Raw genomic sequence first — 114435 nt, forward strand, 5'->3', positions numbered from 1 at the left:
TGGTATTTAATGATGTTAAAGCGCAAATAGCAGATTTAGGTAAGAAAAAATTAGCACTTAAAATCAATACAAATATCCACACTCAAAGTGAGCAATTGATTGATTTTTTAAAGCGTGCACCACTTACTAAAGAAGAAAATAAAATTTTGCATCAGTTTGAATTATATGGCAAGATTGATGGCAAAATTCAGTTGTTCGTCCCATTAGATGAAAGAAAGTCAATTTTAGATATTGATTTGCTTATGAAGGATAATCGTTTAACTCTCTTGGGTGGTTCAGTTGTGGTTAAGGATTACAATTCTAAGCTAAGATTTCATGATAATGAAATTACAACAGCAGGTACGGGTAATATTCGCGGCTTACCCTTTAATATTCGTATCAATCCCAATCATAAGAACAAGGATAATGAGAATAGTTTTGAGGTGGAGTTGGTTAACACCTCCAGTGGTTTTAAGTCCTATATCGCCAAGCAATTAGACCAATCTTGGCGTATTAAAATTGAGTCTAAATTGGTTAAGGGTAATATTGCTGTTTTTTTGAATGAAGGCGAACTGCCAACGGTACGAGTGTCAGATGTAAAAATCACCACTTTAGATGCGATTAGAGGAGATTGGGACATCAGTCCAAAAGATTTACCCAGTATGAATTTAAGCACCCAAAGGATATTTGTTAATAAAAGAGCATTGCCAGATTTCAAAGTTAAATTAATCGCCACAGATAAGTCATTGATTATTAAAAATTTACAGTTTGAAGGGATTGAGTTTGACCGTAAGGCGCTTAATTTTCAAGGTGTTTGGATTGATGGCCGGACACGAATTTTTGCCAAAACGAAAGGAGAGAATTTGGCAGAATTTTTGAAAAATTTAAAAATCAAAGAGAAAGTGACGGGTGGGGCGTTTAATTTCGATGTGCGTCTTGCCTGTGAATGTGCGCCATGGAAGATGAATTATAAAAATATTACGGGTTATTTAGACCTAAATGTTAAGAAAGGTGTATTTATGGATCAAGATCCAAACATTGGGCGTGTTTTATCATTGATTAACATTGGGTCTATTGCCAAGCGTCTTAAGTTAGATATCTCTGATGCGACTAATAAAGGCTTTGCTTACGAAAATATTGAGACACAAATATATTTAGGCAATGCAATAGCTAGTATTGAAAATTTTAAGCTTGAATCTTTATCGAGTCAGATTACATTGACAGGGACAGGGGACATTGTTAAACAGGAATATGATTTAGTGGCAAAAGTGATACCAGCAGTGGGTGATGCTATTCCAGTGGCAACCTATCTTGCTGGAGGTGGGTTGATTGGTTTGGGCGTTTGGTTGATTGACAATCAATTATTTAAGGGAAAAATGATTGATGGTATAGTGTCATTTAAATATAAAATCACAGGTCCATGGGAAAAGCCAATTATCAAAGATTATGATTGAAGAATTATTAAACGAACATCAATTAAGTCAAGAAAAGATCGACAATCTACTTTCAGACTTATATGTGAAAGGGGTAAATTATGCCGATTTATATTTTCAACATTCGTTGTCTGAATCGTGGTTTTTAGAAGAAGGAATCGTTAAGTCAGGCACTTATCATATTCAGCATGGCATGGGTTCGCGTGCAGTCAAGGGTGGACAGACGGGTTTTTCTTATTCTGATGATTTGAATATTAAAGCAATTAATCAAGCAATTGATTTTGCTAAAGGTATTTCAGGGCAAAAGCAAACGCAAAAGATTCAACCCTTTCAAACCGTGCCACATCCTGCAAAATATAATGGCATTAGCCCCTTAAACAGTCTAACTTCGCAAGAAAAAGTGGCATTATTGAAGCAGATTGATGCTATTGCCAGAAAAGAGCCGAAAGTTAAGCAAGTTAGTGCCTCGTTATCGGGGGCTTATACAGAAGTGCTAATTGCTTCTAGTGATGGTGTTTATCAAAAGGATTGCCGCCCAATGGTGCGTGTCAGTGTCAGCGTAATTGTTGAGCATGAAGGTCGTGTTGAAAATGCCTCTAGTGGTGGTGGTGGGCGTTATGATTATCGTTATTTTATTGATCATAATTTGACTGAAATTTATGCTAAAGAAGCGGTGCGACAAGCTTTGGTTGCGCTCAAGGCAAAGGACACGCCTGCGGGTAGCATGCCTGTTATTCTTGGACCCGGTTGGACAGGTGTTTTATTGCACGAGGCTATTGGGCATGGCTTGGAGGGGGATTTTAATCGCCGTGGCACTTCGGTTTTCACAGACAAAATCGGTGAACAGGTTGCTAGTAAAAAATGTACCATTGTTGACAATGGCACCTTGGTTAATCGCCGTGGCTCATTGACTATTGACGACGAAGGTACACCGACACAAAACACTACTTTGATTGAAAATGGGATTTTAAAAGGATATCTTTTTGATAAGTTAAATGCAGGTCTGATGGGCGTCGAATCCACGGGCAATGCTAGGCGCGAGTCGTATGCACACATTCCAATGCCAAGAATGACCAATACTTATATGCTGAATGGAGAAGATAGATTGGATGATATGATTGCCTCGGTTGAAAACGGTTTATATGCGGTTAATTTTGACGGTGGGCAAGTAGATATCACTTCTGGCAAGTTTGTATTTTCGGCCAACGAAGCCTATTTGATTAAGAATGGAAAAATCACCATACCGGTTAAAGGGGCAACTTTAATTGGTTCTGGCGACGAAGTGTTAAAAAAGATTTCAATGGTGGCAAATGATATGAAGTTAGACAGCGGTGTTGGTGTTTGTGGTAAAGATGGGCAGTCAGTGCCTGTGGGTGTTGGACAACCGAGTTTAAAAATTGACCAGTTGATCGTGGGTGGCACCGAAGTTTAAAGAAAAGCAGGTGGTTTTATTTTTTTAGATTTTGGCATTTAATAAATTTATTTTAGATATAATGACGCTTAATATTTAAATAAGAATTCTTATGCTGGAAAATTATTTGCCAATTATGGTGTTCATATTTTTAGGGATTGCGTTTGGCATTGGCCCAATGCTAATTGGTTACCTATTGGGACCGAGCAAACCTGACGAAGAAAAAAATTCCCAATTCGAATGCGGCTTTCCTGTATTTGATGACTCGCGAATGTATTTTAATGTGCGTTATTATTTGGTTGCAATTTTGTTTATTTTGTTTGATTTAGAAGTGGCATTTATCTTTCCATGGGCTGTAGTGCAGTCTCAACTTGGCTGGTTTGGCTTTATTGCTATCAGTATATTTTTATTTTTATTGGTCGTTGGTTTCATTTTCGAATGGAAGAAAGGCGCCTTAGAGTGGGAATAAGCGATGGCAATTGAAGGATTAATGAAAGAAGGTTTTGTCACCACCTCGCTTGATAAAGTTATCAATTGGGCGAGAACAGGGTCACTATGGCCGATGACTTTCGGCTTAGCCTGTTGTGCAGTGGAGATGATGGAGGCAGGCTCTTCGCGTTATGACCTTGACCGTTTTGGCATTGTCTTTAGACCGACACCACGACAATCAGATTTGATGATTGTGGCAGGGACGCTGACGAATAAGATGGCACCTGCATTGAGAAAAGTTTACGACCAAATGCCAGAGCCTCGCTGGGTCATCTCAATGGGCTCTTGTGCAAATGGCGGTGGTTATTATCATTATTCTTATGCCGTAGTGCGTGGCTGTGACCGCATTGTGCCGGTTGATGTATATGTGCCAGGCTGTCCACCGACTGCGGAGGCGTTACTTTATGGTATTTTGCAGTTACAAGAAAAAATTCATCGCACTAATACAATTGCGAGAACATAATGGAAGCTTTAAAGACACAATTAATTGAAGAATTCGGCGTAAATAGCATTGTCGAGGATTTTGGCGAATTAACTTTGACGGTTGATAGCGCGGATATTGTTCGGTCATGCTTGAAACTTAGAGATGTTTTTTTGTTTGACACCTTGGTTGATTTGTGTGGCGTTGATTATTTGACCTATGGGCATTCTGAATGGCAAAGCGATGCGAGTAGTTCAGGTTTTTCCAGAGGGCGCGATACACAGACAAAAGATACGAACATTGATAAAGAACGCTTTGCTGTGGTTTATCATTTGCTTTCAGTTGGTAAAAATTATCGCCTTCGTGTTAAGGCTTTTGTTGAAGAGGCGCAACCGATGATTAAATCAGTTACAGGTATTTGGGCAGTAGCAGATTGGTACGAACGAGAAGCCTTTGATTTGTTTGGCATCTTGTTTGAAAACCACAAAGATTTACGCCGTATTTTGACCGACTATGGCTTTGTCGGTCATCCGTTACGCAAAGATTTCCCAATGATTGGTGAAGTTGAAATGCGTTATGACGAAGAATTAGGGCGCGTTGTTTATGAGCCAGTTAGCATAGAGCCCAATGTCAATGTACCACGAGTAATTAGGAAATAGCATGGCTGAAATTCGCAACTATACACTTAATTTTGGCCCACAACATCCCGCAGCACACGGCGTGTTGCGTTTGATTTTAGAGATTGACGGTGAAGTCATTGAACGCGCTGACCCGCATATTGGTTTGTTGCATCGTGGTACTGAAAAGCTCGCAGAATCTAAGCCATACAATCAATCTATCGGTTATATGGACAGATTAGATTATGTTTCAATGATGTGTAACGAGCACGCTTATGTATTGGCGATTGAAACAATGTTAAAACTTGAAGTGCCTGAGCGAGCAAAGTACATCCGAGTGATGTTTGACGAAATTACCCGTATTTTGAACCATTTAATGTGGCTCGGTACACACGGTCTTGATGTTGGTGCAATGAGTATTTTCTTGTACGCATTCCGTGAACGAGAAAAATTAATCGATTGCTATGAAGCCGTTTCAGGCTCTCGTATGCATGCGACTTATTATCGTCCAGGTGGGGTTTATCGTGACTTACCTGAGAAGATGCCACAATATTTAAAGAATGGTTTCCGCACCCCGAAAGAATTAAAAGCAATGAACAAAGACCGTCAAGGTTCTTTATTGGATTTTATTGATAATTTTGCCAAAGAATTTCCGACAAGTATTAAACAATATAATGACTTGTTAACAGACAATCGTATTTGGAAACAGCGTTTGGTAAATATCGGCATTGTTTCAGCAAACCGTGCCAAACAACTGGGTTTTACAGGCCCAATGTTGCGGGGTTCTGGTGTGGCTTGGGATTTGAGAAAAAATCAACCTTATGCGGTTTACGATCAGTTGGATTTTGACATTCCAGTCGGCGTTACTGGAGACAGTTATGACCGTTACCTCGTGCGTATGGAGGAAATGACACAATCTAATAATATTATTAAGCAATGTGTCACTTGGTTGCGCGACAATCCGGGTTCAGTAATGAGTGATGATAAAAAAGTATCACCGCCAAATCGCGTGGCGATGAAAGACGATATGGAATCACTTATTCATCACTTTAAACTCTTTACCGAGGGCTATTGTTTACCGGAAGGCGAGGTTTATTCAGCAGTTGAGCATCCTAAGGGAGAATTTGGCGTGTATTTGGTTTCAGATGGCGCCAATAAACCATACCGTATTAAAATTAGAGCACCGGGTTTTGCACATTTAGCATCAATGGACGAGATGGCAAAAGGGCATATGCTTTCAGATGTTGTGACAATAATTGGTACGCAAGATATTGTATTTGGAGAAATAGATAGATGATTTCGAATAAGGCAAAAAAACAAATTGACGCCTGGGTAGCAAAATATCCAACTGGCAATCAAGGTTCCGCGGTAATGGAAGCGCTGAAGATTGTGCAAGCAGAGAATGATAATTATTTAAACGCAGATGCCATTCAAGCTGTGGCAGATTATTTGGATATACCAGGTATTGCAGCGGCAGAAGTGGCAACTTTTTATGAAAACTATAATCATAAACCCGTCGGCAAACACACCATTCGCATTTGTCACAATATTTCGTGCATGCTGAACGGTGCGGATGATTTAATTTCTTATTTGGAAGAAAAACTCAATGTTAAAACGGGTGAGGTAACAAAAAATGGTTTGTTTAATGTGAAAAAAGTGGAGTGTTTGGGTGCCTGCGTTGGTGCGCCGATGTTTCAAATTGGCGACCAATATTATGAAAATCTTACTGAGAAAAAGATTGATAAAATTTTGGCTGACTTAAAGGCAGGTGCCGAATGAATGAAGTTTGTTTTAAGAATTTAGAGCAGAAAAACTGTTACTCACTGGAAGTGTATGAGAGAAGTGGTGGCTATAAAATTTGGCGAAAAATTCTCAAAGGCGAAATCACTGCCGAAGAAATTATTGATGAATTAAAAATATCAGGCTTGCGCGGTCGTGGTGGCGCAGGTTTCCCAACAGGGTTAAAGTGGAGTTTTATGCCTCGCAATGCACAGGGGCAAAAATATGTAGTTTGCAATTCAGATGAGGGCGAGCCAGGCACTTGTAAAGACAGAGATATTTTAAGGTACAATCCGCATTCTGTGATTGAAGGAATGGCAATTGGTGGTTTTGTAATGGGTGCGACGGTTGGTTATAACTATATCCGCGGCGAATTTATGGAGCCGTTCAAACGCTTTGAAGGCGCACTTAAAGAAGCTTACAAAGCAGACTTATTGGGCAAAAATATTCAAAAAAGTGACATTAGTTTTGACTTGTACACACATCTTGGCGCAGGTGCTTATATTTGCGGTGAAGAAACGGCATTGTTAGAATCTATTGAAGGCAAAAAAGGTCAGCCTCGTTTTAAGCCACCATTTCCAGCAAATGTTGGATTATTTGGCAAGCCAACGACGATTAATAACACTGAAAGTTTTGCCTCTGTGCCTGATATCTTGGCAAATGGCGGACAATGGTTTGCCGATATTGGCGTTGAAAATTCTGGTGGTTGTAAATTATTTTCAGTCACTGGTCATGTGGCTAAGCCATCAAATTTTGAAGTGCCAATGGGTATGCCATTCAAAGAATTGTTGGAATTAGCAGGTGGAATGCGTGACGGTGCAAAATTAAAAGCCGTGATTCCAGGTGGCTCATCAACACCAGTATTAACCGCAGAAATAGCCATGAAAATGACGATGGATTACGATGGCATTGAAAAAGCAGGTTCAATGTTAGGCGCAGGTTCGGTTATTATTATGGACGATTCAACTTGTATGGTTGAAGTTTTAACACGATTGGCGCACTTTTATTATGACGAATCATGCGGTCAATGTACACCATGTCGCGAAGGTACGGGTTGGCTGTATCGCGTTTTAAAGCGTATTATGGACGGCAATGGCAAGGCAGACGATATTGATTTGTTACTAGGCGTGAGTGATAAAATTATGGGCAATACCATCTGTGCGCTTGGTGATGCAGCAGCGATGCCAGTAGAAAGTTTTTTGCGTAATTTCCGTGAAGAGTTTGAATACTATATTGAGCACGGTAAGAGTATGGTGAAAGGGTAGAGAAAATGATAAATTCAGATTACTTGAACAGGTGTATTGCCAGTCTTATTAAAGCTTATGAGTTGTTAACACAGCAAAATAAAGACGAGGTTTTGCATGATGTATATCGCAGTGCCAGTATTAAAGAATTTGAACTTATCTTAGAGCAATCTGGAAAGTTATTAAAAAAAGCCATACAGCCATATTTTTCAGATAACTTAGCATTAGACAGATTGTTTTTTAAAGATATTTTTAGATACGGGCATAAATTTGGACTGTTGAATGAAGATGAAACCAAAAGATGGCTTGCGTATAGAGATAGCAGAAATCAGACCGCACATAATTATGGCGAAAAGTTAGCGCAGAAAACCATAAGTCTAGTGCCTGAGTTTATAATTGATAGTCAGAATTTGGTTAAAAATATTGAGAAATTAAATGCTACTAAATAATAACGATAAACAAACAATACTAGATATATTGGATAATGATATAAAGAACAATGTTGAACTTTGGGCATTTGGCTCTAGAGTTAACAATAGAGCGCATTCTGGTAGTGATTTAGATTTGGTGATAAAAACCAAAGATGACAAGCCCCTTGACTTTAAAGAGTTTGTTGATTTTAAAGAGAGTTTAAGGGAGTCTAATATCCCTTTTTTGGTGGATGTGATGGATTGGAATAGAATTCCCGAAAGTTTTAAGGATAATATTAAGCAACAATACGAGGTTTTAAAATAACACATGGCTGATTTTGAAATTGAAATTGATGGTAATTTAGTCAACGCTAATGCAGGCGAAATGCTTATTTCTGTGACCGACAGAGAAGGTATTTCTGTGCCAAGATTTTGCTACCATAAGAAACTCTCAGTGGCGGCAAATTGTCGTATGTGCTTAGTGGATGTTGAAGGTGCACCAAAACCACAACCAGCCTGCTCTACGCCAGTGAACGAAGGTATGAAAGTCCACACGAAAAATGAAAAAGCCAAAACCTCGCAGAAAGCGGTGATGGAATTTTTACTCATCAATCATCCTTTGGATTGTCCGATTTGTGACCAAGGTGGTGAGTGTGAATTACAAGATGTAGCAATGGGTTATGGCTCAGATGTGTCGCGTTTTACTGAGGGGAAGCGTGTTGTCGTTGATGGCGATATTGGACCATTAATTCAGACAGATATGACGCGTTGTATTCACTGTACGCGTTGTGTGCGTTTTGGTGCTGAGATTGGCGGCATTATGGAAATGGGCGGCACCGGTCGTGGTGAGCAGATGAAGATTGAACCGTTTTTAAATAAAGGTATTCAATCAGAACTTTCAGGTAATATGATTGATGTGTGTCCAGTGGGTGCATTGACTTCTAAGCCGTTCCGTTATGCGTTAAGGTCATGGCAGATGAATTCTATTGCGAATGTTGCACGCCATGATTTGGTAGGCTCTAACCTTTATGCACAGACTTATAAGGGCAAAGTTAAACGCATTGTTGCTAAGGATAATGACAAAATAAATGAGACTTGGATTTCTGATAGAGACCGTTTTTCTTATGAAGGCTTGACACATGAAAACAGGCTGCTTAAGCCACAAATTAAGATGGGCGGTAGTTGGCAGGAAACTGATTGGAATACGGCACTTGATTTTGCTGTGCGTGGCTTGGTAAATAATATATTAAACACTAAACAAGCCAGTAAGTTAGGTGCATTGGCCTCAAATACAGCAACACTTGAAGAATTCCATTTGTTGCAAAAAATAATCAGAGCAGTAGGCTCTGAAAACATTGACCATCGTCTGAATGTCAAAGATCTAGACAATACAATTGCCTTGAAATCTAACATTAAGTTGGCAGGATTGGAGGGGGTTGAGCATGCATTGCTTATCGCTTCTAATCCACGATTAGAACAGCCGATGATTAATCATCGGCTGCGTAAGGCGTATTTAGCAGGTGCCAGTATTGATGTGATGAATATAATGCCATTTGACTTTAATTATCGTTTAAACAGTGAAAATATCGTTGCACCTAACCAAATGGCAGCAATGTTAGCAGAAATATTAAAATCAGTTTTAGAAGCAACACAAAGTGAAGTGCCAGAATATTTAGAAAAAGTTAAAGTGAGTGATGTAGCCAAACAAATGGCAGATAAATTATCAGACACAGATAATTCGGTCATCGTTTTAGGTGAGCATATACTTAACAATCCACAAGCAGCCAGTATTTCAGCTTTAGTGAGTAAAATTGCACATGAAACAAATTCTACGACGCTTAACCTTAGTGTAACTGCAAATTCAAATGCAGCTATAGCGACGGGTTTTATGCCGGGTCCGTCTGGATTGAACGCCAATGCGATGTTGGCAGCAGATTTAAAGGCGTATATTTTATTAGAGGTTTATCCGCAGTATGATTTTCATCATTCGGTTGATGCTATTAAGGCGCTAAGTAAGAAAGACACTTTTGTAATTTCTATGAACAGCTTCAAAGATGAGGCTGTAACAACATATTCAAATGTATTATTGCCAATTGCAGCGTTCTACGAAACTTCAGGTTCACATGTTAATGTTGAAGGTAGTATGCAATCATTTTCAGCAGCGGTTAGTGCACCAGGTGACGCCAAGCCAGCTTGGAAAGTGTTAAAAGTATTGGCAGATTTATTAGAATTACCAGGCTTTCACTTTGCTAATTCCACGCAGGTTATGGATGACATTTCACACCAAAATCATAAGCACAACCTGTCCACTAGCAATATTGACATTACAGCTAAACGCGGTATCAATGTGATTTGGCAGCACTCTCCTTATGCGGTTGATGCACTATCAAGGCATGCGAAGTCATTGCAAGCGACCACAATTGGTCAAATACACAGTGCTTCCATGAACCAATCCACAGCGAAAAAACTAGAAATCAAAGAGGATAAATATTTAGGTGTGCCAGTGGTTATCAATGATTCAGTGGCTAATAATTGTGTTTTTGTGAATGCAAATCAAGCAACGGGAGTGCAATCATGACAGATTTTTGGTTATGGATACATGAATTAATCCCTTGGTTTGATGGTGCAATTGCGACTGTTTTGATTATTTTGATTAAAGCCATTGCTTTGGTGGGTCCATTGATGCTGGTAGTGGCTTATTTCACTTATGCAGAACGCAAAGTGATTGGTTATATGCAATTACGCATCGGACCTAACCGTGTCGGACCAAAAGGCTGGTTACAACCAATTGCGGATGCGTTGAAGTTAATGACCAAGGAGATTATTTTCCCAACTAAGGCGAATATTTACTTATTCTTATTGGCGCCCGTATTGGCAATTGCACCTGCGATTGCGATATGGGCAGTTATTCCTTTTGACGAAGGGATGTATGTTGCAAATTTAGACATTAGTTTGTTATATGTAATGGCAATCGGTTCGATTGGTGTTTACGGTATTATTTTGGCAGGTTGGGCATCTAACTCTAAGTACCCATTGTTAGGTGCATTGCGTAGTGCTTCATTGTTGGTTTCTTATGAAATTGTGATTGGTTTTGCTTTGGTAACGGTAGTGATGATTGCAGGTAGTGTAAACTTGAATGATATTGTAATGGCACAAAAGGGCGGTATCTTAAATTGGTATTGGATTCCATTATTCCCAATGATGATTATCTTTTTCATCTCAGCCTTGGTGGAAACCAATCGCGCGCCATTTGATGTAGTAGAAGGTGAATCAGAAATTGTCGGCGGTACGCATGTTGAGTATTCAGGGATGACTTTTGCGGTATTCTTCTTGGCAGAATACGCAAATATGATTTTTATGGCTGTGTTGGCGGTTATCTTGTTTTTTGGTGGCTGGCATTCACCATTTGAGGGTATCGCTTATTTAGAGGCAGGCTTTACTTGGGTGCCAGGTATTATTTGGCTATTGACAAAAACCACTTTCTTTATGTTTTTGTATTTATGGGTGCGTGCAACTTTTCCTCGTTTTCGTTATGATCAAATTATGCGCCTTTCTTGGAAAGTTTTCCTACCATGGACCATCGCTTGGATTTTTGTGGTCGCATTAATGACACAACTTAAAATAGGACCTTGGTTTTAGCGGGGCTTTGTATAATTATGATTAATAATATTAGAAAATTAGTAAAAGATTTTAGCCTTGCTGAATTACGCAGCGGTATGAAAATTACCGCCAAGGAGATGGTCAATAAGAAAATTACGGTGCAATTCCCAGAGGAAAGAACGCCAATTTCACCGCGTTTTAGAGGTTTACACGCGTTGCGTCGTTACCCAAATGGCGAAGAACGGTGTATTGCCTGTAAGTTGTGTGAGGCAGTTTGTCCAGCGAATGCAATTACCATAGAATCGGAAATGCGTGAAGATGGCTCGCGTCGTACCACGCAGTATGACATCGATTTGTTTAAATGTATTTTTTGTGGTTTTTGCGAAGAAGCTTGCCCTGTTGACGCAATTGTTGAGACGCAAATTTTTGATTATGCCTTTGTAGGTTCAAGAGAGGGTAGTATTGTTGACAAGGTACACTTATTAGAAATTGGTGATAAGAATGAAAAAGAAATTAGCGCTGCTAAAGCAGAAGATGCTCAGTATAGATAGGGATAAATATGACATTTGATCAAATATTATTTTATGTTTTTGGGTTTTGGTTTATTGCCAGTTCATTGGCAATGATATTCTCGCGTAATGCAGCGAAAGCCGTGCTATTTCTGATTTTGGCTTTCTTCTCAGCAGCCAGTATTTGGATTTTACTTGAGGCAGAATTCTTGGCAATTACCTTGATATTGGTTTATGTCGGTGCAGTAATGGTGTTATTTTTATTCGTCATTAAGATGTTGAATATTGACAAATCCACTTTGCGAGCAAAATTTGCAGGTTATCTACCACTTGGTTTAATTGTAGCAGCCATTATTGTTGCCGAAATGACTTTGGTATTAGGCGGCAATCAATTTGGTTTAGCCGTAGTGGCAGCACCAGCAAGGCACGCAGCAGATTACAGTAATATCACTGTGTTGGCATTGCAACTTTATACCGATTATGTTTATCCATTTGAGTTGGCAGCGGTGTTGTTGTTAATTGCGATTATTGCGGCCATTACTTTAGTGCATCGCAAAGAAGTCAATCGTAAGACTCAAAATATTGCCGAGCAAGTCAAAGTGCAAGCCAAAGACAGGATGCGTTTGGTTTCAATTACTACGTCACAGAGGAGAAAAAATGATGATTAGTTTGAGTGATTATTTAATTCTAAGTGCCATTATTTTCTGTATTGGTTTAGTCGGTATCTTTGTTAACAGAACCAATATCATTACTTTGCTAATGTGTGTTGAATTGATTTTGGTGGCAGTGAACACTAACTTTATTGCTTTCTCTTATTTCTTGGGCAATGAAGCAGGGCAGATTTTCGTTTTCTTTATTTTGACAGTGGCAGCAGCGGAAGTTGCTATTGGACTTGCAATTCTAACTTTATTGTTCAGAAATAAAGGTTCTATTAATGTTGATGTTACTAATAGTTTGAAGGGTTAAGATATGGAAAAACTCTATTTAACACTCGCACTCGCACCTTTGGTTGGTGCTATTATTGCTGGCTTCTTTGGTAGGGCGTTGGGGCGTAATGCAACACATACCATTACGATTTTAGGTGTGTTGGTTTCTACGGTATTAGCGTTAATGGTGTTTGATGCGCATGTCTTGCAAAAAGGTGCAATTTTCAATCAAAATCTTTATACTTGGATGCAAATTGGCGGTCTTAATATCAGCGTTGGTTTTCTGGTTGATAATTTGACAGCTGTGATGCTAGTCGTGGTGTCGTTCGTCTCGCTAATGGTACATATCTACACTATTGGCTATATGGATGATGACAAGGATTACACTAAGTTCTTCAGTTATATTTCGCTGTTCACTTTCTCAATGTTTATGCTGGTGATGAGCAATAACTTTATGCAATTGTTCTTCGGTTGGGAAGCTGTAGGCTTAGTTTCTTACTTATTGATTGGTTTTTGGCACCATAAAGAGAGTGCAGTTGAGGCTAATCTTAAGGCTTTTTTAGTTAATCGTGTTGGCGACTTTGGCTTCTTGTTAGGTATTGGCTTAGTCTTGGCATTTAGCGGTTCTTTGGATTATATGGAAGTCTTCAACAGTCTCGATAAGACAGTCGGAGAAACACTTTGGGGTGCGGATTTAATCACAGTAATTTGCCTATTGTTGTTTGTTGGCGCGATGGGTAAATCGGCACAAGTGCCATTGCATGTTTGGTTACCAGGCTCAATGGAGGGCCCAACGCCAATCTCCGCTTTGATTCACGCAGCAACAATGGTAACTGCAGGTATCTTTATGGTCTCTCGTATGTCACCCATGTTTGAAATGAGTGATGTGGCATTGACGGTGATTATGGTGATTGGTGCGACTACTGCCTTGTTTATGGGTTTACTGGGTATTGTGCAAAACGATATTAAGAAAGTGGTGGCTTATTCAACCCTTTCGCAACTTGGTTATATGACCGTTGCTTTGGGTGTGAGTGCGTATTCGGTGGCAATTTTCCACTTGATGACACATGCGTTTTTTAAGGCGTTATTGTTCTTAGGTGCAGGTTCGGTGATTGTGGCAATGCATCATGAGCAAGACATTCGTAAAATGGGCGGACTGAAAAAATATCTACCAATTACTTATATAACCGCTTTGATTGGCACTTTAGCGCTGATTGGTTTTCCGGGTTTTTCAGGTTTTTATTCAAAAGATATGATTATTGAAGCGGTACATTTTTCTAATCTACCATTTGCAGATTGGGTTTATTATGCGGTGATTGCTGGCGTTTTTATTACCGCTTTTTATTCATTTAGAATGTTCTTTTTGGTCTTTCACGGCGAGTCTCGTGTTGACCACCATACCAAAGAACACTTGCGTGAATCGCCGCTATCAATTACATTTCCGTTAATAATACTGGCAATCCCTTCGGCAGTGATCGGTTACTTTACCATTGAACCAATGTTGTTCCAAGGTTGGTTAGATAATGCAATTACCGTTACCGAAAACCACCCTTCAATGAGTGAACTTAGTTATGAATTCCACGGTGCCTTGGCAATGATTTCCCATGCAGTGCAGACGCTACCATTCTGGATGATGGTTGGCGGTATTGTTGCGGCATGGGTATTCTCGCTGTATCGAACTGAGTGGGCAGACTGGGTACAGAAAAAATTCTCAGCCATTGATTATGTGTTGAAATCACTATATGGTTTTGACCGTTTTAATGACATTATATTTGTTAACGGCATTAAACAACTCGGCAATGTTTTATGGAAAGTGTCAGATTCCACTATTATTGACGCATTCTTAGTGAACGGTAGCGCCAGATTTGTTGGTTTTATTGGTTCAATGGTTCGCCCAATTCAAACAGGCTATGTTTATCACTATGCCTTTTTTATGATTTTTAGTTTGTTAATTATTTTAACTTGGGTGTTGTTCTTTGGTGACACGCCATTACTTGAGATTTGATTATGGAGAGTACTTTACTTAGTTTATTAATTTGGTTGCCAATTCTTGGTGGTGGACTGGTTATCCTGTTGGGTAACGAGCGTGCAACAACGGCTCGTTGGGCGAGTTTGTCCATTTCAATTTTGGTGTTTGTAATGTCGATCAGTCTATGGACAGGTTTCGATTCATCAACGCACCTTATGCAGTTTGTTGAGAAAAGTTCTTGGATTTCACAATTTAATATTTACTACCATTTAGGCGTTGATGGTATTTCTATGCCACTGATTATTCTAACCACTTTTTCAACCATTTTGGTTATTGCTGCAGGTTGGGAGGCGATTAAAAAACGCACTGCCCATTATATGGCAGCGTTTTTAATAATGGAAGGTTTGATTATTGGTGTATTTTCATCACTTGACGCGATTTTATTCTACGCATTTTGGGAAGCGTCGTTAATTCCAATGTTATTGATTGTTGGTATTTGGGGTGGTGATAATCGTGTTTATGCCGCTATTAAATTCTTCTTATATACTTTTCTTGGTTCGGTATTTATGCTGGTGTCAATGATTTATATGCACAACAAAGGTGGTTCATTCTCAATCTTAGACATGCACAATTTAAGTTTAAGTGCCACTGAACAGGCATGGATTTTCTGGGCGTTCTTTATGGCATTTGCAGTCAAAGTGCCAATGTTCCCAGTGCACACTTGGTTGCCAGATGCGCATGTGCAAGCGCCAACAGGTGGCTCAGTTATCTTGGCGGCGATTATGTTGAAAATGGGCGGTTACGGCTTTTTTCGTTTTTCATTACCGATTACGCCTGACGCATCTTTACAGTTTTCAGAGGTGATTATTGCCCTATCATTGACCGCAATTGTTTATATTGGTTTCGTGGCATTGGTACAACGAGATATGAAAAAACTGATTGCTTATTCTTCAATCTCACATATGGGTTTTGTAACTTTAGGTGTATTCACTTTGTTCTTGTCCTATCAGCCTGGTCATGCAGAGGCTGCCTTATTGGGCCTCGAAGGTGCAATGGTGCAAATGATTTCACACGGCTTTATCTCAGCGGCAATGTTCCTTGTGGTGGGTGTGTTGTATGACCGCTTACACTCAAGAGAGATTTCAACCTATGGCGGTGTGATTAATTCTATGCCTAAATTCACGGGGTTTGCAGTGTTGTTTGCGATGGCAAATGCAGGTTTACCTGGTACTTCAGGCTTCGTTGGTGAATTTATGGTTATCTTGGGTGCTGTGCAGGCTAATATTTGGTATGCAGTATTAGCGGCGAGCACACTTATCGTTGGTGCGGCCTATACTCTATGGATGGTTAAACGAGTGTTCTGGGGAAAAATCACCAATCCAGCGGTAGCAACATTGAACGATATCAATGTTCGTGAATTCTTTATTTTGGCAACTTTGGCGATTGCAGTCTTAGTGATGGGTTTATATCCGCAGCCAGTGATTGATGTGATACATACCTCAGTCAACCATTTATTACAGCAAGCACTTACTTCTAAATTATGATAAATACATTTCAATTTGATACTTCTTCGCTTCTGGTGGCAATGCCAGAAATATTTTTATTAAGTGCAATTGTTATTGTCTTGTTGTTAGATTTGTTTTTAACCAAGCCATTCAAGCAAGTTACTTATTATCTGACACAAATCAGTTTGTTTGTTACAGGTGTATTGGCATTCAATTTAATCGGACACCCAGAAACTATCATCTTTAGTAACTCATTTATATTGGACGATATGGCGTCCGTATTCAAGGTCTTTATGATGGGCTCGGCGATGGTGGCAATGGTCTATTCACGCCATTACTTGACGCAACACGCCTTATTTAAAGGCGAATATTTTGTCTTAGTTTTGCTCTCAATATTAGGCATGATGGTAATGGTATCGGGTTATAGTTTATTGACCTTGTATTTAGGTTTGGAAATCTTATCGTTATCACTTTACACGCTGATTGCCATTGCTCGTAACAGGGCCAGTGCGATTGAAGCGGCATTAAAATATTTTATCTTAGGTGCGATTGCATCAGGCTTGTTATTATACGGTATGAGTATGATTTACGGCATTAGTGGCAGTCTCAGCATTAGTGAAATTGCTACCTTTGCCAACGGTGCTTCGTTGGCGTCAAGAGAATTATTAATTCTAAACTTTGGATTGGTGTTCTTGGTGATTGGCATTGCCTTTAAACTTGGCGCTGTGCCATTCCATATGTGGGTGCCAGATGTGTATCAAGGTGCGCCAACTTCAGTCACAATGTTCATTTCAACGGTACCAAAATTGGCTGCTGTCGCAATGCTAGTGCGTTTGTTGATTGATGGCTTAGGTGCAATGCAACCGTATTGGTCAGATCTATTTATGGTGCTGGCAGTCTTGTCTATTGCACTCGGTTCTGTCGTTGCTTTAATGCAAAAAAACATCAAACGCATGCTGGCATATTCAACTATCTCACATATTGGTTATGTTTTACTGGGTTTTGTGACTGGCGTGATTACAGGTTATGGTGCGGCAGTATTTTACACCTTGGTTTATGTGTTAATGAGTTTAGCCGCATTTGGTGTTATTATCTTACTTAACAAAAAAGGCTTTGAAGCGGATTTAATCAGCGATTATAAAGGGCTGAGCAGTCATTCGCCTTGGTTTGCTTTAATGATGTTAGTGATTATGTTGTCAATGGCAGGTGTACCACCATTTATCGGCTTCTATGCAAAATTATTCGTTTTACAACAAGTGGTGTCTAGCGGTATGATTACAGTAGCAATCATCGCTGTTATTTTTGCTGTTATTAGCGCTTATTACTACTTGCAGATTATTAAATCAATGTATTTTGAAGATGGTGATAAAGAAATAACAGTGAACGCACCAATGGATATGAAGTTGGTTTTATCTATTAATGCTGTATTAATTTTGGTAGTGGGTTTGTTTCCAGATTTTTGGATGAAGTTGGCACTATCCTTGTTCTAATTCGATACCAAGTTCATTTATCTTTTTCCAAGCATGTCCGTAAATCACTTCATAAGTGGCAGGTAGTTTGCCATCTTGGCGGTAAGATTCATACATTTTAATCATTGATTGGAATTTGTCCTTACCTGTCAATGATTTAGAACGGGTACTGACAGTTTGTGCACCGATGGCTTTTAGGTCTTTTAATAAATCCGTGACAGTTTGATAGGTTAGGGTTAATTTTTCCATTTCCATTACTGGCGATTGAAAGCCACTTTGCAATAGTTGGTCACCGATATCGTGCATATCAGTAAAGATATTAACATGTGTTTCATTGTCAACCACTGCCCAACTCTTCTTCAACTCTTTAAGTGTATCAGGACCAAAAGTGGAAAATAGCATTAGTCCATTATTTTTTAACACTCGATGACACTCGATGAATAGTTGATTGAGATTAGGACACCATTGCATCATTAAATTGGAAACAATAACATTAACACTATTGTCCGCTAAAGGTAGGTGGTTAGCATCAGCGCATAGTTTGTACGCTGATGGATTATTTTTAAGGGATTCTTGCGCAAAATCTAAGCAGATAATTTTTGAATTTGGAAAGCGTTGTAATAAAGATTGGGACAATAGACCAGTACCCGCACCCAAATCCAAGATAACATCAGTGTTACTGGAAATTACCTCTAGTTTTGCATCGAGGCGTGTGGCAATTTCTTTTTGTAGAAATGCATACTCATCATATTGAGATGATGCCTTGTTGAATGCCAGTCTTACTTTAGACACTTTTCAAACGCATCGGCAATATTTTGCATTAAGGCAGGATATTGTAAAACGCCTTGAGTTTGTTTAAAGCCAATAATATCAACGCTTCTGTGTTTAATGTCAAGATTTTCAATAATATTGCGCACTCTTTTGGGCGTGATTTCTATGGTTGATATTAAGCATTGAGCACTTGTAGAGCGAATGGTTTTTCTGGCATTTAAAATATTTTTGACGCTTGGCTTTAATTCATGATCCTCCACAACTCTTGCAAGTGCGTTAAGTTGATTTGCTTGTATAAAATACCAAAATGCGTTTGAATAAGTAACCATAGGGGTTTTTCTATAAGGCAGAAGTTGTTTTTTGATGTGTTTTTTAAGCGTGTCTAATTTTTTGTTGAATGCCAATAAGTTAGATTGATAAGTTAAGCGGTTGTCAGCATCAATGGCAATTAATTTATTGGTTAGTTTTATTGAAAATTTTTGTATGGCATCAATATTCAGCCAAATATGATAATCTTGGGCATTATTCTGATGTTCTTGATGCACATTATGGTGCTGCTGATCTGATTTTTCAATAACATATAATTTATGCTGAATATCAATATTATTAAGTATTTTAGCAATCCCCTCCTCAATATTTGGATGTACGGAAATAAGTAAATCTGCTTGATTCACTAAAGATATTTGTGATGGTTTTAGATGGAAATAATGAGGTGATTGACTGTCTTTTATTAGCAACTTTGGTGTAGTGACACCTTGAGTGATATTACTAACAATCGAGTGGATAGGTTTAATGCTAACGACCACATTCGGCGCTGCAAAAATCGGACTGCTAAATAAAATAAAGAAGAGAGTTTTTTTCATTAATATATTATGAGACCTTTGCATAAATATGAATAATCATCAAAAATCCACTTTTCACCCACTTGGAAATTTTTTAAACCCTGCCTTAGCCCTGCTAGGACTGGGTTTAAGAAAATCACCAATTGGGCAAAAATTGAATTTTGCTAATCACCCCTATTTATGCAAAGGTCTCACTATGAGACTTTTGCATAAATAGGAGTGATTATACAGTCCCAGTTATTTTTTTTGACAAATAAAAATTGCCCGCCTTGGTGCTGGCAAACCTTCAATCGTTAAATTATTATCGTTTGGGTCTAAAAAATCTGATAGTGATTGTGTGTTATCACCAATCCAATGTGTCGCTCGTTGTTCATCTGTTGTTGTTTGTGTAACATTTACCAGTTTTATGTTTTGAAATCCTGTAGACTTTAACCAGCCGTACAAAGTTTTAGTTGATGGCAAACACCATACATTACGCATTCTTGCATAACGGTTTTTGGGAATAATCTGTTCACCGTGTTGTTCGTCAATAGTTAAGGTTTCTAAAATTAATTCACCACCGTCTACTAATACATCTTTGAGTTGTTGCAAATGCATAAAATGGTCTCTTTGATGATACAACACCCCCATCGAAAACACCGTATCAAATAAGGCTTCGGCAGGCATCTGCTCTAACTTGAGTGGTAACACAAATGCATTTGGTGGATTTTTCATTAGCATACGAATGGCATTAAACTGATAATTAAACAACAAAAAAGGTTCAATCCCCAGTGCAATCTCTGCCCCTTCAAGTGCCATCAAGTAAGTGAAATAACCATTACCCGAACCCACATCTAATACGCATTTCCCTTGAAGTGATCGAATATGTGGCAGCACCCTGTCCCATTTCATATCACCTCGCCATTCGCTGTCTAATTGTAACGCCCCAATTTGATAAGGACCTTTTCGCCAAGGCATTAGTAATTTTAAAGATTGTCGTAAAGTATCAATATTGCCATTTTTGCTGGTAATATTTAAATAAGGTGTTTGATAATTGGCAGTACCTTTTGGGTGTTGTTGAATGACATCAATTGCCGCTTCCCACTTAGGGATATTGCCATTATTGACCCCAAATGCTGTGTTTGAAAGATCAGTAAGTTGCGCACAAATTGCTGATAATTTTGATTGCGCACATTGTTTTTTAAAATTATTAATCATAAATCTTTATAGTAATATAAAATGCAGTAATATAAATACAATTTTAAATTAATCTGGAGAAATAAAATGATGAAAAATACAGTAACTTTTGCAGCGATAATGACTTTAACAATGGGTGTAATTGCTGGTGGCGACGACCGTGACACAGGCCCAATTGAATCACTAGAGACAATGGCGCCAAGTTCAGAAGTAATGGCGCCAAGTTCAGAAGTAATGGCGCCAAGTTCAGAGACCTCTGTTGGTAATCAGCCTGCCGAAACATTAAAGTTAAGCGTTGGTGGAAAGTCCGTTTCTGTTGCTGCACACATTATTTGTCAAGAAAAAATTGGCTTAAAAGAAAGTAATATTGCTATATTTAGAAGAGCGCAGGCAGCCGGTAATTTATATAACACAGGTCCAATTGAGAGCAACGGAACAGAGTTTTCTCCTAAGAGATGGGACGCATACTTTGAGTGTGTTGCTAAAAATGGTGGCTAATAGTTAATTAACACATAATAAAAAAAGCCCCGCATTTGCGGGGCTTTTTTTATTGCATTCAACAGCCTCATTATTAAATCTCAAGCAATAAATTTTCTTTTTCAGTTAACTTTTCATCAATAGATTTAATGTGACTGTCTGTCATTTTTTGCACATTTTCTTCCGCTTTGCGCGCATCATCTTCTGATACTTCTTTGTTTTTTAATAATTCTTTAAAATCAGAATTTGCATCACGGCGAATATTACGCACCGAAACTTTTGCCTGTTCAGCCTCATCTTTGACCACACGCACCAATTCACGACGACGCTCTTCGGTCAATGGCGGCAACGGAATACGCATCACCTGACCAACTGTTTGTGGGTTTAAACCTAAATCAGAAGTCATAATTGCCCTCTCAATTACTGCAACCATCTCTTTTTCCCAAGGGGAGACTTTCAGCGTACGAGAATCTTCTGCAGAAACATTGGCAACCTGTGAAATCGGTACCATGGAGCCATAATAATCAATTTGAATTTGCTCAAGCAAAGAAGGGTGTGCACGACCCGCTCTAATTTTACTGAAATGATTCTCTAACGAGGCAAGGCTTTTTGTCATACGCTCGTCAGCATCTTTTTGAATTTCATTTAACATAATTAACTCCTTATTATTGACTGACAATAGTGCCAGATGGCTTTCCGTCCAAAATATCAGATAAAGTATTCGGATTTTCGAGCATACTAAATACACAAATATCTAAATTATGTTCACGACATAAGGCAAACGCTGCCGTGTCCATAATCTGTAGGTTTTTCTCAATTGCCTCATTAAAGCTCAGTGTTTTATAACGCGTTGCACTTGGGTCTTTGGTCGGGTCAGCCGTGTAAACACCATCGACTTTAGTGGCTTTAAAGACAATATCCGCCTGAATTTCAATACCACGCAATACTGCACCTGTGTCTGTTGTGAAGCACGGCGATCCTGTGCCTGCTGAGAATATCACAACCTTGCCTTCAGTTAAAGCTTGTTTGGCTTTATTGTGGTCAACAGGGTCACAGACACCACCACCAATTGGAAAGCCCGACATGACCAATGCATCAATACCCACACGCTTACAAGCATCAGAAATTGCCAAAGCATTAATCACGGTTGCTAGCATGCCCATATGGTCACCAGTGACACGGTTCATACCTACTTCTGCCAGTGCCGCCCCTCTAAAGATGTTGCCACCACCAACAACAATACCCACCTCTACTTTTTTCGCAAGCGCCGATTTAATAATATTAACTACTTGGTTAAGCGTATCTGGGTCAATGGTATTACTGTTAGTGGCAAGGGCTTCACCACTTAATTTTAATAAAATGCGTTTATATTTACTCATAATTTTAATAGTGCTTAAATTATTAGTGATTTTACCGTGTATGAGCGTTATAATTAACCCTTTGTCTGACATAAAATTATGGATCAAATTAGCATACGCGGCGCACGCGTTCATAATCTAAAAAATATCGATATTGATATTCCTAGAAATAAACTGGTTGTTATTACAGGTTTGTCCGGATCAGGCAAGTCCTCACTTGCATTTGATACCATTTATGCCGAAGGACAGCGTCGTTATGTAGAATCATTATCTGCCTATGCCAGACAGTTTTTATCGTTAATGGAAAAACCAGATGTTGATCATATTGAAGGTTTATCCCCTGCCATTTCCATAGAGCAAAAAGCCACTTCTCACAATCCGCGCTCAACCGTAGGTACCATCACAGAAATCTACGATTATTTGCGACTGCTCTTCGCTCGCGTTGGTTTGCCAAAGTGTCCAAAGCATGGCATTGATTTAGTCTCACAAACTATTTCGCAAATGGTGGACAGTATTATGGCATTGTCAGAAGGTGAAAAAATTATGATATTAGCCCCTGTGGTGCAAAACCGCAAGGGCAGTCATGTCAAAATGTTAGAAGAACTTTCTCACCAGGGTTTTTTGCGTGCCAGAGTCGATGGTGAGATTGTCTATTTAGATGATATGCAAGAATTAGAAGGTAAAACTCATCATACTATTGAGATTGTGATTGACCGTTTAAAAATCCGTAAAGACATTGCTTCTCGCCTATCTGAATCCCTAGAGACCGCTTTAAATTTGAGTGCAGGATTGGTTAGAATTGCAGCCATAGAATTGGATTCAAGGCAAGAAGAATTGGTATTTTCTGCTAAATTTTCGTGCACTGAATGTGGCTACTCTTTAACTGAATTAGAGCCAAGATTATTTTCGTTTAACAATCCAGTTGGCGCTTGTCAAAGTTGCGATGGTTTGGGTATTAAAGAGATTTTTGATGACCACAAAGTCGTTAGCAATCCAACTGCCAGTCTTGCCGAAGGTGCAATTTACGGTTGGGGTCGCTCAAATGCTTATTTCTACCAAATCTTATTTCTAGTCGGGCAACATTACGGTTTTAGCGTTGATACCCCTTACGAAGAACTTAGTGAGAAACATCAAAAAATCATCCTCCACGGTAGTGGTAACGACGAAATTGACTTTTCAAAAATCAAAGGACGCAAAGGCTGGTCAAACAAAGCCAAACCCTTTGAAGGTGTGATTCCAAGAATGATGCGTCGCTACGAAGAAAGTGAAATCCGTTCCGTGCGTGAAGAATTATCTCGTTATGTGGTTAGTAAAAATTGTGGCAGTTGTAACGGTAGTCGTTTAAATGAATCTGCCAGAAATGTTTTTATCGGCGAATATAATTTATCCGATATCAGTAAACTCTCTATTGCTAATAGCCATGATTTTTTCAAACATTTAAAACTAGATGGTGTACGAGGTGAGATTGCCGAAAAAATCCTAAAAGAAATCATTCAACGCTTAGAATTTTTACTTAATGTTGGTTTAGAATATCTCAGTTTAGAGCGCCGTTCAGGTACTTTGTCAGGTGGAGAAGCACAACGCATTCGTCTTGCCAGTCAGATTGGTGCAGGACTGATGGGTGTGCTATATGTGTTAGATGAGCCCTCAATCGGCTTGCACCAACGCGACAATCAAAAACTCTTAAACACTTTGATTTATCTCCGTGATATAGGCAATACTGTGATTGTCGTTGAGCACGATGAAGATGCTATTAAACAAGCCGATTTTGTTATCGACATTGGACCAGGCGCAGGCATTCATGGGGGTGAAATTATTGCCACTGGCACCCCGCAAGAGATCAGTGAAAATCCAAAATCTATCACTGGTGACTACATTAGCGGTCGTCAAAGCATTGCCGTGCCAAAACAACGCAAAACTGCAACCGATTGGCTACACATCAAAGGTGCAACGGGTAACAACCTTAATAAAGTAGACTTAGCTATCCCCATCGGTGTCCTGACTTGCGTTACAGGTGTTTCGGGCTCGGGAAAATCCACTCTGATTAACGACACCCTGTATTCGCTCGCTGCTAGAGGTTTAAATCGTTCGCAAATCGTTCCCGCGCCACATGAATCCATTGAGGGTTTAGAATATTGCGACAAAGTTGTCAACATTGACCAAAGCCCTATTGGTCGCACCCCTCGTTCAAACCCAGCCACTTATACGAGCGTGTTTACTCTTATTCGTGATTTATTTTCACAAACTTTAGAAGCCCGTTCTCGTGGCTATAAAGCAGGGCGTTTCAGTTTTAATGTTAAAGGTGGCCGCTGCGAGGCGTGTAAAGGCGATGGCTTGATTAAAGTTGAAATGCATTTCTTAGCTGATATCTATGTCCCTTGTGATGTTTGCAGCGGCGACCGCTATAATCGTGAAACTTTGGAAATCACCTATAAAGGAAAAACGATTGCTGAAATATTAAATATGACTGTTGAAATCGCCGTCAAATTTTTCGATCCCATTCCAAAAATTAAACAGAAACTGCAAACCCTAATGGATGTCGGTTTATCCTACATTACCCTCGGACAAAATGCTACAACGCTTTCAGGCGGTGAAGCACAACGCATTAAACTCGCCAAAGAACTGTCAAAGCCTGACACTGGACAAACACTCTATATTCTTGATGAGCCAACCACTGGCCTACATTTTCACGACATCAAACAATTGTTATCTGTGATTATGCGTTTGCGAGAACGAGAAAACACGATTGTTATTATTGAGCATAATCTTGATGTTATTAAAACTGCCGATTGGGTTGTAGATTTAGGCCCTGAAGGTGGCGATAAAGGCGGCAATATCATTGCCACTGGTACGCCAGAAGAAGTTGCAGAGGTTAAAGGTTCTTACACAGGGCAATATTTGAAAGAAATGATTTAAGAGATCGCCACTTCGGGAATACAAAAAAATAAAGTAGCAACTTATACGCCGGGCTTATAAGTTTGTTATAATGATTGATATGGCTCAAAGACAAACCATTATTCTAACTGATAATTATTACCATGTATTCAATCGTGGCATTGACAGGCGTGTCATATTTCAGGATAGGGAAGATTTGAAGTATTTTCTTGATAGAATGCATGATTTTAATAATACAGAATCATTTGGAGGGGTTTACCATCAAAATTTGCCTTGCAATCAAAAACTTATAAGCCCGGCGTATAAGTTGGTAAGTATTGTTGCTTACTGTTTATTACCTAATCATTTTCATTTGATTTTAAAGCCACAAGTTGAAAATGGTGTTGCTAAATTTATGCAACGACTGTGCACAGGATATGTTAAATTTTTTAATAAAAAGTATCAGCGTTCTGGAGCATTATTTCAAGGTAGATTTAAGGCGAATCAAATTGAAGGGTATGAGGCGCTATCTTTTTTATCTGTCTATGTTAATTTGAATTATCGTCATCATAGAATTGATCCGCAGAAAAATTTAGTTTCCTCTAGTTTTTCCAGTTATTTAGGCGTAAACGATAACATTCTTGACATTGAAGAAGTTAATCAAATTATTGACAGTATGAATTCTTATGAAGAATATGCTTATTTACAGTCTGATTATTTTACTCAGAATAAAGATTATACTAAAAATATAAATGATGACTTATAAGCCCGGCGTCTAAGTTGGTGATTTATGAGAGTAGGATTTTTTTAATTGCCTCTGGATAGAGGATATGTTCTTGTTCTAAAACTTTTTTTGCTAAGGATTCTGCGTCATCAGTTGCTTTGATGGTAATGGATTTTTGTAAGATGATTGCACCTGAATCCAATTCATTGGTAACAAAATGTACGGTTGCACCTGCGTATTTTTCACCAGCATCAATGGCGCGTTGGTGCGTATTTAAGCCTTTGAATTTTGGCAGTAGGGCAGGGTGGATGTTGATGATTTTGCCTGTGAATGCGTTGATAAAATCAGCAGATAAAATACGCATAAAGCCTGCTAATAGGATTAATTTTGGATTGAAAGTGTTAATATGCTGGGTGAGCGCGTTATCAAATGACTCACGGGAATCGTATTGAGTGTGGCTAATGAATTTGGTGAGAATTCCAGCTTTTTTGGCGCGTTCTAAGCCAAAAGCGTCGGCTTTATTACTGATGACACATTCAATTTTGATGCCAATATCATCAGCGTTGTCGATGAGGGATTGTAGATTTGAGCCAGAGCCCGAAATCAACACAATAACATTAGATAATGACCTGTTTACCGTCATTTTTAACAATCTCTCCGATTAGCCATGCTTTCTCACCTTGTGCCTCTAAGTGTTTAATGGCGTCAGCGCTTTCTTCAGCGCTTAATACTAATACCATGCCAACACCACAGTTAAAGACGCGATACATTTCCGTTAATTCGATGTTGCCAGTGTCTTGTAGAAATTGGAAAATTTCGGGTAATGCCCATGAAGTGCTGTCTAATTTTGCTGCCAAATCATCGGGCAAAACGCGAGGAATATTTTCTAACAAGCCTCCACCTGTAATGTGTGAGATGGCGTGAACGGTGTGTGTTTTTAATAAGGACAAGACAGATTTAACATAGATTTTAGTCGGCTCGATTAATTGTTGCAATTGTTCTTCAGTCGGTTCAACGCTTTCTAAAACTTTGCGAATCAATGAGTAACCATTTGAGTGTGGACCTGATGAAGCAAGGGCAATGATGTGGTCGCCGTTTTTGACTTTACTGCTGTCAATCACATCTTTTTTGTCGGCGATGCCAACACAAAAACCTGCCAAATCATAATCTTCGCCGGCATACATACCCGGCATCTCAGCAGTTTCGCCACCGATTAATGCACAACCTGATTGCTTGCAGCCTTCGCCAATGCCTGAAATCACAGAAACAGCAATGTCGGTATTGAGTTTTCCCGTTGCATAATAGTCAAGGAAAAATAACGGCTCTGCGCCTTGTACGATTAAATCATTGACGCACATTGCCACTAAGTCAATACCAATGGTATCATGCTTGTTTAACATTTCAGCAACTTTAAGTTTGGTACCAACACCGTCGGTGCCTGAGATTAAAACAGGGTTTTTATATCGATTGATAGGTAACTCAAACATCGCACCAAATCCACCCAAACCTGCCAACACACCTTCGCGAGCGGTGGATTTTGCAATCGGTTTAATCTGTTCGATTAGCTCGTTACCTTTATTAATATCAACGCCAGAGTCTTGATAAGTCAATGATGACATAGATTTTTTTCCGTATAATTAATTAATTTTATCTGTTTAAAAATGAACCTTTCTTCCCTTCCAAACGCGCTGTCAATTTTACGCATTATTTTAACAGTCCCCGTGGTTTTATTTTTGTTAAATCATCATTTCTCTTGGGCAATGATGCTGTTCTTTGTTGCGGGCGTTACCGATGCCTTAGATGGCTGGGTTGCCAAGCGTTTTTCGTGTCAAACTAGACTCGGTTCTATCCTTGACCCTGCTGCCGATAAACTTTTGTTGGTCAGCAGTTTTATTACGCTATATCTTATTGGTTTGTTGCCGTTATGGCTGTTGGCATTGATTTTTGTGCGAGACTTGATGATTGTATCAGGTACAGTTGGTAGCTTTATGGGTGATAGAGAACTTGAAAATAGCTTGCTTTCTCCTTCAAAATTATCAAAGATTAACACAGCCTTGCAAATTACATTAGTGTTATTTTTAGTAGCAACAGGTCTATATCCCGCCTTGGTTGAATGGCATGCGATTTTCTTTATCATTGTTGCCACCTCCACTGTGTTAAGTGGTGCAGATTATATTTGGATTTGGTCTGAAAAAGCCATTTTTCAAGAAAAACAAAAACACCAATGAAACAACTCGGACTCCCGGTTTTATTAAATGCAAAAATGCAACTAAGTAATTTTATTGGGGATAAAAATAAGCAAATTTTGACTTTCATCGAAACACTATTTTTGGATAATAACTCAAATGTTGTGATGATATCGGGTAGTAAATCTACAGGAAAAACTCACCTCTTGCAGGCCTGCACTTTTGCAGCGATGAACAAGCAACTCAACGCAATTTATATAGACATCAAAGAGGAATTACCCGAGGGTTTTATTGTAAATTTGTCTGATATAGATTGGGTCTGTATTGATAATATTGATGTTGCTGATAGCGTGCAACAGCAGCAGTTGTTTGATTTATATAATCAAATTAAACAAACGCAAGTTAAATTGATTGTTAGCGCAAAAAATCTACCGAATCAATTGAACTTGTTAAAAGACTTAAAAACCCGATTGTCTTTAGCGATGAATTTCACTTTGGAAGTTTTAAGTGATGAACAAAAAACCGTCATTTTGCAAGGTAAAGTGACCGATAAAAACATCCGTATTGATACTAAGATATACACTTATTTATTCAAACATTATTCAAGAGATTTAAGCGATTTAATGAGTGCCATCAATCGATTAGATGAAATCTCTTTGCAGAAAAAAACCAAAATCACCATCCCCTTAGTCAAAGAAGTCTTGGATTTAAATTAACGCGTTCTAAATTTGAATTGAGAGATTTTTGGCATTAATTGCGAGAAAGGCAGACGCTTAAAATCACCGTATTCTGATTTTATATTATCAACTAATGCAGTAATATTTTTGATGTTATTCTCAGATGATTGATAGATGATTTCTTGCAAGGCAAGCAAACCACCCATTTTAATTTTTGCTTGCTGTCCGACAGATAAATTGGATTGATGGTGTGATTTCAGGGCAAAATCACTATTGGCTCGCAGATTCTGATACAAGGCAGAACAGTCATTTGATGCTGATTCATTTAAGCAAGCGCCGAATTCTTTTTCTGCTATGCAATCTTTGGCGGCAAATTTACAGCCACAACGACCACTCAAAATTAAATGAGAAAAGGGGCAAGTATAGTGTTTGTTTAGCATACCACGAGTATTTTACACATTATAATATGCACTTTGAGTTTCACTGTTAAACGACCATGGATTACTTCCCAATTTTTATTGATATTGTACAAAGACCTTGCTTGGTTGTTGGTGGCGGTGATATTGCTTATCGTAAAATCAACTTATTATTAAAGGCAGATGCGCAAATTACTTGTATTTCTCCAGAGATTTGTGACGGTGTTGCGTTGTTAGCAAAAGACAATAAAATTACTGTGGTAAATAGAGGCTTTGAGATAAGTGATGTTAATGCCCAAGTTTTAATCGTATCGGCAACAGATGACGCAGTGCTCAATACTCAGGTTTCTGATTTGGCAAAGGCTGCAAATATTCCTGTGAATGTTGTTGATTCGCCAGATTTATGCAGTTTTATTATGCCATCTATCGTTGACAGAAGCCCGATTGTCATTGCCATTTCGTCAGCAGGAAAAGCCCCCGTGTTGGCTCGCCTTATTCGTGCAAAATTAGAAAGTACCATCCCTAATGCTTACGGAAAATTAGCGAGCCTAGCAGGTAATTTTCGCGACCAAGTTAAAGCTAAATTCAATAACATTGAAGACCGTCGTTATTTTTGGGAAAAAGCTTTTTCAGGTATTGTTGCAGAGAAAGTTTTTGCCGGCAAAACTGATGAGGCACAAGTTGATTTACAGGCTCAACTTGATGCTAGTACCGACAGCGAAATTGGCGAAGTTTATTTAGTCGGTGGCGGCCCAGGTGATCCAGATTTGTTGACTTTCAAAGCCTTGCGTTTAATACAACAAGCGGATGTAATTTTGCATGACCGTTTAGTATCTGATGAAGTAATGGAGTTGGTTAGGCGAGATGCTGAGTTAATTTATGTTGGTAAAGAACGCGACAATCACAGTGTCCCACAAGACGGTATTAATCAATTACTGGTCGATTTAGCTAAGCAAGGTAGGCGCGTTTGTCGCCTTAAGGGTGGAGACCCGTTTATCTTCGGTCGTGGCGGTGAAGAAATTGAAACCCTTGCAGAAAATAACATCCCCTTTCAAGTCGTGCCTGGCATCACTGCTGCATCTGGTTGCTCCACTTATTCAGGCATCCCACTCACGCATCGTGATTATTCCCAATCTTGTCGCTTTGTCACTGGACATTTAAAAGACGGCAGTATGAATTTACCATGGAATGAGTTGGCCGTTGAACAACAAACCATTGTTTTCTATATGGCGCTCAAAGGTGCACAACACCTATCAGAACAACTCATCGCACACGGTATGCGCAGTGCAATGCCAGTCGCTCTGGTGGAAAAAGGCACCACCCCGGACCACAAAGTTCACACCACCACTTTGGCAGAATTGCCCCACCTTGTGGCAAACGAAACCATTCGTGCGCCAACGCTAATTATCGTTGGTGAAGTGGTTAAGTTAAGGAAGAAATTAAACTGGTTTGACGCTGAAAAGCAATCCTAAGAACAACAATCTTTATCTTTGACGCCAAGTGCCTTAAATATTTTTGCTGCTGGACAAAATCCAGTAAATGCCGATTGAAACAAGTTAAAACCAACAAAAAAAGTTAACCACAACCAATTTGGCTCACTAAAATTAATACCACTTAAATAAAGTGACCCCATAATAAAAACCCCTGCCATTGCCATTACTGCATTATTCACTGTCATTATTGTCTCCATTGTTAATTAAAAAGATGTTATTTTAACATTATGAGACCTTTGTATAAATATGGATAACTATCAAAAACCCACTTTTATAAATTTTATAAACATTAATTTATTTGTAAATGAAATTATTTTAATTTTAGGTATAATGCTTTTCTTTAAAGCGGGAGTGGTGGAATTGGTAGACACGCTGGATTTAGGTTCCAGTATCGAAAGATGTGAGAGTTCGAGTCTCTCCTTCCGCACCATATTTAGTAGAAAAAAGGACATGTTTTGTGTCCTTTTTTTATGTCTGTTGCTTAGGAGACTGTTAGGTAAAATTATCGCTTATGTACACCCTTATTTTACATTCCAAAAAATCAGATATTGCCATGCAGATGGCGGATTTGTTAGGGGTAGGGTTTGAGCAAAAGGTTTCGCATTTTCGTTTTCAAGTAGAGTGGAAGGTTGACATTGTGGCTTTGCGTACTAAATTTGAGGTGGATATTAACTATTTACCAGTGTTTGATTTTGCGCAGGCGGGGCTTTTTGTCAGTGATATGGATTCGACGCTGATTAATATTGAATGTATTGATGAGATTGCGGATTTTGCTAATCTTAAACCGCAGGTGGCAGGGATTACTGAGCGGGCGATGCAGGGGGAGTTGGATTTTAATGCATCGTTGATTGAGCGAGTGTCTTTGTTGAGGGGGTTAGGCGTATCGGTGTTGAATCGTGTTTACGAGGAGCGCTTACAGGTGAATGAAGGCGGTGAGGCGTTGGTGCAATTTTTTAAAAAACGAGCGGTAAAAACTGCAGTTGTCTCTGGAGGTTTTACTTACTTTACCCATCGATTGGCGCACGATATTGGATTAGATCACGATCGCGCGAACACTTTGGCAATTGTTGATGACAAGTTGACAGGTGAAGTCAAAGGCGAGATTATTAATGCGACTGCCAAAGCAGAATTTGTCGCTGAGTTGTGTCAACAGTATCAATTGTCACTGAGTCAGGTGATTGTGGCAGGTGATGGGGCGAATGATTTGGAGATGATGGCGGTGGCAGGATTGTCGGTGGCGTATCATGCAAAACCTGCGGTAATTAAGAAAGCAGATATCGTCATTAATCACGGCGGTTTGGATAAAATAGTGGATTTATTTAACGGATAAAAATTATGCTACCTGAAATTGGACATTTTGCATTAATTTTGGCCTTAATTGTCACTATAGGACAAGTTGTGTTGCCGAGTATTGGTTTGGTGCGTGGTAATTTTGCATTGACGCAACTTTCCAGACCTTTGTTGTGGATGCAGTTTTTCTGGTTGATTGTATCATTTGCAATATTAACGAACAGTTTTTTAGTGGATGATTTTTCAGTTAAATATGTTGCCAGTAATTCAAATACCAATTTGCCTGATATTTTTAAAATGTCAGCAGTTTGGGGTGCGCATGAAGGTTCTTTATTGTTATGGGCGTTGATATTATCGGTATGGAGCGTGGCAGTTTCTATTTTTTCCAAACGCCTACCTGCCCAGGTTTTAAATCATATTTTGATTATTTTAGGGCTGATTAGTATTGGCTTTATTTTATTTTTGTTGTTGACCTCTAATCCATTTGAACGCTTGGATATTATTCCGATGCAGGGGCGTGAGCTTAATCCATTGTTGCAAGATTTTGGTTTGATTATTCATCCGCCGATGCTGTATATGGGTTATGTAGGGATGGCAATTCCGTTTGCGTTTGTGCTGTCGTCGTTGATTCGTGGACAGCTGGATTCTACTTGGTTGCGCTGGTCGCGTCCGTGGACTTTGGTGGCGTGGGCGTTTTTAACTTTCGGCATTACTTTGGGTTCTTGGTGGGCGTATTATGAACTCGGCTGGGGTGGCTGGTGGTTTTGGGATCCAGTTGAAAATGCGTCATTTATGCCGTGGCTAGTGGCAACGGCTTTGGTGCATTCTTTGAGTGTGAGTGAGAAACGCGGGGCGTTTAAGCATTGGACAGTATTGCTTGCTATTTCTGGATTTTCTTTAAGTTTATTAGGCACTTTCTTGGTGCGTTCAGGTATTTTAACTTCGGTGCATTCATTTGCTGCCGACCCTGAGCGAGGTTTGTTTATTCTGGTGTTTTTGGTTATTGTGGTTGGTGGATCGCTGGGTTTGTATGCATGGCGTGCGAATTTAATGCGTAGTAATAACAGCTTTGCACCATTGTCAAGAGAAAGCGGATTGCTGATGAATAACATTTTACTAGTGGCAGCAATGCTCAGTGTGTTCTTGGGAACGCTGTATCCGTTGTTGTTAGATGGTTTGGGGCTGGGTAAGATTTCGGTGGGTGCGCCGTATTTTGACGCGGTGTTTATTCCGATTATGATACCGGCAGTTTTGGCAATGGCAATCGGTGGTTACTTGCGCTGGAAGAGGGATAAGTTAGATAGAGTGGTGGATGCGACTATACATATTGCATTTGTTGTCTCGACCATTACGCTAATTACTTATTTGGTGGTTGAGAATATTTTCGTAACATTAGCAACTTTCTTGTCTTCTTGGATTGTATTGCATTCGCTATTATTATTAGCACAAAGATTGGCGCAGAAGGGCAAGCCGAGTATGGCATTTGTTGGTATGTTAGTTGCGCATATCGGCATCGCAGTATTTTTATTCGGCGCCACGATAACCACGCAATTTGGCGTGGAAAAAGATATTAAGTTGACGCTGAATGAGACCACGACTATTGAAGGTTATGATTTTACTTTTAAAGGGGTGACGACGCTTCAAGGGATAAACTATACGGGACATAAGGGTGTGATTGATGTGGCGTACGAGGGCGGTAAAAAAATTGCGACCTTACAACCTGAAAAACGCCAATATGTGACAGGGATGCCGATGACAGAGGCGGCTATTGACCCGTCGTTGTTCCGTGATTTGTATGTTGCTTTAGGTGAAGACTTAGGCAAGGGTGCATGGAGTTTGAGGCTGTATTATAAGCCGTTAATTCGTTTGATTTGGTTAGGCGGATTGTTGATTGCATTAGGTGCGCTATTGGCAGCTTTTGATGGGCGCTACCGTTTACAAGCAAGGAGAAAAACATGAGTTTATATTTATGGTTTGCTTCGATGTTGGTAATATCGGCGTTATGGCTGATTTGGTTTTTGTATCGTCCGCTAAAAAGTAATGATATTGATTTGGAACAATCCAACATTGCTTTGGGTAGACAAAAGCAGGCAGAATTAGAGCAAGACTTGGATAAAGATTTAATTGATGAGACTGTGTATGAGCAAGCCAAAGAAGAAATTGCACAAGTGTTAGCCATGGAAATGACACAAACGGCAACCGTCGTTAAAACGCAAAAACCAACGCCGATTTGGTTGACGATGTTGATTGTAACGGTTTTATCTATTGTATCTGTGGTCATTTATCAAGCATTGACTTCGCATTCAATTACTTCTCAAAAGGCAATAACTGCAGAAGCCTTACAAGCAGGACCACCACCGACTTTAGCAGAAAGTATTGTTGAAATTAAGGCGCATTTAAAAGATAAATCTAAGGATTCGCAAGCATGGAGAATGTTAGGATTGGCGTTATTTGATGCTAATAAATTAGATGAGTCCTTGGAAGCATACGAGCGTTCGTATCAATTAAATCCAAAAAATGAAGCAATGCTCACAGAGTACGCCTCAACCTTGGCAAAATCTCAGGGCAACCAATTTAGAGGGCGTGTTTCTACTTTGGTGCGCGAGGCGTTGGAAATCAATCCGAATAATCCAGATGCCCTGTATTTGGCAGGCTGGGTAGCGTTGAATGCACAGCAAATAGATTTGACGCAGTTACTTTGGAAAAAAGCATTATCAATATTGCCTGAAAATCAAGCAGATAGCATGACCTTACAGCGTATGTTAGATGAGTTGGTGCAAATACAAACCCCTAAGCCCGGCTTAGTTAAGCCGGGCTTAGGGGGTGAATCGATAGTGGCGCCAACGCAAGTCGTGATTAATATCACTTTGTCTGAGCGTTTGCGTCAAACTGAGTTTGCTAATCATTATTTGATGGTATATGCCAAAGCCGCACAAGGCAGACCAATGCCGATTGCCATTCAAAAAATCAAACTTAAAGATTTCACAGGTGTAGTGACATTAGTTGATGAAAATTCAGTTATGCCAACGAGAAAACTGTCACAAGCCTCTAAAGTGCTTGCCGTGGCACGCCTAAGCAAATCAGGTTTAGCAATCAGACAGGCGGGCGATATTGAGGCGGTGAGTGCTGTGATTGATGTGGCAAATAATCCAATAATTAACTTAGAATTGAAATAAAATACGACTATTTTGCAGTAAAATTCTAAATAGTCTCGACTATTCTGAATTTTACTGCTAAAATGTCGCTATGAATAGAGTTCAATTACAGAAAATTACGCAAGATTTAACTAAGAAAATGGTTTTCTTAACCGGACCAAGGCAAGTAGGAAAAACTTCTTTATCTTTGTCCTTAATTGGCGATACCCAATCAAACCTGTATTTGAATTATGACAATTTTGAGCACAGAGCGCAAATTGAGCAAATGAATTGGTTGCCGAGTGTCACATTATTGGTGTTAGATGAATTACATAAAATGCCCAATTGGAAAAATTACCTAAAAGGTTTATATGACACTAAATCTGACGGTCTGCAAATTTTGGTAACGGGCAGCGCTCGACTGGAAACTTTTAGACAAACAGGGGATTCGCTTGCAGGGCGTTTTTTCTCTCATCGACTTAATCCATTTAGCTTGTCTGAGTTGCTACAGGTGGGCGATATAGATAATAATACGATTGATAGATTGATTGAAAGAGGGGGGTTTCCAGAACCTTTTTTAGCGGAATCGACCGAGGATGCAAATCGTTGGCGGTTGCAATATATTGATGGTTTAATTCGCACCGATATTTTAGATTTTGAAAAAATACATGATTTCAAAGCCATTCAATTACTATTAGAATTATTAAGGACAAGGGTCGGTTCTCCGATTTCGTATAGCAGTTTGGCAAGGGATTTAGCATGTTCAGCAAATACGGTTAAGCGTTATATTGAAATATTTGAAGCATTAATGATTATATTCAAAGTAACGCCTTACCATAAAAATATTGAACGCTCATTGCTAAAAGAAAGTAAAGTGTATTTTTTTGACAATGGCATGGTGAAAGATGATGATGGCATAAAATTTGAAAATTTTGTCGCAATAAGCCTGTTAAAACACCAGCAAGCCATTGAAGATTATCAAGGTGTCAGAACCAAATTGTCGTATATTCGCACTAAAGATAAAAAGGAAATTGATTTTGCATTGGTGGTGGATAATGAAATAGATGTGGTGATAGAGGTTAAACTGTCAGATATAAAACTCAGTTCGTCGTTACTTTATTTTCAAAAAAAATACCAATTTCCTAAGGCAATACAATTAGTAAAAAATCTTAAAAATGAGCGCATAGAATCTTTAATTGAAGTGAGAAATGCACAGTCCTATTTAACAACTTTATATATGTAGAAAAATTATGAGTAACACTTTACAATTAGCAAAAAATTTAATTTCTATTGATTCAGTAACGCCTAATGATAAGGGTTGTCAAAAATTAATGATTGATAGATTGAAAAAAGTTGGCTTTGAAATCAAGGATTTAAAGTTTGGGGAAGTGGATAATTTTTGGGCGAAGCATGGCAGAGAATCACCTGTGTTTGTTTTTGCAGGGCATACAGATGTTGTGCCTATTGGGTCAAATTGGAAAACAAATCCATTTGAGCCGACAGTGATTGACGGGTTGTTGTATGGTCGTGGTACGGCGGATATGAAAGGTTCGCTGGCAGCGATGGTGACAGCAACTGAGCGATTTTTAGCGGATTTTCCAGACCATAAGGGCAGTATTGGTTATTTGATTACAGCCGACGAAGAGGGTCCTGCAATTGACGGCACGGTTAAGGTTTGTGAATATTTGAATAATATTGGGCAGAGTGTTGATTACTGTTTGGTGGGTGAGCCTTCTTCTGTTAATGTCTTGGGTGATGTTATTAAAAATGGACGACGCGGTTCACTCAATGGCACGCTAACTTTGTTTGGCAAACAAGGACATATTGCTTATCCACATTTGGCAAATAACCCAATTCATTTGTTGGCATCAGTATTGAACAATTTGATTACCGAAGTTTGGGACGAGGGTAATGAATATTTTCCAAAAACCAGCTTTCAAGTGTCAAACATTCATTCAGGCACTGGCGTGACTAATGTTATTCCAGGTGAAGTGGAAATGGTCTTTAATTTTCGTTATTCTAGCGAAGTGACACACGAAGAATTGCAAAAGAGAGTGGAAGATATTTTGGATGCAGATGGGCTTAAATACAAAATAGACTGGAATCATTCTGGCTACCCATTTTTAACACCAAAAGGCGATTTGGTCAGTGCTTGTGTAAAAGCGATTAAAGACATTAAAGGTGTCGACAGTGAATTATCTACTTCAGGTGGCACTTCCGATGGTCGTTTCATCGCACCGATTTTAGATGCACAGGTGGTGGAATTTGGCCCTTTAAACGCAACCATTCATCAAGTGGATGAGTGCGTGAGCGTGCAAGATTTGGATGATTTAAGTAAAATTTATTATCAAATCTTAAAAAATATCTTGTTATGATTTTTGATGTAATTACCCTATTTCCTAAGATGTTTAATGCAATTAAAGAAGAAGGGGTGATTGCACGCGGAATCAAAAAATCTCTACTTACTATCGATACTTGGCAGTTGCGTGATTTTAGCGACAATAAGCACCGCAATATTGACGATGCACCTTATGGTGGGGGTGCGGGGATGGTGATGCAGGTCAAACCTATTCGCGATTGTATTAATGCTATCAAGCAGAAAAACCCTGATACGCAGGTTATTTATTTGTCGCCACAGGGTCAGAAATTAACACATAAACTTGCGCTGGAATTGTCAAAACTGGCGTCTATCACATTACTTTGTGGGCGTTATGAAGGGGTGGACGAAAGGGTGATTGAGCGTGATGTGGATAGAGAAATTTCTATTGGGGATTTTGTTATTAGCGGGGGAGAGTTGGCGGCAATGGTTGTTATTGATGCAGTAAGTCGTCAGATTGAAGGGGTGCTGGGAAATCAAGATTCTTTAAAGGATTCTTTTGTAGATGGGGGGCTAGATTGTCCACATTACACGCGTCCAGAAGTCATCGATGGACAGATTGTACCAAAGGTTTTATTGAGTGGACATCAGGCTAATATTGATGCTTGGCGTGCACAGAAAGCCAAAGAACATACAAATAAAAAACGACCCGACTTATCCAACTTATAAGCCCGGCTTATAAGTTAAGACTCTGTTTTCACATGGCTTTGCCTTTATGTATAATAAGATTTTTATTGTTATACAAAGGGGAATATATGAAATTTGTAACAGCAATTCTCAGACCACATCAATTAGACGATGTCAGAGAAGCGTTATCAGAAGCAGGTGTTTCTGGTATTACCGTGACTGAAGTTAAAGGTTTTGGTCGTCAAAAAGGCCACACAGAGATGTATCGTGGTGCAGAGTATCAGATTGATTTTTTACCTAAGATTAAGTTAGAAATTGCGATTTCAGCGTCTAAGTTGGGTGATGTTATTGAGGCAATTACGAATGTCGCCAATACGGGTAAGGTCGGTGACGGCAAGATTTTTGTCAGTAATTTGGAAAAAGTAGTTCGCATTAGAACGGGCGAAACTGATCAAGATGCATTATAAGGGGTAAAAAATGAAAAAAGCATTATTAATGTTGGCATTGATGCCGATGGGTGTGTTTGCGAGTGAATTAGATGGTGCAAATACTTCGTGGATTTTAACTTCAACAGCGCTAGTGTTGTTTATGACATTACCAGGTTTGGCGTTATTTTATGGTGGACTGGTTCGCAGTAAGAATATTTTATCGGTATTGATGCAGTGTTTTGCGATTGCGGGTATTGTATCGGTTTTATGGTTAGTGGCAGGGTATTCAATCGCTTTCGCTGAGGGTAATTCATACCTTGGTGGACTGTCCAAGTTTATGCTTTCGGGTGTATTAGAAGGCTCGATGAGTGGCGATATTCCTGAGAGTTTGTTCGCATTATTCCAAATGACTTTTGCAATTATCACCCCAGCATTAATTATTGGTGGCTTTGCTGAAAGAATGAAATTCTCAGCGGTATTACTGTTCAGTGCGATTTGGTTGATTGTGGTTTATGCACCGATTACGCATTGGGTATGGGGTGGCGGTTGGCTGCAAGAGATGGGTTTATTGGACTTTGCGGGTGGAGTGGTTGTTCACATTACTGCGGGTGTTGGCGCCTTAGTGGCGGCGATTGTCCTCGGTCCACGCAAAGGCTTTTTAAAAACACCTATGCCGCCACACAATATGACCATGGTAGTGACGGGTGCTGGCATGTTATGGGTCGGTTGGTTTGGCTTTAATGGGGGTTCAGCGTTGGCGGCGAATGGCGATGCGGCAATGGCAATGCTAGTAACGCATATCTCAGCAGCAACAGCAGCAATGACTTGGATGTTCTATGAGTGGATTAAGTTTGGTAAGCCAACTGCATTAGGTACAGTAACGGGTATGGTTGCTGGCTTAGGAACAATTACACCTGCCTCAGGATTTGTGGGTCCAGCGGGTGCATTAATAATAGGTTTTGTTGCGGGTATTGTCTGTTTTAATGCTGTGATTATCATCAAACAAAAATGGAAAATTGATGATTCTCTTGATGTTTTTCCAGTGCATGGTGTCGGTGGTATTTTAGGGACGATGATGGCAGGTATATTTGCTTCAAGTGAGTTAGGGCTATTCAGCGGACAAGGACTGGCAGAGGGGATGACGATTGCTTCGCAATTGGGCGTGCAATTCATCGGCGTGATAGCGGTTTTTTCTTATACGGCGGTTGCAACTTATCTTATTCTTAAAGTGGTTGGCATGATAACCGGCTTAAGAGTGAGCGCTGAGGAAGAACAGCAAGGTCTGGACATTACTTCTCATGAGGAAGTGGGTTATAATTTATAAATTTAATTGAATGATAGTAAGTCCGTTAAATATTTTTTTGTTTAGTGGGCTTTTTTATGTCTAAAAACCGTACAATTTATATATAATAATGCAATGCGAATTAAACACCCATTAACGGGCGCCATGGTTGCCCTTATTACCCCGATGCTTGAAGATGGCTCGGTAGATTTTGATGCCCTTGCAGATTTGATTGAATTTCATATTGAAAATGGCACTAAAGCCATTGTTTCTATGGGTACGACAGGTGAAAGTGCAACGCTTAATCATATTGAGCATATCAAGGTAATGAAAAAAACCATTGATCTTGCCAAGGGCAGAATTCCTATCATTGCTGGCACGGGTGCAAATTCTACCTCTGAGGCGATTGAATTGACGCAAGCAGCCAAAGATATGGGCGCAGATGCGTGTTTATTGGTTACCCCTTATTACAACAAGCCGACACAAGAGGGTTTGTACCAACATTATAAAGCCATTGCTAAGGCGGTTGATATTGATCAAATTTTGTACAATGTTCCTGGTAGAACGGCAGTAGATTTGTCAGTAGAAACAGCGGTGCGTTTGTCGGCAATTGACAATATTATCGGCATTAAAGATGCAACAGGTGATTTATTAGTGGCTCAAGCATTGATGGATAAGTGTCCAGATGATTTTTTATTGTATAGTGGCGATGATGTAACTGCGGTGGATTTTATCTTAATGGGTGGCCATGGCGGTATTTCAGTGACTTGCAATGTGGCACCAAAATTAGTCTCGGACGCCTATCAAGCGGCCTCTGAAGAAGATAAAAAAAGCGCTCAAGACATTGATGCAAACTTATATAATCTACATCAACATTTATTTATTGAATCAAATCCAATTCCAGTGAAGTGGGCAATGCATACAATGGGTAAATGCGAGTCAGGTATTCGCCTTCCACTGACAAAATTATCAATAGACGCTCGTGAAATATTAGAGCAAGACTTAGTTAACTTAGGAGTAATAACATGATAAAAATAGTAACGGTAACCTTACTTGCCTTTTCTGTAGCAGGTTGTTTTTCATTGGATCAATTTAAGAAAAAGAAAGAAGTGGGTTTAGGTGAAAGAGATATTCAATATTACGCCAATAAAACTGTGACTTCTTTAGAGGTCCCGCCAGATTTGACTAAGCCAAGCTCTCAAAATGCTTTTAAATTAAGTGAGTATGTGTCAAATATCAAAGAAGACACGGTTAGCTTCTCTAAAAACGATTCTGTGCAGGGCAAAGTATCAAAAATATTGGCCACACCTTCTAGCATTGAAGTTAAGAAGTTGGGTCAAATTCGCTGGTTGATTGTTGATAAAAAACCAGATGTAGTGTGGAACTTGGCTAGGTCTTTCTTTAAGTCACACGGTTTTGCAATTAAGAAAACTAACAAGAAAGTTGGCATTATGGAAACGGATTTTTTAGAAAATCGTCCTGAAATCCCCGACCAGTCTGTTGGATTGATTAGGTCAATGTTGAAAAAAGCCATCAAAGCAAGATACGCATTGCCGATTATTGATAAATACAGAGTGAGAATTGAACCCACTGCCAATGGCAAGAAAACGGAAGTTTATTTAACGCTGAATTCTATGGAAGAAGTGATTGCCAATCAGGGTGGGGAAAGCGAAAATACCATTTGGCAAGCACGCCCTAAGGATGCGTCTTTAGAAACAGAAATGCTTTACCGATTTATGGTCTATCTAGGTGGCGATCATGCTAAAGCGAGAGTGCAAATTGCCAAAACCAAAGAGAAAAAACAATCAAGTGTAAAGTTGGTTAAGGGTGTTGGTGGCTATGCGAAACTTCAATTCTCTTTAAATAAGTATGACACTTGGGAAAGCGTAGGCTGGGCACTTGATCAATTAGGCATTGATATTGAAGACAAAGATGTGAAAGAAGGCAGTTTTTATGTTAATGTTGCCAGAGAAAAAGATAAGGGTATTTTGTCTCGCATTTTGGGCGATAAAGCGATTAGAAAATCCTATCAAATTATTGTCAGACAAATTAGTAGCGCTACAACAGAGGTGTATTTCAATGACTTGACTGAGAAAAATGAGCAAGAAACCATTGATTTTAGTCATGAATTATTAGGCAAAATTGCCAAACAATTCTAGGTAAAAGTGGCGTTATCGTCAGCCATTATTGACCAAATTCTCCATCAAAAAATTACACCGGAGGATTTATCTGATGAGCAATTAGGGCAATTTTGTCAGACAGCTAATCTCGCTTATCGAGCGGGCGAGCCGATTGTTAGTGACAATGATTATGATTTTATCTATCTCGCTGCCCTTAAAGAGCGCGCCCCAAGCCACTCTCTATTTCAATCGATAGAACCCGAAGGGCAGGGGTTTTCTGAGGAAAAAGTCTTACTACCTGAAATTATGTTGTCCACAGACAAGGCGTATACTTGGGAAGAAATCAGCAAGTGGATAGAGCGATTACAAAAATCTGCTGCCGTCATAGGGCTTGCTGATGACAAAATTCAAATAAAGGCAACAGCTAAATTAGATGGTTTTGCAGGTTATGACGATGGCACGCGTTTATACACGCGAGGCGATGGCAAAAAAGGCAGTGACATTAGCCGAGTGTTTGAACGGGGGTTGCAGGTTTATAATGACGCACCGCGAGGACAGGGGGCGGGCGAAATTGTGGTTAAAAAAAGTTATTTTGAGTCGCATTTGTCTAATGATTTTGAATATCCGCGCAATTTTCAAGCCAGTCTGATTAAAGAAAAAGAATTGGGGCCTCTTGCTAAGCAGGCGATTACCGATAAAGCCGCTGTATTTGTGCCCTTCAATCAATTACCAATATGGTCTGGTGATATTAATGAATTATCATCGCATTTTGATAGAATTGTTAAACAGGTATTGCAAGATATAGATTTTGATGTAGATGGCGTGGTATTTGAGGTTACAAACGAAAATTTAAAAGTTGAAATGGGGGCAAACAGAAAATTCCACCGTTGGCAGATTGCTTTTAAAGAAAATATCGATAAAGCTAAGGTTAAAGTATTATCAGTTACCCCACAAGTAGGGCGCACAGGCAAGATTACACCCGTGGCAGAGTTAGAGCCTACCTTGTTAAGTGGGGCGACCATTCATCGTGCCACAGGGCATCATTATGGCTTGGTCAAAGCGCAAGGGCTGGGCGCAGGTGCTATCATTGAATTGACGCGTTCCGGCTTGGTGATTCCTAAAATAAATAAAGTTTTACAATCAGCAACGCCCGATATTCCGACGGCTTGCCCAAGTTGCAGCGAGTCTTTGCAATGGGAGTCTGATTTTTTAATCTGTCATAATCATCAATTATGCCCAGCACAAGTCGTTGGTAGAATGGAGTGGTTTTTCAAGGTATTGGCAAATAATGACGGTTTTGGTATCGCTACAATTAAAAAATTATATACACATAATATTCGAAAAATTTCACAAGTTTACGCATTAGATGCTGACGCATTGATGGCTATGGGCTTTGGTGAAAAAACCAGCAATAATCTTGTTGAGCAACTAAAAAGATCAAGAAGCGAACAAATTGAAGATTGGCGCTTTTTAGCGGCATTTGGCGTGGAAAGATTGGGGATGGGTAATTGTGAAAATCTACTTAAATCTTGCCCATTAACCGATATTTTTTCCTTAGATGCGCAGCAAATAGCCAATATTGATGGCTTTGCACAGCTTAGCGCACAATCCATCATAGATGGACTGGTATCCATTAAAGCAGAATTTGATTTAATTTTTAAACAAGGCTTTAATTTAGAATTGACAATTTTAAAAAAAGATTTAGCAGAATTTACACATCCATTAAATGGCAAAAAAATTATATTCACCGGTAAAATGAGTGCCTCACGAGATGAGATGAAAAAACACGCCAAATCCATTGGCATCCAAGTAGTTAGCAGTGTAAACGCAAAAACGGATTATTTGGTGATTGGCGAAAAAGTCGGTCCTAAAAAAATTGAAGCCGCCAAGAGGCTTGGGGTTGAAATTTTGACAGAGGTAGAGTATCTAAATTTAATCTAGACTTGACAGCGACATTATTTAAGTTATAATTATCAGCAGTTATTTCTCCAAAGGTGGAGAAATCAACACAAAACATCGGCGTTTATTTAAGCTTTTTTCTTTGAGAAAGGTTTAAGTAAGCGTTTTTTTTTCGTCAGTTTCAAAGAGGGAACTGGGAAAAGGTATAGAAGCCAGTAATCAAATTTGCATATTTTTATGCAAGTTGGGTTACTGGTTTTTTTGTTTATGGGGGATTTGCAATTTTGCAGAGAACTATTTTTTAGGAGAAGTTATATGAAAATGATAACAGCAATTATCAAGCCATTTAAACTTGATGAAGTGAGAGAAGCCCTTTCTGAAATTGGTGTTTCAGGAATTACGGCAACAGAGGTAAAAGGTTTTGGTCGTCAAAAAGGACACACAGAACTTTATCGCGGTGCAGAATACACGGTAGATTTTTTACCCAAAGTTAAATTAGAAATTGCAATTTCAGCAGACCAAGTGGACAGCGTGATTGAAGTAATTAGCAAATCAGCAAAATCTGACGGCGAAGGTAAAATCGGTGACGGCAAGATTTTTGTTGGCAATTTAGAACAAGTGGTCCGTATTAGAACGGGCGAAACTGGCGCAGTAGCGCTGTAGGAGATAACATGGAAAATACAATTTTAGAAATGCAATTTGCCATTGACACTTTTTACTTCTTGGTAATGGGTGCGCTGGTAATGTGGATGGCAGCAGGCTTCTCAATGTTAGAGGCAGGCCTAGTGCGAAGCAAAAATACAACGGAAATATTAACCAAGAACATTGGTTTGTTTGCGATTGCTTGTACAACTTATATGATTTACGGTTATGACATCATGTACGGTGGCGGTGTCATATTAGATGGGATTGAGGTAATCGCAAAAGATGCGACTTACGCCAAACCTTCTGACTTCTTCTTCCAAGTAGTGTTCGTTGCAACAGCGATGTCAATCGTTTCTGGTGCGGTAGCTGAGCGGATGAAGTTATTCTCATTCTTTGCTTTTGCAGTCGTATTTACTGGCATCATCTATCCAATGGAAGGTGCATGGACTTGGAATGGTGAAGCGGTGTTCGGTTTGTTTACGCTTGGCGACTACGGTTTTTCTGACTTTGCAGGTTCGGGTATTGTTCATATGGCAGGTGCAGCGGCAGCGTTAGCAGGTGTGATTGTATTGGGTGCTCGCAGGGGAAAATACAACAAAGACGGTTCATCTAATGCGATTCCAGGTGCTAATATGCCGATGGCAACTTTAGGTACTTTTATCTTATGGATGGGTTGGTTCGGTTTTAATGGTGGCTCTGTGTTGGCAATGGCAAGCAAAGAAAGTGCCAACGCTGTTGCAATGGTATTCTTAAACACTAACGCAGCAGCAGCGGGTGGTGTGATTGCAGCTTTACTATTGGTTAAGATCCTATGGGGTAAAGCAGACTTAACAATGGCACTAAATGGTGCATTGGCTGGTTTGGTTGCGATTACTGCAGGTCCTGATACGCCAACTGCTTTAGAGGCAACTTTAATCGGCGCTATTGGTGGTATCTTAGTGGTATTCTCAATCTCAATTTTAGATAAAACATTTAAAATTGACGATCCAGTTGGTGCAATTTCTGTGCATGGTGTGGTTGGTTTATGGGGCTTATTAGCAGTGCCAGTAACCAACGATGGGGTGTCATTCACAGGTCAATTATTAGGTGCGGCGACAATCTTTATTTGGGTATTTGCAACTTCATTCGCGCTTTGGTTAGCTCTTAAAGCAGTAATGGGTGTTCGTGTTTCAGCAGAAGAAGAAGCTGAAGGCGTGGATATATCTGAGTGTGGTTTACACGCATATCCAGAATTTACAACTAAGTAAAGATTACCCCCTAAAATTCGTATGAATTTTAACCCCCTTTATTGGGGGTTTTTTTCGTCTAACGAAAGTGTTGTAAAAGAAAATAAATAAAATTTTCAAATCATATATAATTATCCTTCATGAATGCAGCGCTTAAAATTATTTTGGTTGACAAGAACACAGGTCGTTCGGCAATGTTGCGTCGTGCTTTACAAGATAAAGGGCATGAGGTGATTTGTCGCATGGACAGCAGTGCTACTTTACAAGATAGCAATGAGTTAACCCATGCAGATGTGGTCATTCTCAATGCAGATATTCCTGACAACGAAGTATTTGCCAACCTGACTGATATTAACAAAACTAAACCCAAGCCGATTGTGATGTTTACCGAAGAGTCTAATTCTGAAATGGCAAGTTCAGCGATTAAATCTGGCGTAAATGCCTATATCGTTGATGGACTGGAAGAGAATCGTGTCCAGCCTATCATTGATGTCGCGATGGCAAGATTTAGAGAATTCCAGGCATTAAAAGATGAGTTGGATGCAACTCGCAGTCAACTCTCAGAACGAAAAGCAGTTGAGAAAGCCAAAGGTTTATTAATGAAGCACAAAGACATTAGTGAAGATGAGGCTTACCAGTCTTTACGAAAAATGGCAATGGATAAGAATAAGCGCATTGTCGATGTGGCTGAAAGTTTAATTAATACATTTGAATTACTTGATTAGAGCTTACGCACTACAAAGGTTTAAATCAGTCTAACTTTTTAAATTCTGCCTCAATTCTATCGAATTCATCGTCATCGTCATCGTCATCGTTCTCGTCCTCTTCTTTTATTTTCGTTGTTTTTGACTTTGGAAAATCATCGGCAGGCGTAGGGTCGTCGTCATTTTCTTTTGTTGATTCTTCTCGACGCTGAAACATCGGTGCAAAAATCAAACCTGCTTCAAATAATAACCACATCGGGATGGCAATTAAGGTTTGTGAGATAATATCCGGTGGTGTTAGCAGCATCCCCAATACAAAGGCACCAATCACCACATATGGACGATTTTTTTTAAGTTTCTCAATCGTGGTCATATTAAACATAATGATTAAGATGGTGGCAATTGGTACTTCAAACGCAACACCAAAAGCAAACGACACTTTTAACACGAAATCTAAATAGTATTGAATATCTGGGGTAAAGTCCACCACGCTTGGACCGATGCTGGACAAAAATCCAAAAATAACAGGGAATACAATATAAAACGAGAACAGTAATCCTGCGTAAAACAAAATGGTTGATGAGATGACCAATGGCAGAATTAAACGCTTTTCATGTTGATAAAGTGCAGGCGCAATAAATGACCAAATTTGATAGAGTAAATAAGGCATTGCTCCGTACACAGCAATAATCAATGCCATTTTGAGTGGTGTTAAAAAAGGTGAAATAACGCCAATAGCAATAATATTAGAACCCGTTGGCAGGACACCAATGATAGGCGCTGCAATAAAAGCATACACCTCATTAGCAAAAGGGAACAAGCCAATAAAAATAACTAAAATGGCAATCATTGAGCGCAACAAAGTATCACGCAACTCAATCAAATGCTGAATCAGCGTCATATCCTTATTGGTCATAATTTTGTATTGGCATCATTCTTAATGTCATTCAAAGCGTCTTTGGTTTCATCAATGATTTCAAGGATACTGGAATCCTTGTCTTCTAAATTTAGATGCTCTTTGAGTTTGTCGGCTTCAAGTTCCTCACCGATGTCTGCTTGAATTTTGGCAACAAAGCGTTTGCCTTTGCCTACATAGCGACCGACCGTGCGAGCAATCCCCGGCATTCTTTCAGGTCCAACCACAATCAAGGTAATAACACCAATTAAGGCAAACTCCCAAAAGCCAATATCAAACATGGTTTATTTTGTTACTTTATCTTCTTCTTTGATGACTTTAGCATCAATGACAGTATCTGTGCTATCAATGTTGTCATTTTCACCTTCTTTCATTGATTTTTTAAAGCCCTTGATGGCACCACCAAGGTCGCCACCAATGTTCTTCAGGCGCTTGCCACCAAATAACAACAAAACAATGACTAAAATAATAATTAATTCAAACGGTCCTGGCATCATATTTTTTCTCCTATTATTTATTTACTACGACTGGCTTTTTCTTCTAAACCCGATAAACCAAATCTCCTTGATAATTCTGTCTCTATTTTAGCCACTTCAATGTCTTTGTGGCGTAATAATACCAATGTATGAAACCATAAATCAGCAACCTCATAAATGATTTTATCTGCCTGGTCATCTTTGACTGCCATAATCACTTCGGCAGATTCTTCGCCAATCTTTTTTAAGATTTCATCCGTGCCTTTGGCGTATAAAGAGGCAACATAAGAACTGTCTGCATTAGTGCCTTTTCGTTGCTCTAATACACGCTCAAGTTGTTTTAAAATGTTATCCATAAATATCCTTTGGGTCCTTTAAAACTGGCATAGTCGTGGTCCACGCATCATTTTCCACCTTCTGGAAAAAACAAGATTTTCTCCCCGTGTGACAGGCGATACCACCGACTTGATCAACTTTGAGTAGAATAACATCATTATCGCAATCTGTAAAAATTTCTTTAATATTTTGTATATGCCCCGACTGCTCACCTTTAAACCACAATTTTTTTCGCGAACGAGAATAATACACCGCCTGCTGTTTTTCAATCGTTAATGCTAAAGATTCTGCATTCATCCATGCAAACATTAGAATTTCCCCTGTGGAAAAATCTTGGGCAATGGTAGCAATTAATCCATTACTGTCAAATTGTATTTGGTCTAAAGCATTCACGCAATCAATAAAAAATATTATAAAATAATGATTTTACCGATAGTTAAGGGGAGTGTATGCCATTATTTATATTGGTTTTTTTATTCGTCGGCAGTGCTTTTGCAAGCATTAAACCCTTCGCCTTAAACAGTGAAAAAAGTTTATACATCGTTGATGGTGACAGCATTAGTCTACAAATGCGTATTGCCAATATCGACACACCAGAAACCAGGCAAACTTGTCAACCTACAAAAGATAAAATTATAGATTGTGGACGATTATCCAAAGACTATATGAAAACACTTCTGACAAAAACACCAGGCAAAATAACCATCACACCCATCGCTATCGGTCATTATAAGCGCGTCTTAGTCAAGATATATAAAGGTGATATTGATATTGCCAAAACAATGGTTGAAGAGGGCATGGCATTCGCCTTTGGTGATTTTTACAAACAGGAAGAAGAATTAGCCAAGTCTAAGAAGGTGGGTTTTTGGGGGTTTTATCAGCCACCGATTATGCCAAGGAAGTATCGAAAATCAAACCCTTATCAACATAAATAACAAGCGTGTTTTAGCGCATAGTAACCAATTCTTCTGCGCTTGATGGATGAATGGCAACGGTATCGTCAAATTGTTTTTTAGTTGCGCCTATCTTAATAGCCACTGCAAAACCTTGTAACATTTCATCCGCGCCATGACCGATGATATGACAACCGACTACTTTTTCATCATCGCCAGCACACACCAACTTAAGTGCAGTCGTGGTTTTATGATCCAATAGGGCATCTGCCATCGGCGTGAATTCTGATTGATAAATTTTAACTTTGTCAAATTTCTCATTTGCTTCTGCTTCGGTTAGTCCAATTGTGCCAATCGGTGGATGTGAAAACACCACAGTAGCAATATTGTTATAATCTAGGTGCCTATCTTTCATATCATTGTAAATCCTATCTGACAGTCTTCTACCTGCGGCAATGGCAACTGGCGTGAGTGGCGTGCGCCCAGTTGCATCACCAAGTGCAAAAATATTCTCCACATTGGTTGTTTGGAATTTATCTGTTGGAATAAAACCCCTTTGATTGCACGCAACGCCTGCATTTTCCAAACCTAAATGTTGTGTCATTGGGTTTCTGCCGACTGCCCAAATGATTTGCTCAAAGCCACCAAATTCACCGTGATTGGTAAAAATGGTTTTATCAACAGAGACTTTATCAATCGTAGTACCATGATGAATTTTAATACCATGTGCCGTGTAGTCTTTTTCCAATGCTGCTTGAATTATCGGGTCAAAGCCTCGTAACAAGGTATCTGCCCTGCCAAAAATCTCAACCTCACTACCAAGTGCATTTAGCACACCCGCCAATTCAACACCGATATAGCCACCACCAATCACCGCAACTTTCTTAGGCAATGCTTCTAATTCAAAAAACCCATCAGAAGTAATACCGTATTCTGCGCCTTCAATGTGCGGCACCGCTGGTTCACCACCAGGCGATAAAACGATATAATCGGCACTGTAATTTTTACCATTCACAGATACGGTATTTTTATCTACCAACTTGCCGAAGCCATGAATGTAATCAATGCCCAATTTTTCTAAATATCCATCGTACCAAGTGGTAATACCATTAATGTAGTTATCTCTTGCTGTTTTTAACGCTTTCCAATCAAAGTTTTTCAGCTCAACATCAAACCCAAACCCCTTGGCGCTGTTAATCTGTGTTGCTGTATTGGCCGCAAACCACATTACTTTTTTAGGCACACAGCCGACATTCACGCAAGTACCACCAATGGTTTTAACCTCAATCACCAAACATTTTTTGCCGTATTCTGCTGCGCGTTCTACCGCTGATAGTCCACCAGAACCCGCACCAATTGCAATCATATCATAATGTTTTTTCATTTTTTTCTCCTAAAAAAAAGGGCTTTCGCCCTTATTTGAATTCATTCAAGAAATTAATGCGCAATCGGTTTGTCGGTAAATAAATAATCTTTTAGTTCTTTGTCAAAAGCCTTATCCTTGCGTCTAATCCACTCTAGCACCATTGCGGCATGTTCTTTTTCTTCATCACGATTATGTGCCAAAATTGTCGATAATTCGCTGTCTTGACACGCATCAATACGCTGATTATACCAATCAATTGCCTCTAATTCTTCCATTAAAGAGACAATTGCTTTGTGCATATCTTTGGTTTCTTAGGTTAAGTTTTTCTCAGCTTCGTGATAGCCTTCATTTGCCATGATTATTCTCCTTTAAAATATTGTTCTAATTCATCAGCGCCGCCAATATATTTACCACCGATAAATATTTGTGGTGTGGTACTTTTTCCACTCACTGCGTTTAATGAACGAGAGGTGATACCTTTGCCAAGCTCTATTATTTCAACATAAATTTTGTGTTTTTCTAATAAGTCTATCGCTCTTTTGCAATGTGGACAGCCTTTGCGAGAAAACAAGGTAGCTGTTTTTGGCACAATTGCATTAGGGTTGATGTAATTTAGCATTGTATCAGCATCAGATACCTCAAATGGGTCGCCTTCTACCTCTGGTTCAATAAACATTTTTTCAATAATACCATTTTTAATCAACATAGAATAACGCCACGACCTTTTGCCAAAGCCTAAATGATTTTTATCTATCAACATTCCCATACCATCGGTAAATTCGCCATTGCCATCGGGAAGCATGGTAATGTTTTCAGCCTCTTGATCTTTTTTCCATTCATTCATTACAAAAGTATCATTAACCGATATGCAAACAATTTCATCCACACCATTTTCTTTAAAAATAGGGGCTAATTCATTAAAACGCGGCAAGTGTGAAGAGGAGCAAGTGGGTGTGTAGGCGCCAGGTAGTGAAAATACAATAACCGTTTTATTATTAAAAATATCATCACTTGTAATATCTACCCACTGATGATTGCGCTGTGTTTTAAAAGTGACACTAGGCACTTTATTTGCTGTTTTATCTTCTAACATGATTACTCCTTATTGATTAAAATGTTATTTTAGATAGAATTAATTATTAAGTAAAACGAAAAATATTGATTATAATGATTGATAAAAACGATTATCAATATTTATGCTACCTTCACTTAAAAATTTAACATACCTTTTAGCGCTTAAAAAGCACCTGCATTTTTCCAAGGCTGCAAAGGCTTGTTTTGTGAGTCAATCAACCCTAAGTGCCGGCATCAATAAATTAGAACAAGACTTAAATGTGCAATTAGTTGAGCGAACCAATAAATATGTTTTATTTACACCAATAGGCGTAAGGATTGCTAAATATGCTCAAGATGTAATGTTTTCAATGCAAGATTTGATCGGGGTGGCTGATTTAGATTTTTTTAACTCAACCATTAAAATTGGCATCATTCCAACCATTGCCGCTTATTTGTTGCCAGAATTTGTCGCCAAGGTCAAACAAAACTATCCAAAACTTAAATTAGTTATTATTGAAGATACCAGTGCCAATCTTTTATTGAAAGTTGCACAATTAGAAATAGATTTTGCGATTTTTGCATTTCCATTTGAAGAAAGAGAAAATATCATTCAAAAGCGAATTTTTGAAGATAAATTGTATTTGGTTAAACACCAAAATGGTCAAAATAATGAATTATTGTTATTAGAACAAGGGCATTGTTTAAGAAGTCATATCTTAGATAATGACAATATTGATAAAACAAAAGTCTCAGAATATACTTGTGCCAGTTTAGAAACTTTAGTGATTATGATTAACATGGAAATTGGGGTAAGTTTTTTACCAAAAATTGTTATAGATAGTGGAATTTTAGATAAATATCCAGAGCTGATTATTGACAAAAACCAAGTGGTATTATCTCGTGATATTGGTATTATTTATCGTAAAAATACGCCTAATGAAGATGGAATTTTGACATTAAGTTTATTTTTAAGGTGAATGCTTTTTTACTTACTTATCGATATTTTTTTATCAAAGCCGATAAAATGATATAACTTTCTAAGTCCATTACACCGTTTACTTTATTAGGTCTAAAATGTCTTTGAAAGGCAGATATAATAGAGCGATATAACTCAGGGTCATTCGGGGCAGCGCTAAAACTATAGCCATATTTTATTAAAGATTGTTTGACTATTTCCTTATCAGGGACAGATTTAAGCCTGTGGGTAAAATATTCAATATCAGATTTATCATACCAAGCAGAAAGTCCGTTTTTAGCCAATTTTTTCCATGGGAACAATGTTCCAGGATCTATTTTTCTACTGGGGGCAATGTCGGAGTGACCAATGATATTGATATCTTTAATAGCATAGCGCTGTTTGATTTGCTTAACTAAAAATATCAGCGCCTCAATTTGTTGCTGAGTAAAGGGGTATAGATTACCATCTTTATTGACAATCTCTATGCCAATAGAGGAGTTGTTTAAATCTGAATCTGAGCCCCACGCACTAACGCCCGCATGCCAACTGCGTTTAGATTCTGGCACCAGTTGATAGATAATATCAGGATATTTTTTACTTATTGCATTATTGATCAAATAATGAGAGCTGACTGCTCTATGCACATCCTTGCCAAGTAATTCTTCAAATGACCTTTCAGTATCAGCAACTGTATAATGAATAATAATTTGCCTTATTCTTGAATTGAAATTATCAGATTTGTATTCTTTATTGATAACAAAGTTTTGGGCGTTTGTCATATTTAAAATAGAAGATAATAAAGTGAAAGTGGTTATTTTAAATAAATATTTCATTAATTTTTTTTAAACAATTAATGATAATTATAACTAATTTCTTTTGAGATAGGATTTTTATTATAACCCTGCTTTTAAACTTACCTTGATAAATTGATCTAAATTGCCATCTAATACATCCCTTGTATTGCTGCTTTCAAAACCTGTGCGTAAATCTTTAATGCGCGATTGGTCTAATACATACGAGCGGATTTGACGCCCCCAGCCGATGTCGGATTTGTTGTCTTCCAGTTCTTGATTTTCGCTGTTGCGTTTTTGTATTTCTAATTCGTAAAGTTTGGATTTAAGTTGTTTCATCGCCTGATCTTTGTTGGCGTGTTGTGAGCGACCGTCTTGACATTGCACCACAGTGTTGGTGGGCAAGTGGGTAATGCGTACGGCTGACTCTGTCTTGTTGACATGTTGCCCACCTGCGCCACTAGCGCGGTAGGTGTCGATGCGAATATCAGTTTTGTTGATGTCAATATTAATGTTGTCGTCTATTTCAGGAGAAACGAAAACTGAGCAAAAAGAGGTGTGGCGTTTGCCGTTGGCATTAAAGGGTGATTTTCTGACCAAGCGATGAATACCGATTTCACTACGCAACCAGCCGTAAGCATAGTCACCTTCAAAGTGAATGGTGGCAGATTTGATGCCTGCCACTTCGCCTGCGGAGGCTTCCATTAATTTCACTTTGAAATCGTGTTTTTCACCCCAACGCAAATACATTCGTAATACCATCTCTGCCCAGTCCTGGGCTTCGGTGCCACCTGAGCCCGATTGAACATCAAGATAAGCAGAATTGGCGTCTAATTTACCATTGAACATTCTTTGGAATTCCAAGCGCTCAATTGCAGTTTCGCAGGTTTGTAAATCAATCATGAGGCTATTAGCGGTATCCTCATCATTTTCAGATTGTGCCATATCTAAGAGTTCTGTTGCATCTTCTAAAACCGCATTAGATTGGTCGAATACTGTGCATATATTTTCTAAGATGGATTTTTCCTTGCCTAATGCTAAAGCAATTTCTTGATTAGACCAAACATCGGGATTTTCCATTTCCAATAGCACTTCTTCAAGACGAGCGCGTTTTTCTTCTAAATTAAGGTGCTGTGATAGCGCGATAGAACGCTGAATTAAGTCGTCAATTTTTTGATAAGTGGGCGAGAGTTCCATAATGGGTATTTTATTCTTTTAAAAACAAAAAAGCCCCAAAAAATGGGGCTTTTTTTTATTTCTGTTTAGATAGTTATTTTCTAAGACCTAAGCGAGAAATTAAATCTGAATAAGCAGGAACATCATTACTTCTAAGGTAAGTCAATAACTTTTTACGCTGAGAAACTAAACGCAAAAGACCTCTTCTTGAGTGATGGTCTTTTTTATGTGTCTTAAAATGCTCAGTTAAATGCTTGATGCGTGCTGTTAATAAAGCGACTTGAACATTGGTTGAACCGGTATCGCCTTCTGCGGTTTGGTATTCTTTGATGATTGCTTGTGTATCAATTGACATAATTATGTTATCTATTGGATGAAAATATAAAAAGAGCAATTATACGCTAATTGGATTTTATTTGCCAATCTTTTAGTAAAAAATCTCTTCGCCTTTTGGGCGGCTTTTAAAACGACGGTGAATCCATAGGTATTGCTCGGGCGTTGTGAGGATTTGTCGCTCTAGTATTTTATTAGTAAGCGTGGCATTTTGCTGTGCATCTGCTGATGGATACACTTCCAGCGGGGGGGAAAAATTTAGTTTATAGCCTAGTTCTATGCGTGTGAATGCCAGTGGGATAACCACCGTGTTATCGATATTTGCTAATTTTGCAGTGGCTTTAATGGTGGCAGTTTCTACGCCAAAGAAGGGTGCAAAAACTGAGTTTTTTACACCTAAGTCCTGGTCGGGCGCGTACCAAATTGGTAATCCTGATTTTAAGGTTTTAATGAGGGACCTTGAATCTTTAGTCTTAACCATTATTGCACCATGTTTGATAAATTGCTTGGTCATTTCTGCGTCAAATAGCGCATTATTTTGTGGTCGATAGATATCGGCAAATTTAAAATTTTGTAACAAAATCCTACCTGCCAACATCATCGTCGTAAAATGCCCAACCAATAAAATGACATTTTTTTTCTGCGCTATGGCGTCTTCCAAAATATCGATATTGCTGATACTATAAATTTTTCTAAGTGCGGAATCTGCTAAATAAAAACAATTGGCGGATTCGAAAAAAGCAATACCAAGCGACTCAAAATGTTGCCTTGCTAGTTGCTCAACTTCGGATTTGCTTTTATGTGGAAAGCACTTGGCAATATTTACCAGTGCAATGCGTCTAAATTTGCTCAATATTCGATATAAAACACGCCCCATGGATTTGCCCATAGAGATTTGTGTCTTAATCGGCAGTCTTGCCCCTAATTTCATTAAAGCAATTAAAATCCAAGTTGGGATAAATTTAGGATGATAAAAATTCTGTTTTGTCATTAAAATGTGTTCTTATATATGCCTTACATTAGTGAAAATTTTCTTAATGATTTACCCAATCAAATCGACATTGTAGATTTGATTGGCAAACGCTTGACGCTCAAAAAATCAGGCAGTGGTTATCGTGCACCTTGCCCATTTCACGGAGGCAAAAATCCAAACCTTGCTGTGAATGCACAGGAGCAATTTTATCACTGTTTTAAATGTGGCGAGAGTGGCAATGCAATTAGTTTTATCCAAAAATACGAAAACGCATCGTTTGTCGAAGCCGTAGAAACCATTGCTAGCGAATTTGGATTGACAATTATATATGATAAAAACACTACACCTATTGACCCCAGTTTAGAGCGTTATCGTTTGCTATCTGAAAAAGTCGGCGAATTTTATCGGCAACAATTAAAGACCTCTCCCGCCAAAGCCAAAGCGGTTAATTATGCAAAAAAACGCGGTATCAGTAGTGAAATTGCCAAGCGTTTTGCTTTGGGTTTTGCCACGCCAGGCAACAAAGATTTATTAACCCATTTTGAAAAAACCGAGCAAGATGTTATTGATTTAAAAGCCTTGGGTTTAATCAAAACAGGCGAATACGGCGACTACGATTTTTTCCGTGACCGTTTAATGTTCCCAATTCACAATAGCAAAGGCTATGTTGTTGCTTTTGGCGGACGAGCGTTTGACAAAAATGCCAAAGCAAAATACCTTAATTCTCAAGAAAGCCCTATCTTTTTCAAATCAAAAGAACTCTACGGACTGCATCATGCACGCAAATTCTCACGCACAATGGACTATATCTTGGTGGTTGAAGGTTATATGGATGTGGTTGCATTACATCAAGCAGGTATCACCAAAGTGGTGGCAACTTTAGGCACAGCAACTACCCCAGAGCATTTGCAAACATTAATGCGCACCACCAAAACCATTGTCTTTTGCTTTGACGGTGATGATGCAGGTCGCGCTGCGGCGTGGAAGGCACTTAAAATCACTTTGCCAATGATCAAAGCAGGTTTATTAATTAAATTTTTATTTCTACCCGACGGCGAAGACCCAGATACTTTGGTTAAAAAAGAATCAGCGCTTTCTTTTGAAAAACGCATTGAAAAAGCACAACCCCTTTCAAGGTTTTTATTTGAACACACCAAAAAAGAAGTCGATTTTAACAGCATTGAAGGCAAGACTTTATTCTTAGAAAAAGTCTCAGTATTGATTGCACAAGTAACCTATGATGTTTATCAACAACAATTGATTGATGGCGTTGCAAACGAAGTTGGGCAAAGCGTCAAACAAGTCCAAACTATTTTTGACAGACGAACAGAAACCTTGCAAGTACAAGCCCTGCAAGCCCCACTTGAAATGAATGATGAATCTGCAATACCAGACTACGAAATTGACCATCACACCGATTTTGTTCCTGCTAAAAAAGAAAATAACGCCACTAAAACCTTAATGTCAAAGATGATTAGCCTGTTTCTCAATTATCCGTCATTGGCGGATAGTACCGTCGAAGTTAGAGTGCGTAATATTGATAAATCAGAAGTATTATTAGAATTAATCCATTCTGCAGAAATTGACGAAGATATCACTCAAGAGGACCTTATTAAACCCTTTAAACCCAAGTCTGGCGTCTATAAGCGCCTACAGGAACTCTGCACTCTCACGCCGCACTTAAGCGAAAACCAAGCCCGTGATGAATTTCAATCCGCCCTAAACGCCGCTGAGAAATTTCAAGAAAGCACTAAAGTAAAAAATTTAATTTCAAGTGCCAACACTCTAGAGGCGCAACGAAAAGTGATGGAAGGCATTCAGAAAAGTAAGGTTAAAAAATAGTTGTTTTTCCATGTGCCTGATAGGTTGGTCGTTGTTAAGACCAAAGGGGCTAATTAGACCAAGTCCAAACTCGACTTAAGCCTTTAGGCTTAACATTAATTTGGGTGTGTGATAACCAATTATCGAATGTCGCCTTATTTTGTTGTGGAGTGCTCCGATATTTTAGTTTACTCTCTAGTTTGGCAGATATTCAGTTTGTCGGAGGGGCTTTAGAGTTCAGAGTGATCTCACGCTGGGAAAGAAAGTTGACATGGGTAGGGTTTTAATGATAAAATTTCATCAGAAAGTAGGAACCCTAAATTCATTTTGGGGCTTTTCCAAGTGGTTCAAAAATAAGGAGAAATTATTATGGCATTAGATAACTATACAGGCAAATATACAGGTGCTGGACAAACCATCGTTATAATCGATCAAGGTATTTCAACGAGTTATACCAATAGCAATGTCGTTTACTCTTATGATTTTGCAGACAACGATAGCAACGCAGTCAATAGCGGTGGCAATCATGGCGGGATGGTTGCAAATGTTGCTCAACAAGTAGCTTCTGGCGTTAAAATTATTCATTTAAAGGTATTTTCAGACGGTTCATCAGGTGCGTATTTTTCTGATATTGAGGAAGCGCTACAATGGGTAGTTAACAACACAAATACTTATAACATTACTGCAGTTAACATGTCTTTAGTTTCTGGCAATGTGCAAACACCTTCTGTTTGGTTGGGCTCCGATGAATATCAGGCTCTGGATGACAAAGGTGTAATTGTTACTGTTGCTTCTGGCAATAGTAAAGCATCTTATGCTACTGATGGTGTTAATTGTCTATCTTCCAGTGAGAGCGTTATTTCAGTTTCCGCTACCGATATAAATGGCGATTTTACTAATTTTTCACAACAGCACAAAGATTTAACTGATGTTGCCTCCTTAGGTAAAAATGTCAATGTAATTGATGATAGCGGTGTTGTGCACTCAATATCAGGCACCAGTTTTTCTGCGCCAACAATTGCAGGCGCTGCTGCAATTTTGCAAGAGGCAGCAATAGATTTATTAGGACATAAATTAACAGATGAAGAGTTTTTGGATCTTATTCAAAAAACAGGCGATAAAGTTACCAACTACACTATTAATGATGGCACCTCTACAGCTGTTTCATCAAATTATTTTGATAAAGATGTTTTAGTTGATGCGTTATCAATGTCAGATACAATCACAACAATTAATGACGGAACAATAGCGACTGCGCAAAAAATAGGAGTTTTAACTACTGGCACCAAACTATTAACTGATTCTGTTACCAAGTCTATAGACGATAAAGACTTTTATCAATTTGAATTAACTAAAGAAAGCAGTGTTGATTTTTTGTTGTCTGGTCTGGACTCTGATATAGATTTAAATCTATATGATGGCAATGGCAAAGCAATTCATCAAGGTTGGGCATGGGGTAGTGTTGATATTGCTTACCAAGAAACATTGGCTGCGGGTACTTATTATGTGGGAGTAGATTATTACGATGGTGTTAATCAAGCAGATAGTAGTACTTATAATTTAAGCTTAACTGTTGATAATGGCGCACTAACACCAACATCAACATCAACATCAACATCAACATCAACATCAACATCAACATCAACATCAACATCAACATCAACATCAACATCAACACCAACATCAACACCAACATCAACACCAGATGACGGAAAAATAGCGACTGCGCAAAAAATAGGAGTTTTAACTACTGGCACCAAACTATTAACTGATTCTGTTACCAAGTCTATAGATGATAAAGACTTTTATCAATTTGAATTAACTAAAGAAAGCAGTGTTGATTTTTTGTTGTCTAATCTGGACTCTGATATAGATTTAAATCTATATGATGGCAATGGCAAAGCAATTCATGAAGGTTGGGCATGGGGCAGTGTTGATATTGCTTACCAAGAAACATTGGCTGCGGGTACTTATTATGTGGGAGTAGATTATTACGATGGTTATAATTATTACGATGGTGTTAATCAAGTAGATAGTAGCGCTTACAATTTAAGCTTAACTATTGCCCCTGTTGGTTATACAGAGATTAATCTAGCAAATGCTGTGGCTTATTTAGAAACACATCAAAATGAATACAACGACCAAATTGTCCTGTAATTTGGATGCTGTTGAAGTTAGTAAAAATAGTCGCATTGTTGCCATTATTTTATTTTCTAGGCAATGCGACTTATGCTATAAATACCAATAGTTCTAAACAAAAAAACATGAGCAGTCAAATCCTTGAAATAACACCTGATCACATTCGCCAAAATTGGATTTTTGACACTCAAGTTAATAGCACATCTGGTTTTGCCATTATGAAAAATGCTCAAGAATGGCAAGATTTTTGGCATGATATGCCGTCTACTATGGATACTCCTAACTGGGTTGAAGGTGATGTTGCTGTGTTCATATTTTTAGGAAAAGACCTGCCAGGCGGTACTAGGGCACAACTCACAATCATAGATTATCAATCCGAACAAGACTCAGCCACACTCTTTTGGCAACTTAGCAGAGATTTAAACGCAATTTCCGTTACTGCTTTTCAAGACATTTGGACAGTATTCATACTTAATTCAAAACACAACCCAATTTTTGGAAAAATAAACAACATTGTTAAAACTTATTAGAATTAGCGGCGATAAATTTAACCCCACAGTTGAAGACAGTTATTTTTTTATCGTGCGTTTGATAGATTGATCGCTGCTTAAGATATTTTCCATTGCCTCTTTAAACACTATAGCAGCCGAGTTTGAACCTTCGCAACTAATTTTTAGTTTTGGGTTCCAATTTGCATAGCACTCTTTTGGATAGTCTAGCCTGACGACCATAATATATTTTGGTTTTTTGACAGGGACGAAGCCAACGAAAAAAGTGCGTTTTGCACCGTCTTTGTTGTATTTTCCATTGATGAGCATTTCCGCAGTGCCTGTTTTTCCTGCGATATTATAGCCTTTGATGCGAGCACGATAGCCGGAGCCCTTGAGGGATACTACAGCATCCAATAAACTGGCAATTTTGTCGGTGGAGGCTTTGTTGAATACTTGGGTTTTTTCTTGGTAAGTACTAACGCCTTTGACCAACTTTAGTGGAGGTATAGCGCCATTATTAGCAAAAACTAGGTAGGCTCTGGCGAGTTGGGCTAAGTTGGTTTGCATGGGTCCGTAACCATAAGATAAAGTGCGTTTGGACGATGTTGACCATGAGTGTGTGGTTTTTAAAGTACCAGGGGTTTCAATATTGGGAATGAGTCCAAGTGAGCGTCCGAAACCAAGTTTGTTCCAAGTATTATACATATCTTCTTTTGTTAGTCTTTCTGAGACATTGACGGTGCCAAGGTTGTGGGATTTTTGAAGGATTTTTTTGACGGTCATTTTGAAATATTTACCGTCGGGTTTTAGGTGCCCGATGCGTTTTGTCACATCAATTTTTTCATCATCAGTTGCGGTAATTTTGCCTTTATCTAGTGCTAAAAGCATGGTGAATGGCTTCATGGTTGAGCCAGGTTCTATTTTATCTGAGAGCACATGGTTTCGATAATTTTCTGCGTGGTAAACAGTTTTATCATTTGGGTCATCGGCAGGGTAGTTAGCAAGTGCTAAAATTTCACCTTCTGCATTGAGAATAATGGCTGAGCCAGAATCAGCCTTATGTTTTTCAACAGATTTTTTGATGGCGGCATAGGTGTAGAATTGAATGTTGGCGTCAATGGTTAGGCTGATATCTTGACCGTGTTTAAGCGGGGTGTCGACTGCAAGGTTAAAATAACCACCTTGGGTAAATTGGTCAAAACTTAAGGATTTAACACCGTCTTGTCCTGCGAGGGTGGGCTCGAATTCGCCTTCAATGCCAGATGCACCGATGCCGTTGTGATTGACACGACCAATCAGAGGGGCTAATGAGGCGGATTTTGGGTAGTATCTGCGGGTGTCTGTTTGCAGTCTAACACCACGAATATTTTGCATTTTGCAATTTTTAACTAAGCCCGGCTTAGTTAAGCCGGGCTTAGTGAGGTGGCTTTGACAAACTCTTAGTTTTACTTTGTTTAGTCTTTCCAGGTTTGCAAGAATTGGGCTATTAAGTCTGAGGTTTTTACGAATGACTAGGTTTTTTCTACCCAGATGTCTACTGAGTTTTTTCTTAATTTTTTCTTGTAATTCCGCCTCAGGAATTTCTAATGCTTTAGCGAGTTTTGAAATAAAGACGGGTTGAATTTGAGTGGGGTCTAAGTTGACTTTTTTCAAAATCAAGGTGCTAGCGAGGGTATCGCCATTTCTATCCAGGATATCACCACGGCGCGCTTTGGATTTGAATGTATTGTAGGCTTGTTGATTGCCCCTTTCTTGTAATGTGATATTGCCCGCATCAAGCTGGTGAATGGTCATTACTCGATAGCCAAAGCCACAAAAAAGAACGATAAAAGACCATTTAATTATGTTTTGACGGCGTGAATAATGTTGTGTCCTAGAAAGTTTGAACATTTCTTTGAGTTTAACTATCATAGGTTTAACACTCTAATCTTCACAGGTCTTTGCATGCGCAATTTAGTAATGGCTTTTTTTTGAATTTTGTTGCCACTCATTTGTTCTGAATATTCGCTCAATAGTTGTTTTTGTTTGGCAGTAATGAATTGATTATTTTGTTGCACGGAGGTAATTTTTTTGTAAAGCAAGTGACTTTGATTGTGCCAATAAATTGTTAAAAAAGACAAGATGACAATGACAAGAATAAGTAATGCATTAATACGATTAATCAGCATTGTCATAATCTCCTATGCAATTCGTTCAGCGATTCGTAGTATCGCACTTCTTGAGCGTCTGCTATCGTTGATTTCTACTTTACTGGCAAAACTTTTGCCCAAATCTTTGAGGGGCATTTGCTTGGTTTCATTGTTCATAATCGGCAGACCTTTCGGCAGCTGTTTTTGTTTTGAGTGTTTTTGAATGAATTTTTTGACAATGCGGTCTTCAATGGAGTGAAAACTGATGACAGATAGGCGACCTTTAACAGCGAGGATTTTAAGGGTTTGGTTTAGCGTATCTGAGAGTTGTTTGAGTTCTTGGTTGATGAAAATGCGGATAGCTTGGAAGGTGCGAGTTGCGGGATGTTTATGCTTTTTTGTTTTGACCACGCTGGCGACAATGTTGGCTAATTGCAGTGTGGTTTCAATTGGCTTTTCTATTTGGAATCTTTTGATGGCAGTAGCAATCTGCCTGCTTCTGCGCTCTTCGCCGAATTCGTAGATGACATTGGCAATCTCAGTTTCGTTGGCAGTGGCAAGCCATTGTGCGGCACTGATGCCAGTAGTTTGGTTCATACGCATATCTAATAGTCCGTCAGCGTTAAAACTAAAACCACGATCAGCGTTGTCAAGTTGCGGGGAGGAGACACCGAGGTCCATTAAAATACCGTCGATTTTTCCGAGCAGCCCTTGTTCTGTAAGTAGGTTGTGCATGTTAGCGAAAGGACTATGAATAACGGTTAATCGCTTATCGTTAAAATTTTGTTGCGCGTATTCAATGGCAGCAAGGTCTTGGTCGAAGGCGATGACTTTGCCGTCATTGCCTAATTGGTTTAGAATACCTTGTGTATGACCGCCTCTACCGAAAGTTGCATCTATGTAGATGCCGTTTTTTTTGATTGCTAAGCCTTCGATAGACTCATTGAACATTACAGACTGGTGATGGTTACTGGTCATAGTGATAGTTGAGAGACTTCAACTGGGATTTTCTCTTGTTCGCTTAGAGTATCAAGGTTATCGAGTTGCTTGTGCCATACAGTTTCGTCCCAAAGTTCAAAATTGTGACCTTGTCCGCTCATAATAATTTTTTTGTCAATGCTAGCATATTCTCTCAAAGTTGCAGGGATTAAAATGCGTGAGGCACCGTCCAGTTCGCAGTCGGTGGCGTGACCGATGAGTTTGCGTTTTAAGCGTTTGCTGTGGATATTGAGCGAGGGCAGGGCGCTGATCTTTTCTTCAAGTGTCAGCCAATATTTTAAGGGGTAAAGTAATAAACAAGCGTCATCTGGGTGGATACTGAGCACCATTTTCCCAGTGCAAATCTCATCGATTTGCATTTGATGGCGTGTTGGGATTTTGAGTCGTCCTTTAACATCAATGCTGAGATTGTGAACCCCGCGAAACATTTAACGAGGTTGCAGTTGCTTTTGATAAAAAGCCATCGCACCTAAAATAAGGGCAACAATAGTAATCACGACAAACGCTTTACCATTGTTGATTTCCGCTTGTTTGGCACCGATTAGGGCTAATACACTGAGTGAAGTTGTTGACAAAAGTACACCGATAAGTATTTTTTTGAGTTGCATAATCTACGCCCATTATTGTTGTTTAAAAATACATTTTATACCACTTTATACCACTTTTTACTACTTTTAAAAAATACAGATTTTTTATACGATTTATATTTTTTCTGCTAAATTCTGGTTATGAAATATCATTTAATTCATAGAAATTCTATTGCTAAGGTGCTAGAAAAGGCACATCAATACCGTTCTTTGCTTTTTGTGGCGGCTAAAATTAACCATTTAGAGCAATTACCACAAGGTAAAATATACGTGCTAAGCGTATGAGTGAGGTGATGTTTAATAATGGATTTGGCGTTTGTTCCAATCACCGTCATCGTGAGGCGCAATGCCCAAAAAACATTAGCGTTAGTAATATTACCGCTATGAATAAATTGATTAGTTGGTCTTAAAAAAAGGAAGCGTTATGTCAAATAGTGATTTACATCAAAAAGCATTGGATTACCATCAGGGCAATCGACCGGGAAAAATTGTCGTTAATGCGCATAAACCCATGGAAAGCAGTGCAGATTTATCTTTGGCTTATACGCCTGGCGTGGCTGCACCCGTTAGAGAAATTGCCAAAGATGCTAGTAAAGTAGATTTATACACTGCCAAGGGTAATTTGGTTGCCGTGATTTCAGATGGTTCTGCAGTTTTAGGTTTGGGCAATGTTGGACCTTTAGCATCAAAACCGGTAATGGAGGGCAAGGCGGTATTGTTTAAAAAATTTGCTGATATTGATGTGTTTGATATTGAAGTTGATACCCAAGATGTTGATGAATTTGTACAAACGGTGAAAAATATTGCCCCAACTTTTGGGGGTATTAATTTAGAGGATATCTCAGCACCGCGTTGTTTTGAGATTGAACGGCGTTTAATTAAGGAACTTGATATCCCAGTTTTTCATGATGACCAACACGGCACTGCTATTATTATTTCTGCTGGTTTGTTAAATGCAATTGAGATTCAAGGAAAAAACATTAAAGAAGTGAAACTGGTTTGTTTGGGCGCAGGTTCAGCAGGTATTGCCACGCTAAATTTATTATGTAAACTGGGCTTAAATAAAGACAATATTTTATTGGTTGATAAAGAAGGTGTCGTTTCTACCGACCTTCAAAATGTTAGTCAAGTTAAGGCGCAATATGCGGCAGAAACAGATAAAAAAACTTTGGCCGAAGCTATGCGAGGTTGTGACATATTCATTGGCGTTGCAGCTGCCAATTTGGTGTCTAAAGATATGATAAAGTCAATGGCAAATAATCCAATTGTATTCGCCTTGTCCAATCCTGACCCTGAAATCTCTCCTGCAGACGCCCACTCAGTGCGTGATGATTTAATTATGGCAACAGGACGCAGTGATTATCCAAATCAAGTGAATAATGTTTTAGGCTTTCCTTTTATTTTCAGAGGCGCACTTGATGCCAAAGCCAAAGAAATAAATATAGAAATGAAAATTGCTGCCGTGCATGCGCTTAAAGACTTGGCGAAATTAGAGGTTCCTCAAGAGGTGTTAAAGGCTTACAATGCCGACTCTATGAGCTTTGGCAAAGATTACATTATTCCAAAACCATTCGATAAAAGGTTGGTTGATGTGGTGCCAAAAGCAGTGTTTGATGCTGCAGTTTTAAGTGGTGTTGCAAATATTTAACCTTTCTAAATCTTACGACTAAATTTATTAAAAAAACCCTTGTTTATCCTGTTAACTTATGGGATAATACCCGATTGCTTTTTGGGGAGGGGTTCCCGAGTGGCCAAAGGGAACAGACTGTAAATCTGTCGGCTCCGCCTTCGAAGGTTCGAATCCTTCCCCCTCCACCAAAGAGCAAAATAGGATTTGCGGGTATCGTATATTGGTATTACCTTGGCCTTCCAAGCCAATGAGACGAGTTCGATTCTCGTTACCCGCTCCATAGTGAAAGAGGTTGCGCTCACCTAGCTCAGTCGGTAGAGCACTTCCTTGGTAAGGAAGAGGTCGGCGGTTCAAATCCGCTGGTGAGCTCCATAAATTAATGTAATAAAAATGAGGAATATAAAATGTCAAAAGAAAAATTCGAAAGAAACAAACCCCATGTCAATGTTGGCACAATCGGTCATGTTGACCATGGTAAAACTACCCTAACAGCAGCCATCACCAAAGTAATGGCAGAAGCAAACGGCGGTGAATTTAACGACTATGCAGATATTGATAACGCTCCTGAAGAAAGAGAACGCGGCATTACTATCTCAACAGCCCATGTAGAATACGAAAGTGAAACGCGTCATTATGCTCATGTAGATTGCCCAGGACATGCGGATTATGTTAAAAATATGATTACCGGTGCTGCCCAAATGGACGGCGCTATTATTGTTATCGCTGCCACAGATGGCCCAATGGCACAAACCCGTGAGCACATTCTTTTGTCTAAGCAAGTTGGTGTTCCATACATCCTTGTTTATATGAATAAAGCCGATATGGTTGACGATGAAGAATTGGTAGAATTGGTTGAAATGGAAATCCGTGAGTTATTAACAGAATACGATTTCCCAGGTGATGACACGCCAGTTATCTTTGGCTCTGCACTTAAGGCATTAGAAGGCGATACTTCAGACATCGGTGTGCCTTCAATCGTCAAACTGGTTGAAGCATTAGACACTTATATTCCAACCCCTAAGCGCGACACAGATAAGACATTCATTATGCCAATTGAAGATGTATTCTCAATCTCTGGCCGCGGCACCGTTGTAACAGGTCGTATTGAAGCAGGGGTTGTTAATGTTGGTGACGAATTAGAAATTGTTGGTATCAAAGAAACAAAAACCACCACTTGTACAGGTGTTGAAATGTTCCGTAAGTTATTAGATTCTGGTGAAGCAGGTGACAATGTTGGCGTGCTTCTTCGTGGCACCAAGCGAGAAGAAGTTGAACGCGGTCAAGTATTGGCGAAACCAGGCTCTATCAAACCACATGCAAAGTTTGAAGCAGAAATCTATGTCTTAAGCAAAAATGAAGGTGGTCGTCATACACCATTCTTCAACAACTACCGTCCACAGTTTTATTTTAGAACAACAGATGTAACTGGCGCATGTCAATTACCTGAGGGCGTAGAAATGGTAATGCCTGGCGACAATGTGAAAATGCAAGTAGAATTACTTTCTCCGATTGCTATGGAAGATGGTTTAAGATTTGCCATTAGAGAAGGCGGTCGTACGGTTGGCGCGGGTGTTGTTGCTAAGGTGACAGATTAAAGGAAATAGTAGAATTGGCTCAGAGGTTTTGAGTCTTATAAAGAATACCTTTAGTAATCGTTTGATTAGTAAAGGTATTTTTAATGAGACTGTTGATTATTAAAAGTGCGATTTAGGAAATGCAGAAAATAGTGCATTTTTTACTAAAAAATGAGAAGAATAGCCAGCTATTTGACGAGTTTTTTGAGTGAAAAAGGTGCTGTTTTATGTGTTCCATAAATTGTGCTTTTCAATATTCAACAGTCTCTTAATTTTAGGCAAGTGGCTCAATTGGTAGAGTGGCGGTCTCCAAAACCGTTGGTTGGGGGTTCGAGTCCCTCCTTGCCTGCCATATTAAAATAGGATGTGATTTGTGAGTAAGAATACAGAAAGTCAAGTAGCAAAAGAGTCGTCAATAGGAATGTTTGTAGCAATTCTAGTTGTGATTGCTTCGTTAGTGCTTTACTATAGTAACCCATTGGCATTAAACACAACGCTTTACAAGGTGTTGGTTTTGTTGGCAGGTTTGGTGGTTGCAGGCTTTGTGTTTTTCAAATCACCACAGGGCATCCGTTTAAATGCGTTTTTCAAAGAGACAAAAATTGAATTGCGTAAAGTTGTTTGGCCGACCAAAGATGAGACCGTTAAGACGACTGGTATGATTATGGTAGCAGTAGTTATTGTTGCGATATTTTTATGGATTGTTGATGCGTTCTTTACTTGGGCTGTTCAACTACTAACAAACTAAAAGGGATTATAAAAATGTCTAAGAGATGGTATGTACTCCACGCAAGAAGCGGATATGAAGCGAAAGTAAAGCTTGCGATTGAAGAAACAATTGAGAGAGAAGGTGTTGTAGATTTGGTTGGTGATATTGTGATTCCAACCGAGCAAGTAGTAGAAATCAAAGATGGTCAGAAGAAAACAGCAGAACGAAAGTTCTTTCCAGGTTATATGTTGATTAATATGGAACTCACTGAGCAAAGCTGGCTAGCCATAAAAAACACCACGAATGTGATTGGTTTTATTGGCGGTGTTTCAGGTAAGCCATCGCCGATTACTCAACGAGAAGTTGACAAGATTATGGCGCGTGTCCAGGAAGGTGCAGACAAGCCTAAACCTAAGGTTGCTTACCAGCCGGGTGAAGAGATTTTGGTTGTTGATGGGCCGTTTAATGAATTTAATGGCACTGTGGAAGCAGTTAACTATGAAAAGAATTTACTGAAAGTAGAGGTGTTGATTTTTGGACGCACGACATCAGTAGAGTTGGAGTTCTCGCAAGTTGCGAAAACTTAATATTTAACAGGGGAGCTTAGTCTAGTATTAAGCGTTTGTACCCACAAGGAGATAAAAATGGCTAAAAAAATTGAATCGTATATTAAGCTGCAGATTCCAGCACAAGAGGCAAATCCTTCACCACCAGTAGGTCCAGCATTGGGTCAACACGGTGTGAACATTATGGATTTCTGTAAAGCGTTTAACGCATCAACCCAAGATATCGATAAAGGTATGAAAGTGCCAGTGGTTATTACGGTTTATAGCGACCGTAGTTTTACTTATATTACTAAAACACCGCCAGCAGCATTGTTAATCTTAAAAGTAACAGGCATCAAGAAAGGTAGCGGTGTGCCAAATTTAGATAAAGTTGGCAAGATTACTCGTGCACAATTAGAAGAAGTTGCAGCCATCAAAATGAAAGATTTGAACGCAAATGACATGGATTCAGCGGTAAATATTATTGCAGGTACAGCCCGTTCTATGGGCATTACGGTGGAGGGTTAATCAGATGGCTAAATTAACTAAAAAACAAAAAGACATTGCAGCAAAAGTTGAAATTGGTAAACAATATTCAATCATTGATGCATTAACTTTATTAAAAGAATGTTCAACTGCTAAGTTCGACGAGTCTATTGATGTGAGTGTTAACCTTGGTGTTGATGCGAACAAATCTGACCAAAATGTTCGTGGTGCAGTGGTATTGCCAAACGGCACGGGAAAGTCAGTGCGTGTTGCGGTATTTACCCAGGGCGACAATGTAGAAAAAGCACAAGCAGCTGGCGCTGATGTTGTTGGTATGGAAGATTTAATGAAAACAATGCAAGATGGCGATCTTAACTACGATGTGGTTATTGCTTCTCCCGATGCAATGGGTGTTGTTGGTCGTTTAGGTCAAATATTAGGCCCTCGTGGTCTAATGCCTAACCCTAAAGTAGGCACAGTAACACCAGATGTTGCTACTGCGGTAAAAAATGCAAAAGCAGGCCAAGTGCGTTACCGCACTGACAAAGCAGGTATTATTCACGCTGGTGTTGGCAAAGCATCATTCACGCCAGAAGCGTTAACTGAAAATATTACTGCTTTAATGGATGCGTTAAAAAAAGCCAAGCCAAGTTCTGCAAAAGGTGTGTATTTTCAAAAAATAAGTGTTTCATCAACAATGGGTCCAGGCATTAGCGTTGATATAGCATCGGTTGACATTTAGTTAACCAAAACAAATTCTTTCAGGTCTTAGATTATTCTATGACCTCAGAGACCATAGGTGCAGACAGTCCTTCTGGAGTGTTTGTTTAATTGACTGATAATACAGTTGGCCTATGTAGAGGGTATGTAAATACTCTAAGGGTGAAAGTTATAAATTATTATAATTTTCTTTTTTAAGGCTGAATTTAGATATCGCAATGCAGTATTTAAATTTAGTGACTGTTTAGGAGGGAGGCAAATGGCTCTAAATCTTGAAGCAAAAAAAGTTGTTGTCAAACAGGTGAATGCACTCGCACAGAGTAGTATCGCTGTTGGCGTAGCTGAGTATCGCGGTTTAACAGTTGAACAAATGACTAATCTTCGTGCAAGTGCAATGGATGCAAGTGTTTCTTTACGCGTTGTAAAGAACTCATTGGCAAAAAGGGCGCTAGTAGAGACGACATGTGAATGCGTTATGCCTGTGTTAAGTGGGCCGGTAATTCTTGGTTTTTCACAAGAAGACCCGGGTGCAGTGGCGCGTGTATTTAACGATTTCGTTAAAGAAAACGAAGATTTAGTTGTTAAGGGCTTGGGTGTTTCAGGTGACTTTGTGGAAGCAAATGAACTTAAACGCATCGCAGCTTTACCAACCAAAGACCAGGCAATTAGCTTAGTAATGGCACTTATGTTGGCACCAGTAGAGAAACTGGCAAGGAGTCTTAATGATGCTCCGGGTCAAATCACTCGAGTGGTTTCAGCAGTGGCACAACAAAAACAATAATATAAATAAAATAAAAAGGAGTAAATATCATGGCTAAATTAACCAATGAAGATATTTTAAATGCAATTGCTGATATGTCAGTAATGGATGTTGTAGAGTTAGTTTCTGCAATGGAAGAGAAGTTCGGTGTATCTGCAGCGGCAGCGGCAGCAGCGCCAGTAGCAGCAGCAGACGCTGGTGCGGCAGTAGAAGAAAAAGATGAGTTTGATGTCGTAATGACAAGTTTCGGTGAAAAGAAAGTTGCTGTTATTAAGGCAGTTCGTAGCATTACTGGTCTTGGGCTTAAAGAGGCTAAAGACATGGTTGAAGCGGCACCTGCAGCAATCAAAGAAGGCGTATCTAAGGCTGAAGCTGAAGATGTTAAAAAGCAGCTTGAAGAAGCTGGCGCTAGCGTAGAACTTAAATAATTAAGCGCTATGTAAACACTGGAATTTCCACAAGGAGACTCCGGTGTTTTTGCGTTTTTAACAAAGCGCACTTTCAACCTATAAATTTTTTTATAGGTTGACCTATTACTTAGAAGGCTTTATTAATATATTGTCTTTTAAAAATGTTAATTGTAAGATTAAATATGTGAGGTACTATGGCTTATTCATTTACTGAAAAAAAACGAATTAGAAATAATTTCGGTTCAAGAGAATCAATTTTAAAGGAGCCAGATTTATTGGCTATCCAGATTGAATCATTTAACGGTTTTATTCAAGCTGGTGCAGATGAGAAGGCAGATGTGGGATTACACGCTGTTTTTCAATCTGTATTTCCAATTACTGCGAATAATGGTTATGCAGAAATTGAATATGTTGATTATGAATTGCAAACGCCAAAATTTAATGTTAAAGAATGTAAATTGCGTGGTGTTACTTTTGCTTCAATCTTACGGGTTAAATTAAACCTTGTCTTATTTGATAAGAATGGCTCAACGCTAAAGAAAAAGCGTCGTGTTAAGCAAGTGATTGAAGAAGATGTTTATTTGGGTCAATTGCCATTGATGACAGATACAGGTACTTTTGTTATTAATGGTACTGAGCGTGTTGTAGTCTCTCAATTACATCGCTCTCCTGGCGTTATCTTTGAGCATGATAAAGGTAAGACGCATTCTTCGGGTGAAATTTTATTCTCATCGCGTATTATTCCTTACCGTGGCTCTTGGTTAGATTTTGAATTTGATCATCATGCGCATTTGTATGTTCGTATTGACCGTCGTCGTAAATTACCAGTGACGACCTTATTGCGTGCAATGGGTCTTGATTCGGCAGCTATCCTTGATACTTTCTATGAGAAAATCGATGTTAAACTAAAGGCAAAATCTTGTGATGTAGGCTTGTCTTCTGAAAAATTAAAAGGTTCAATTGCTGAGTTTGATATTATTTCTGGTAAAGATGTAGTGATCGAAAAAGGTCGCCGTGTTACCGCTAAGCACACCAAGATTTTAGAAGCGGCCAAGATTAAATCTGTCAATGCGCCACTTGAGTATTTATTAGACAAAGTTATTTCTCAAGATGTGATTGATAAAGAAACGGGCGAAGTTGTATTGGCTTCTAATACCGTTATCGGCGAAGAGCAGTTAGAATTGATTGTTAGCACCAAAGTTAAGAAACTTGAAATCCTATATATCAATGAATCTAAGACTGGTGCTTATATTTCTAACACCTTGCGTTTAGATGAAACAGAAACAGAAATTGATGCTCGTATGTCTATTTATCATGTGATGCGTCCAGGTGAGCCAGCGACAGCAGATGCGGTTAATTTATTGTTTAATAATTTGTTTTTCAAAGGTGAGCGCTATGATCTTTCTAAAGTAGGTCGTATGAAGCTTAATCGTCGTTTAGGTATTGAGTCTGAAACGGGCGAGCATGTGCTAACAAATGATGATATTTTGAATGTTGTTAAACTATTGATTGATATTAAAGATGGTAAAGATTCTGTTGATGATGTTGACACGCTTGCTAACAGACGCGTTAGAGCTATCGGTGAGATGATTGAAAACCAGTTTAGAATTGGTTTAGTGCGTGTTGAAAAGTCGGTTAAAGAAGGTTTAAATCTTGCTGAAACAGATGAATTAACCCCGCAAGATTTGATTAATTCTAATCCAGTTTCTGCTGCGGTTAAAGAGTTTTTTGGTTCTTCACAACTGTCTCAGTTTATGGACCAAGTGAATCCATTGTCAGGTGTGACGCATAAACGACGCATTTCTGCCTTAGGTCCAGGTGGTTTGACGCGTGAACGAGCTGGCTTTGAAGTGCGAGATGTTCATCCATCGCACTATGGTCGTTTATGCCCGATTGAAACACCAGAAGGTCCAAACATTGGTTTGATTAACACTTTGGCAGTTTATGCCAAAACCAATAATTATGGCTTTTTAGAGACGCCGTATCAAATCGTTAAAAAAGGCAAAGTTACTAGCGAAATTATTTATGTGTCTGCGATTGATGAAATTGCACATACGATTGCACAGGCAAACGCAGGTGTGGATGCTAAAGGTAATTTAACCGATGACTTAATTTCTTGTCGTTGTAAAAATGAATTCGTTTTGGTCAATTCAGAAGATGTGACTTTAATTGATATCGACTCCAAGCAAATTGCATCAGTGGCAGCATCGTTGATTCCTTTCTTAGAGCATGACGATGCTAACCGTGCGTTAATGGGTTCAAATATGCAACGACAAGCGGTACCCACTTTACGCGCTGAAAAGCCATTAGTTGGTACAGGTATTGAGCGTGTTGTAGCAACCGATTCTCGTGTTTGTGTTACGGCTAAAAATGGCGGTGTGGTTGAGGCAGTTGATGCTTCTCGTATCGTTATTCGTGTTGACTCTAAGCAGGCTAAGGCTGGCGAGTTAGGGGTTGATATTTATAATTTAACCAAGTATTCTCGCTCTAATCAAAATACTTGTATTAATCAAAAACCTTTGGTTAAGACGGGTGATAAAATCGCTACAGGTGATGTATTGGCCGATGGTCCTTCAACGGATATGGGTGAATTGGCGTTAGGTCAAAATATGAAAATTGCCTTTATGCCTTGGAATGGTTACAACTTTGAGGATTCTATCTTAATTTCTGAGCGTGTTATTCAAGAAGACCGTTATACAACGATTCATATTGAAGAATTAACCGCTTACGCAAGAGACACTACTTTGGGTATGGAGGAAATTACTGCCGATATTCCTAATGTGAGCGAATCTGCTTTGGCGAAGTTGGATGAAGTGGGTATTGTTTATGTTGGTGCTCGTGTTAAGGGTGGAGATATCTTGGTGGGTAAAGTTACCCCTAAGAGTGAAACAGTTCTCTCTCCAGAAGAGAAATTATTACACGCTATCTTTGGTGAAAAAGCCAATAGCGTTAAAGATTCTTCATTGCGTGTTGGTGCATCAAAATCTGGTGTCGTTATTGATGTTCAGGTTTTTACTCGCGACCGTGTTGAAAAAGATGCACGAGCAATCAGTATTGATGAAAGTCGTTTGGCGAAAATCAGAAAAGACATTGATGACGAATTCGGCATTATTGATGGTGACATCTTGCGTCGCATTCGCTCAAAACTTTCAGGCAACGAATTAACAAAATCAGCTGCAGGTATTAAAACAGGTGAAAAGTTAAGCGCTAAAAATATGAAAGCTTTAGACAGTGCAGACCTTGCAAAACTTAAAGTGAAGGATGCAGCAATCAATAAAGAAGTAGCATCATTGGTTAAACAAGCAAAAGCCAAGCAAGTTGAGTTTGATAAATTCTTTGAGAACGAAAAAGCCAAGATTGACGAAGGTGCAGAATTACCACCAGGTGTTATGAAGATGGTTAAAGTTTATGTGGCAACGCGTAAGACCTTGCAAGTCGGTGATAAGATGGCGGGTCGTCATGGTAACAAAGGTGTTATTTCTCGTGTATCTCCAGTAGAAGATATGCCTTATCTTGCTGATGGTTCAACCATTGATGTAGTGCTTAACCCACTTGGTGTACCTTCTCGAATGAATGTTGGACAAGTGTTAGAAGTTCACTTAGGCTATGCAGCAAAGGGCTTAGGACATAAGATTGCGGCGATGCTTGATGAGAAACGCAAAGAGATGGTTAAAGACATTAGAGCCTTCTTGGATAAAGTTTACAACTCCTATGGAAAACAAGAAGATTTGGCATTATTCAGCGATGAAGAAATCATTGAATTAGCGAACAATCTACGCGAGGGCGTACCAATGGCAACGCCAGTATTTGATGGCATCAAAGAAACAGACATTAAATCTTTATTGAAGTTGGCTGACTTGCCAGAATCTGGACAAGAACAACTTTATGACGGTCGTACAGGTGAGCCGTTTGACCGTCCAGTAACCGTTGGTTATATGCATATGTTGAAACTGAACCACTTGGTAGATGACAAGATGCATGCGCGTTCAACCGGCCCTTACTCATTAGTAACACAGCAACCATTAAGTGGTAAGGCGCAATTCGGTGGACAGCGTTTCGGTGAAATGGAAGTTTGGGCGTTAGAGGCTTATGGTGCGGCACATACGCTGCGTGAAATGTTGACCGTTAAATCGGATGATTTGGTTGGACGAGCAAAGATGTATAAGAGCATTGTTGATGGCGTGAATGTCACTGAGTCAGTGATGCCAGAATCCTTTAATGTATTGGTTAAAGAGATTCGTTCATTAGGTATTGATGTTGAACTTGATCAACACTAATAATAACACGGAGAATAAATATGCAAGATTTATTAAATATTTTAAAGAGTCAAAATAAAGAACAAGATTTTGACGCGATTAGAGTTGGTTTGGCGTCTCCTGAGAAGATTCGTTCATGGTCTTATGGCGAAGTAAAGAAACCTGAAACCATCAATTACAGAACTTTTAAGCCCGAACGAGAGGGTTTGTTTTGTTCTAAGATTTTCGGACCAATGAAAGATTTTGAATGTTTGTGTGGTAAATACAAACGCATGAAGTTCCGCAATGTGGTTTGTGAAAAATGTGGCGTTGAGGTTACTTTGTCTAAAGTACGCCGTGAGCGAATGGGTCATATTGACCTTGCAGCACCCGTTGCACATATTTGGTACTTAAAGTCACTGCCGTCGCGTCTTGGATTATTGATGGACATGACATTGAAAGATATTGAACGCGTTTTGTATTTTGAAGCCTTTCTAGTCACGGATCCAGGTAATACACCTTTAGTTCATAAGCAGTTATTAACAGAAGAAATGTATTTTGATGCCTTAGATGAATTCGGTGATGATGAGTTTGAAGCAAAAATGGGCGCAGAAGCTATCCAAGATGTTTTAAAAGAAATGCAGCTTGAAAAAGAAGCGGCAAATCTTCGTGAAGACAGCCTAAATACTAAGAGTCAAACAAAACTTAAGAAATACAACAAGCGTTTAAAGTTAATTAATTCCCTTATTCAGTCGGATAATAAACCTGAGTGGATGGTGTTAAATGTCTTGCCAATCCTACCACCAGATTTACGCCCATTGGTATCATTGGATGGGGGTCGTTTTGCGACTTCTGATTTGAACGATTTGTATCGTCGTGTTATCAATCGTAATAACCGTTTAGCGCGTTTATTAGAATTAGATGCCCCTGAAATCATCGTACGCAATGAAAAGCGTATGTTGCAAGAAGCGGTAGATTCATTAATTGATAACGGTCGTCGTGGTCGTGCAGTGATGGGTAATAACCGTCGTCCGTTGAAGTCAATTGCAGATATGATTAAAGGTAAGCAAGGTCGTTTCCGTCAAAACTTACTCGGTAAACGCGTTGACTATTCAGGTCGCTCAGTGATTGTTTGTGGTCCATATCTTAAATTACACCAATGTGGCTTACCGAAGAAAATGGCGTTAGAATTATTCAAGCCTTTTGTTTATAACCGTTTGATTTCTCAAAGCTTAGCATCAACCATTAAAGCAGCGAAGAAAATGGTTGAAAGTGAAGAGGCCATCGTTTGGGATATTTTAGAAAAAGTCGTGCACCAGCATCCAGTGATGTTGAATCGTGCACCAACGCTACACCGTTTAGGTATTCAAGCGTTTGAACCGTTATTAATTGAAGGCAAAGCCATTCAATTACACCCTTTAGTTTGTGGTGCGTTTAACGCGGATTTCGATGGCGACCAAATGGCAGTGCATGTACCTTTATCTGAAGAAGCACAATTAGAAGCAAGAACACTAATGTTGGCCTCTAGTAATGTTTTGCACCTTGCCAGTGGTGAACCTATCATTGTACCTTCACAAGATGTTATTTTGGGCTTGTACTATATGACGCGTGATATGATCAATCAAAAAGGTGAGGCTATGATTTTTGCTAGTCCAGTTGAAGCGTTAAATGCTTATGAGTCAGGTGTAACGACATTACATGCAAAGATTAAATTGCGTATTCAAGACTATAAAAAAGTTGATAAAAAATATGAGCCAACTTCCACACGCATTGTTGACACAACTGTGGGTCGTGCAATTTTCTCAAGAATCTTACCAAAAGGATTGTCGTTTGACTTGATTAACAAGGCGATTAGTAAAAAAGTGGTTTCTAACTTAATCCATGTTTGTTATCAAACACAAGAGTTAAAAGACACCGTTGTTTTTGCTGATCAGATGATGTATATGGGTTTCCAATACTCAACCAGGTCAGGTATTTCATTTTGTTCGAATGATATGACCATTCCAGATTCTAAAGCAGGTACTATTCGTGATGCAGAAATGCAAGTGAAAGAAGTACAAAAGCAGTACGCACAAGGTGTGGTGACAGATGGTGAACGCTATAACAAGGTCATTGATATTTGGTCGCGTACTTCTGAAACCGTTGCGAAGGCGATGATGGACGAAATCGGTTTTGAGGACTTTACCAATGCCGATGGCAAAACTGAAAAATTACCTTCTTTTAACTCGGTTTATATGATGGCCGATTCTGGTGCACGAGGCTCTCCTGCACAGATGCGTCAGTTGGCAGGTATGCGTGGTCTAATGGCTAAGCCAGATGGTTCAATTATTGAAACCCCAATTACTTCAAATTTCCGCGAGGGTTTGAATAATATGCAATACTTTATTTCAACACATGGCGCACGAAAAGGTTTGGCTGATACAGCATTGAAAACTGCGAACTCAGGTTATTTGACGCGTCGTTTGGTCGATGTTGCACAAGATTTGGTTGTTAACGAAGACGATTGTGGTACAGAAAATGGTTTAATGATGAAGGCAACGATTGAAGGCGGCAACATTGTACAAACTTTAGGTGCTGCAGTACTTGGTCGTGTTGTGGCTGAAGATGTAATGATGCCAGATACTAAGAAAGTATTATTGCCTAAGGGTCATTTAGTGACTTTAGAAGATTCAGACGAAATCAATGAAGTTGGTGTGGAGTCTATCAAGGCGCGTTCTGCGATTACTTGTGATGCTCGTTATGGCGTTTGCGCCTCTTGTTATGGTAATGACATGGCTCGCGGACATAAGATTGGCGTTGGTGAGGCAGTTGGTGTTATTGCAGCGCAGTCAATCGGTGAGCCAGGTACACAGTTAACCATGCGTACTTTTCACATTGGTGGTGCAGCTTCTGCATCAACAGCGGTCAGTAGTATTAACATTGACAATGATGGTGTGGTGCATTTTGAAAACTTAAGGTCAATTACTAACGAAAATGGCGATTTAGTGGTTATTTCTCGTTCTTCTGAGGTAACGATTCGTAATGCTAAAGGTCAAGAGGTTGAGCGCTATAAGATTCCTTATGGTGCGATTGCCCATGTTAAAGATGGTGGCAAAGTTAAGGCAAAAGATAAGATTGCTGACTGGGACCCGCATACGCATCCAATTATTTCTGAGCAAGCAGGTCGTGTTGTGTTTGTTGATTTTGTTGAAGGTGTTACTGTTAACAAAAACTCTGATCCATTGACAGGATTAACTTTTTTTGAAATGATTAAGGAAACAGAAAGATTATCAGCAGCAAAAGGTTTAAAGCCAATGATTAAGATGGTGGATGCAAAAGATTCTGAAATCGTTTTATCGACACACTACTTACCGTCAGAAGTTAAGATTAATTTAGAAGATGGTCAGGTGATTACTGCAGGTGAAGTGCTTGCGAAGATTCCAAAAGACCAATCTAAGACCAGTGATATTACTGGTGGACTGCCGCGCGTTGCTGACTTGTTCGAAGCGCGTAAAGCTAAGGACCACTCACTGCTTGCAGAAGCAACAGGTGTTATTAGTTTTGGTAACCCAACTAAGTCTAAAGACCGTTTAATCATTACCTCTGCAGAAGGTGAAGCGATAGAAATGATGATTCACAAATGGCGTCAGATTAATGTCTTTGATGGTGAAACGGTTGAAAAAGGTGATGTAATTTCTGACGGACCGTCTAATCCGCACGATATTCTTCGTCTATTAGGCGTAGAGGCGTTGGCGAACTATGTGGTTAAGGAGGTTCAAAATGTTTATCGCCTGCAAGGTGTGAATATTTCTGATAAGCATATTGAAGTCATTGTTAAGCAAATGTTGCGCAAAGTAGAGGTGCTTGATACGGGTGATTCACCGTTTGTTAATGGCGAAACTGCTGAGTATGCGCGCGTGATTGAGACCAATAGACAATTAACCGCACAAGGTAAAAATCCAATTATTTATCAAAGATTGTTGATGGGTATTACTAAAGCTTCATTGGCAACTGAGTCGTTTATTTCTGCGGCATCATTCCAAGAAACCACGCGTGTACTAACGGAAGCGTCAACGACAGGTCGTGTTGATAACCTATTGGGCTTAAAAGAGAATGTTATCGTAGGTCGTTTGATTCCAGCGGGAACAGGCTTTGTTCATCATCAAGAGCGTCGTGCTAAGCGCAGGGAAAAATCTGTGATGCAAACTGCAGAAGCAGAGGCAGCATTGTCAGCCGAGTTGAGTGAAGTGGATGCTGAAACAGAGTCTACTGCTGAAGAATAGTTAAACTTAATTAATATTTGAAAAAGAAAAACCGTGCTAATTTTAGTGCGGTTTTTTTTTCGTTTAAATACCGCTACTTCATCAATGTTAACATTTAACCATTGACAATTAACTTGTTGGTTTAAAATACAACGCTATGAATAAAGCGAGTTTTGAAAAATATGTGGCGGATGGATATAATCACATCCCCGTTTATAAATCCCTTGACATTAATGTCGGTACAGATGCTGCGTTAAATTTATATTTAACTTTAGCGGATACACCGTATTCCTATCTTTTTGAATCGGTTGAAGGTGGTAAGAAATGGGGGCGTTATTCAATGATTGGTTTGGATGCGCAAACGGTTATCAAAGTTTTTGATTATGAAGTGCATATTAAACACAAGGGTAAGTTACTTGAATCTCATCAGGTGAAAAATCCTTTGGATTGGATTGAACAATATTTAACTCAATATAAAGTACCACAACTTGATGATTTACCAGATTTTAACGGGGGATTGGTTGGTTATTTTGGCTATGAAATTATTCGTTATATTGAGCCAAGACTTGCTAAGATTAACAAAAAAGATGAATTGGGTACTGCTGATATTTTGTTAATGGTGTCGAATGATTTAGTGGTGTTTGATAATGTGTTAAATAAAGTTTTTGTCATTACCCATATTGACCCCAGTAAGCAAAGTTATGAAGAGGCAGAAATTCGATTAAAGGAAATGGCAGAGGGACTCCAGGCACCTATTAGTGAGTCAGAATATCAATCGGATAACCTTAGTGAGCGTGATTTCGTTTCTAGTTTTGGTGAAGAAAACTATAAGGCAACGGTTAAGAAAATTCAAGAATATATTGTTGCTGGTGATGTTATGCAAGTCGTTCCATCACAACGCTTGAGTGCAAAATTCAGTGCGCCACCGATTGAATTGTATAAACAATTGCGCCATTTAAATCCTTCTCCTTATATGTATTACCTTAATTTGGGTGACACTATGATTGTCGGTTCATCACCTGAAATTTTAACCCGTGTTGATAAAAATCGGTGTGCAACGGTACGCCCTCTAGCTGGTACTCGTTCGCGTGGTAAAAATAAAGCAGAAGATTTGGCATTAGAAAAAGATTTATTGGCAGATGAAAAAGAAATTGCCGAGCATTTAATGTTAATTGACTTAGGGCGTAATGACTTAGGGCGTATTGCTAAAATAGGTAGCGTTAAAGTGACTGATAAGATGACTATTGAGCGTTATTCTCATGTTATGCATATTGCTTCTAATGTAGAGTGTGAATTACAAGACGAAATGAGTGCAATTGATGTTCTAAAGGCGACTTTTCCCGCTGGCACCCTCAGTGGTGCGCCAAAAGTAAGAGCCATGGAAATCATTGGTGAGTTTGAGCCATGTAAACGCAATATTTATTCAGGTGCGATTGGTTATCTTTCTTGGCATGGGTGTATGGATATAGCGATTGCTATTCGCACTGCTGTCATTAAAGACAAAGTGCTTTATGTGCAAGCAGGGGCAGGGATTGTTTATGATTCAGTGCCGCAGTCTGAATGGGATGAAACGATGCATAAAGCGCGTGCACTTATCAAGGCGGCAGAACAAGTCTAAAACAAGTTCAGAGTTCGCTAATATTATGCTTTAATGATAGTGTTGCAATTGTTTTCAATAAGTGTATTATTCTCATTTAGTTGGTTTTATACAAACTTAACTAAAGGTTTTATTTTTTTTAAAAAAGAGGAGAGAAGTATGAAAAAGAGCATTTCTATCTCAGCAGCGGTTACTTTGGCGACATTGTTTATGATGCCAACACAAACGATTGCTGGAGATGCAATGACAGGCAAAGAGATTAGTTTTGATCGTAAGTTAGGCAACTGTCTAGCTTGTCATTCAATTTCAGGTGGTAATCAAGCAGGTAACATTGGTCCACCGCTCATTGCAATGAAAGCAAGATTTCCAGATAGGGCGGTGTTAAGAGCCCAAATATGGGATGCAACGGTTAAAAATCCAAACTCTATGATGCCACCATTTGGCAGGCATAAGGCGTTGTCTGAAAGTCAGATTGATAAGGTTACAGATTTTATTCATTCATTATAATTTAAGGAGAATACAATGAAAAGAAGATTATTTTTAAAAAGCGCAATGGCAGGTTCTGCCGTTGCAACAGCAGTAGGCGCAGGCTTACTAACACCCTCAACGGTTTTTGCCGCTTCAACAGAGTTTAAAGCCAAGTCAAGTAAAGCGGCAGCAAATGCAGCAAATGCTGGTGCTGGCTCTTTTAAGTTTAAAGCACCTAAAATTGCTGAGAATGGCGCGGTAGTACCAATGGAAATTAATGCTTCTAAAATGAGCGATGTGAGTAATATTGCTATTTTAGTGCATAACAACAATACGCCGTTGGCAGCTTCTTTTAACTTATCTGGTGCAGTTGGCTTTATTGCGGCGCGTGTTAAGATGGGTAAAACTTCAAAAGTAGATGCGCTGGTTACAGCAGGCGGATCTACAACGAAAGTAACAAAAGAAATTAAAGTAACGATTGGCGGCTGCGGCGGTTAATTTTATAAAAATTAGGAGAAACTATTATGGCAAAAATTAAATTAAAGCCTAAGGCTAGAAAAGGCGTTATCACTATTAAAGCGCTTGTTAAACATCCAATGGAGACAGGTTTGCGTAAGAAGAAGGGTAAATTAGTACCTGCAAACCATATTGATCATTTGGTTATATTGCACAACGGCACTAAAATGGTTGATGCGGATATCGGCAGTTCAATATCTAAAGACCCGTATTTTAAGTTTAAGGTTCCTGGTAACAAAGGCGACACTATTACACTTAAATATAAAGACAATTTAGGTAAAACAGGTTCTAAGACTGCAAAATCTAAGTAATTCTATTTTTATTGAGGAGAGAATAATGAAAAAATTAATAACAACAGTAGCGGTAGCAGCTTTATTAAGTTCTACAACTGCATTTTCGGCAAGTCAGTCGTCAGTTGTTCAGGCTGATATTGATAAATTTCAAGGTTATTTTAACAAGAGATTTCCCGAGTTAACATTGAATGACTTTTCCAAGGGTCCATATGCAATGAGTGCAGACAAGATGTTGCAATTTGAAGCAGCAATGGACCTGCCTCCATTTGAAGATTTGGTGGAAAAAGGTGAGAAGTTATGGAATACACCTTTCAAAAATGGTGAAACTTATTCCAGTTGCTTCCCAGGTGGCGATGAAAACATTCGTGCCAATTATCCAAAATGGGATGCTGCTAAAGGTAAAGTGGTTGGACTAGAAGGTGCTATCATTAATTGTCGCGTGAAAAACGGCGAGAAGAAGATTGGCTCTGGTAAGGGTAAGTTGGCTTATATGGGAGCTTATCTAACGGGTCTTGCCGAAGGTAAAAAAATCAATGTAATCGTTCCAGAGGGTGATGCTAAAGCGTTAGCGGCGTATGAAGAAGGTAAAAAATTCTTCTACTCTAAGCGCGGTCAACTGAATTTATCTTGTGCAAATTGTCATGTAGATAATGCAGGTCAGCGTATTCGTGGTAATACACTATCTCCAGCTTTAGGTCACACGACGCACTTCCCAGTATGGCGTGGTAAATGGGCCAAGAAGAAGGGTGATGGTTTTGGCACCATTCAGCGTCGTTATGGTGGTTGTAACAAGCAAGTTCGCGCTCAACCATTTAAACGACAAAAAGACGAGTATAACAATTTAGAATTCTTCCATACTGCAATGAGTAATGGCATGGAGATTTCTGGCACCGAAGTTAGAGAATAAAGGAGAATAACATGAAAAAAATATTACTAACAACATTGGCTGTATTTTCATTATCGGTCCAAGCTGATTTACTTGCAGTAGATCATACACATAATTTGAATAAATCAGTAAATATGGGTTATGATGCTGTCTTGAAGTCAACTAAAGCAGAGGTTAAAAAAGCTAAGAAAGTGGGTATGCTTTGGAAGACAATTGGTGGTAAGAAGGGGCTTTTAGCGAAAGCGAAGAAGTTACACAAGAAAGGCAATGACAAGAAGGCTATTAAGCTTCTTGAAACAGCTAAAGTACATGCAATCCTTGGTCAAAGACAAGCTATTGACCAGGCTAATGCAGGTCCTAACTTCTAAAACCATTTAGCGTTATAGAAAAGAAATACCTCTTCATTGGGGTATTTTTTCGTCTGTTATTTTTATCATCAGTTAGGTTTTGTTAAGATTTTTTTAGTTGTAAAATAAAGCCTAAATCATCCATTATTTTTTTAGATGTCTAACGAATTTGTTCACCTTCATTGCCATAGCGAATATTCTGTTGATAACAGTTTAATTCGTATTCCTAAATTAGTTGACCAGGCTAAAGAGTTGGGACTGAGTGCCATTGCATTGACAGATAATAACAATTTATTTGCTGCGGTTAAATTTTACAAAGCAGCAAAAAATGCTGGCATTAAGCCTATTTTTGGTGCTGAGGTTACCCTTAAAGGTGAGGAGAAAAATGCTTCTTTATTATTACTGTGTCAAGACAAGCAAGGGTATTTAAATCTTTCCGAACTCATCTCTTTATCTTATCAAACAGGAAAAGGAATGGAAGGTGCGAATATCACCCTCGAACAATTACAGCAATACAACCAAGGGCTGATATTAATAGCACCTCCTGTACATAGCAATGTGGCACAAGCTTTAATTGAAAATAAAATGCCCGAGGCTTATGAAAGGGCCAAAGTTTGGCAACAAATGTTCGGCAATCGATTTTATTTAGGATTACAGCGCACCAACCGTATTTACGATGAGCAGTACTTACATCTTTGCATAGAATTGGGTTTATCACTTGATATTCCTTTAGTTGCAACGAATGATGTGGAGTTCTTAAAAAAAGACGAATTTGAGGCGCATGAGGCGCGTATTTGTATTACTCAAGGTGGTTTGTTGGACGATGCACGGCGTGAGAAACTTTATTGTGCAGATCAATATCTAAAATCTAGCGAAGAGATGCAGGCATTATTTTCTGATCTGCCAGAGGCGTTGGCAAACAGTGTTGAAATTGCCAAGCGTTGTAATGTGCATTTTGAGTTGAATAAAAAGAATTACTTGCCAGATTTCCCTGTGCCCGAAGGAATGACGATGGCAGCGTTCTTTTCTCAAGAATCTAAAAAGGGTCTAGAGGGGCGTTTAGAAGGGCTTGAGGTTGATAGGCAGGTTTACCACGAGCGTTTGGATTTTGAGTTGTCGGTTATTAATGAAATGGATTTCCCTGGGTATTTCTTAATCGTTGCCGACTTTATTCGTTGGTCCAAGGACAATGATATTCCTGTTGGACCTGGTCGTGGCTCTGGTGCAGGTTCGCTAGTAGCATATTCACTTGGTATTACCAATGTTGACCCAATTAAACACGAACTCCTATTTGAGCGCTTTTTAAACCCTGAACGCGTGTCTATGCCAGACTTTGATGTAGATTTTTGCACAGACCGTCGTGATGAGGTGATTGAATATGTATCGCGTAAATACGGCGCTGAAAAAGTATCGCAAATCATTACTTATGGCACCATGGCGGCAAAAGGTGTGGTACGAGATGTGGGTCGTGTTTTGGGGCATCCTTATGGTTTTAGTGACCGTATCTCTAAATCGATACCGAATGATTTGAAAATCAATTTATCGCGTGCATTGGGGCGTTTTACAGAGGATGACTCGCAAGAGAATAAAGACAAATGGTTTTCAAAAGAATTGGCAGACCGCTACAACTCTGAAGAAAGTGTCACCGCTGTACTTGATTTATCTTTGCAGCTAGAGGGTTTGGTGCGTAATGTTGGTACCCATGCAGGTGGTGTGTTGATTGCGCCAAGTAAGATTAGTGATTTTTGTCCGACTTATAAAGCCAGTGATGAAGATGGCGTGGTTTCACAATTTGATATGAAAGATGTGGAAGCAGTGGGACTGGTTAAATTTGATTTTTTGGGATTGTCAAATCTAACGGTGATTGACAAAGCGGTCAAACTTATTCATGCCAAAGGATTAACCGAAGAATTGATTGATATTGATACTTTGCCATTAGACGACCCGGCAGTTTATGCGTTGTTACAACGATGTGATACCACCGGTATTTTTCAATTAGAGTCAGAAGGAATGCGTGGTTATTTGAAAAAATTACAAGCAGATTCATTCGAAGATATTGTTGCAATGTTGGCACTCTATCGCCCAGGTCCACTCGATGCGGGCATGGTAGATGATTATATTAATGTTAAGCATGGTAGGCAAAAGGTTAAGTATCCGCACCCGATGTTAAAAGGACTTTTGGCACCAACGAATGGTGTGTTTTTATACCAAGAGCAAGTGATGCAATCCGCACAGGTAATGGCAGGTTACTCGTTAGGTGGGGCAGACTTATTGCGTAGGGCAATGGGTAAGAAAATTGCTTCAGAGATGGATGCGCAACGCAGTGTTTTTGTTGAAGGTGCGGCGAAAAATGACATTGATGAAAAAAAAGCCAATGAAATTTTTGACTTGATTGACAAGTTTTCAGGTTATGGTTTTAATAAATCTCACTCAGTTGCTTACGCTTATGTGTCTTTCCAAACAGCTTGGTTGAAGGCGCATTATCCTGCTGCTTTTATGGCGGCAGTGCTTTCAAGAATGATGGATGATACGGACAGAGTTTGCTTTACTGTGAACGAAGTGCGGATGATGGCACTTACCATTGAAGGTCCAAATGTAAATGAATCTTTATATGAATTTAGCATTAAAGATGAGAAAACCATTACTTATGGCTTGGGTGCGATTAAAGGAGTGGGTGAGGCTGTGGTTGAACTTTTGGTTACTGAACGCAAAGCGAATGGGGACTATCGCGATTTGTTTGATTTTTGTATGCGCATTGAAAAAAGGGCATTGAATAAGCGTGCACTTGAGGCGTTAATTTATAGCGGTGCCCTAGATGGATTTGATACAGATAGAGCGACGATGATTCAAACTTACCCAATTGCAATGAAACAGGCTGAGCAACGACAAAATGACCTTTTAAGTGGGCAGAGCGGGCTATTTGGTGCAGTGCAAGGTTGTCAAGAATATGAGGTGAATTACCAATTGGCACTGCCTTTTTCATTCAGACAGACTTTGCAATTTGAGAAAATTGTACTGGGTTATTATTTTTATAATCATCCAACTGATGAATATAAAGATGATTTAAAGCCTCTTTCTGTCACCCTACCTAAAGATTTGACTCACAGAAATAATAAAGCAGTGCGCGTATTGGCGTTGCTTTCAGATGTGCATTACCGCACCACTAGAAAAGGTACGCAAATGGCATCCATCGTACTTGAAGATGCTCAGATGGTATTAAATGCTGTTATTTTTTCTAAAACATTAGAAAAAGAGGGTATCAGTGATCAATTGAAGGCGGATACAGTGGTTGTGGTTTCTGGCGCCATTGAAAAAGATGACTATCGAGATGGCTGGCAATTGGTGGTTGATAACATCGAGAATATTGATAATGTTAAAGAAAAATACGCCAGAAGTTTTGATGTTTCACTCAATGAGCAACATTTGGAATTGCTAGATAAACTCTCAACAAAACTGAAAAATAGTCAAGGACAGTGTCCTGTAAAATTACATTATCAAGTAAAAGATTCTATAGGGGTGCTTCGATTAAGTAATGAATATTCTGTGCAACCTAATCAAGAATTGGTAGAGGAAATTGATAGATTATTAGGTGGAAACTCAGGTCAAATCAATTACTCACATTGACGAAAATAGTAACGCATAAAGTTTTTTCTGTATTCTGATATACGCATTTTATCCCCTAATAACACATCAATTTGTCCAGAGCAATTCGTTTGTAAGACCTTGATATTATTGTATTGATAGCGATTCATCACTTTTTTACTTGGGTGGCGAAAGCGGTTTTGAAAGCCACTAGAAATGGTGATTAATTCTGGTGATACCGCCTCTAAAAATACTTGTGTTGAAGAAGATTGACTGCCATGATGGGGCGATATTAGAATCGTGCTTTTAATTTTTTCTTTATGACTGTGTGCCAAATAATATTCCGCTTTTTTTTCAATATCACCTGTCAATAATGCACTATATCTACCGTTAGATATTTTCAAAACACAAGAAGCATTGTTATTTTTAAAACCCATTTTTTTATCTGGGTTTAAGATTTCAAATGAAACACCATCCCATTCCCATTTTTGCCCTGTTTGACAAACAGTGACTTTTGCTTTTATTTTTTTAGGCACGGAAGTGAGAATTTCTCCTATTTCAAAATTTTTATAAATATTATCAAACCCGCCAATATGGTCATTGTCTCCATGGGAAATAATAACTTTATCTAAGCGTTGAATGTGTTTTGCATGTAGATAGGGTGTGATAACGCTATTGCCAAGATTAAACCCAGAGCGGTATTTCGCACCTGTGTCAAACAGTAAAACATGGTTTCTAGTCTGTACAACATTGGCTAACCCTTGTCCGACATCTAAAGTGGTTAATAAAAATGCATTCGTTTCTATTCTTTGGATAGGCGTTAGAAAAAGTAATCCAAGGATAGGCAAGGACAATGCCCTTAGTCTTAAGCCTTTTGGAGAAATGGCAATCAATGATCCTGCGATAAATAAGGCCAAATCTAGCATAGAAGTTTGCGTGTAATGCCATTGGTTAAATTCAAATTTTTGCAGTTGCTCTAATAAGCTTGCCAAATAAATTAAGGCTTGATTGGCAATTGAGAAAACCAAGGTTGCCAAGTATTCTAACCCACTAAATGCGAGCAATGTAGCGATTAAAGAGAGTGGTATGATAGCAAAACTGAAAACTGGAATGGCAATTAAATTGGCAATCGGTGAGACAATTGAACCCGTTGAAAAGAACCAGATAGTAAGAGGCAGCGTAGAAAGGCTAATGAGTAACTGCATATAAACGAGGCGATAAGCCCAAGACCTTTCTTGGTGCTGTCTGGCGCCGTAAATAATCACAGCGACCACATAAAAAGAGAGCCAAAAGCCGACACTGAATATACTCATTGGATTGTCAATCAAGACAAGGAGCAGTGCCACGCCATAGAGTTGCCAGACATTGTGGTGGCGTTTCAGGATAATTGAGAGGAATACCACACTTGCCATAATAAAGGCGCGACCTGTTGGAATGGAAAATCCAGCGATTAATGCATATAAAAATGCAGATAAAAGTCCGAAATAAGCACCCATGATTTGTGCAGGTATCCTTAAGCTTAAAAACATAGAACGGCGCCAGAAGAATTGTACCAATAAAAAAATAAAGCCAGAGATGAGTCCAATATGTAAGCCAGAGATAACACTTAGATGTGTGGTGTTGGTGGCTTTGAAAAGTGCCCACTGTTTGTCGGTAATTAAAGAACGATCGCCGATAATGAGTGCATTCAAAACACCAGAAAATTCTTGTTTTATAAGGATGGGGGAGAGCGTTTGACGAATATTTTGCCTAATTTTGTCAATAGAATAAATCGTTTTATTGGGTGCAATTAGTTGGTTAAAAGATGAATTCTTGACATATCCAGTGGCATCAATTTGTTTGTAAAATAACCATTTTTCATAGTCAAATCCACCGAGATTTTGGTAGCCATTATTGTGTTTCATTTTTAACAGTAGTTGCCAGGTATCACCAACTTGTAAATCGGGTAGCAAAACTTTTTTACGACTATACCAAGACAATTTTAATTGCCCTGAAAAAGGTGATTTGGACTTAAAAAGGAATTTAATATTGTGTTTTGATTTTTCAGGCAATCCTATGATTTCACCTGTTACTAAAATCGGTTTATTTAGGTATTTTTTATCAACCTGAGTGTTTAGAACCTGTGTCGATATTATCCCCATCCAGGCAAAACCAAGCAAGAAAATACCCAAATTCAAACTGAGCGTTTTATAGCGTCTAAAACCCGTCAAAATAGCCAGAATTATCCCGAAAATCACCATCCACTCAAACACCGTGATTTGCAGCGTATTTTTGAGTGAAAATAGCAAAATTCCGAAGCCAAAATTTAGCGCATAAATTAACATAAATAATAGCAATAAAAGTACACGATAATTAAGTTAAGAATTAATAATATTATAGTTTTCTAATACTCTGTGAAACACTTGATTTAATGCGTGAAACCCTAAAAGTTTTCCCCGATAATGAAATAAAAGTTAAATTGTTATTTTTTTTAAATAATTTTGTTTTGTAGGTTTTTTATAAGTAATTGATTTTTAATGATAAAAAATAAATGATTAATTTTTATTCAAAACCATAAGAAACTGCAATCCGACACCATTTTTTGTTGTTTCAGTGAAGATGTCCACAGAGTTATCCACAGTTTTGTGGGTAACTCTGTTGAAGCTTGATTTAACAAAGTTTTCCAGGTTTTATAAAATATTTGAACTTAATATTTCAACAATTTTTCTTGCTATTTTTTTCTTGCTATTTTTTTCAATTTTTATGGATTTTTTTTCTGTCAAAAATAACACCTCATTTTCATCACTTTTGAAGCCAAAATCCAGGTTAGAAATATCGTTGAGTATGATGGCATCACAGCCCTTGTTTTTTAGTTTATTTTTTGCATTTTTAGTCAAATTTTCTGTCTCTGCGGCAAAACCAATACACAGCGGTTTTTGCGATAATTGACACACTGCTTTCAAAATGTCTTTGGTTGGCGCTAACGCCAAAGTGAGTGCCTTATCAGATTTCTTAATTTTGTTTTTTTCAATGTTTTTTATATAATAATCACTCACTGCGGCACAGGCAATAAAAATGTCGCATTCGGCAATATTGTCCATCACTGTTTGATACATTTCACCAGCACTTAATGCGGAAATTGCCGTCGCTTTTTGATTTAAATGGGCGCTAATATTACCATGCACTAAGGTCACCTTTGCACCGGCTTCGATACAGGCATCAGCGAGTGCGGAACCCATCTTGCCACTTGAATGATTGGATATATATCTGACAGGGTCAATTGCTTCAACTGTTGCACCTAAAGTAATTAAAACCTTTTTACCAGTTAATGCGGTATTTTGAAAAATTGCCCCTACTTGTTGGGCAATTTCCAGAGATTCAGCCAAGCGCCCTTCACCAATATCACCACAGGCTTGCTCGCCATTATCAGGCTGAATAACAGCCACTTGTCGCTTGATTAATTTACTTAAATTCGTTTGCACATACTCGGCTGCATACATTTGTTGATTCATCGCTGGTGCAACAAGCATTGGGCAATCACTTGCTAGAACGATACTACTTAATAAATCATTTGCTTTGCCTGAGGCTAAATTAGCAAGGGTATTGGCACTGGCAGGGGCAATCAAAATGACATCTGCCCATTTTGCTAATTCAATATGCCCCATGGATAATTCCGCCTCTTTGTCCCACAAATTATGATGCACTTTGTGTTTGGAGGTTACTTGTAAGGATAATTCAGTTACAAATCGCAACCCAGCCTGAGTTACAACAACGCGCACCTGTGCACCTAAATCTTGTAATCGACGCACAATATTGGGAGCCTTGTAAGCGGCAATCGAGCCACTCACACCTAAGAGAATGTTCTTATTTGTCAATGTTTTCATTTTAATGCTGCTGTTATTTTAATGTCTTCACCAATCATTCTAATATCCTGAATATTGAGTGATAATTTATCATCCATCTTTTTAATTACAAGGTCCACCATTGAATTTGCATCACTGCCCATTAATATTGGTGCAGTGTAAATAATGAATTCATTCACCAATCCTGCATCAACCATTGCACCAATCAAACCAGGCCCGGCTTCTAATAAAACACTGTTAATATCTTGCGCTGCTAATTGCGACAAAATATCGCTTAAAACTAATTTTCCTGCATTATTGAGTTTGCTATTGGACATATTGAAAACTTGCGTTTCAGCGTCTGTCGAAAAAATATTAAGCGTCGTGTCTGTAATTTGATTCTTACCATCTACAACCACTCGCAAAGGCTTTACATTGACATCATTAAGACGCACTGTCATTGATGGATTGTCGGCTAATACCGTACCAGAGCCCGTCATAATTGCCTGATGATTGGCGCGTAATTTTTGCACATCTAATCTTGCTGCTTCGCCTGTAATCCATTGACTTTCACCCGATGACATTGCTGTTTTCCCATCAAGACTCATTGCGATTTTGCAAGTCACAAATGGTAAGCCAGTTGTCATTTTTTTGATAAAAGCACGGTTCAGATATTTGGCTTCACTTTCAAGTAAGCCAATTTTGACAACAATGCCCGCATCTTCCAACATTGCCACACCTTTACCACCCACTAGGGGATTGGGGTCAAGCATAGCAATAATAACTTCTTTTGCGCCCGAGTCAATAATCGTTTGTGCACAAGGTGGTGTTTTTCCTTGATGTGAACAAGGCTCTAGAGTGACATACAAAGTAGCATCATTTGCTTGATGATTAATTTCTGCTAACGCATTGCTTTCCGCATGGGCTGCGCCGAATTTTTGATGGTAACCTTGCGCAATAATTTCGTCATTTTTTGTAATAACGCAACCTACCATTGGATTTGACTGTACACCATATTGCCCCTTGCGAGCAAGTTTAAGTGCCAGCGACATAAATTGCGTCGCATTTGTTGAAAAAGTTACCACAGTCATTCAATTAATCGTAAAATTAAAGCCTTATTTTACCTCGGAGAAACCTCATGAATGAACAGAAAAAACAAGCGCTAAAATCAGCGTTAGCTCAGATTGATAAACAATTTGGCAAAGGCTCGGTAATGTTCCTTGGTGATGATGAGGTGAATTCAGACATTGAAGCGGTTTCTACGGGCAGTTTGAGTTTGGATATTGCGCTTGGCATCGGTGGCTTGCCAAAAGGGCGAGTTATTGAAATTTACGGACCTGAATCTTCGGGTAAGACAACGCTAACTTTGCATGTGATTGCAGAAATGCAAAAACTCGGTGGCACCGCTGCATTTATTGATGCAGAACATGCATTAGACCCACAATATGCCAAAAAATTGGGCGTCAATACCGATGAATTGCTGATTTCTCAGCCCGATACAGGTGAACAAGCATTGGAAATTACCGATATGTTGGTGCGTTCAGGTAGTGTTGATGTCGTGGTGATAGATTCTGTTGCCGCTTTGACGCCAAAGGCAGAAATCGAAGGTGAAATGGGTGCATCACATATGGGTTTGCAGGCGCGTTTGATGTCACAAGCGCTAAGGAAGCTAACCGCTAACATTAAGAAAACCAATACCATGGTTATTTTTATTAACCAATTAAGAATGAAAATTGGTGTAATGTTCGGTAATCCTGAAACGACAACAGGCGGTAACGCCTTGAAATTTTACGCATCTGTACGCTTAGATATTCGTCGTATTGGTGCGATTAAAAAAGGTGATGAAATTATGGGTAATGAAACTCGGGTTAAAGTGCTAAAAAACAAAGTGGCACCACCGTTCAAACAAGCGGAATTCCAGATTCTTTATAACGAAGGTATTTCTCGTGAAAGTGAAATCATTGATTTGGGCGTTAAATATGAATTGGTGGATAAAGCCGGCGCTTGGTATAGCGTTGGTAGCGAAAGAATTGGACAGGGTAAAGATAAGGCGCGTGACTATTTGAAAGAGCATCCGGAAATGTGCGCCGACCTAGAAGAGAAAATCAAAGCAAAAGTGCTTAACCCGGAAGAAGTAAAGAAGGATAAAAACACTGAGTAAAACTGCTTACAATAGTGCATTAGGAATGCTCGCTAAACGCGAGCATTCTTGCATGGAATTACACACGAAACTCATTCAATGGTATAAAGAGGACGAGGTGACTGAGGCAATTGCCAAACTCACTCAAGAAAACTATCAATCCGATGAACGCTTTGCCAGTGAGTTTATCCAAATGCGCTTTAACCAAGGCAAAGGGCCAATTAAAATAGCCATCGACCTAAGGCAACGAGGTATTCATGATTTTGATTTGTCTGAATATGATTTCTTTGCTTTAGCAAAAAGCATTAGGGTTAGAAAATATGGGGAAGAACCCCCATCTGAGCGTAAAGAAAAAGCCAAACAGCAGCGTTTTTTACAATCCAGAGGGTTTGATTTTGAACAGATTAATTGTTCTTTTGATTAATGCCATTTTTTAAAAATAAACTAAACAATCGGTAGGGCAATTTTGCTATTGTAATGGTGCCATTCGTAGCGAATGGGGTAGTTACGACGATAATCTTCGAAGTTGGCAATGTCGGTAATTGCTATCGTGTCTTTTTTGAAATTATAGATAGTGTTTAGGGTGTCTTTAAGGGTGTTTTCTTGGATGCTCAAGGTGCCTGGGTCAATAAGGTTGACAATGGATGCATCTTGTTGTTCGCCTAAGTAATTGCACAGAGACTGATAGACCATAAAACTGCCTTGAAATTTAGCGTCAACTGAGTGACCCGCAATATGGGGCGTTGCCCAGTAGGCGTTTTTTTGCAGGGAAAGATTGATGTTAGGCTCATTTTCCCAACAGTCGATAATGTTGGCTTTGGTTGGCGTAGTTTGCCAAATAGATTCGTCGATAACACCACCGCGGGCGGCGTTAAATAGAATGGTATTGTCGCTGATGTGGTGGAAATTGTCGGCATTAAGCAAGTGGTAAGAGGGGTGTTTACCGTCTTTAGTGAGCGGCGTGTGAAAGGTAACAATGTCAGCGCTGAGCGCAGTATTTAAATCAACGAAATCTGGCAAATCTTCTTGTTCTTGGCGAATTGGGTCGCTTGGTAGGGTAGTGATACCCATTAATTCTGCTTTGGCTTTAAGGCGTGAGCCGACATTGCCAACACCAATAATACCGAGTGTTTTTTTAGTGTAATCAAAGTTCAATTTATCCGCTAAATTAACGATGGCAGCGATAACGAATTCGGCAACTGCCATTGAATTACATCCTTGTGCTGAGAAAAAAGTAATGTTGTTGGCTTGCAAATATTCTTGGTCAACATGGTCTAATCCAGCGACGGTTGAACCAACGAATTTAACTTGACTGCCTTTGAGTAGCGTTTCATTAACTTGAGTGCGTGAGCGAACAATCAACACATCGGCATCACGCACAATATTAGCATCAATGCTACGCCCTGCAATGGCACTAATATCGCCAAAACTGCCAAATATTTTGTCGTATGCATAACATGCATCGTCAATGACTAATTTCATTTTTATCCTTTTGTTACCAATCAATGGGTTTTTGTTTGTGTATTTTAAGATAGTCATTGGCTTTTGAAAAGTGTTTACAACCAAAAAATCCTTTGTGCGCTGAAAACGGGGAAGGATGGGTTGCGGTTAAAATTAAATGCTTATTAGCATCTATGAGTTCAACTTTTTGCTGGGCATAACTGCCCCAAAGCATAAAAATAAGGTTTTCTTTTTCTTCGCTGAGCGTGTGGATGACGCCGTCGGTGAAATCAATCCAGCCGCTATTAGCGTGTGATCCAGGGCTGTTTTTTTCTACGGTGAGGACGCTATTTAGCAGTAGCACACCTTGGGTTGCCCAGTGTTTAAGATTGCCACTGTTATTAGCTGGGATGCCCAAATCTAACTCTAATTCTTGGTAAATGTTTCTAAGAGAGGGCGGGATTTTCATGCCATCAGCAACGGAGAAACTAAGACCTTGCGCTTGCCCTTCGCTGTGATAAGGGTCTTGACCCAAGATGATAACCTTGACTTCGTTGAAAGGTGTCAGTTCAAAAGCTTTAAACCAGTTTTTTTGAGCGGGAAAAATGATTTTATTAGATTTCTTTTGTTGTGCTAAAAATGCCATTAATCGTCCTGCTGAATTGGTTTCCAGTAGGGCATTTATTTGAGGATGGTAGCCTATAAACTTGCCCACCAAAGTCTGATTTTGTAACCAAAAGTGGTAACATAGCCAACTTCAACGAATTGAATTCTGCCTTTGGTGTTAATGAAAAAACTACTTGGGGTTGCACGAACGCCAAATAATCGGGCTAAGGAGCCAGAGTTGTCGTTGATGATGTTGTTAATTTGCATATTATGCTTTTCAGCGTAGACTTTAAGTTCAGCGTCGGTGCCAGATTGCATCGCAATATTGAGGACTTTATAGTCTTTGCTAAGGGCTTGAATGTTATCATTTTCCAATTGGCAGATGCCACACCAAGTTGCCCAAAAATGGATAAGGGTGGCTTGCTCGGGCAAGGGGTTACTATTGACAATATCGCCGTTGAGCGTCTGAGAGGTGAAACTTGGCACCATGCCCACAGTTAAATCTTGTTGTTGGTACATACGAATGACAAAAATGGCTAAAATAACCATCATAAATTGCATGAGTGTTTTACGGCTTGGTCGTTTGATATTCATAAGTAAGCATTATAAAGGATACAGCACTGGAAAGACGGTGAAACGGGGCGGCATAAAGATACGCCGAACGATAAATTAGTGAAATTTATAGAGACCCTGTAAACCAGATTGTGTAAACCCTCATATTTTATAATCCCTAAAAAGGAGAAAAAACATGAGTAACGCAACACTAAGAAAAAACCAAAAGAACCAACTGAACAACACAGGCATTAACCAACAAAAACTCCGTGCTTTTGCTGGTGAGCTTGCCAAAGACATCCACACCCAAGATGACTTGGCAGACTTGTCTGCATCATTGGTTAAGATGACCATAGAAGCGGCACTTGGTGCTGAGATGGAACATCACCTTGGCTATCCAAAATATGGACAAAATGGCAATGAATCTAATGCCAGTAATAACGCTCGCAATGGCTACTACTCTAAAATTTGTTAAAGGTAATCATGGCGAAGTTTGAACTTTGCTATTCCAAGGGATCGCAATGCTAACTTTGAGCCTGCTATCATTGAGAAGGGTCAAACCAGATTAGGCGCTTTTGATAATCAAATATTAAGCCTGTATGCCAAAGGCATGAGCACCCGTGATATTGTCACAACCTTTAAAGAGATGTATGACGCTGACATCTCAGCAACGTTGGTGTCCAATGTAACACAAGCGGTTATTGCTCAAGCCACAGAGTGGCGTAATCGTCCATTGGATGAGATTTACCCCATTGTTTATTTAGACGGTATTGTCATTAAAGTTAGGCAAGATAAACAAATCATTAAAAAGACCATGTACATTGCCCTAGGCGTTAATCTTGAGGGTAAAAAAGAATGTCTTGGCTTATGGTTGTCCAAAAATGAATCTTCTAAGTTCTGGTTGGGCGTTCTTAACGATATTGCTAATCGTGGCGTAAAAGACATCCTGATCGCCTCAGTCGATGGGTTAACGGGATTCCCCGAAGCTATTAATGCCGTGTTCCCACAGGCTGATGTACAACTGTGTATTGTTCATATGGTTCGCAACTCGCTTAAATATGTGGGCTATAAGGAACGTAAGAATGTTGCTAGTGATTTAAAGCAAATCTATCAGTCTATTACTGAAGAAGAAGCTTTATTGGCGTTAGATGAGTTTGAGTATAAATGGGATACGCAGTTCCCAAGTATCGCCAAATCGTGGCGACGAAATTGGGATAAATGTTGCTACTCTATTTGCTTATCCTGAGGCAATCAGAAAGGCAATCTATACCACTAATGCCATTGAATCCTTAAACTCAGTGATTAGAAAATCTATCAAAAACAGAAAGATTTTTAATCATGATAACTCTGCTTTTAAAGTGGTCTTTTTAGCCATTGAAGCAGCCAGTAAGAAATGGACAATGCCAATACGAAATTGGTCACAAGCAATGAATCAGTTTATAATCCTACATGAGGATAGATTAAAGGATTATGTCTGATTTTTGAAAGAGGTGTTTACACAATCTGGTTTACAGGGTCATTTATAGATTGTTTGTAGTTAGCACAAAATTAATTACTTTAACCCTTTGATTTTCTGCTCTGCATGCCTGAAAATTTAATAAAGCGCTTTACCCAATCGCAATAAGTATTCTCAGTTTTGTAAGCATAATTCATCCGTCGCATTACTTCTCGCATTTGTTGAATAATCGGCTTGTTTTCTGTTATCATAAATGCTAAATTAAATCTAAAGTCAAGTTACTATTTTTTATTCTTCGTGGTTTTGAATAATTTTTTTACTTAGATATCGTATATCAAGTAAAAATCTATTTTAAACCTATAAAACGGTAAAAATATGAAATATTTACATGTCTTTAGTTTTAATAGAGTATATAAGGGAATATGTCCTTATACTAATAGTTAGGCGGACAAACTAATGAATTACAAAAAACTAATACTAATTTATTTTGTATTTTTCCTTTTTGGATGTGTTCCGCAATATAAATATGAATTAATAAAATATAAAAATAGTAGTACCTCTTCAGAACAAGCAAAAGCAATTTGCAAACCAAGAGCGGAATTAGAAGCGATAAAAGCAAAAAATTACGCCAAAGACAAGATTGATAGAGAAAAAAATCGTGTAACTGGATACAATTGTAATTCAAATATTAATACACAAACCAATTCAAATATAAATAGCTACGGATACAATTATGCCAATATCTCAAGCAGGAGTAACGGTTATGACTCAACAAACTGTACTGCAAGAACTGCTGGATATGGAGGAGGATGGGCAGCTGGCGCCTTAGCTGCTATGAATAGTGCAGATATAAGAAATACTTACAATAATACAAAAGAGTCTGTGTTTAATGGTTGTTTGGCAGAATATGGTTATGGCGTTAAAAAAACCTGTATTAAAAATTGCAATTAGTGGGGTGGTTATGTCTTATAGAATAGATTCAGAATGGAATGCCAAAAACGAATTAAAGTGCCTTGTTATATTTAAAAAGTTAGAGCAAGAGGGTTTTCCAAGAGGAAGACAGATGCCTTATTGCAGAGAAATGGCTCAAAATACAAAATTAAGTGCGGAAAATATCAGCGCCAAAGTAGGCAACTTTAAATCTGTTGCAAAGATAAATAACAAATCTAACGCATCAATAAATACAGTAGAAATTTATAATAATTATGGACATCTTTCTACCAACCAAATTGAGGAAGCATTAAAAAATGCCTAACAAATCATTCCAGCCGACCGCTGACGCGTCGGCTGAATTCAAGCGTTATACGGCACAGAAAACAATATGGTGCCCCTTGTTGGATACTGGGAAAGAACAATCACTATTGAAATGATGAGGGATAATTATTGTTAAATATAACTGATAAGTCAGTAGTTTCTGAACATACCCAAGATCGGCATTCATTTAAGAAGGTAGAACTCAAGGGAGCAGAATTCCAAAATCTTATTGAAGAACTCATAGATATTTTGCCTGATTATTATATAGACCCTTTATCAATGGCTAGCACTCTTGAGCGTTTAGGTAAGCCTGCTGCTGCGGAAAAGCTCAGAATAAAACTCCCCAAAGTAACAAAAATTCGCTCTGGCGATATTGGAGAAATTCTCACAACAGATTATATTGATGAAAAAACAGTATTTTCTGTACCAATAAAGAAATTGAGATGGAAAGATCACCGCAATATGGCAATGCGTGGTGATGATGTTATCGGGGTACTTATAAATCAAGAAAATCAAACAATAAAATTCCTCAAAGCCGAAGCTAAAAGCAATCAATCGTTAAGTCGTAATGTTTTGTCAAAGGCAAGGGATGAGCTTGATCTTGATGAGGGTCTACCAGCACCACATGCTCTTGAATTTGTGGCAGAAAGACTTAGAGACACAGGCAACCAAACTTTGGCAAACCTTATTGAAAAAGCACAGCTCTCTGATGGAATTGGTAATAGTCAAGTTGAGCACCTACTTTTTACCTTTACTGCATCGAAGCCTGAGAAACTTCAAAAAGAAGCATTTGATGATTATAGCGGTAATATAAAGCAGTCCTCTGTTGGTTTTCAAGTTAGTAATCACCAAGAGCTTATTGGAAGTGTTTATCAGGGAGTGCTAGATGGCCTCGGCGATTGAAGAGATAGAAAAAGCTATTCAGCAGGCAATAGCTACAGGTTTCAGAGGGCGATTACTTGAGCGGGGGTTAGCGCGTTCAATGATTTGGGTTGATGGTGAATTACCTGATGGTTCACCAAACTTTGCGCCAAGACTTAGTTATGATCTCCTGTCCTACGGTTATTCACTGTTATCTCTTGCTATTCGCCTCACAGAATTGAATGGTAACCCTGAGTTTGCCCGTGCCGCGTTTGAAAAAGCTGCCACAGCAATAACAGACGTTATACATAATGGAAATCCTGATGATCCAGAGAAAGGCTTTCATAAGGTGTTGGCAGCATCAAGTTATCATTTAGGGCGATTTTCTGCTAAAGCATTTTCATTGCTCAATCATAATATTGAAAATGAAAATTTGAGTCGAATAGAGAAAATGCTATCGTTACTCATGTTAAGGCAATTTGCTGCGCTTGAAACTTCTGTATTAGCTTGGAAAGAATCAGGACTTGGCTCAGATAATTCCCTAGCTGAAAAGATAGACTTTGAAATTGACCAACTCAATGGACAACTTGAGTCAGAGGATCGCCCAGAAGAATATGGAATAGCATCAATTGAGTTACCTATAATTGATTTGGCAATAACTGATAATTATTATTCTGCAATTTATGAGTTTCTATTCGCACTAGAAATAGGGAACATTGCACTACTTGAAAGTGCTATTAATCGGATAGAAAATAGCTTGTCTATTACTACAGAGCTTAACATGCTACCGCAATGGTGGGTTTTGAGAATAACCAAATACCTATTTCGTGATCTTTGGGAGTCCAGCTTTCATACGGTTCTTCCTGTTACTCCTGATCAGGAAAATAGTGAAGATTGGGCACTACTACGCTGGCTATTTATTGCTTCATTATTCAAACGTAATAAAGCTGAGATTGATCTTTGGCCATCCCAGTTAGAGGGCGCTAGGCGAGCGGTTAATGATGTTGATGATCTTGTGGTTTCACTTCCAACTAGTGCGGGTAAAACGCGTATCGCAGAATTATGCATTCTTCGATGTTTATCTATTGGAAAGCGCGTGCTCTTTATTACGCCGCTCAGGGCGTTGTCCGCTCAGACAGAGGCATCACTTCGTAAAACGTTTCTACCGTTAGGTAAATCAGTTTCTTCGCTTTATGGCAGTATTGGAACAAGCGACTTTGAACAGAATGTCATAAAGTCAAAAGACATAGTAGTAGGGACGCCAGAAAAATTAGATTTTGCCTTAAGAAATGACCCTTCATTAATAGATGATGTTGGTCTCGTGGTTTTAGATGAAGGGCATATGATTGGTCTAAGCGAGCGGGAGATAAGTTATGAAGTGCAAATTCAGCGACTATTAAAACGAGATGATGCTGAGCAAAGAAGAATTGTTTGCCTTTCAGCTATATTACCTGATGGCGATCAGTTAGAAGATTTTGTTGGCTGGTTGCGACGAGATAAGGAAGGCGGTGCTATACAATCTTTATGGCGACCTACAGATTTAAGATTTGGTGAGATTGTTTGGCAAGCAAATACTGGACGAATTAATTTTACTATTGGTGAAGAGAAACCATTTATCCCTAATTATATTCACCCCTTTATTCCGCCAGTTGGTAGAAGAAGCACACCGTTTCCTAAAAATAAAAAAGAACTAACCTTGGCGGCGACTTGGAGGTTAGTTCAGGATAATCATACAGTCTTAATATATTGCCCAGAAAAACGGTCTGTTAATAGTTTTGCAAGAGATATTATAGATTTGCATAAGCGAGAGGCACTCGACTCAGTATTGTCTGTTCCGTTACAACAACTAGATTTAGCAATAGTGTTAGGAGATGAGTGGCTTGGTGATGGACATCCAATTGTTGAATGCTTAAAAATAGGTGTAGCTGTTCATCATGGCGCTCTTCCAACTCCTTTCAGGAAGGAAATGGAAAAGTTGTTACGCGAAGGTATTTTGAAAGTTACAGTTTCATCCCCCACCCTTGCTCAAGGTCTGAATCTATCTGCGACTGCCGTTATTGTTTATTCATTAACACGTAATAAAAATATAATAGATGCATCTGAATTTAAAAATGTGATTGGTCGAGCTGGTCGAGCTTTTGTTGATACACATGGGTTAGTCCTCTACCCAATATTTGAAAGACATGATTGGTTTCGGACTCAGTGGCGCAGGTTAGTAGAAGATACAAAGGCACGAAATATGGAGAGTGGTTTGGCTCTTCTTGTCATCACTCTTGTAAGTCGAATAGCTCAGAGTATAGGGAACTCAGATATTAATGGGCTTCTTGAGTCAGATATTAATGGGCTTCTTGAGTCAGATATTAATGGGCTTCTTGAGTATGTTTTAAACAATACTCAAGCATGGGGATTTCCTAATGTTGCTAATGAGACCACAGAACAGATCAAGGCGCAAAAAATTGCATGGGATAAGCATATAGTAAGCCTTGATACAGCTCTTCTAAGTATGTTAGGCGAGGAAGATGTTTCAATAATTGATATACCAAATGCACTTGATGCAATCCTTCATTCTTCACTATGGCAAAGAAGTTTAAATCGTCATGATGAAGAGAAAAAAGGACTAAAAGGACTGTTTGATTCCGTATTAGCTCAACGAGCTAAATACATATGGAATGTTACAACTACCTTTCAACGCAAAGGATACTTTCTTGCGGGAGTTGGGCTTGATACTGGTCAGAGGCTTGATGCTATATCTCCTCAAGCCAACGTATTGCTTGTAAATGCGAACGGATATATATCTGCCAATGAGCAACAGTTAGCAATAGCTAGAATAATACAGTTGGCTGAATTAGTTTTTGATATTGCACCTTTTACCCCGCGTAATTTACCTGATGACTGGAGAGAAATCTTGGCAGTTTGGTTAAGAGGCGAAATTCTCACAGAGCATGAATTTAATGATATCAACGAAGCTCTGATGTTTATAGAGGATGGCTTAATCTACCGTCTACCTTGGGGATTAGAAGCTATTAGAGTTCGTGCGCAAGCCAATGAAGATGTTATTGGTGATAGTGCAACAATAGATGATTATGAAGTTGGGCTGGTAGTTCCTGCTATAGAAAATGGGACTTTAAATAGAAGTGCCGCACTGTTGATGCAAGCTGGGTTTAACTCAAGAAAAGCTGCGATACATGCGGTCAGTTCAACAAACGCCTCTTTCACAACAGGCGTTCAATTAAAAGCATGGCTAAATTCTGTAGAGGTTTTTGACCTCGCTATTGAACCTGATTGGCCAACACCTGAAACTTCTAATTTATGGCGGGATTTTATAAAAGAGTATGATCCAAAACCGGAGACCACATGGAAATTGGCTAATTCAATAATATCTGTTGTTTGGATAAATAACTATAATCCCGTTGCTGGAAGATTTGTGAAGCTTCATAATCTTAAAAAAGGAAACACTCTAATACTAGGATCAGATGGTGAGCTAATAGGTAGTATTGCTAACTACCGATATAAATTACTCGACGGTGGCATTTATCGCTCTAGTATTCATAGTGATACCAGTTATATTGATGTGAGATATTGGGGGGCGGAAGGTAGCCCTTTTGATTATCATGTTTAAAATATAATGAACCCAGAGAGGGGTTCAATCTACAATAAACTTTTAAGCATGGTAAAAGTGCCGTATAACAATCACATGCACTCGGATAGAAAAAAGCGCCACTCGTTCCTCGCTCTGCTTTTTCTGCCGGTGATGTGAGACGTTAGCTGCAAAATACGCGAGAACAATTAGGGTCAGAGAGTGATTTATACTAAAATAACACTTTTGTATCACCCAACTGTGTAAATATCACCATTTTTTAATCAATGTTCCCATTAAATCTTGTTTTTAATTTATACTATCCAATGGCAATTGGATGCAGCCGTAGTGATGTTGTGACACACTCTAGATTACACAAACAAATCTATGGGTCAGATAAGGGTTAAAATGAATGATGATTATTCATATTTATGCAAAGGTTTTATTATAAAGGATAAAGAAAATGACAGATTGGATACAGCGCTGGAAAGACGGTGAAACGGGGTGGCATAAAGACACGCCGAACGATAAATTGGTGAAGTTTATAGATTGCTTGCAGTTAGAACGGGCAGCGACGGTGCTAGTGCCGTTGTGCGGCAAGAGTCAGGATATGGTGTATTTACTGGAACAGGGGTACAAAGTGATTGGCGTGGAGTTGAGTGAAGTGGCAGTCACTGCATTTTTTCAAGAAAATGCAATGCCTTATACGGTGCAAGAGGCGAATAATTTCACGGTTTATAATGCACGAAATATCCGTATTTTTTGTGGTGATTTTTTTAACCTTGATTCAGGGCATTTAGGGATGACAAGTGCACTCTATGATAGGGGTGCATTGATTGCTCTACCTGAGGATTTAAGGGTTAAATATGCACAACATTTATACGATATAATACCGAGCGGTTGCCGGATATTGTTGTTGACTTTAAATTATCCGCAATCGCAAATCAGTGGACCCCCTTTTGCCGTCGATGAAGCAGAGGTAAAATCACTGTTTGAATGGTTTGAGTGTCAGCAGTTAGAGTGTTTTAATGACATTAAAAATGAACCTAAGTATCTACACGCAGGTGTGGATTTTATTGAAAGAGCAACATATTGTTTGCATAAAGAGGAATAAAGAATGGCTACAATGAAAGGTGAAGTAAGCAAGTTTGGCACGAAAGGATATGGTTTTATCGTTGGCGATGATGGTGAGCAGTATTTTGTGCATCAAAAGAATGTGTTTAATAAATCGCGCCTGAATACAGGTACGCGTGTGAAATTTAAGGCAGAAAACTCTGATAAAGGGTGGGTTGCGAATGAGGTTGAATTGGATGCTCATGCTAAATCATCTAATCCTAAATCAGCCTCTAAGCCGATGTCAGATGGTATGATTAAAGGGTTATTTTCGGTGTTGTTTATTGCGCAGGCTGTGGTTGTTTATAAAATATTTTTAAGTTAGCAATGAAGAAATTTTCGTTACTTTTATTGCCTTTGCTTCTATCGGGATGTTTCTCTTCGCCTGCGATTGAAGTCAGTAATATTTGCACCTTGATGGATGAAGAGGTAACTTGGTATCAAGGGGTGAAAGCCTCTGAGAAAAAATATGGCGCACCTGCGTATGTGCAGTTGGCTATTATTTATCAGGAGTCTCGTTTTCAGTCAGATGCAAAGCCGCCTAGAGGTAAATTATTCGGTGTCATTCCATGGGCCAGGCCGAGTAGCTCTAAAGGGTTTGCGCAGGCTACAGAAGGGACTTGGGATTGGTATCAAAAGAGCACAAAAAATTATAACAGGTCGCGTACTAATTTTGTAGATGCAGCGGATTTTGTTGGTTGGTATATCAGTCAATCTAACAAGCGTTCTGGTGTTAGTAAGACAGACGCTTTTAATCAATATTTGGCTTATCATGAGGGGCATGGTGGGTTTAATCGTAAGACTCATTTGCGTAAAAATTGGCTTATTGGGGTAGCTAAAAAGGTTGAAAATAACGCCAAACGCTATAAAAAACAACTCAAACAATGCAGAGCAAGATTGGATAAAAATAGAGCTTGGAGTTTCTTCTAATGTGGGTTAAAGTATTGGACAATACACCAAAAGAAGGCACAATGGTTGAGGCAACTGTCGAAGATAAAAAGATATTTGTAACGATGAATAACGGTACGCTGTATGCAGCTGAAAATCGCTGTCCACATGAAGATATTGAATTGACTTTAGGCTGCTTAAAGGGTAACCGTGTTAAGTGCTCTTTGCACGGATACAGTTTTGATTTAACCACGGGCAACAGTTCAGAGGACGATGTTGATAATATGCGAACTTACGCCGTCAAACAAGAAAATAACGAAATATACATACAATTATGAATTCACAAGCGCTTTTAAAATCCATTATTCAACGCATTGCAACAGGTCCAGATCTAAGTAAAGATATTGTTTTTGAAGAGGCTAGAGATGGTATGCAAGCCATTTTGCGTGGTGAGATTGACGATGTACAATCAGCGATTTTCTTGATTGCTTTGCGCATGAAACGCGAAACAATGGAAGAAAACGAAGGCATTTTGGCAGCTATTCTTGCAGAAAGCGACAAACAACAGGTTAATGTTGATGATTTGGTGGACTTGGGTGACCCGTATAGTGGCTATAACCGCTCTATTCCTGTATCGTCATTCCTTCCGCCAGTATTGGCTGAGCTGGGTTTGCCAACAGTTATTCACGCATTAGATAGCGTATCACCAAAATTTGGATTGACGCATCGTCATATTAATCAGGCACTAGGTTTGAGCCTTGACCATTCAACTGCTGAGGCGAAAAGTAGACTGGAAAATAAGGCAATTGGTTGGAGTTATATTGATCAAGCCAGTTATTGTAGTGGTTTACACGATTTGGTTTCCTTGCGTGACCGTGTTATTAAGCGCACAGTGATTAATACCGTAGAAACATTAATTGGACCTTTAAGGGGTAAATCTACACATTCAATTTTGGGCTATGTGCACAAACCTTATCCACCGATTTACGCACACCTGGTTAATGCATCGGGTATGAATACTGCACTTTTAGTGCGCGGTGTTGAGGGCGGTGTAATTCCTTCTTTGCGACAAAAAGGTTTAATGGTGTCCTATAATGGCATTGAAGAAAAAGACCGTGTGGATATTGAGCCCAAATCTTTGGGTATTAAACAAGAAATGCGCGCGATATCCCTGCCCAAAGGTTTGAATGTTGAAAACGATATTGAGGCGTTAGCAGAATATACCGTTTCACTCGGCAAGGCAGCGCTATCAGGGGAGCAGGGTATGTTTTATGATGGCTTAGTTTTGGCCAGTAGTTTAATTCTTTGGCATACCAAAAAAGCCGATTCGTTAATTGAAGCTGCGCAAATGACAAGGGAAGTTTTGGATTCGGGTAAAGCGTTAAATCGTTTATAATTGTATTTTTTAAAATAAAAATAAAATAATATGAATAATAAGATAAAAATTATCGTTAGTTGGATCATTGCTCTATGGGCATCAAATGTATTTCTTGGTTCGTTATTTTATAAATTTGATAGTAGTGCGTTAGAGCCACAATATATTTTTAATACCATTGGTGCTTGGCTTAGTAGCAGCGTAAATACCACGATAGGTGAGTTGTTTTCTGAGTATGGTGCGATTTTAATTGGTTTGGCTGAGTTAGTAACTGCTTTGGTATTATTATCTCCGATTGTACTATGGAAACACAGAAAAAAACTTCATTGCATCGGCGGCTTAATGGCATCAATGGTGATGGCAGGGGCAGTTTTTTTCCATGTGTTCACCCCTTTAGGTTGGAATCCAACCTGGTCAGTGGTAAACGAGAGTGCTTGTCAGGCAGTCTTTATTGCGCCTAATTCGTGTGTAGATACTGGTCTGGCAAATGCTGCTTTATCAATCCTAATTTTAGGCATTGTTATGTTTTTCTTGAATAAAAAATCTAATTAATTTTTTTTATTTTTAATGCAAGACAGTGAATTACTTGAAAAAATAGCGCAAGTACTTAAACGCGAAAATCTAAATAATAATCGCTTAATTAACCACCAATCGGTGGTCGAATTAACTGAAATATTAGACTTAGACAAACAATCAACCCAAGATTGGGCGCAATTGTTTGTTTGGGTGCAGCAATATTTGGATTATTCTCCCGACACCAGTCATATCGGATTTGCTAACCGTATGTGGTCAGGTGCTAATATGCCTTCAGTTTTAGGTGAAATTATTGCCGCGTTTAGCAATACTTCTGCCTGCACCTTTGAATCTGCACCTGTTGCCACCTTGATGGAGACTTATATGCTTAAGCAAATGCTTGAGATTGTAGGTTTTAAAAATGGCGAAGGGCAAATGACGACCGGATCAAGCAATGCCAATATGATTGCAATGATGGTGGCGCGTAATCAGACCTTAAACTCAGTAAAAACACAAGGGTTATTTACTCAAAAACCTTTGTTTGCTTTTGTCAGTGAAGACGCGCACTATTCGCTAGACAAGGCGGCGAATATTTTAGGCATTGGTACTGAGCACTTGATTAAAGTACCAACAAATAAAAATGCAAAAATGGATGTTTTGGCACTTGATAAAGCCATTCAAAAAGTTCAGAAAAATGGCGGCATTGCATTTTTTGTTTGTGCTACTTTGGGAACGACAGTGCGAGGGGCTTATGACGATATTGAAGCGTTGTTAAAACTGAAAAATAAACACCATTTTTGGCTACATGGTGATGGCGCCTGGGGCGGGGCAGCAATAATGAGCTCAGCATTAAAAACTAAATTTTTAAGCGGCATTGAACAGTTGGATTCGTTCACGATGGATTTTCATAAGATGCTTGGCAGTAGTCTAATGTGTAATTTTTTATTATTAAATCATCAAAATTTATTATCTTGTACTTGTGCAGATGGGGATAATAGTTATATTTTTAGAGACAATGCAGTTGATTTGGGTGCCAGTTCACTGCAATGTGGTCGTCGTGTGGACAGTTTGAAATGGTTTTTAGATTGGAAATTCTACAATAAGCAAGGATTTTCTGACAGAGTTGAGAGTTATTATCAATTGGCAAAATTTGCAGAGGACTTTATTGATAGAAGTGGTGAGTTAGAAACGGTGGAAAGACGCAATTCATTTAATGTGTGTTTTCGTTTTAAAGCACAAAATTCCAACGCTTTTAATCAAAACTTACGCCATCAATTGTTAATAGAAGAGCAGGCGCTATTTGCACTTGCTTATATAGGAGATAAACTGGTATTTAGATTGTTAATTAGCAATAATAATATTGATAAAGTGAAACTAACAGCATTGTTAAATCGTTTAATTAAAGTAGGGAAGGTACTAGAAAAAAATGCTTAAAAAAATTAAAAATTACGATTATGTGCATACAACGGATTTTGACTTTAAAGCCTTATGTAAATTATTAAGTCAAGAAAATTACGATTTGGCAGTTGAGAAAATCAAGGCTTTAGCAAAAGAAATACAGGTAAAAAATCTAGCGCTTGATAAAAGCAGTTACACGAGGAATGTTATTATTCATAATAACGATTGTTGGCTAGGGTTATTGCATTGGGATAAAGGTGCAACAACACGCATTCATGGTCATCCAGAGCAAGCTTTTTTGTATGTGGTCGAAGGTGAATTGCGTTGTAAAAATTTTGATAAAAATCCATTAACCGAGCTTAAATCTAAAGGTTTAAGTGGTGGGGAATATCTTTATAGTAAGGGCGTAAAAGGCAAATTGGATAATTGTATTCATCAAATTAACGCAAAACAAAAAAGTATAAGTTTGCATTATTACTCAGACAACCCAATTAAAGGAGAAGTGTTTGACATTTAGGTTAATTTTCCACTATATTATTTGGTCAATCCGCTTAGGTATTCCTGCTTGGTATTATTTTCAAATTAACGCTGAGTGGTACAACAAGAAAAAAGGATTTTATTCCAAAATTGATATGGATGCTCGTATTCCAAAAAAATGGCGTTTGGAGCAATATTATTTTGATAAAAATAATCCGCCTAGTGCGTTCCCCGTGTTTCTCAAACCTGAGTGGGGACAAAATTCTAATGGCATTATTAGAATTGATAATGAGCAAGAATTTTTAAATTTCAATCCAGCGAGTAGTAAAATCCCTTATATTTTGCAATATGCGGCACACGAAAAAAAAGAATATGAGGTTTTCTATATTCTCGATGCAGAAGACAAAACCCGTTTAAGTACGCTGAATATTGCTCAGTCAATTAACGGCTCAGATGAGCGTTACCCTGTTAATGGTATTAACAATAAAAATACGCTTTATCAAGATATTACCCAAGAATTTAGCGTAAAAGAATTGGATATTTTGCATGTGTATCTGCGAGAGTTGCCGTCTTTTCGTATTGCCAGAGTGGGACTTAGGGCAAACTCTAAAGAGGATTTACTTTTGGGCTTGTTTCATATTATTGAAATTAATTTATTTGCCCCATTTCCTATTCATTTATTGGATAATAGCGTTGCAAAAAAAACCAAATATAAATTTATTAAAGACAATATGAAGCACTTAGTCAAGGTCAGTAATACCACGCCTAAAGAGCACTTTAATCGTTTTGTTTTCTTTAAAAAAATTATCAAACATTACCAATCAAAATCCGAATAACAATGCGATTATTACATCAGTTTTTATCGCGTTTTTTTCTATCAGGTTGTAGTGATTATAATCCACTCAAAGTCCGTCGTGCCTGCCGCTCAAAAGCACAGGCCAGGTTGGCATTTGCAGAAAATACATTGCCTTATGCGCAAGGTAGGACTTTTATTAATCCGTATTCGGCCTTTAAATTTTCTCAGCAACACGGTTTTCCTCTGGTTATTAAACCCAATGTTGGAGGCTTTTCTCGAGGTGCGTACTTCCCTATTGAAAATAAAACACAGTTATTGGCAGCGAGTATCGGTGTTAAAAAATGGTGGCCAAATAGCATCATAGAAGAATATTTACTAGGTAAAAATTACCGTGTGGTAGTAACAAAATTTGGTATTATGTCGGTGCTTAGGCGTTACCCACCGTTTGTGCTTGGTGATGGAGTTCAGTCTATTAGGGCATTGATTGATGCGGAAAATACCACAAGACAAAAAATGAAATTAGCACCCGTTACTCAAGAAATCCCTAAAAATTTAGCCATTAAAAAACATTTAAAAGGGCAGGGGATGAATTTTTCCACAATCCCCAAAGTCAATCAAAAGGTTTATCTTCATCATAAAATTTCGCTTAAATTAGGCTCAAGTATTGAAGTCATTGACAAAGTCAAACTGACCGACAATAACAAGCAAGATTTAATTAAAATATTGAATTTCTTTGATGCCAATATTTTAGGTATTGATGTTATTTGCAAACAAGGTATTGAAGTTGATTTTAATGCGCAACAGTGTATTTTTTTAGAGCTTAATTCTCGTCCATTTTTAAAAATGCACGATAACCCAAGGTATGGCAACAAACCCAAGGATTTAGATGATTTTTATCATAAATTAAACCAATTGGAAGTTATTGACAATGAAAAATATTAGCAAAAAAAAATTATTTTACGGTTTTATCGCGCTCAATATTGCTGCGCTAATTTATTTTTATTTTAGTGATTATAAAATTGATCCAAAAATGCTTAAAACACTTATAAACACCAAGTATTTTCTAGTTTCTTATGTGATTTATATTTTAATTTTGGTTGTCAGGGGATTAACCCTATTGCCAGGTACTGCTTTTTTACTTGCAGGTATTTATATTTTTTCTTTTACTCAGGTATTTTTTGCCATTCAAATCGCTATCATAGGCTATTGTCTGATTATTTATAACTTTGCGTATAAGTTAAATTTTAAAGTGCCTCAAAAAATACTGGACTATGAGCAAAAAATAAAAACTAAAGAAGTTCCTATTATTTTTGCCTTGTGTTTTATCCCAGGCATTTCAATCAATGTGTTGATTTATTTCTTGTCAATTATTGATATTAAACTTAAAAATATCTTAATTGGTATTATTGCCGGCACTTCAATTACTTCAGCAATTTACATCTCACTCATTACAGGTGTATACGAATCTGCAAATTACGCACTCAATTAAGTGTTGTAAACTTATTTTTACCCAGCCAAAAATCATTCGCTTTACTGATAAAGCCTGGAATGTCTTTAATCCATCGGCTATTAGTCTCTTTATTGTAATTTAAGTAAAGCTTATTATCAACAATTGTCCAGATATTTGGGTCGCCATACACGCCTTCGCCATCAATACTCATGCGCCAAGCACAATGTCCGCCATATTGTGGCGCATATCGTTGCGGGTCAGTCTTAAATAATGCTAGATTTTCTGCATTTTTAAAATGCCAAGTTTTCCCTTGATATTTAAATGAAAACTTAGAATTTCCTTTCGCAGGTTGATTTTCAGTGAAATAATTAACAGCATCATAACCCTCAATAGCAAATTCATTACCCTCGCTGCCAACACCCCAAAAAGAATGTTTGGTGTAAACAAAGTCTAGTGACAATGCTTGCAAACTAAAAAGCGATAACGCTAACAATAGTATTTTTTTCATATATTTTTCCTTTTTTTTATTTTTAAATTTCCCACTTATGTTGATAATCTATAATAGCAGGTGCAGAGGGTAATGGGTTGTTTTTATTTTCAAGTGAAATAATCATTTCTCCGCCATTGAGCATTGCTAAAATTTCTCCATTAATGCTAAAAGATTTTTTACCTGTTTCGGGCATCAGTCCAATAAGCAATGTTTTACTGCCTTTTTTAACCCATAATGTACAAGCATTTGCTTTATCAGTGTGTTGGTGCGTTGTGGCAGTGATGAATATTTGTTGTTTTGACAAGTCAGTGTCAATGTCCCAACCTAAACTCGCATTTGCAGTTTGATTAAGTAAAGTAACACTAAGCAACAGGCTCAAACTGGCAAAACCACTTAAGGCATAACGCCAAGATGTTAGCCAAGCCTTAAAGACACCAGTTTTATGAGGTTTTATTTGTCGATTAATATTTTTCCAAATTATTTGCGCAGACTCTTTCTCTAGTGGCGCTTGTACATTTAGCCTACTTAAGTGTAATTGCCATTGTTGTAGCGCCCTTTTGAATGCGACAGTCTTTTTAATAGCCTGCTTTTCTTCTGTACTTAGCAAACCTAATGCGTACTGGAAAGCTAAAAAATTATCATCCATCATTTATCTCCATACATTTCTTAAGGGTTGGCATTGCTCTGCGCACCCATGTTTTAATGGTGCTTAATGGCACTTTGAATGTTTTTGCAATGTTTTCATAGGTTAAGCCTTTAAAATAAGACATTAGTAGAATATTCATAATTTCTGGTTTAAGCTGCTGTAGGCAGTTATTTAATTGCTGTTTGTTTTGTTGTTGCTCCATTTCATCTAAGAAATGTAATTGCTCATCACTAATAACAGATAACTCAAAATCATCTTGAATAGGTAATTCACGCTTGCGTAAATAATCCAGTGCATGATTTCTGGCAATGGTTGACATCCAAGTCATGACACTGGCTTTTTCATGTTGATAAGTTTCTATTTTGTGCCAAATTTTCACATACACCTCTTGTAGGCAATCTTCGCTTAATTCTCTTTTCTTTAATATACGAATAATGACACCAAAAAGTTGCACATTAGAGAGTTCGTAAACTTTTTTAAAAGTTTTCTCACCTTTTATTTTTTTTAATTGCTCAAAATAAATATCAATGGGTTTTTTTTTGCATTTTATGAAACTTATTTATATTTTGCAGCGTATAGTATAGTGTGATTGATTAACCTTATAAAAAATAATGAATAAAATGAAAACACTAACCTTGGCAGGCCTTACTTTATTAGGCTCTAACTTTGTTGTTATGGATGTTAATGCAGCAGCTAAAGAAAAATGTTATGGTGTTGTTAAAGCGGGTCAAAATGATTGTGCCACTAAAACCTCATCATGTGCAGGCTCTTCAAAAACAGACGGACAAACAGATGCTTTTATCGCTATGCCTAAAGGTTTGTGTGAGAAATTGGTAGGCGGCAGCTTAGTCTCTTCTTAAACTTTTTTAGACGCTAAAAAATCACAATTGAGTATTTAACTTGGCTGTGATTTTTTTTATAAAATGATAAAAATAATTAAAAACTTTGTATTGGTATTTATTGCCCTAACTTCTTTTAGCGTGATGGCTGAATTTAACGCACTTTCTACTAAGCAAGTGCAAGAAAAAATGAGTCAAGGTGTTGCCGTGATTGATATTCGTAGGCAAGATGAATACGACAAATATGGGATTATCCCTGGCGCTCATAAACTTACTTTTTTTGACGGTAGGGGTAATCACAATGCACAAAAATGGTTGGCAGATTTTTCTAGCATTGTCAAAGGAAAAGACACGCCTTTCATTTTGGTTTGTGCGCACGCCAATCGAACCAAGGTTGTTGGAAACTTCTTAAGCAACAAGGTTGGCTATAAAAATGTTTTTGAACTTGAAGGCGGTATTATTAATGGTTGGATTGATAAAGATTTGGCAACCACTAAAATTAAAGCGGGCACATCCAAACCTTGGTACAAACTTTGGTAATTAAAAATGTTGGCATTGGGCTTCGCCATCAACATTTGCAACAAGTGATTGATGAGCAGCCAGATATCGATTGGTTTGAAGTACATAGTGAAAATTTCTTTTATGACAATCTTGCGACTTATCAGTTGGAACAAATTGCCGATAAATATCCATTAAGTTTTCATGGTGTCGGACTTTCCTTGGGTTCGGCAGATACACTAAATCAACAACATTTGCAAAATCTTAAAAATGCTATTGAGCGTTTTAAACCGGATTTAATCTCTGATCATCTTAGCTGGTCAAGTATTGATGGTCATTATCTAAACGACTTATTGCCTATGCCTTATAGCAAAGAGTCTCTACAGCACTTTGCTGATAAAATTAAACAAACGCAGGATTTTTTGGGCAGGCAGATTCTGATTGAAAATCCATCCTCTTATCTACAATTTAAACATTCAAGCATTAGTGAGTGGGATTTTTTTGCGGCTCTGCCAGACTTGTCTGGTTGTGCCTTGCTATTAGATGTTAATAATATTTATGTGAGTTGTGTTAATCACAAGTATCAGCCTCAGGATTATTTAAATGCTATCAATGCTGATGATGTGGCAGAAATTCACTTGGCAGGGCATACTAAAAAAGTACTTGAAAATGGCACAATTTTGATTGACGATCATTCTAAAAAAATCTCAAACGAGGTATGGTTACTCTATCGTAAAACTTTAGAAAAAATCGGAAATAAACCTACTTTGATTGAATGGGATAGCAATATTCCAAAATTATCTGTCTTGTTAAGTGAAGCAAATAAAGCACAAAGGTATTTAGATGCTTAAAAAATTACAACAACAGTTTTATCAAGATGTGCTTATTCCAAATGGGGCTAAGAACTATTTAAATGAGGGTAATTTTAATGGCAGTCATTTGATGCAAATCTACCATAATCAATATTTTTTGAGTCTAACCGAAGCCTTAGGAAAAACTTATAGTTGCGTTAAACGCTTGGTGGGCGAGGATTTTTTTAATCAAATTGCCAAAGAATTTATTTTAGTTAATCCTTCAAAAACAGGTAATATTATTGATTATGGTGATAATTTTGCAGATTTTATTCAATCAAGCCCACAGTGCAAAACTGTGCCATATTTAGCAGATGTTGCTAAATTTGAAAGATGCTATGATCGTTGTTATTTCCTGGGTATTGTATTTTTTATGCATTCAGTGTACCCTATCACTAAGATTTGGCAACTCAATGAAAACAGTGAGCAACTTGATTTGAATAGCGGGGAAGAATATTTGAAGATTTA

118 protein-coding genes, 5 tRNA genes and 1 pseudogene (2 of these 124 only partly in view) are annotated in these 114435 nt (G+C 38.6%); 88 read left to right on the forward strand and 36 right to left on the reverse strand.

The features are described from left to right. The 18 genes from BSEPE_RS01820 to nuoN form a co-directional block, all read left to right on the forward strand. Positions 1–1433, forward strand: partial view of a YhdP family protein gene (locus BSEPE_RS01820; RefSeq protein WP_066043220.1) — the 3' portion only. It extends 1012 nt beyond the left edge of the window; only the last 1433 of its 2445 coding nucleotides appear in the window; its start codon lies beyond the left edge, outside the window; the stop codon is at positions 1431–1433. Continuing rightward, a complete protein-coding gene (gene tldD / locus BSEPE_RS01825) occupies positions 1426–2844 on the forward strand; it encodes a metalloprotease TldD (RefSeq protein ID WP_066043223.1) in 1419 nt (472 codons plus the stop codon). The genes BSEPE_RS01820 and tldD overlap by 8 nt, the downstream gene beginning before the upstream one ends. 91 nt (positions 2845–2935) lie before the next feature. Then, positions 2936–3292, forward strand: a complete 357-nt coding sequence (ndhC, locus tag BSEPE_RS01830; RefSeq protein ID WP_066043225.1) for an NADH-quinone oxidoreductase subunit A — start codon at positions 2936–2938, stop codon at positions 3290–3292. Positions 3293–3295: 3 nt separating this feature from the next. After that, positions 3296–3775 carry a NuoB/complex I 20 kDa subunit family protein gene (locus BSEPE_RS01835; protein ID WP_066043227.1) on the forward strand — a complete coding sequence of 160 codons (480 nt, stop codon included), beginning with the start codon at positions 3296–3298 and terminating at the stop codon, positions 3773–3775. Continuing rightward, positions 3775–4392, forward strand: coding sequence for an NADH-quinone oxidoreductase subunit C (locus BSEPE_RS01840; RefSeq protein ID WP_066043229.1), 618 nt, complete (start codon positions 3775–3777; stop codon positions 4390–4392). Before BSEPE_RS01835 ends, BSEPE_RS01840 begins: the two co-directional genes overlap by 1 nt. Position 4393: 1 nt before the next feature. Beyond that, positions 4394–5647 (forward strand): NADH-quinone oxidoreductase subunit D, encoded by a 1254-nt coding sequence (locus tag BSEPE_RS01845; RefSeq protein WP_066043231.1) that lies wholly within the window; start codon positions 4394–4396, stop codon positions 5645–5647. Beyond that, positions 5644–6129 carry an NADH-quinone oxidoreductase subunit NuoE family protein gene (locus BSEPE_RS01850; protein WP_066043233.1) on the forward strand — a complete coding sequence of 162 codons (486 nt, stop codon included), beginning with the start codon at positions 5644–5646 and terminating at the stop codon, positions 6127–6129. The genes BSEPE_RS01845 and BSEPE_RS01850 overlap by 4 nt, the downstream gene beginning before the upstream one ends. Beyond that, positions 6126–7394: an NADH-quinone oxidoreductase subunit NuoF gene (gene nuoF, locus BSEPE_RS01855; protein WP_066043235.1), complete on the forward strand. Its 1269-nt coding sequence runs from the start codon at positions 6126–6128 to the stop codon at positions 7392–7394. Before BSEPE_RS01850 ends, nuoF begins: the two co-directional genes overlap by 4 nt. A 5-nt stretch (positions 7395–7399) precedes the next feature. After that, the gene (locus BSEPE_RS01860) at positions 7400–7822 is read left to right on the forward strand and encodes an HI0074 family nucleotidyltransferase substrate-binding subunit (protein WP_066043237.1); all 423 of its coding nucleotides are present in this window, start codon (positions 7400–7402) and stop codon (positions 7820–7822) included. Continuing rightward, the gene (locus tag BSEPE_RS01865) at positions 7809–8108 is read left to right on the forward strand and encodes a nucleotidyltransferase family protein (protein WP_066043239.1); all 300 of its coding nucleotides are present in this window, start codon (positions 7809–7811) and stop codon (positions 8106–8108) included. Before BSEPE_RS01860 ends, BSEPE_RS01865 begins: the two co-directional genes overlap by 14 nt. 3 nt (positions 8109–8111) lie before the next feature. Then, entirely contained in the window at positions 8112–10361 is a 2250-nt protein-coding gene (nuoG, locus tag BSEPE_RS01870) for an NADH-quinone oxidoreductase subunit NuoG (RefSeq protein WP_066043241.1), read from the forward strand. Further along, on the forward strand, positions 10358–11422 hold the full coding sequence (gene nuoH / locus BSEPE_RS01875) for an NADH-quinone oxidoreductase subunit NuoH (protein WP_066043243.1): 1065 nt from the start codon (positions 10358–10360) through the stop codon (positions 11420–11422). The genes nuoG and nuoH overlap by 4 nt, the downstream gene beginning before the upstream one ends. 17 nt (positions 11423–11439) lie before the next feature. Further along, complete coding sequence (nuoI, locus tag BSEPE_RS01880) at positions 11440–11934, forward strand: NADH-quinone oxidoreductase subunit NuoI (RefSeq protein ID WP_066043246.1); 495 nt, start codon at positions 11440–11442, stop codon at positions 11932–11934. An 8-nt stretch (positions 11935–11942) separates the two neighbouring features. Continuing rightward, a complete protein-coding gene (locus BSEPE_RS01885) occupies positions 11943–12560 on the forward strand; it encodes an NADH-quinone oxidoreductase subunit J (protein WP_066043248.1) in 618 nt (205 codons plus the stop codon). Beyond that, positions 12553–12858 carry an NADH-quinone oxidoreductase subunit NuoK gene (gene nuoK, locus BSEPE_RS01890; protein ID WP_066046012.1) on the forward strand — a complete coding sequence of 102 codons (306 nt, stop codon included), beginning with the start codon at positions 12553–12555 and terminating at the stop codon, positions 12856–12858. Before BSEPE_RS01885 ends, nuoK begins: the two co-directional genes overlap by 8 nt. A gap of 3 nt (positions 12859–12861) precedes the next feature. After that, positions 12862–14823: an NADH-quinone oxidoreductase subunit L gene (gene nuoL, locus BSEPE_RS01895; RefSeq protein WP_066043250.1), complete on the forward strand. Its 1962-nt coding sequence runs from the start codon at positions 12862–12864 to the stop codon at positions 14821–14823. 2 nt (positions 14824–14825) lie between these two features. Continuing rightward, positions 14826–16331, forward strand: coding sequence for an NADH-quinone oxidoreductase subunit M (locus tag BSEPE_RS01900; protein ID WP_066043252.1), 1506 nt, complete (start codon positions 14826–14828; stop codon positions 16329–16331). Next, positions 16328–17782, forward strand: a complete 1455-nt coding sequence (gene nuoN, locus BSEPE_RS01905) for an NADH-quinone oxidoreductase subunit NuoN (protein WP_066043254.1) — start codon at positions 16328–16330, stop codon at positions 17780–17782. Before BSEPE_RS01900 ends, nuoN begins: the two co-directional genes overlap by 4 nt. Here nuoN and bioC read toward each other — a convergent pair. The 3 genes from bioC to cmoB all read right to left on the reverse strand — a co-directional run bounded on the left by bioC (position 17768) and on the right by cmoB (position 20571). Then, positions 17768–18553 carry a malonyl-ACP O-methyltransferase BioC gene (bioC, locus tag BSEPE_RS01910; RefSeq protein WP_066043255.1) on the reverse strand — a complete coding sequence of 262 codons (786 nt, stop codon included), beginning with the start codon at positions 18551–18553 and terminating at the stop codon, positions 17768–17770. The two genes, nuoN and bioC, sit on opposite strands and share 15 nt — an antisense overlap. Further along, complete coding sequence (locus BSEPE_RS01915) at positions 18541–19395, reverse strand: metal ABC transporter solute-binding protein, Zn/Mn family (protein WP_066043257.1); 855 nt, start codon at positions 19393–19395, stop codon at positions 18541–18543. The genes bioC and BSEPE_RS01915 overlap by 13 nt, the downstream gene beginning before the upstream one ends. A gap of 216 nt (positions 19396–19611) precedes the next feature. Continuing rightward, positions 19612–20571 (reverse strand): tRNA 5-methoxyuridine(34)/uridine 5-oxyacetic acid(34) synthase CmoB, encoded by a 960-nt coding sequence (cmoB, locus tag BSEPE_RS01920; protein WP_066043259.1) that lies wholly within the window; start codon positions 20569–20571, stop codon positions 19612–19614. Between the two features lie 66 nt (positions 20572–20637). Here cmoB and BSEPE_RS01925 point away from each other — a divergent pair, with 66 nt between their 5' ends. Further along, positions 20638–21048 (forward strand): hypothetical protein, encoded by a 411-nt coding sequence (locus BSEPE_RS01925; RefSeq protein WP_066043261.1) that lies wholly within the window; start codon positions 20638–20640, stop codon positions 21046–21048. A 73-nt stretch (positions 21049–21121) separates the two neighbouring features. On the opposite strand, the gene frr is transcribed toward BSEPE_RS01925, so the two are convergent. Together frr and pyrH are read right to left on the reverse strand one after the other, a co-directional pair. Next, a complete protein-coding gene (frr, locus tag BSEPE_RS01930) occupies positions 21122–21679 on the reverse strand; it encodes a ribosome recycling factor (protein WP_066043263.1) in 558 nt (185 codons plus the stop codon). Positions 21680–21692: 13 nt separating this feature from the next. Further along, complete coding sequence (gene pyrH / locus BSEPE_RS01935; RefSeq protein WP_066046016.1) at positions 21693–22406, reverse strand: UMP kinase; 714 nt, start codon at positions 22404–22406, stop codon at positions 21693–21695. A gap of 78 nt (positions 22407–22484) precedes the next feature. Here pyrH and uvrA point away from each other — a divergent pair, with 78 nt between their 5' ends. Both uvrA and BSEPE_RS01945 read left to right on the forward strand, forming a co-directional pair. Continuing rightward, positions 22485–25301 (forward strand): excinuclease ABC subunit UvrA, encoded by a 2817-nt coding sequence (gene uvrA, locus BSEPE_RS01940; RefSeq protein ID WP_066043265.1) that lies wholly within the window; start codon positions 22485–22487, stop codon positions 25299–25301. Between the two features lie 79 nt (positions 25302–25380). Further along, positions 25381–26025 (forward strand): transposase, encoded by a 645-nt coding sequence (locus tag BSEPE_RS01945; RefSeq protein ID WP_162262078.1) that lies wholly within the window; start codon positions 25381–25383, stop codon positions 26023–26025. A gap of 22 nt (positions 26026–26047) precedes the next feature. Here the strand turns inward: BSEPE_RS01945 and purN are convergent, their stop codons facing one another. Both purN and purM read right to left on the reverse strand, forming a co-directional pair. Beyond that, a complete protein-coding gene (gene purN / locus BSEPE_RS01950; RefSeq protein WP_066043269.1) occupies positions 26048–26626 on the reverse strand; it encodes a phosphoribosylglycinamide formyltransferase in 579 nt (192 codons plus the stop codon). Then, positions 26601–27602 (reverse strand): phosphoribosylformylglycinamidine cyclo-ligase, encoded by a 1002-nt coding sequence (purM, locus tag BSEPE_RS01955; RefSeq protein WP_066043271.1) that lies wholly within the window; start codon positions 27600–27602, stop codon positions 26601–26603. The genes purN and purM overlap by 26 nt, the downstream gene beginning before the upstream one ends. 42 nt (positions 27603–27644) lie before the next feature. Between purM and BSEPE_RS01960 the strand changes: the two genes are divergently transcribed. Next, entirely contained in the window at positions 27645–28211 is a 567-nt protein-coding gene (locus BSEPE_RS01960; RefSeq protein ID WP_066043273.1) for a CDP-alcohol phosphatidyltransferase family protein, read from the forward strand. After that, on the forward strand, positions 28208–28885 hold the full coding sequence (gene hda, locus BSEPE_RS01965; RefSeq protein WP_066043275.1) for a DnaA regulatory inactivator Hda: 678 nt from the start codon (positions 28208–28210) through the stop codon (positions 28883–28885). Before BSEPE_RS01960 ends, hda begins: the two co-directional genes overlap by 4 nt. On the opposite strand, the gene BSEPE_RS01970 is transcribed toward hda, so the two are convergent. Continuing rightward, entirely contained in the window at positions 28882–29286 is a 405-nt protein-coding gene (locus tag BSEPE_RS01970; RefSeq protein WP_066043277.1) for a hypothetical protein, read from the reverse strand. The two genes, hda and BSEPE_RS01970, sit on opposite strands and share 4 nt — an antisense overlap. Before the next feature lie 56 nt (positions 29287–29342). Here BSEPE_RS01970 and cysG point away from each other — a divergent pair, with 56 nt between their 5' ends. Further along, positions 29343–30734: a siroheme synthase CysG gene (gene cysG, locus BSEPE_RS01975; protein ID WP_066043279.1), complete on the forward strand. Its 1392-nt coding sequence runs from the start codon at positions 29343–29345 to the stop codon at positions 30732–30734. Here the strand turns inward: cysG and BSEPE_RS01980 are convergent. Continuing rightward, entirely contained in the window at positions 30731–30940 is a 210-nt protein-coding gene (locus BSEPE_RS01980) for a YgaP family membrane protein (RefSeq protein ID WP_066043281.1), read from the reverse strand. The two genes, cysG and BSEPE_RS01980, sit on opposite strands and share 4 nt — an antisense overlap. A gap of 160 nt (positions 30941–31100) precedes the next feature. Here BSEPE_RS01980 and BSEPE_RS01985 point away from each other — a divergent pair. From BSEPE_RS01985 to BSEPE_RS02055, 15 genes are all read left to right on the forward strand, one after another. Continuing rightward, positions 31101–31185 (forward strand) — tRNA-Leu (locus BSEPE_RS01985). Positions 31186–31266: 81 nt separating this feature from the next. Continuing rightward, positions 31267–32085 carry a phosphoserine phosphatase SerB gene (serB, locus tag BSEPE_RS01990; RefSeq protein ID WP_066043283.1) on the forward strand — a complete coding sequence of 273 codons (819 nt, stop codon included), beginning with the start codon at positions 31267–31269 and terminating at the stop codon, positions 32083–32085. 5 nt (positions 32086–32090) lie between these two features. Beyond that, a complete protein-coding gene (locus tag BSEPE_RS01995) occupies positions 32091–34004 on the forward strand; it encodes a heme lyase CcmF/NrfE family subunit (protein WP_066043285.1) in 1914 nt (637 codons plus the stop codon). After that, positions 34001–35221, forward strand: coding sequence for a c-type cytochrome biogenesis protein CcmI (gene ccmI / locus BSEPE_RS02000; RefSeq protein WP_066043287.1), 1221 nt, complete (start codon positions 34001–34003; stop codon positions 35219–35221). Before BSEPE_RS01995 ends, ccmI begins: the two co-directional genes overlap by 4 nt. A 70-nt stretch (positions 35222–35291) precedes the next feature. Next, positions 35292–36422 carry an ATP-binding protein gene (locus tag BSEPE_RS02005; protein ID WP_066043289.1) on the forward strand — a complete coding sequence of 377 codons (1131 nt, stop codon included), beginning with the start codon at positions 35292–35294 and terminating at the stop codon, positions 36420–36422. Positions 36423–36429: 7 nt separating this feature from the next. Then, entirely contained in the window at positions 36430–37554 is a 1125-nt protein-coding gene (dapE, locus tag BSEPE_RS02010; protein ID WP_066043291.1) for a succinyl-diaminopimelate desuccinylase, read from the forward strand. Further along, positions 37551–38225: a tRNA (guanosine(37)-N1)-methyltransferase TrmD gene (gene trmD, locus BSEPE_RS02015; RefSeq protein ID WP_066043324.1), complete on the forward strand. Its 675-nt coding sequence runs from the start codon at positions 37551–37553 to the stop codon at positions 38223–38225. Before dapE ends, trmD begins: the two co-directional genes overlap by 4 nt. 86 nt (positions 38226–38311) lie before the next feature. Further along, complete coding sequence (locus BSEPE_RS02020) at positions 38312–38650, forward strand: P-II family nitrogen regulator (protein WP_066043326.1); 339 nt, start codon at positions 38312–38314, stop codon at positions 38648–38650. Between the two features lie 10 nt (positions 38651–38660). Beyond that, the gene (locus BSEPE_RS02025; RefSeq protein ID WP_066043328.1) at positions 38661–39935 is read left to right on the forward strand and encodes an ammonium transporter; all 1275 of its coding nucleotides are present in this window, start codon (positions 38661–38663) and stop codon (positions 39933–39935) included. A gap of 93 nt (positions 39936–40028) precedes the next feature. Beyond that, the gene (dapA, locus tag BSEPE_RS02030) at positions 40029–40922 is read left to right on the forward strand and encodes a 4-hydroxy-tetrahydrodipicolinate synthase (protein WP_066043331.1); all 894 of its coding nucleotides are present in this window, start codon (positions 40029–40031) and stop codon (positions 40920–40922) included. Next, complete coding sequence (bamC, locus tag BSEPE_RS02035; protein WP_066043333.1) at positions 40919–42052, forward strand: outer membrane protein assembly factor BamC; 1134 nt, start codon at positions 40919–40921, stop codon at positions 42050–42052. The genes dapA and bamC overlap by 4 nt, the downstream gene beginning before the upstream one ends. Positions 42053–42058: 6 nt before the next feature. After that, positions 42059–43954: a BRCT domain-containing protein gene (locus tag BSEPE_RS02040; protein WP_083502952.1), complete on the forward strand. Its 1896-nt coding sequence runs from the start codon at positions 42059–42061 to the stop codon at positions 43952–43954. A gap of 273 nt (positions 43955–44227) precedes the next feature. Continuing rightward, positions 44228–44575, forward strand: coding sequence for a P-II family nitrogen regulator (locus tag BSEPE_RS02045; protein ID WP_066043336.1), 348 nt, complete (start codon positions 44228–44230; stop codon positions 44573–44575). An 8-nt stretch (positions 44576–44583) separates the two neighbouring features. Continuing rightward, positions 44584–45804, forward strand: coding sequence for an ammonium transporter family protein (locus BSEPE_RS02050; protein WP_066043338.1), 1221 nt, complete (start codon positions 44584–44586; stop codon positions 45802–45804). Positions 45805–45923: 119 nt separating this feature from the next. Beyond that, positions 45924–46508 carry an ANTAR domain-containing response regulator gene (locus BSEPE_RS02055; protein WP_066043341.1) on the forward strand — a complete coding sequence of 195 codons (585 nt, stop codon included), beginning with the start codon at positions 45924–45926 and terminating at the stop codon, positions 46506–46508. A gap of 25 nt (positions 46509–46533) precedes the next feature. On the opposite strand, the gene tatC is transcribed toward BSEPE_RS02055, so the two are convergent. Genes tatC through hisI form a run of 5 tightly spaced genes read right to left on the reverse strand, consistent with a single transcriptional unit; the run spans position 46534 to position 48608 of the window. Next, positions 46534–47403, reverse strand: a complete 870-nt coding sequence (gene tatC / locus BSEPE_RS02060; RefSeq protein WP_066043343.1) for a twin-arginine translocase subunit TatC — start codon at positions 47401–47403, stop codon at positions 46534–46536. After that, positions 47400–47684 carry a Sec-independent protein translocase protein TatB gene (gene tatB, locus BSEPE_RS02065; RefSeq protein WP_066043345.1) on the reverse strand — a complete coding sequence of 95 codons (285 nt, stop codon included), beginning with the start codon at positions 47682–47684 and terminating at the stop codon, positions 47400–47402. The genes tatC and tatB overlap by 4 nt, the downstream gene beginning before the upstream one ends. A 3-nt stretch (positions 47685–47687) precedes the next feature. Further along, entirely contained in the window at positions 47688–47900 is a 213-nt protein-coding gene (tatA, locus tag BSEPE_RS02070; protein WP_408065658.1) for a twin-arginine translocase TatA/TatE family subunit, read from the reverse strand. Between the two features lie 17 nt (positions 47901–47917). Further along, positions 47918–48235 carry a phosphoribosyl-ATP diphosphatase gene (locus BSEPE_RS02075; RefSeq protein ID WP_066043347.1) on the reverse strand — a complete coding sequence of 106 codons (318 nt, stop codon included), beginning with the start codon at positions 48233–48235 and terminating at the stop codon, positions 47918–47920. After that, a complete protein-coding gene (gene hisI / locus BSEPE_RS02080; protein ID WP_066043349.1) occupies positions 48228–48608 on the reverse strand; it encodes a phosphoribosyl-AMP cyclohydrolase in 381 nt (126 codons plus the stop codon). Before hisI ends, BSEPE_RS02075 begins: the two co-directional genes overlap by 8 nt. A 56-nt stretch (positions 48609–48664) precedes the next feature. Here hisI and BSEPE_RS02085 point away from each other — a divergent pair, with 56 nt between their 5' ends. After that, a complete protein-coding gene (locus BSEPE_RS02085) occupies positions 48665–49150 on the forward strand; it encodes a thermonuclease family protein (protein ID WP_066043479.1) in 486 nt (161 codons plus the stop codon). A gap of 10 nt (positions 49151–49160) precedes the next feature. Here BSEPE_RS02085 and gorA read toward each other — a convergent pair whose 3' ends face one another. The 3 genes from gorA to BSEPE_RS02100 are packed head-to-tail and all read right to left on the reverse strand — an operon-like array spanning position 49161 to position 51567. Beyond that, positions 49161–50492 (reverse strand): glutathione-disulfide reductase, encoded by a 1332-nt coding sequence (gene gorA / locus BSEPE_RS02090; protein WP_066043481.1) that lies wholly within the window; start codon positions 50490–50492, stop codon positions 49161–49163. Positions 50493–50545: 53 nt separating this feature from the next. Then, positions 50546–50773 (reverse strand): ferritin family protein, encoded by a 228-nt coding sequence (locus tag BSEPE_RS02095; protein WP_231893511.1) that lies wholly within the window; start codon positions 50771–50773, stop codon positions 50546–50548. Between the two features lie 59 nt (positions 50774–50832). Continuing rightward, positions 50833–51567 carry a glutathione peroxidase gene (locus tag BSEPE_RS02100; protein WP_066043483.1) on the reverse strand — a complete coding sequence of 245 codons (735 nt, stop codon included), beginning with the start codon at positions 51565–51567 and terminating at the stop codon, positions 50833–50835. A 103-nt stretch (positions 51568–51670) separates the two neighbouring features. Between BSEPE_RS02100 and BSEPE_RS02105 the strand changes: the two genes are divergently transcribed. Beyond that, entirely contained in the window at positions 51671–52507 is an 837-nt protein-coding gene (locus BSEPE_RS02105; RefSeq protein ID WP_066043486.1) for a LysR substrate-binding domain-containing protein, read from the forward strand. Positions 52508–52523: 16 nt separating this feature from the next. On the opposite strand, the gene BSEPE_RS02110 is transcribed toward BSEPE_RS02105, so the two are convergent. The 4 genes from BSEPE_RS02110 to BSEPE_RS02125 form a co-directional block, all read right to left on the reverse strand. Continuing rightward, positions 52524–53321: an N-acetylmuramoyl-L-alanine amidase gene (locus BSEPE_RS02110; RefSeq protein WP_070104546.1), complete on the reverse strand. Its 798-nt coding sequence runs from the start codon at positions 53319–53321 to the stop codon at positions 52524–52526. Positions 53322–53381: 60 nt separating this feature from the next. Then, the gene (prfB, locus tag BSEPE_RS02115; RefSeq protein WP_083502953.1) at positions 53382–54476 is read right to left on the reverse strand and encodes a peptide chain release factor 2; all 1095 of its coding nucleotides are present in this window, start codon (positions 54474–54476) and stop codon (positions 53382–53384) included. A 73-nt stretch (positions 54477–54549) separates the two neighbouring features. Further along, a complete protein-coding gene (gene rpsO, locus BSEPE_RS02120) occupies positions 54550–54810 on the reverse strand; it encodes a 30S ribosomal protein S15 (protein ID WP_066043490.1) in 261 nt (86 codons plus the stop codon). Positions 54811–54882: 72 nt separating this feature from the next. Then, on the reverse strand, positions 54883–55779 hold the full coding sequence (locus tag BSEPE_RS02125; protein WP_066043492.1) for an LpxL/LpxP family acyltransferase: 897 nt from the start codon (positions 55777–55779) through the stop codon (positions 54883–54885). A gap of 18 nt (positions 55780–55797) precedes the next feature. Between BSEPE_RS02125 and dnaG the strand changes: the two genes are divergently transcribed. From dnaG to BSEPE_RS02140, 3 genes are all read left to right on the forward strand, one after another. After that, positions 55798–57603 carry a DNA primase gene (gene dnaG, locus BSEPE_RS02130; protein ID WP_066043494.1) on the forward strand — a complete coding sequence of 602 codons (1806 nt, stop codon included), beginning with the start codon at positions 55798–55800 and terminating at the stop codon, positions 57601–57603. A 348-nt stretch (positions 57604–57951) separates the two neighbouring features. Next, positions 57952–59739, forward strand: coding sequence for a S8 family serine peptidase (locus BSEPE_RS02135; RefSeq protein WP_066043496.1), 1788 nt, complete (start codon positions 57952–57954; stop codon positions 59737–59739). Positions 59740–59846: 107 nt separating this feature from the next. Continuing rightward, a complete protein-coding gene (locus BSEPE_RS02140) occupies positions 59847–60251 on the forward strand; it encodes a hypothetical protein (RefSeq protein WP_157059365.1) in 405 nt (134 codons plus the stop codon). A 39-nt stretch (positions 60252–60290) separates the two neighbouring features. Here BSEPE_RS02140 and BSEPE_RS02145 read toward each other — a convergent pair whose 3' ends face one another. Genes BSEPE_RS02145 through BSEPE_RS02165 form a run of 5 tightly spaced genes read right to left on the reverse strand, consistent with a single transcriptional unit; the run spans position 60291 to position 63948 of the window. After that, positions 60291–62123 (reverse strand): peptidoglycan D,D-transpeptidase FtsI family protein, encoded by a 1833-nt coding sequence (locus tag BSEPE_RS02145; protein ID WP_231893512.1) that lies wholly within the window; start codon positions 62121–62123, stop codon positions 60291–60293. Then, positions 62120–62386, reverse strand: a complete 267-nt coding sequence (locus BSEPE_RS02150; RefSeq protein ID WP_083502954.1) for a cell division protein FtsL — start codon at positions 62384–62386, stop codon at positions 62120–62122. Before BSEPE_RS02150 ends, BSEPE_RS02145 begins: the two co-directional genes overlap by 4 nt. A gap of 6 nt (positions 62387–62392) precedes the next feature. Continuing rightward, positions 62393–63319 carry a 16S rRNA (cytosine(1402)-N(4))-methyltransferase RsmH gene (gene rsmH / locus BSEPE_RS02155; RefSeq protein WP_066043506.1) on the reverse strand — a complete coding sequence of 309 codons (927 nt, stop codon included), beginning with the start codon at positions 63317–63319 and terminating at the stop codon, positions 62393–62395. Beyond that, positions 63316–63768: a division/cell wall cluster transcriptional repressor MraZ gene (gene mraZ / locus BSEPE_RS02160; protein WP_066043509.1), complete on the reverse strand. Its 453-nt coding sequence runs from the start codon at positions 63766–63768 to the stop codon at positions 63316–63318. The genes rsmH and mraZ overlap by 4 nt, the downstream gene beginning before the upstream one ends. Continuing rightward, a complete protein-coding gene (locus BSEPE_RS02165; RefSeq protein ID WP_066043512.1) occupies positions 63769–63948 on the reverse strand; it encodes a hypothetical protein in 180 nt (59 codons plus the stop codon). Between the two features lie 403 nt (positions 63949–64351). On the opposite strand from BSEPE_RS02165, the gene BSEPE_RS02170 reads away from it, so the two are divergent. The 21 genes from BSEPE_RS02170 to dnaE all read left to right on the forward strand — a co-directional run bounded on the left by BSEPE_RS02170 (position 64352) and on the right by dnaE (position 86968). Beyond that, positions 64352–65575, forward strand: a complete 1224-nt coding sequence (locus BSEPE_RS02170; protein ID WP_066043515.1) for a malic enzyme-like NAD(P)-binding protein — start codon at positions 64352–64354, stop codon at positions 65573–65575. An 85-nt stretch (positions 65576–65660) separates the two neighbouring features. Continuing rightward, positions 65661–65745 (forward strand) — tRNA-Tyr (locus BSEPE_RS02175). A gap of 18 nt (positions 65746–65763) precedes the next feature. Continuing rightward, positions 65764–65837, forward strand: a tRNA-Gly gene (locus BSEPE_RS02180). A 16-nt stretch (positions 65838–65853) separates the two neighbouring features. Beyond that, positions 65854–65929, forward strand: a tRNA-Thr gene (locus BSEPE_RS02185). 32 nt (positions 65930–65961) lie between these two features. Beyond that, on the forward strand, positions 65962–67152 hold the full coding sequence (gene tuf, locus BSEPE_RS02190) for an elongation factor Tu (protein WP_066042991.1): 1191 nt from the start codon (positions 65962–65964) through the stop codon (positions 67150–67152). A gap of 255 nt (positions 67153–67407) precedes the next feature. Continuing rightward, positions 67408–67483, forward strand: a tRNA-Trp gene (locus BSEPE_RS02195). A gap of 21 nt (positions 67484–67504) precedes the next feature. Continuing rightward, positions 67505–67879, forward strand: a complete 375-nt coding sequence (gene secE, locus BSEPE_RS02200) for a preprotein translocase subunit SecE (protein WP_231893513.1) — start codon at positions 67505–67507, stop codon at positions 67877–67879. 14 nt (positions 67880–67893) lie between these two features. Then, a complete protein-coding gene (nusG, locus tag BSEPE_RS02205) occupies positions 67894–68427 on the forward strand; it encodes a transcription termination/antitermination protein NusG (protein WP_066043521.1) in 534 nt (177 codons plus the stop codon). 57 nt (positions 68428–68484) lie between these two features. Continuing rightward, positions 68485–68913 carry a 50S ribosomal protein L11 gene (gene rplK, locus BSEPE_RS02210; protein ID WP_066043523.1) on the forward strand — a complete coding sequence of 143 codons (429 nt, stop codon included), beginning with the start codon at positions 68485–68487 and terminating at the stop codon, positions 68911–68913. Positions 68914–68917: 4 nt separating this feature from the next. Continuing rightward, complete coding sequence (gene rplA, locus BSEPE_RS02215) at positions 68918–69613, forward strand: 50S ribosomal protein L1 (protein ID WP_066043526.1); 696 nt, start codon at positions 68918–68920, stop codon at positions 69611–69613. Positions 69614–69850: 237 nt separating this feature from the next. Then, positions 69851–70372 carry a 50S ribosomal protein L10 gene (rplJ, locus tag BSEPE_RS02220; protein WP_066043530.1) on the forward strand — a complete coding sequence of 174 codons (522 nt, stop codon included), beginning with the start codon at positions 69851–69853 and terminating at the stop codon, positions 70370–70372. Between the two features lie 29 nt (positions 70373–70401). Further along, positions 70402–70779, forward strand: a complete 378-nt coding sequence (gene rplL / locus BSEPE_RS02225; protein ID WP_066043533.1) for a 50S ribosomal protein L7/L12 — start codon at positions 70402–70404, stop codon at positions 70777–70779. Between the two features lie 176 nt (positions 70780–70955). Next, a complete protein-coding gene (gene rpoB / locus BSEPE_RS02230) occupies positions 70956–75038 on the forward strand; it encodes a DNA-directed RNA polymerase subunit beta (RefSeq protein WP_066043536.1) in 4083 nt (1360 codons plus the stop codon). A 20-nt stretch (positions 75039–75058) separates the two neighbouring features. Next, on the forward strand, positions 75059–79258 hold the full coding sequence (gene rpoC / locus BSEPE_RS02235; protein ID WP_066043540.1) for a DNA-directed RNA polymerase subunit beta': 4200 nt from the start codon (positions 75059–75061) through the stop codon (positions 79256–79258). A gap of 136 nt (positions 79259–79394) precedes the next feature. Next, positions 79395–80855, forward strand: a complete 1461-nt coding sequence (gene trpE / locus BSEPE_RS02240; RefSeq protein ID WP_066043543.1) for an anthranilate synthase component I — start codon at positions 79395–79397, stop codon at positions 80853–80855. Between the two features lie 138 nt (positions 80856–80993). Continuing rightward, positions 80994–81341: a sulfur oxidation c-type cytochrome SoxX gene (gene soxX, locus BSEPE_RS02245; RefSeq protein ID WP_066046029.1), complete on the forward strand. Its 348-nt coding sequence runs from the start codon at positions 80994–80996 to the stop codon at positions 81339–81341. A 15-nt stretch (positions 81342–81356) separates the two neighbouring features. Further along, positions 81357–81800: a thiosulfate oxidation carrier protein SoxY gene (locus tag BSEPE_RS02250; protein WP_066043546.1), complete on the forward strand. Its 444-nt coding sequence runs from the start codon at positions 81357–81359 to the stop codon at positions 81798–81800. A gap of 26 nt (positions 81801–81826) precedes the next feature. After that, complete coding sequence (gene soxZ / locus BSEPE_RS02255) at positions 81827–82129, forward strand: thiosulfate oxidation carrier complex protein SoxZ (protein ID WP_066043549.1); 303 nt, start codon at positions 81827–81829, stop codon at positions 82127–82129. Positions 82130–82154: 25 nt separating this feature from the next. Further along, positions 82155–83018: a sulfur oxidation c-type cytochrome SoxA gene (gene soxA, locus BSEPE_RS02260; RefSeq protein ID WP_066043553.1), complete on the forward strand. Its 864-nt coding sequence runs from the start codon at positions 82155–82157 to the stop codon at positions 83016–83018. A gap of 11 nt (positions 83019–83029) precedes the next feature. Further along, on the forward strand, positions 83030–83365 hold the full coding sequence (locus tag BSEPE_RS02265; protein WP_066043556.1) for a hypothetical protein: 336 nt from the start codon (positions 83030–83032) through the stop codon (positions 83363–83365). A 135-nt stretch (positions 83366–83500) separates the two neighbouring features. After that, positions 83501–86968, forward strand: coding sequence for a DNA polymerase III subunit alpha (gene dnaE / locus BSEPE_RS02270; RefSeq protein ID WP_066043559.1), 3468 nt, complete (start codon positions 83501–83503; stop codon positions 86966–86968). Here the strand turns inward: dnaE and BSEPE_RS02275 are convergent. From BSEPE_RS02275 to ribD, 3 genes are all read right to left on the reverse strand, one after another. Beyond that, the gene (locus tag BSEPE_RS02275; RefSeq protein WP_066043562.1) at positions 86956–89250 is read right to left on the reverse strand and encodes a DNA internalization-related competence protein ComEC/Rec2; all 2295 of its coding nucleotides are present in this window, start codon (positions 89248–89250) and stop codon (positions 86956–86958) included. The genes dnaE and BSEPE_RS02275 overlap by 13 nt on opposite strands. Before the next feature lie 345 nt (positions 89251–89595). Continuing rightward, positions 89596–90789 carry a bifunctional phosphopantothenoylcysteine decarboxylase/phosphopantothenate--cysteine ligase CoaBC gene (gene coaBC / locus BSEPE_RS02280; protein WP_066043565.1) on the reverse strand — a complete coding sequence of 398 codons (1194 nt, stop codon included), beginning with the start codon at positions 90787–90789 and terminating at the stop codon, positions 89596–89598. Continuing rightward, complete coding sequence (ribD, locus tag BSEPE_RS02285) at positions 90786–91838, reverse strand: bifunctional diaminohydroxyphosphoribosylaminopyrimidine deaminase/5-amino-6-(5-phosphoribosylamino)uracil reductase RibD (RefSeq protein WP_066043568.1); 1053 nt, start codon at positions 91836–91838, stop codon at positions 90786–90788. Before ribD ends, coaBC begins: the two co-directional genes overlap by 4 nt. Positions 91839–91885: 47 nt before the next feature. Between ribD and recA the strand changes: the two genes are divergently transcribed. Then, a complete protein-coding gene (recA, locus tag BSEPE_RS02290) occupies positions 91886–92908 on the forward strand; it encodes a recombinase RecA (protein WP_066043573.1) in 1023 nt (340 codons plus the stop codon). Continuing rightward, complete coding sequence (locus BSEPE_RS02295) at positions 92901–93311, forward strand: regulatory protein RecX (RefSeq protein WP_408065664.1); 411 nt, start codon at positions 92901–92903, stop codon at positions 93309–93311. The genes recA and BSEPE_RS02295 overlap by 8 nt, the downstream gene beginning before the upstream one ends. A gap of 20 nt (positions 93312–93331) precedes the next feature. Here the strand turns inward: BSEPE_RS02295 and BSEPE_RS02300 are convergent, their stop codons facing one another. Genes BSEPE_RS02300 through BSEPE_RS02310 form a run of 3 tightly spaced genes read right to left on the reverse strand, consistent with a single transcriptional unit; the run spans position 93332 to position 95527 of the window. After that, a complete protein-coding gene (locus tag BSEPE_RS02300) occupies positions 93332–94369 on the reverse strand; it encodes a 4-phosphoerythronate dehydrogenase (RefSeq protein WP_066046032.1) in 1038 nt (345 codons plus the stop codon). 13 nt (positions 94370–94382) lie between these two features. Beyond that, positions 94383–95042 carry a uracil-DNA glycosylase gene (ung, locus tag BSEPE_RS02305; protein ID WP_331710348.1) on the reverse strand — a complete coding sequence of 220 codons (660 nt, stop codon included), beginning with the start codon at positions 95040–95042 and terminating at the stop codon, positions 94383–94385. After that, on the reverse strand, positions 95027–95527 hold the full coding sequence (locus tag BSEPE_RS02310; RefSeq protein ID WP_066043583.1) for a redoxin domain-containing protein: 501 nt from the start codon (positions 95525–95527) through the stop codon (positions 95027–95029). Before BSEPE_RS02310 ends, ung begins: the two co-directional genes overlap by 16 nt. Before the next feature lie 154 nt (positions 95528–95681). Here BSEPE_RS02310 and BSEPE_RS02315 point away from each other — a divergent pair. Further along, positions 95682–96731: pseudogene (locus BSEPE_RS02315) on the forward strand (IS256 family transposase). Beyond that, complete coding sequence (locus BSEPE_RS08260; protein WP_408065659.1) at positions 96634–96963, forward strand: transposase; 330 nt, start codon at positions 96634–96636, stop codon at positions 96961–96963. Before BSEPE_RS02315 ends, BSEPE_RS08260 begins: the two are co-directional and overlap by 98 nt. Positions 96964–97042: 79 nt before the next feature. Here the strand turns inward: BSEPE_RS08260 and BSEPE_RS07850 are convergent, their stop codons facing one another. Next, positions 97043–97192, reverse strand: coding sequence for a phage integrase N-terminal SAM-like domain-containing protein (locus BSEPE_RS07850; RefSeq protein WP_083502955.1), 150 nt, complete (start codon positions 97190–97192; stop codon positions 97043–97045). Between the two features lie 205 nt (positions 97193–97397). Between BSEPE_RS07850 and BSEPE_RS02320 the strand changes: the two genes are divergently transcribed. The 15 genes from BSEPE_RS02320 (at position 97398) to BSEPE_RS02390 (ending at position 110682) form a co-directional block, all read left to right on the forward strand. Beyond that, on the forward strand, positions 97398–97892 hold the full coding sequence (locus BSEPE_RS02320; protein ID WP_066043585.1) for a hypothetical protein: 495 nt from the start codon (positions 97398–97400) through the stop codon (positions 97890–97892). Then, positions 97855–98196 carry a hypothetical protein gene (locus BSEPE_RS02325; RefSeq protein WP_066043588.1) on the forward strand — a complete coding sequence of 114 codons (342 nt, stop codon included), beginning with the start codon at positions 97855–97857 and terminating at the stop codon, positions 98194–98196. The genes BSEPE_RS02320 and BSEPE_RS02325 overlap by 38 nt, the downstream gene beginning before the upstream one ends. A 128-nt stretch (positions 98197–98324) precedes the next feature. Further along, positions 98325–99098: a Hachiman antiphage defense system protein HamA gene (locus BSEPE_RS02330; RefSeq protein WP_066043591.1), complete on the forward strand. Its 774-nt coding sequence runs from the start codon at positions 98325–98327 to the stop codon at positions 99096–99098. After that, positions 99082–102675 (forward strand): DEAD/DEAH box helicase, encoded by a 3594-nt coding sequence (locus BSEPE_RS02335; protein WP_066043594.1) that lies wholly within the window; start codon positions 99082–99084, stop codon positions 102673–102675. Before BSEPE_RS02330 ends, BSEPE_RS02335 begins: the two co-directional genes overlap by 17 nt. Positions 102676–103096: 421 nt before the next feature. Continuing rightward, positions 103097–103747 (forward strand): thiopurine S-methyltransferase, encoded by a 651-nt coding sequence (locus BSEPE_RS02340; RefSeq protein WP_066043597.1) that lies wholly within the window; start codon positions 103097–103099, stop codon positions 103745–103747. A gap of 3 nt (positions 103748–103750) precedes the next feature. Then, entirely contained in the window at positions 103751–104071 is a 321-nt protein-coding gene (locus BSEPE_RS02345; protein WP_066043600.1) for a cold-shock protein, read from the forward strand. Positions 104072–104073: 2 nt separating this feature from the next. After that, entirely contained in the window at positions 104074–104676 is a 603-nt protein-coding gene (locus BSEPE_RS02350; RefSeq protein ID WP_066043603.1) for a transglycosylase SLT domain-containing protein, read from the forward strand. Next, complete coding sequence (locus tag BSEPE_RS02355) at positions 104676–104972, forward strand: Rieske (2Fe-2S) protein (RefSeq protein WP_066043605.1); 297 nt, start codon at positions 104676–104678, stop codon at positions 104970–104972. Before BSEPE_RS02350 ends, BSEPE_RS02355 begins: the two co-directional genes overlap by 1 nt. After that, entirely contained in the window at positions 104969–106030 is a 1062-nt protein-coding gene (locus BSEPE_RS02360; protein WP_066043608.1) for an anthranilate phosphoribosyltransferase, read from the forward strand. The genes BSEPE_RS02355 and BSEPE_RS02360 overlap by 4 nt, the downstream gene beginning before the upstream one ends. A 30-nt stretch (positions 106031–106060) precedes the next feature. Next, positions 106061–106561, forward strand: a complete 501-nt coding sequence (locus tag BSEPE_RS02365; RefSeq protein WP_066043610.1) for a hypothetical protein — start codon at positions 106061–106063, stop codon at positions 106559–106561. A 15-nt stretch (positions 106562–106576) separates the two neighbouring features. Continuing rightward, positions 106577–107956 carry a pyridoxal phosphate-dependent decarboxylase family protein gene (locus BSEPE_RS02370; protein WP_066043613.1) on the forward strand — a complete coding sequence of 460 codons (1380 nt, stop codon included), beginning with the start codon at positions 106577–106579 and terminating at the stop codon, positions 107954–107956. Further along, positions 107949–108437: a cupin domain-containing protein gene (locus BSEPE_RS02375; protein ID WP_066043616.1), complete on the forward strand. Its 489-nt coding sequence runs from the start codon at positions 107949–107951 to the stop codon at positions 108435–108437. The genes BSEPE_RS02370 and BSEPE_RS02375 overlap by 8 nt, the downstream gene beginning before the upstream one ends. Continuing rightward, positions 108427–109233, forward strand: a complete 807-nt coding sequence (locus BSEPE_RS02380) for a hypothetical protein (RefSeq protein ID WP_066043620.1) — start codon at positions 108427–108429, stop codon at positions 109231–109233. Before BSEPE_RS02375 ends, BSEPE_RS02380 begins: the two co-directional genes overlap by 11 nt. 2 nt (positions 109234–109235) lie before the next feature. Continuing rightward, positions 109236–110135: a cyanophycin synthetase gene (locus BSEPE_RS02385; protein WP_066043623.1), complete on the forward strand. Its 900-nt coding sequence runs from the start codon at positions 109236–109238 to the stop codon at positions 110133–110135. Positions 110136–110223: 88 nt separating this feature from the next. Next, positions 110224–110682, forward strand: a complete 459-nt coding sequence (locus tag BSEPE_RS02390; RefSeq protein WP_231893515.1) for a TVP38/TMEM64 family protein — start codon at positions 110224–110226, stop codon at positions 110680–110682. Here BSEPE_RS02390 and BSEPE_RS02395 read toward each other — a convergent pair. The 3 genes from BSEPE_RS02395 to BSEPE_RS02405 are packed head-to-tail and all read right to left on the reverse strand — an operon-like array spanning position 110675 to position 112338. Further along, positions 110675–111151, reverse strand: coding sequence for a YHS domain-containing (seleno)protein (locus BSEPE_RS02395; protein ID WP_066043629.1), 477 nt, complete (start codon positions 111149–111151; stop codon positions 110675–110677). The two genes, BSEPE_RS02390 and BSEPE_RS02395, sit on opposite strands and share 8 nt — an antisense overlap. A gap of 22 nt (positions 111152–111173) precedes the next feature. Next, on the reverse strand, positions 111174–111782 hold the full coding sequence (locus BSEPE_RS02400) for a hypothetical protein (protein WP_157059366.1): 609 nt from the start codon (positions 111780–111782) through the stop codon (positions 111174–111176). Next, complete coding sequence (locus tag BSEPE_RS02405) at positions 111772–112338, reverse strand: sigma-70 family RNA polymerase sigma factor (protein WP_083502957.1); 567 nt, start codon at positions 112336–112338, stop codon at positions 111772–111774. The genes BSEPE_RS02400 and BSEPE_RS02405 overlap by 11 nt, the downstream gene beginning before the upstream one ends. A gap of 52 nt (positions 112339–112390) precedes the next feature. On the opposite strand from BSEPE_RS02405, the gene BSEPE_RS02410 reads away from it, so the two are divergent. From BSEPE_RS02410 to BSEPE_RS02425, 4 genes are all read left to right on the forward strand, one after another. Then, positions 112391–112639 carry a BufA1 family periplasmic bufferin-type metallophore gene (locus BSEPE_RS02410; protein ID WP_083502958.1) on the forward strand — a complete coding sequence of 83 codons (249 nt, stop codon included), beginning with the start codon at positions 112391–112393 and terminating at the stop codon, positions 112637–112639. A gap of 63 nt (positions 112640–112702) precedes the next feature. After that, entirely contained in the window at positions 112703–113158 is a 456-nt protein-coding gene (locus BSEPE_RS02415; RefSeq protein WP_070104547.1) for a rhodanese-like domain-containing protein, read from the forward strand. Beyond that, entirely contained in the window at positions 113152–113967 is an 816-nt protein-coding gene (gene bufB / locus BSEPE_RS02420) for an MNIO family bufferin maturase (protein WP_066046041.1), read from the forward strand. The genes BSEPE_RS02415 and bufB overlap by 7 nt, the downstream gene beginning before the upstream one ends. Continuing rightward, positions 113960–114435, forward strand: partial view of an HvfC/BufC N-terminal domain-containing protein gene (locus BSEPE_RS02425; protein ID WP_066043638.1) — the 5' portion only. Its footprint extends 61 nt past the window's final position; only the first 476 of its 537 coding nucleotides appear in the window; the start codon lies at positions 113960–113962; the stop codon falls past the right edge of the window. The genes bufB and BSEPE_RS02425 overlap by 8 nt, the downstream gene beginning before the upstream one ends.

The sequence above is a fragment of the endosymbiont of Bathymodiolus septemdierum str. Myojin knoll genome (assembly GCF_001547755.1).
Taxonomy (GTDB): domain Bacteria; phylum Pseudomonadota; class Gammaproteobacteria; order PS1; family Pseudothioglobaceae; genus Thiodubiliella.

Excerpts from the sequence above, each read along its gene's own strand:
- BSEPE_RS02360 (WP_066043608.1), top strand. The coding sequence starts at position 104,969 with ATGAATTCACAAGCGCTTTTAAAATCCATTATTCAACGCATTGCAACA.
- rplK (WP_066043523.1), top strand. The coding sequence starts at position 68,485 with ATGGCTAAAAAAATTGAATCGTATATTAAGCTGCAGATTCCAGCACAA.
- trpE (WP_066043543.1), top strand. The coding sequence starts at position 79,395 with ATGAATAAAGCGAGTTTTGAAAAATATGTGGCGGATGGATATAATCAC.
- BSEPE_RS01980 (WP_066043281.1), bottom strand. The coding sequence starts at position 30,940 with ATGACAGTGAATAATGCAGTAATGGCAATGGCAGGGGTTTTTATTATG.
- recA (WP_066043573.1), top strand. The coding sequence starts at position 91,886 with ATGAATGAACAGAAAAAACAAGCGCTAAAATCAGCGTTAGCTCAGATT.
- BSEPE_RS07850 (WP_083502955.1), bottom strand. The coding sequence starts at position 97,192 with ATGATAACAGAAAACAAGCCGATTATTCAACAAATGCGAGAAGTAATG.
- BSEPE_RS02415 (WP_070104547.1), top strand. The coding sequence starts at position 112,703 with ATGATAAAAATAATTAAAAACTTTGTATTGGTATTTATTGCCCTAACT.
- tatB (WP_066043345.1), bottom strand. The coding sequence starts at position 47,684 with ATGTTTGATATTGGCTTTTGGGAGTTTGCCTTAATTGGTGTTATTACC.
- BSEPE_RS01835 (WP_066043227.1), top strand. The coding sequence starts at position 3,296 with ATGGCAATTGAAGGATTAATGAAAGAAGGTTTTGTCACCACCTCGCTT.
- BSEPE_RS02325 (WP_066043588.1), top strand. The coding sequence starts at position 97,855 with ATGGCGTTAAAAAAACCTGTATTAAAAATTGCAATTAGTGGGGTGGTT.
- BSEPE_RS02345 (WP_066043600.1), top strand. The coding sequence starts at position 103,751 with ATGGCTACAATGAAAGGTGAAGTAAGCAAGTTTGGCACGAAAGGATAT.
- BSEPE_RS02020 (WP_066043326.1), top strand. The coding sequence starts at position 38,312 with ATGAAATTTGTAACAGCAATTCTCAGACCACATCAATTAGACGATGTC.
- rplA (WP_066043526.1), top strand. The coding sequence starts at position 68,918 with ATGGCTAAATTAACTAAAAAACAAAAAGACATTGCAGCAAAAGTTGAA.
- BSEPE_RS02385 (WP_066043623.1), top strand. The coding sequence starts at position 109,236 with ATGCGATTATTACATCAGTTTTTATCGCGTTTTTTTCTATCAGGTTGT.
- mraZ (WP_066043509.1), bottom strand. The coding sequence starts at position 63,768 with ATGTTTCGCGGGGTTCACAATCTCAGCATTGATGTTAAAGGACGACTC.
- BSEPE_RS02365 (WP_066043610.1), top strand. The coding sequence starts at position 106,061 with ATGAATAATAAGATAAAAATTATCGTTAGTTGGATCATTGCTCTATGG.
- cmoB (WP_066043259.1), bottom strand. The coding sequence starts at position 20,571 with ATGATTAATAATTTTAAAAAACAATGTGCGCAATCAAAATTATCAGCA.
- BSEPE_RS02105 (WP_066043486.1), top strand. The coding sequence starts at position 51,671 with ATGCTACCTTCACTTAAAAATTTAACATACCTTTTAGCGCTTAAAAAG.
- rplJ (WP_066043530.1), top strand. The coding sequence starts at position 69,851 with ATGGCTCTAAATCTTGAAGCAAAAAAAGTTGTTGTCAAACAGGTGAAT.
- soxX (WP_066046029.1), top strand. The coding sequence starts at position 80,994 with ATGAAAAAGAGCATTTCTATCTCAGCAGCGGTTACTTTGGCGACATTG.
- nusG (WP_066043521.1), top strand. The coding sequence starts at position 67,894 with ATGTCTAAGAGATGGTATGTACTCCACGCAAGAAGCGGATATGAAGCG.
- BSEPE_RS01865 (WP_066043239.1), top strand. The coding sequence starts at position 7,809 with ATGCTACTAAATAATAACGATAAACAAACAATACTAGATATATTGGAT.
- BSEPE_RS02150 (WP_083502954.1), bottom strand. The coding sequence starts at position 62,386 with ATGACAATGCTGATTAATCGTATTAATGCATTACTTATTCTTGTCATT.
- BSEPE_RS01885 (WP_066043248.1), top strand. The coding sequence starts at position 11,943 with ATGACATTTGATCAAATATTATTTTATGTTTTTGGGTTTTGGTTTATT.
- BSEPE_RS02395 (WP_066043629.1), bottom strand. The coding sequence starts at position 111,151 with ATGAAAAAAATACTATTGTTAGCGTTATCGCTTTTTAGTTTGCAAGCA.
- dnaG (WP_066043494.1), top strand. The coding sequence starts at position 55,798 with ATGCCTTACATTAGTGAAAATTTTCTTAATGATTTACCCAATCAAATC.
- tatA (WP_408065658.1), bottom strand. The coding sequence starts at position 47,900 with ATGATGCCAGGACCGTTTGAATTAATTATTATTTTAGTCATTGTTTTG.
- BSEPE_RS01915 (WP_066043257.1), bottom strand. The coding sequence starts at position 19,395 with ATGAAAAAAACTCTCTTCTTTATTTTATTTAGCAGTCCGATTTTTGCA.
- nuoG (WP_066043241.1), top strand. The coding sequence starts at position 8,112 with ATGGCTGATTTTGAAATTGAAATTGATGGTAATTTAGTCAACGCTAAT.
- BSEPE_RS02145 (WP_231893512.1), bottom strand. The coding sequence starts at position 62,123 with ATGATAGTTAAACTCAAAGAAATGTTCAAACTTTCTAGGACACAACAT.
- BSEPE_RS01945 (WP_162262078.1), top strand. The coding sequence starts at position 25,381 with ATGGCTCAAAGACAAACCATTATTCTAACTGATAATTATTACCATGTA.
- tuf (WP_066042991.1), top strand. The coding sequence starts at position 65,962 with ATGTCAAAAGAAAAATTCGAAAGAAACAAACCCCATGTCAATGTTGGC.
- BSEPE_RS02135 (WP_066043496.1), top strand. The coding sequence starts at position 57,952 with ATGGCATTAGATAACTATACAGGCAAATATACAGGTGCTGGACAAACC.
- BSEPE_RS02110 (WP_070104546.1), bottom strand. The coding sequence starts at position 53,321 with ATGAAATATTTATTTAAAATAACCACTTTCACTTTATTATCTTCTATT.
- serB (WP_066043283.1), top strand. The coding sequence starts at position 31,267 with ATGTACACCCTTATTTTACATTCCAAAAAATCAGATATTGCCATGCAG.
- nuoN (WP_066043254.1), top strand. The coding sequence starts at position 16,328 with ATGATAAATACATTTCAATTTGATACTTCTTCGCTTCTGGTGGCAATG.
- BSEPE_RS02055 (WP_066043341.1), top strand. The coding sequence starts at position 45,924 with ATGAATGCAGCGCTTAAAATTATTTTGGTTGACAAGAACACAGGTCGT.
- gorA (WP_066043481.1), bottom strand. The coding sequence starts at position 50,492 with ATGAAAAAACATTATGATATGATTGCAATTGGTGCGGGTTCTGGTGGA.
- uvrA (WP_066043265.1), top strand. The coding sequence starts at position 22,485 with ATGGATCAAATTAGCATACGCGGCGCACGCGTTCATAATCTAAAAAAT.
- BSEPE_RS02335 (WP_066043594.1), top strand. The coding sequence starts at position 99,082 with ATGGCCTCGGCGATTGAAGAGATAGAAAAAGCTATTCAGCAGGCAATA.
- hda (WP_066043275.1), top strand. The coding sequence starts at position 28,208 with ATGAAACAACTCGGACTCCCGGTTTTATTAAATGCAAAAATGCAACTA.
- pyrH (WP_066046016.1), bottom strand. The coding sequence starts at position 22,406 with ATGAGTAAATATAAACGCATTTTATTAAAATTAAGTGGTGAAGCCCTT.
- BSEPE_RS02310 (WP_066043583.1), bottom strand. The coding sequence starts at position 95,527 with ATGAATATCAAACGACCAAGCCGTAAAACACTCATGCAATTTATGATG.
- nuoI (WP_066043246.1), top strand. The coding sequence starts at position 11,440 with ATGATTAATAATATTAGAAAATTAGTAAAAGATTTTAGCCTTGCTGAA.
- BSEPE_RS02400 (WP_157059366.1), bottom strand. The coding sequence starts at position 111,782 with ATGATGGATGATAATTTTTTAGCTTTCCAGTACGCATTAGGTTTGCTA.
- BSEPE_RS02340 (WP_066043597.1), top strand. The coding sequence starts at position 103,097 with ATGACAGATTGGATACAGCGCTGGAAAGACGGTGAAACGGGGTGGCAT.
- BSEPE_RS01960 (WP_066043273.1), top strand. The coding sequence starts at position 27,645 with ATGAACCTTTCTTCCCTTCCAAACGCGCTGTCAATTTTACGCATTATT.
- BSEPE_RS01850 (WP_066043233.1), top strand. The coding sequence starts at position 5,644 with ATGATTTCGAATAAGGCAAAAAAACAAATTGACGCCTGGGTAGCAAAA.
- BSEPE_RS02300 (WP_066046032.1), bottom strand. The coding sequence starts at position 94,369 with ATGAAATTAGTCATTGACGATGCATGTTATGCATACGACAAAATATTT.
- BSEPE_RS01840 (WP_066043229.1), top strand. The coding sequence starts at position 3,775 with ATGGAAGCTTTAAAGACACAATTAATTGAAGAATTCGGCGTAAATAGC.
- tldD (WP_066043223.1), top strand. The coding sequence starts at position 1,426 with ATGATTGAAGAATTATTAAACGAACATCAATTAAGTCAAGAAAAGATC.
- BSEPE_RS02375 (WP_066043616.1), top strand. The coding sequence starts at position 107,949 with ATGCTTAAAAAAATTAAAAATTACGATTATGTGCATACAACGGATTTT.
- rplL (WP_066043533.1), top strand. The coding sequence starts at position 70,402 with ATGGCTAAATTAACCAATGAAGATATTTTAAATGCAATTGCTGATATG.
- BSEPE_RS02355 (WP_066043605.1), top strand. The coding sequence starts at position 104,676 with ATGTGGGTTAAAGTATTGGACAATACACCAAAAGAAGGCACAATGGTT.
- purM (WP_066043271.1), bottom strand. The coding sequence starts at position 27,602 with ATGTCATCATTGACTTATCAAGACTCTGGCGTTGATATTAATAAAGGT.
- BSEPE_RS02045 (WP_066043336.1), top strand. The coding sequence starts at position 44,228 with ATGAAAATGATAACAGCAATTATCAAGCCATTTAAACTTGATGAAGTG.
- BSEPE_RS08260 (WP_408065659.1), top strand. The coding sequence starts at position 96,634 with ATGAGTTTGAGTATAAATGGGATACGCAGTTCCCAAGTATCGCCAAAT.
- dapE (WP_066043291.1), top strand. The coding sequence starts at position 36,430 with ATGAGTAACACTTTACAATTAGCAAAAAATTTAATTTCTATTGATTCA.
- BSEPE_RS02265 (WP_066043556.1), top strand. The coding sequence starts at position 83,030 with ATGAAAAAAATATTACTAACAACATTGGCTGTATTTTCATTATCGGTC.
- nuoK (WP_066046012.1), top strand. The coding sequence starts at position 12,553 with ATGATTAGTTTGAGTGATTATTTAATTCTAAGTGCCATTATTTTCTGT.
- BSEPE_RS01995 (WP_066043285.1), top strand. The coding sequence starts at position 32,091 with ATGCTACCTGAAATTGGACATTTTGCATTAATTTTGGCCTTAATTGTC.
- BSEPE_RS02350 (WP_066043603.1), top strand. The coding sequence starts at position 104,074 with ATGAAGAAATTTTCGTTACTTTTATTGCCTTTGCTTCTATCGGGATGT.
- soxA (WP_066043553.1), top strand. The coding sequence starts at position 82,155 with ATGAAAAAATTAATAACAACAGTAGCGGTAGCAGCTTTATTAAGTTCT.
- BSEPE_RS02125 (WP_066043492.1), bottom strand. The coding sequence starts at position 55,779 with ATGACAAAACAGAATTTTTATCATCCTAAATTTATCCCAACTTGGATT.
- BSEPE_RS02410 (WP_083502958.1), top strand. The coding sequence starts at position 112,391 with ATGAATAAAATGAAAACACTAACCTTGGCAGGCCTTACTTTATTAGGC.
- BSEPE_RS02250 (WP_066043546.1), top strand. The coding sequence starts at position 81,357 with ATGAAAAGAAGATTATTTTTAAAAAGCGCAATGGCAGGTTCTGCCGTT.
- ccmI (WP_066043287.1), top strand. The coding sequence starts at position 34,001 with ATGAGTTTATATTTATGGTTTGCTTCGATGTTGGTAATATCGGCGTTA.
- BSEPE_RS02165 (WP_066043512.1), bottom strand. The coding sequence starts at position 63,948 with ATGCAACTCAAAAAAATACTTATCGGTGTACTTTTGTCAACAACTTCA.
- trmD (WP_066043324.1), top strand. The coding sequence starts at position 37,551 with ATGATTTTTGATGTAATTACCCTATTTCCTAAGATGTTTAATGCAATT.
- nuoL (WP_066043250.1), top strand. The coding sequence starts at position 12,862 with ATGGAAAAACTCTATTTAACACTCGCACTCGCACCTTTGGTTGGTGCT.
- soxZ (WP_066043549.1), top strand. The coding sequence starts at position 81,827 with ATGGCAAAAATTAAATTAAAGCCTAAGGCTAGAAAAGGCGTTATCACT.
- rpoC (WP_066043540.1), top strand. The coding sequence starts at position 75,059 with ATGCAAGATTTATTAAATATTTTAAAGAGTCAAAATAAAGAACAAGAT.
- BSEPE_RS02390 (WP_231893515.1), top strand. The coding sequence starts at position 110,224 with ATGCTTAAAACACTTATAAACACCAAGTATTTTCTAGTTTCTTATGTG.
- BSEPE_RS02095 (WP_231893511.1), bottom strand. The coding sequence starts at position 50,773 with ATGCACAAAGCAATTGTCTCTTTAATGGAAGAATTAGAGGCAATTGAT.
- rpoB (WP_066043536.1), top strand. The coding sequence starts at position 70,956 with ATGGCTTATTCATTTACTGAAAAAAAACGAATTAGAAATAATTTCGGT.
- rpsO (WP_066043490.1), bottom strand. The coding sequence starts at position 54,810 with ATGTCAATTGATACACAAGCAATCATCAAAGAATACCAAACCGCAGAA.
- BSEPE_RS02370 (WP_066043613.1), top strand. The coding sequence starts at position 106,577 with ATGCAAGACAGTGAATTACTTGAAAAAATAGCGCAAGTACTTAAACGC.
- BSEPE_RS01860 (WP_066043237.1), top strand. The coding sequence starts at position 7,400 with ATGATAAATTCAGATTACTTGAACAGGTGTATTGCCAGTCTTATTAAA.
- purN (WP_066043269.1), bottom strand. The coding sequence starts at position 26,626 with ATGACGGTAAACAGGTCATTATCTAATGTTATTGTGTTGATTTCGGGC.
- bamC (WP_066043333.1), top strand. The coding sequence starts at position 40,919 with ATGATAAAAATAGTAACGGTAACCTTACTTGCCTTTTCTGTAGCAGGT.
- BSEPE_RS02005 (WP_066043289.1), top strand. The coding sequence starts at position 35,292 with ATGAATAGAGTTCAATTACAGAAAATTACGCAAGATTTAACTAAGAAA.
- nuoH (WP_066043243.1), top strand. The coding sequence starts at position 10,358 with ATGACAGATTTTTGGTTATGGATACATGAATTAATCCCTTGGTTTGAT.
- BSEPE_RS02075 (WP_066043347.1), bottom strand. The coding sequence starts at position 48,235 with ATGGATAACATTTTAAAACAACTTGAGCGTGTATTAGAGCAACGAAAA.
- prfB (WP_083502953.1), bottom strand. The coding sequence starts at position 54,476 with ATGGAACTCTCGCCCACTTATCAAAAAATTGACGACTTAATTCAGCGT.
- BSEPE_RS02085 (WP_066043479.1), top strand. The coding sequence starts at position 48,665 with ATGCCATTATTTATATTGGTTTTTTTATTCGTCGGCAGTGCTTTTGCA.
- tatC (WP_066043343.1), bottom strand. The coding sequence starts at position 47,403 with ATGACCAATAAGGATATGACGCTGATTCAGCATTTGATTGAGTTGCGT.
- ribD (WP_066043568.1), bottom strand. The coding sequence starts at position 91,838 with ATGACTGTGGTAACTTTTTCAACAAATGCGACGCAATTTATGTCGCTG.
- BSEPE_RS01845 (WP_066043231.1), top strand. The coding sequence starts at position 4,394 with ATGGCTGAAATTCGCAACTATACACTTAATTTTGGCCCACAACATCCC.
- BSEPE_RS01970 (WP_066043277.1), bottom strand. The coding sequence starts at position 29,286 with ATGCTAAACAAACACTATACTTGCCCCTTTTCTCATTTAATTTTGAGT.
- BSEPE_RS02170 (WP_066043515.1), top strand. The coding sequence starts at position 64,352 with ATGTCAAATAGTGATTTACATCAAAAAGCATTGGATTACCATCAGGGC.
- coaBC (WP_066043565.1), bottom strand. The coding sequence starts at position 90,789 with ATGAAAACATTGACAAATAAGAACATTCTCTTAGGTGTGAGTGGCTCG.
- BSEPE_RS01900 (WP_066043252.1), top strand. The coding sequence starts at position 14,826 with ATGGAGAGTACTTTACTTAGTTTATTAATTTGGTTGCCAATTCTTGGT.
- frr (WP_066043263.1), bottom strand. The coding sequence starts at position 21,679 with ATGTTAAATGAAATTCAAAAAGATGCTGACGAGCGTATGACAAAAAGC.
- dapA (WP_066043331.1), top strand. The coding sequence starts at position 40,029 with ATGCGAATTAAACACCCATTAACGGGCGCCATGGTTGCCCTTATTACC.
- BSEPE_RS02050 (WP_066043338.1), top strand. The coding sequence starts at position 44,584 with ATGGAAAATACAATTTTAGAAATGCAATTTGCCATTGACACTTTTTAC.
- BSEPE_RS02275 (WP_066043562.1), bottom strand. The coding sequence starts at position 89,250 with ATGTTAATTTATGCGCTAAATTTTGGCTTCGGAATTTTGCTATTTTCA.
- BSEPE_RS02140 (WP_157059365.1), top strand. The coding sequence starts at position 59,847 with ATGAGCAGTCAAATCCTTGAAATAACACCTGATCACATTCGCCAAAAT.
- BSEPE_RS02100 (WP_066043483.1), bottom strand. The coding sequence starts at position 51,567 with ATGTTAGAAGATAAAACAGCAAATAAAGTGCCTAGTGTCACTTTTAAA.
- rsmH (WP_066043506.1), bottom strand. The coding sequence starts at position 63,319 with ATGACCAGTAACCATCACCAGTCTGTAATGTTCAATGAGTCTATCGAA.
- cysG (WP_066043279.1), top strand. The coding sequence starts at position 29,343 with ATGGATTACTTCCCAATTTTTATTGATATTGTACAAAGACCTTGCTTG.
- dnaE (WP_066043559.1), top strand. The coding sequence starts at position 83,501 with ATGTCTAACGAATTTGTTCACCTTCATTGCCATAGCGAATATTCTGTT.
- BSEPE_RS02320 (WP_066043585.1), top strand. The coding sequence starts at position 97,398 with ATGAATTACAAAAAACTAATACTAATTTATTTTGTATTTTTCCTTTTT.
- BSEPE_RS01925 (WP_066043261.1), top strand. The coding sequence starts at position 20,638 with ATGATGAAAAATACAGTAACTTTTGCAGCGATAATGACTTTAACAATG.
- nuoF (WP_066043235.1), top strand. The coding sequence starts at position 6,126 with ATGAATGAAGTTTGTTTTAAGAATTTAGAGCAGAAAAACTGTTACTCA.
- ndhC (WP_066043225.1), top strand. The coding sequence starts at position 2,936 with ATGCTGGAAAATTATTTGCCAATTATGGTGTTCATATTTTTAGGGATT.
- BSEPE_RS02025 (WP_066043328.1), top strand. The coding sequence starts at position 38,661 with ATGAAAAAAGCATTATTAATGTTGGCATTGATGCCGATGGGTGTGTTT.